The organism is Corynebacterium sp. c8Ua_99 (assembly GCF_039907185.1).
Taxonomy (GTDB): Bacteria; Actinomycetota; Actinomycetes; order Mycobacteriales; family Mycobacteriaceae; genus Corynebacterium; species Corynebacterium jeikeium_D.
This window is the reverse complement of sequence record NZ_JASBOG010000011.1, coordinates 1-89,380: the sequence shown is the minus strand read 5'-3', so window position 1 is coordinate 89,380 and position 89,380 is coordinate 1. Positions and strand designations below refer to the sequence as shown.

Here is an 89,380-nt window from a genome sequence, read left to right as displayed (position 1 = left end):
CCTCCGGAGCAAGCTCGCTTTCAGTAACCCACTTGTGGTTCTTCATGGTCATACCATCATCGTCAATGTCGACCATGTACACCGGCTCCTGGGTGGAGTAGTCAACAGTGCCCTTGGCCCCCTTCATGCCCGCCATATGCTCGGCGTTGATGGTGATCTCGGAGCCGTCGGCAAGCGGTGCTTCGCCTGGGTTCTCCAGCTCCTCATGAACGACCCAGCGGTGGTCCTTCACCGGCTCACTGCCATCGGTCGGGGTGTAGGAAACGGAGTAGGTAGTGGTGTTGAAAACACCAACAACCTTGCCTTCTGCACCCTTCATGCCCGGCATGTGATCGGCGAGAACCTGCACTTCACTGCCGACCGGGAACTTCGCGTTGTCCGCCGCAATCATTCCCTCTGGAGCCGGACCACCATCGGCCGGATGGTCATGGCCGGCCATCGCGTCATCACCGTGGTCACCATGACCGCCATGATCATCGGCATCGTCCATATCATCCATGTCGTCATGGCCCTCAGTGCTGGTGGCCGACACGGAAGAGCTGGTCTCGCTAACAGTGCTGCTTGCCTCAGTACTAGCCGAATCATCGGAGGAGCAACCGGCCAGCACAAGGACGCTGGCGGCACCCGCGGCTACGAGAGCATCTAGTGGTCGAATATTCTTTGCCATGGTTGAGCTCCTTTGTTGTTGGTGTCAATCAATCTATGACCTCAGCCTAACAACGCTCCCCCAGCGTCACCAGGACTTATCGCCCTCGGCGAACAGAGATAGTCCAGCCAGCCTCACCGGTCTGCTCGAAATTGGTGACCTCGTGGCCATCCTTCGCAGCCCACCGCGGAATCGCATCCGTGGCCTGGGTGCAGTCGAATGGAATCACCAGCTCCTCGCCGACCTCAATCTTGTTGATCGCGTCCTTGGCCTCGATCAGCGGGAAGGGGCACACCGCGCCGACGGTGTCGAGCTCGTAACGCCCATCGCCCAGTGGCTTGAGCTTGCCGTCTTCCTGCTTGACGACGCTCCGGTCGAGCAACGCTACCGGCGCGACAGTAAAGGCACCCGCCAGCGGGGAGGCCTCGGTGCCAGCGACACCGGCACCTTCGCTACCCGGCAGGGACACAGGCGAAGTAGCAGCCGAAGTGACCGGAGCAGTTGCCGATACCGCTGTGTCGTTGGTGGTGGAAGGGGTGCTCGGGACGTCGTTAAGCGAAGGTGCGGACGGCTTCAGCCAGAGCTTTGCGGCGATAGCGACACCTGCGGCGATGGACGCCAGTGCGAGCCAACCCTGGTAGCTGAACAGCGAGGTCTGAACCATGCCGTTACCGACGGTGCAGCCGCCGGCCCACGCAGCGCCGACACCCATGAAGATGCCGCCGACGACCGAGCGTGCACCCTGGGTGGCGTCCGGGACGCGGAGGCGGAATTCACCGGAGGCCTTGGCCGCGATGAAGGAGCCGACGAGGATGCCGAGGACGAGGAGGACGCCCCAGTCGAAACGCTCGGTGTCACCAGTAACAACGTAGTTGGCGAGGTTGGAGGACGGAGTCGTGATGCCGAGGCCGTCGTTGCGGCCGGTGGCAGCGGACAGCGGCCATGCGATAACGCCGAGCACACCGACGATGGCGGCGGTGGCGTAAACATGCCAGGGCTTTTCGGCCAGGATGTGTGCCAGGCCGGTCTTGCGCGGCGCCAGAGTCACCGGACGCGGGCCGGAGAATTCTTCGCGCAGGAAGCGGACAGCGAAGTATGCCGTGACGGCGCTCAGCGCGATGACCAGTGGCCAGATGCTAATGCCCAGAGAGGCGTGAATGCTGGTCAGGCCGACGGTGCGTTCCTTCAGGGAATCCTGCAGGCCGTTGAGGAAGCCAGTCTTCATGGCAGCAGCGGATAGGGCGTAAAAGACCAGTGCGATCCAGGAGCCGATCAGGCCCTCACCGGAGCGGTACCAGGTACCCGAGGCGCAGCCACCGGCCAGGACGATACCAAGTCCGAAGATAACGCCACCGACAATAACGGCCAGCGGTGCCAGCTCGTTGTATTCGGGAGTAATCACGCCGGCGCTGGTCAGTGCGGCCAGGCCGATGGCGTGGACGGAAATAACAATCAGCAGGGCGACAAAGCCGCGCCAGCTGCGCTGAGTGAAGATATCGCGCAAGAAGCCGGTGACGCAGAAGCGTCCTCGCTGCATAACAAAGCCGAGCACGGCACCCAGCGCTAGTCCTGAAATGAGCATGAGAGTGTTTCTCCTAAAATTATGAGCCAGTCCGCCATCAAAGCCATAATGAACAGACCTGTCTATTAGTGGATTAGAAGCTACTCTACACAGCGAAAAAAGTCCAACTTAATGAAGTTTTCATAGGGTAGAACACCTGCCAATAGACAGACCGAACCGTATAGTTGCTGGTGAGAAGCGCAAGTTGTGGCAAGCTAAAACACTATGAGCGCACAGAATTCAGCCCTGGTTGGACACCAGCGACACCAGCGGTTCCTTGCGATGCGCTCGATACTCGACCTTCCTTTTACCCATGCTTTCGCCCTTGATCCTCAGGCGGTCATCGATATTTCCGGCGTGGCCCGCCTCAGCGAGCTCAATGCCAAAAATGTCGCAATAATCGACAGCTTGCGTTCACTCGCCCACACCAACACGCAGGACTTTTACGCCATCGATGACGCGGCAGAAGCTCTGGGTACCGCCTTGCGAATGGCGATTTCCTCCCGGCAGCTACTCTGGTTCAGCTCGCTGCCCGAAAGTGATGTGGACAAGGTACAAAACATCCTCGGTAGCGACATCGTTCATGTGGTGGGCCCGGAACTGGCCGTCGATAAGCTCGATGACAGTACCCTCGAGCTTCCCACTGCACTGAAACAGCGCGGAGAACCACTGGTGCCCATCGCTATCTCGCCAAGCGAGCTGGTACAGGCCTGGGCACACGGCAGTCTCGAGCAGCAAAAACTGCTCGCTTACCTGCTGGAGGGAACAAATACGCTGGTCATGCAGCAAAAGGATCTGCATGCACTACGCAAAGTCGGGACCAAACTCATCGAGCGCAACCCCGTGTGGCGCCTGCTCTACAACCCGAAAGTGTTGGCCTATCTGGTGGTAATGGTCTACTCTTCGCTCCGCGCGCTACCTGTGGTTTTCGTCCCCGGATTCCATGGCAATGTCTGGGTGCTGTGGAGCATCGACATCATTACCGCTATCCCCTACACCTGGGGAATTGTCGAGATGATCACCGGCCGCTCATTCGGCCGAAGAATGCTGGGGCTCCTGATCACCCTAGTGACTTTCGTCTCGCCTTACGTCTACTTCTGGGCCAATGGGCGCGATTATCCGGTGTGGGTCACTATCTTTGTCATTGCGTTAATTGTTGCAGCCTGCGCCGTCGAATACGTCCGCTGGCTGCGCGACCGCGCCATCTCCGCAATCCTGCGCCAACCACCCACCAACTGCCGCTAGCGACCGCTAAGCGAGCGCCGCACGCCGCCAATAATCAGCCAGGCACCGGCGGCAACGTTGACAGCCACAAGCCCGTGGATAGACGTCTTGCTTAACGACGCTGCCATCGTCTCACTTGCGATAAGCATGCCGGTCGAGACAATCCAGATGAACGTTGCGGCAATGTTGGCAATCCGGCCGCGTTCCACGCGGAATGGATGCGTGTAGTGCAGCGGCACCAACGTCATTGCGCTGAAGATAAAAATGGCAGAGATACACACCGCCATGGGCGCGTTCCATACCCACAGCAAGACCGCCACGATATTCCACGCGGCGGGGAAACCAACGAAGTAGTAGTCGCCGGACTTGGCGGCTTCGTTGGCATAGCAGAACATCGACGACACCAGGACCAAAATGATCAGGGCAATCGCCAACGGCCGTGGCCCCAGCGGCAGATACATAACCATGAAAGCCGCGGGTATGGCGGTCCAGGTGAGATAGTCGACGATGTTGTCCACCACTGCGCCGTTAAACCACGGGACGACTTCCTTGATGTGATGCTTACGCGCCATATTGCCGTCGACACCATCGACGACGAGGGCAATGCCCAGCCAGAGCCACATCCAATGTGGGCTGCCCTCCAGCAGTGCGACCGCAGCCAGCGTTGCCCACACCAAACCGGTCAGCGTGAAGGCATGCACAGCCCAGGCGATGACATGCTGGCGCCAGGTGAAGCGGGTGAAGGTCGCGGCGGTGCTGGCAGTATCGGCGCAGGCAGTATCTGGCCCACTGGCGGTACTAGAACTGGCATTGTCGGAGCGAGTAGTAGCGTTCACGGCAGATGTCCTTTAGAGAACAAAATGCGCACAACTGCAAACCTTTATCGCAGTTGTGCGCAGAGTCGATTTTTTTCAATCGGTGAGTATAACGGCCGATGGGTCGTTTTCCCGTATTTTTACTCGGGCTTGTTCCGAGTTATTTAACGACGATCCTCGAACCAACCGGTAACAGCCGGTGCTGTGTTCTCGTAGACCAGCTTGGCTTCGGTGTACTCCTCCAGGCCGGTCGGGCCCAGCTCGCGGCCAATACCGGACTGACCAAAGCCACCCCACTCGGCCTGTGGCAGGTAGGGGCCAAAGTCGTTGATCCAGACGGTACCGTGACGCAGCTCGCGGGAAACGCGCTCAGACACCTCGCGGTTGGATGACCACACCGCACCGGCCAGGCCGTATTCGGTGTCGTTGCCGATCTCGATGGCCTCGTCAACCGTGGTGAAGGTCTCCACCGTCACTACCGGGCCAAAGGCTTCGTCGTGGACGCAGTCCATATCGCGGGTGACCTGGTCAATCACGGTTGGGAGGTAGAAGTAGCCGTCGGCAAGCGAGGCGGAACCATCGGCGGTGGTGCCCGTGGCGATCTCGCCGCCTACGCGCACACGAGCGCCCTGCTCACGAGCTCGATCGACGTATGCCGCGACCTTATCCAGGTGCTGCTTCGAAATCAGCGCACCGGTCTCGGCCTTCTCGTCGAGCGGACCGCCGAGCTGGATGTGTCCGGCGCGCTCGACCAGATCGTCGACAAACTTCTCGGCGATGGACTCCTCCACAATCAAGCGAGCGCCCGCCGAGCACACCTGACCGGAGTGCAGGAACGCAGCATTGAGGGCATTGTCCAAAGCGGCTTCGTAATCGGCGTCGGCGAAGATGATGTTCGGGTTCTTGCCGCCGAGCTCAAGCGCGACCTTCTTCACAGACTTAGCCGCTTCACCAGCAATAATCTTGCCAGTGACAAGACCGCCAGTGAAGGAGACCATGTCCACCTTCGGATGCGAGGACAGCGGTGCGCCCGCTTCGGCACCAGCTCCGGTAATGAGGTTGGCAACGCCCGCCGGAACACCCAGATCATCGATGACGTGCATGAGTAGAATTGCTGTGTGCGGAGTCAGCTCCGCCGGCTTGAGCACAAAGGTATTGCCCGTGGCCAGCGCCGGTGCGACCTTCCATGCGGTCTGCAGCAGTGGGTAGTTCCACGGCGTAATCAGACCACAGACACCAACAGGTTCACGCACAATACGCGCGACGACGGACGGGTCATCCGCATCCACGAGACGACCGGCATCATTGCCCGCGAGCTTCCCGAAGTACTCAAAGCAGGCAATGATGTCATCCATATCGGCTGCCGCCTCAGGCAGGCGCTTGCCGGTATCCATAGCCTCTGCCCAGGCAAATTCGTCCTTGCGCTGCCTGATGGCAGCTCCGATATCGAGTACCAACTTGCTGCGCTCAGCTGTGCTCCAGGATGCCCAGGAACCTTCTCCGGTACGTCGGAAAGCAGCGTCGGCGGCGGCGATGGCGCGCTCGGTGTCGGTTGCGTCTGCTTCTGCGACCTCGGCGATGAAAGAGCCGTCGGCCGGGCACTCGATGGTGCGAGTATTGCCAGCGGCTGCAGCGGACCAGGTGCCGTTGATAAACAGCGTGGCGGCCCCTTCGTGAGATTTGGCGGTCTCGGTTGCGAGAGCCTTATCAGTAGTGGAAGGCTTAAAGGTCATTTAGGAATCCTCCTTGGCGTAGTCATCAGACCATTCGCGGACAGGTTCGGCATTATCGGACAGATCTGAGGTGCCCGGGAGATCAGACTGCATATGCAGGAACTCCAAGTGCCGTTCGTAGAGGTCGAGGACGTCGGAAATCAGCTGCTCTTGGGTGTAGCCATAGACGTCGTAGCCGAGCGAGCCGGTAAGCGTGAAGACCTCGAGACGGTAGTAGTAAATATCAGCATCACTGTCCAGGTGTACCAGGCCAGCGAAAGACGGCGTCAAGTGTTCAACCGGATAGACCTGGTAGCGGAAGCTCATCTCCTCGCCGAAACCGACCTGCAGGTCAATCTGGTCGATGCCAACTTCTTCTGCTGGTTCACGGTGCAGCGTCACTTCGCCGCCACGATCCCTGATAGCTTCTGCCACCTGTTCAAGCGCGGGCTGTACCACTCGGTCGAGGTAGCGCATGACTGGCTTCTTGCCCGGGAAGGACATGGAGCGGGCAAGTCGCTTACGCCAGTCGCCCTGTTCGCCATCTACGGCGCGGCCCGACATCGCCCCATGGAGGGCTCGACGTGTCGAATCCTGTTGCAGCAGCTCCAGTCGCAGCGACTTAAAGAGGCCATACATCACCAGATAGATGACAAAGGCGAACGGCAGGCCCATCACAATCGTCGCGGACTGCAGTGTCGGAATACCGCCGACGTAGAGCATCGCGATGGTCAGCACACCGACCACGACAGCCCAGAAAATACGGGTCCACTTCTTACCGTCCTGCTGTGTGTCGGTGATCTTCGAAGTGAAGTTACTCATCACCAGTGCTGCCGAGTCAGCCGAGGTGATGTAGAGCAGCAGACCGATCAGGGAGGCGACTGCCGCCACCAACATCGGTGCCGGGTACTGCTCTAGCAGAAGGTAGAAGGCGCGCTCCGGGTAATCCAATGCAGTCTGCCCAAACTCCGAATCGCCACCGATAACCAGGTCCAGAGCCGAGTTACCGAACACCGATACCCACATCAGAACGAAGAGGAATGGAATGGTCAGCGTGCCGACGACAAACTGACGCAGACTACGGCCACGGGAAATGCGAGCCAGGAACAAACCGACGAACGGTGCCCAGGCCACCCACCAAGCCCAGAAGAACAGGGTCCAGGAGTTCAACCATTCCTGCGCTCCGGAGAACGCGTAGGTATCCATAGTCATGGACGGGAACTTCGAGACGTACTCACCGACGTTCATCACCAGTGCGTCAAACAGGAACGCGGTGCGGCCGGTAACCAGGATGTAGAGCATCAAGCAGATGGCCAGGCCAACGTTGAGCTCCGAGAGACGACGAATTCCCTTGTCGACACCGGAAACTGCGGAGGCGATAGCCACCGATACGGCCACGACGATTAGAGCGATCTGCCAGGACGTACTCTCATCCACCCCGAACAGCACACGCAGGCCGTAATTCAGCTGGACGACGCCGATACCCAGCGAGGTTGCGACACCGAAAACGGTACCCAGCATCGCCGCGATTTCGACCGCTTCACCAGCGGGGCCGTGGATGCGCTTGCCGATAATCGGATAGAGCGCCGAACGAATGGTCAGCGGCATGTTCAGGCGATACGCGAAGTAGCCGAATGCCATACCCATCAGGGCGTAGAGTGCCCAACCGGTCACGCCATAGTGGAAGAGCGTGAACACCACTGCCTGACGTGCAGCTTCGATGGTCTCCGCGTCTCCGGTCGGCGGGCCATAAAACTGTGCCACCGGCTCCGCTACCGAGAAGAAGAGCAGGTCAATGCCGATACCCGCCGCAAAGAGCATAGAGGCCCAGGAGAACAGACCAAACTGAGGCTTGGCGTGATCGGGGCCGAGCTTAATCTGTCCCGTTCGCGAGATAGCGACGTAGAGCATGAAGAGCACTGCCACCGTCGCGGTCACAATATAGAACCAGCCGAAGTTCTTCGATACCCAGGCGACAATGCCAGCTAGGGTGTCCGCTGCATTGTCCGGGGCAAAAATAGCCCACAGGGCAATGGCAAGAATGCCAACACCTGAAATAATAAATACAGGCCAGTTGACCTCAGGCTCGGAGGTCACACTCGCTTGCGCTTGTTGTGGAGGGGCCGACTGCGATCGCTGCATTCCTTGCGACGATCCAGATTTTTCCTCCGTTACCTTCTCAGTTGGCGGAGTATCAGACATAGGAAAATCCTTCAGATTCGGGAACTAACCCAGCATACCTAGTTTGAATAATCCCTCAAGTTTAAGAATCGATTCAGAAGAATTCTCCAATACCAACATCAACACCTTCACCTGCATATTTACCCAGTTTTCAAGACGTTTAAAATCATTCCAACTGGAATTGAATACCAATTGTGTGGCATTCTATATAGGTGAAGGGGATTTGAGATACGCCTCCGGCCACTTATTCCAATATCAATATATAGGGCCCGCCTTTAAATATTACTTGGGGCTTATCGGGGCTTATCACAGTCCTTGAAAACCATTCCGATATGCATCGGCAAACAACCTACGGAGGTACACCAGAACATGGGAGCTTTCCCGGCTGTCTTCAACTTCGGTAAAAAGAATGGCAACACCACAGTCGAACACCGCGACGTCGTCATCGTTGGCGCGGGCTCTGCCGGCTCTGTGCTGGCTAACCGGCTGTCCGCAGACCACGCTCAGCAGGTGCTCGTACTCGAGGCCGGCCGCATGGACTCCCTCTGGGATCTCTACATTCACATGCCTTCGGCGTTCTCCTTCCCAATCGGTAACAAGTACTACGACTGGAAGTACGAATCCGAGCCGGAACCGGAGATGAACGGTCGCCGCATCTACCACGCCCGCGGCAAGGTCGTCGGCGGCTCCTCCTCCATCAACGGCCAAATTTACCAGCGCGGTAACCCCATGGACTACGACAAGTGGGGCGACACCAAGGGGCTGGAGAACTGGGGCTGGAACCACGTTCTGCCGTACTTCAAGCGCATGGAAAATGCGCTCGGCTCCGACAAGGACGACCCGCGCCGTGGCCACGACGGCCCACTGCGCATGAAGCGCGGTCCGGCCGATTCTCCGCTGTTCAAGGCCTTCTTCAAGTCTGTCCAGCAGGCCGGCTACAACTACACCCCGGACGTCAACGGCTACCGCCAGGAGGGCTTCGGTCCCTTCGACGCGAACATCGACAAGGGCCGTCGCCTCTCCGCTGCCCGCGCATACCTGCACCCAGTCCTGCAGCGTCCAAATCTGGAGCTCCGCACCCGCGCAGAAGCCACCCGCATCCTCTTCGAGGGCACCAAGGCCGTCGGCATCGAGTACACCTGGAAGGGTCGTACACACCAGGTGCGAGCAGACAAGGTCATCCTCTGCGGTGGCGCTTTCAACTCTCCGCAGCTGCTCGAGGTCTCCGGCGTTGGCGATGAGAAGATTCTGAATGCCGCCGGAGTGAACGTCGTCAAGCACCTGCCTGGTGTCGGCGAGAACCTGCAGGACCACCTGGAGGTCTACATTCAGTACAACGCCACCCAGCCGGTGTCTTCACAGCCGTACCTGGAGAAGTGGCGTTGGCCGTTCATCGGTCTGTGGTGGATGCTCACCCACAAGGGCCCGGTGGCAACGTCGCACTTCGAGGGTGGCGGTTTCGCGCGCTCCAACGACAACGAGCCCTACCCGAACCTGATGTTCCACTTCCTGCCGCTGGCCATGCGTTACGACGGCACGAAGATCGATAGCCCGCACGGTTTCCAGTTCCACGTTGGTCCGATGTACTCGGATGCCCGTGGCCATGTCCACATCACCTCCTCGGACATCAAGGTCAAGCCGTCGATCCTGTTCAACTACCTGTCCACTGATCAGGACCGCCGTGAATGGGTCGAGGCTGTGAAGGTCTCCCGTAAGTTGCTGGACACTCCGGCCATGAAGGAGTACACCGACGGCGAGATTTCCCCGGGTGCAGATGTGCAGACCGACGAGGAAATTCTCGAGTGGGTCCGCAAGGATGCCGAGACCGCCCTGCACCCATCCTGCACCTGCAAGATGGGGCCGGCCTCCGACGAGATGGCCGTGGTCGATCCGGAGACCATGCAGGTCCACGGCACCGAGGGCCTCTACGTGGTTGACGCTTCGGTCATGCCGGGCATCACCAACGGCAATATCTACGCACCGACTATGATGATTGCCGAAAAGGCCGCTGACCTCATCGCCGGCAAGACCCCGCTGGCACCGCAGGACATTCCGTTCTACCGCGCTGGCCAGGGTATGCCGCTGGATCCGCCGGAGAGCACCAAGTAGTTCTTGAGTTCTTGAGGCGGTAGCGCGGCGTCTATTGCGCAACGTCGTTCGTCGGCATTGGCCGGGTTCTCCCACGCGGGGGAATCCGGCCTTAGTGTTACTCTCGCCCCTATGAGCAGTACAACCTCGCAGACACTCGAAAACCTCCGACGCTCATCAATCATTTTGGCGCCGATGGCCGGTGGCCCATCCACGCCCGAACTCGTCGCTGCCGTTTCCAATGCTGGCGGGGTTGGCACCCTTGCCGCCGGATATCTCACTGTCGAAAAGCTCACTGAACAAGCACGGAAGACGTGCGCACTGCTTGACGACGGCAAAGGTTTCGGCATCAACCTCTTCTGCCCCAACACTGCTGACGCCGGTATCGGAACCTCAGAGGAGGAACTTGCTCAGTGGACCGCTTTTCGTAATCGTCTGGCGCCGGCCGCTGCCCACTTCGACATCGACTTGCCTGACACTCCGACCTGGTCAGATGACTACTTCTCGGCGAAAGTCGAGGCAATTCTCGCTGATGACTTTCTGCCCAATCCCGATGCCCTGAAGTTCGTCTCCTTTACCTTTGGCTACCCAGATAACGAGGTCATTGCTCGGGTAAAGGAATCAGGCCGCAAAGTGATTTTGAATGCGACCTCAATTGAGGGTGTACAGGCGGCGGCGAAGGCTGGCGCTGATCGCATTGTCCTGCAGGGACTAGCTGCGGGTGGGCACCGCGCATTTGTGAAGGGGAAGGATTCGTCCGACAGCATTGGGGCCTCTGTGGAAGAGCTCGCCCAAGCAGTCACCGAAGCATGTGCAGTTACCAATGTTCCCATCATCGCCGCTGGTGGGGTGGGTAACCGAGAGGACGTCGTCAAGCTTGTGGAAGCCGGCGCGGTGGCTGTGCAAGCTGGCACACGGTTCCTCACCACCGCGGAGGCGGGTACGAAGGAGACGCACCGACGGGCACTGCGTGATTTGGTGGGGCGTGACACCGTTTTGACTCATGCTTTTTCCGGCAAGCCAGCGCGTGCCATCGAGAACACGTTTACCCGGGAGTTTTCTAGGGTCGCGCCGGAGCTTTACCCGCAACTGCACTACTTGACCACACCGCTTCGCGGCGCGGCGAATAAGGCCGTCGATCCCGAGTATCTCAATTTGTGGGCAGGTATTGCGTTTGCGCAGTGCACGAATCAATATGCGGCGGATGTTGTTGCGGAGCTTTCCGGCTTGGCCGAGTAATACGAAGCCGCCGATGCTACAAACTGCAAAATGACCAGCCCCGGACATATATCGCGGCTGGTCATTTGACTTTATTTGTGACGACGACTTTTATGGCGACGGCGCGGTTGTGGCGTTAAGCGTCTAGCAGCCAATCGTTCGGGCTGAACAGCTCGAAGTGAACGTTATCGCGAGCAACACCGCGATCGGCGAGCTGCTGGCGAATGGCCTGCAGGAAGCCGTTGCCACCACAGAGGTAGAACTGAGCGCCCTCCGGCAGCTCCGCATCCGCCAGATTCATCAAATCCGGCTCGTACCACACCTGCTGGCGAGCATTGGTCAGAGCGGCGACAGCATTGTCACGCTCTGCGCGCAGGGCATCTGCGGTTTCTGCACGGTCCGCGTGGAGGACGACAACATCTCGCTTAGAGTCGCCAGCCACCAGGGCATCCAACATGCCGATCATGGGAGTGGCACCAATACCTGCGGAAATAAGCACCACCGGGTCGTTTGATTTGGTGTCCAACACCAGGTCACCTGCCGGCAGAGAGATCTCGATGGCATCGCCCGGCTGCACCTTTTCCCACAGCTGTGTGGAAACTTCGCCAGCCGGCAGGTCCTCAGAGGCATCGACACGACGAACCGCGAAGGTCAGAACACCTTCCTTGCCGCCGACCAGAGAGTATTGACGTAGCTGGCCGGCGCCGTCCGGCATGGTCTGACGCACGGAAATGTACTGTCCCGGGAGGTAGGAAACGGGGGTTTCGTCGTCAAGCTTGACGGAGAATACTGCGACATCATCACCGCGCTCTTCACGAGAGACGACGTGAGCGGCGCGGAAAACATCACCTGCTTCGACGCCGAGGTCGTCATAGAGCCCCTTCTCGAAGTCGATGAGAACACGCTGCATCTCCAGGTAGACGGCATCCCATGCGTCGCGGACAGCCCCCTGAAAGACCTCTGGGGTGAGGATTTCCTCGATGGCATCGAAGAGGTGCTTGTGCACGATTGGGTACTGCTCCGGCTTGATGCCAACGGAAATGTGCTTGTGGCCGATGCGGGAAAGCAGTTCTTCCGGGGCAGGAGCGTCTGGGTCGACCAGCGTAGCTGCGAAGGTAGCGACGGATGCCGCCAGCGCCTTCTGCTGAGCCCCCTGCTTCTGGTTGCCGCGGTTGAAGGTATCGGCAATGAGTTCGGGGTGAGCAGCGAACATCCGGTTGTAGAAGTTCGGCGTGATTTTCTCGATGTTGGCACCGACGACGGGCAGGGTTTGGGTGACGACTTCGGCCTGCTCTGGAGTCAGGCCGTTCTTGTTGACATTCAGGTTTGGCATGACTTCACACTATCACCATATTGCGCATTTTGTTTGCGCAATATTGTTTGTTGGCGCCAAAACTAGTCTTTGCAGTTGCGAATCAACCGCTTTTAGCTGCAGAAACGGCGCCGCCAAAAGTCTTGACAGACAAGCTTCGACAGCACCACTCTCAGCTCTTTTCAAATCGAGATTAGGCCTTCAGTTCTACGCCTAAACCACCTAAACCGGACGAATATTGAGCCTCGACCCCTCAGACAAGCTACCTCCCTCGGAAGTATCACCATCCGCACCATCAACCGACTTGGCGGGAATGAGATCAGCAATCAACACCGGATCGAGTGCCGCGAAGAACGCCTCCTGTGCAGCCGCTAACTTGCCACGCAACAGGCACGTCGGCAGCAATGGACAGTCAGTGCCGACACAATCGACGACCTCGTTGTTTTCCAGAGTGCGCAGCAGCTTGCCGACGGATTTTTCCGTAGCCGAATCTCGCAGATAGATGCCACCATTGCGCCCCTTGACCGCTTCCAAGAAGCCGAGCTCCACAAGCCGCGAGACAACCTTGGAAACATGCGCGCGAGACGCATTGAGAGACTCCGCTACCTCGGCAGCGGTGTATTTGCGCCCCAGCTCCCCCATCGCCATCAAAGTGATGACACGCAGGCTCAAATCAGAGAAAAGCGTTAGTTGCATTGCGTGTCATCCTTCATCGTTGTACTGCACAAACCACCCCCTTGCCAGCCACTTCGGGCAACAAGGGGGTGGTTCTAGGTTCTAGCTTTTAGCAAGGCTAGCTAGCAAGATCTTAGTCCTGCAGACTCTTCTCGATACGAGCCTTCAGAGCCTCGAACTCGTCCCAGACCTCCTGCGGAACGCGGTCGCCGAGGAACTTCAGCCACTCCTCGTTGTCCGGCAGGTCACCCTGCCACTTAGCAGCCGGTGCCTTCAGGGCTTCCTTGACATCTTCAAAGTCGATGTCCAGGCCAGTCAGGTCCAGGTCCTCTGCCTTAGCGGTGTGACCAACAACGGTCTCCTTGGCACCAACACGGCCCTCAATGCGGTCGATGATCCACTTGAGAACGCGAGAGTTGTCACCGAAGCCCGGCCACAGGAAGCGGCCGTCTTCGCCACGGCGGAACCAGTTGACCAGGAAGACCTCTGGCATCTTGTCGCCGCCCTTGGCGCCCATGTCGATCCAGTGCTGTAGGTAGTCACCGACGTTGTAGCCAATGAACGGCAGCATTGCCATCGGGTCGTGACGCAGGGAGCCGACCTTGGCCTCAGCGGAAGCAGCGGTCTGGCCGGAAGCCAGGGTTGCACCGATGAAGGTTGCGTGGTTCCAGGACAGTGCCTGGGTTACCAGCGGCACAGTGTCCGGGCGGCGGCCACCGAACAGGATGGCGTCGATCGGGACACCCTGCGGGTCGTCATACTCCGGTGCAGCGACCGGGCACTGCGAAATCGGGGTGCAGTAACGGGAGTTCGGGTGCGAGGACAGCTCGTCGGAATCCGGAGTCCAGTCATTGCCCTTCCAGTCAATGAGGTGCTCCGGCTTGCCTTCCATGCCTTCCCACCAGACGTCGCCATCGTCGGTCAGTGCGACGTTGGTGAACAGGGTGTTACCGGCCTCCATGGTCTTCATGGCGTTCGGGTTGGAGGAGTAGTTGGTACCCGGTGCAACACCGAAGAAGCCGTTCTCCGGGTTGACAGCGTACAGGCGGCCGTCCTCACCGAACTTCAGCCATGCGATGTCGTCACCGACGACCTCGGCCTTCCAGCCCTCGATGGTCGGAGTCAGCATAGCCAGGTTGGTCTTACCACATGCAGACGGGAATGCAGCGGCGATGTGGTAGGCCTTGCCCTCTGGGTTGGTGAGCTTCAGGATGAGCATGTGCTCGGCCATCCAGCCCTCTTCCTTAGCCATGACCGAAGCGATACGCAGTGCGTAGCACTTCTTGGCCAGGATGGCGTTTCCGCCGTAGCCGGAACCGTAGGACCAAATCTCCTTGGTCTCCGGGAACTGGGTGATGTACTTCTCATCGTTGCACGGCCATGCAACGTCCTCCTGGCCCTCCTCCAGCGGAGCGCCAACGGAGTGCAGAGCGTGGACGAAGTCTCCGTCCGGACCAATCTTGTCCAGGGCATCCTGACCCATGCGGGTCATGATTCGCATGGAGAGAACCACGTACTCCGAGTCGGTCAGCTGAACACCCAGCTTCGGCTCCGGGTCGGTAATCGGACCCATGCAGAACGGAACGACGAACATGGTGCGACCCTTCATGGAACCGCGGTAGTGCTCGGTCATTTCCTTCTTCAGCTCGACCGGATCCGCCCAGTTGTTGGTCGGGCCAGCATCCTCTTCCTTTTCAGAAGCGATGAACGTGCGGGACTCCACACGAGCAACGTCCTTCGGGTTAGAGCGGGCAAGGAAAGAGTTCGGGCGCTTTTCCTCATTCAGCTTGATAAGAGTTCCCTTATCAACCAGGTCCTGGGTAAGGCGGTTCCACTCTTCTTCCGAGCCATCAGCAAAGACAACCTTGTCTGGCTGGGTCAGTTCTACGACCTCAGCAATCCAGCGCAGCAGTTCGGCGTTCTCGGTCGGGGCCTGGCCCTCGAGACCAGGAATAGAAGGTGCGGACATCAGTTCTCCTGACTCATTGATTCGCGTCTTAATTTAAGGCTACCGGGGGATACCGAAAGTTGCCGGGCCCCACATCGACAATCGGCTCGTTCCCTCATTTGCAAGCCGTTACATCACGGCTTTACAACAAATAATTTTCCTCGCCCCATTCTTGCGACCTGTTCATTTATGGCCATAACCAGCGAATAAGGCCAGCCTCACCACATAAATTTACAACCATTAACCCTTTGGGTGCAGTTACCCCCATTTGTAAGCAACCGAGACACGGGTACCCCCGCGCGCAGCGGTTCCCAAAGTCGTCAGTCCCAGCTGCCCCGCGCGGACTGCTCCCATGAGTACGCATCCCACTTCCCCGCTGCTGATACCGTTTTTGCTGCCGCTCCGCCTATCGCGTCAGCAGCCCTCACATCATCGCTGCTCCAAGACTCCCAAGTGCCGTCAAAACGGACCGTCGTAACGTGATCCACCGTGCCGTCACCGTCTAAATCCGAATAGATCGACAACCCGGAGTCGTCGGCAAGCGTAATTGACCCCTCGTCGTCGCCGAGGTCGTAGAGCTGCCCATCGACCTCCACGACCAACCCGGCGCCACCAACGTCCGCAGACTGCCCATCAATCGGCGTCGCCGCCTCCAAACCACACGGCGTAGCGGGCGAACGCACCTCCACCCCGCCCTCGGACGCGGGTTGGTCGGAAAAGTACTGCAGTAATGAAAACTCATCCATCGTGATATCCCCCTATTCCTCTTGGCTGTCACGGCTATCGTGCAGGCGCTCCGGTGTACTCCGCCAGCTGTTCTATTCGCCATCCCGGACCCCGCGCACCAAGGGCTTCGCGCACCGTCATCTCCACGGACTGTGTCCATTTTCGCCGCAGATGGGCGAGGTAATTTGCCCGCCACTGCGCGGTGCGTTGGCGTGCGTTACGACGAATCGTTGCGCCCACCGCCACCACCGCAACGCCGAGGCCTATTGCAAGTGCGGCCAGCTGCGCCGCAAGCGTCGGCACCCCAACCCACATCAGCACCCCGTGGACGATCCGCACTGCGCCGACCGCCACGCCGAGCGAGGCTACCGCCACCAGCGCATCCATGGCATAACTGGGGCGGGCCGGACTTTCCGGAGCGGGCACCGGGATTTCCACATGAAGGCCCAATTCGTCGCCACACCGCTGCTGCAGCCGCGTCGCTGCGACCTCGGCACGGCCCTGAAGTTCCACTTGGTCATCCGCGGGGCCGTCAGCCACTTCCTGGAGCGCATCCCGCACTGCACTCTCAGCCGCCAACTGCATCTTCCGCTGCAATCGCGCCGCCGCCCCGGCTCCGCGCGATCGCTCCTGCGTCAGCTGAGCTCGCACATTTCGAGCCCGGCGCGCACTCAGTGTTTCCCCCGAGTTTCTGGGCGGGCCTTCTGCCAGCAGAACCAGGGTTCTGGCCATTCTCTCGTCCAGCGCTCCCATCGGGATTGTGCTGTCGATTTCCTGGCGCCAGGCCTCGGCATACTCACCATTGCCAATCAGGCCAACTGCAACGCGACCGGTGGCCTGGCTAATTGCTGCAACCGTGCTGACGCACTCCCGCGTGGGCTGCACCTCGCTGTCTGCAACATAGAGCACGACGGCGCTGCGTTTATCCACAAACTCCAGCCGACGTGGCGGCGTCGCAGTGTCAACAATCTGCGAGAAGTCCGCGCGGTCCGCCGCGTCCCCGGCTTTGGTGACAAGGAGCGGTGGCTGCTCAGACCCCTCCGCCGAGACCGGGCGTGGCTCAACTACGTCCGGTGTTGCCATAGCAACTCCTCCAGGCTGTCTCTAGCCGCGGGAAAGGCTGCCGCGATCTCAGTCAACTGCACTGCGAGTAGCCCGTCATCATTGCGTGATCCGCCTTCCGCACCGTAGCGTTCAGCAATCTTCCGCAACGCGGAACTGAACAAAAAGGTGTGTTCAGCTGTCTCGTTTGTGGTGATGTCGCAATACTCGTCGGCAAGCGAATGGCGAATCGGTTGTTGCTCGATGACCAGCGCGACAGGGGCGGACAGCTTGTCGGCCAGCTCCGCGTGACATTGCGAAAATGCCTCGCGCACAGCGGTTTCGCGCACGCCCCTGCGCAATCGCGCGCAGATTATCGGTGGCCGTTTCTCGCGCTCAAGCGCCTTGGCGACGCACACCTCCGCGCCGCTCGTGTTAGCGGTGTCCGAGTGCGCGGCCTGCCGTGATGACAGCCAGTCCACCACAGCACCGCGCAACGACGACGATGTAGATCCCGTTGTCGGCTGTGTTGTTTCCGTGACATCAGTTGCGGAAATAAGGTCCATTAGGCCTAGTCCCCTCCCATAAATCCCCTGCGTGGCTTAGTTAAAACCTGCGTAACCCCCATACGACCCGTAGGCCAGATTCCGCGCCCTGAAACGCTGCGCTAGGCAGACCCCAAGCACCGCTTCAACCAACGAATAAGCGCGGCTTCGCGTTCAGCCTACAGCGGACCGCGGATTCGGCAAGTCGACAAAACAACTCGCCTCGCCGTGCCGCCAATTCAGGACGACGCGGCATCGTCAACCGGCGTGAAACCGCCAGGACAACAACAAAAATCCTAGGGGCAATGATTGGATAGTTGGCCGATGTCGTGGACAATAGGGAACGTGACTACTTCTGATTTTTCTGAAAATATCGAACAGCCTGCGGTTTCGCAGGAATCCGAACCATTGCCAACTCGCGCAGACGCGCAGGCGGAACAACCGCATGAGCGCCAGCCGAAAAAGGGCGAATTGCCTGCAGGTCGTCCGGAAAAGACCCAATTCGATGATGGTCTTGACTACCCGCGCATCGGCAATCTGTCCTTCCGCCGTGGCACTTTGACTCCCAACCAGGAAAAGATCTGGGAAGACAACTGGGACACGTACGGCAAGGTCCTCTCCGACGAAGTCATTGACGTGGAGGAATGGTTCGGCCGCAAGGGTCCGACCATCGTCGAGATTGGCTGCGGCACCGGCACGTCCACCGTGGCAATGGCTCCGCAGGAACCGGACCACAACATCATCGCCGTTGAGCTTTACCGCCCTGGCCTGGCGAAACTACTCTCCGCCACCGTGCGCAATGAGGTGTCGAACATCCGCATGGTCCGCGGCGACGGCGTCGAGGTTTTGCAGCGCATGATCGAGCCGGAGTCGCTGGCCGGCGTGCGCCTGTTCTTCCCGGACCCGTGGCCGAAGGCACGCCACCACAAGCGCCGCATTGTGCAGTCCGGTACGTTGCGCCTGATTTCTTCACGTCTGAAGCCTGGCGGCATTTTCCACGCCGCCACCGACCATTCGGACTACGCAGAGTGGATTGAGGAACTCCGCGAGGTCGAGCCGACACTCGAACCCATCGCCTGGCCCTGGCCGGAATCCCCAATGCTTCTCGACCGACCGACGACCAAGTTCGAAGCCCGCGGCCTGAACCTCGACCACGACATCCACGAGTTCATCTGGCGCAAGAAAGAGGCATAGGAACATGAGCACTACCCAAAACACCTCTGCCAGCTACAACACCACCGAGACGCACCCCACCGCACTGCTCGTGTGGGATGCCCCGAACTTGGACATGGGGCTCGGCGCCATTTTGGGATCCCGCCCGACCGCCGCGCACCGCCCCCGCTTCGACGCCGTGGGCAAATGGCTTATCGACGAAGCCGAGCGCGTATCCCACAAAATCGGTTCCGATGTCCTCCCCGAGGCCACGGTATTCACCAACGTCAACCCGGGCTCAGCGGAGATTGTCCGCCCCTGGGTCGAGGCTCTGCGCAATGTCGGTTTCGCGGTCTTCGCAAAGCCGAAGATCGAAGAGGACACCGACGTTGACCCGGACATGATTGCGCACATCCAGCGGCGTTACGACGAGGGCGTGTTGCGCAGTGTCGTCGTTGCGTCCGCCGATGGCCAGAATTTCCAGGAGCTGCTGGAAAAGCTCGCATCCGAGGGGATTCGGGTAACCGTCATCGGTTTTCACGAGCACGCTTCCTGGGCGCTGGCCTCCGATGCGATTCGCTTCGTTGACCTGGAGGAAATCAAGGGCGTCTTCCGCGAGCCGCTACCGCGTATCGATCTCGACCGCCTGCCTGATGACGGTGCGTGGCTGCAGCCGTTCCGTCCGCTCACGTCGTTGCTCAAGGAGCGCGACGGCAAGAACGACGACTAGGGAGACCACCGCGGCGACGTCTAGGGAGACGAACAGGGAGACGAACAGGCTTCTTATTTATGTCACGACTTAAAAAAGTCCTCAAAACCGGCAATTCGAGCTGGCTACGATCGATAATCCTCGTGGCCCTCGTGATTGCCGGTATCGTCCTGACGGTAAGAAACTGGGACAGCGTCGTCCAGGGGCTCCAAATCCTTGCGGATGTCGACGCTAAGTGGCTGTTCATCGCCATCTTTTCCGTGGCTTTTTCGCTCTACGCGATGGCGGAAGTGATGCGTCTGCTGTTGCGAGCTGGAGGCGTAAAAGCAGCCACTCGCCGTAGCACCAATGCGCTAACCCTCGCATCCAACGCGTGGGCGGTCACCGTTCCCGGTGGTGCCGCATTCTCCACGGCGCTGCAGATTAAGCGCATGATGCAGTGGGGCGCATCCGCGGTCCTTGTCAGCTGGTTCGTGCTTTTTTCGGGCGCGTTGTCGTTTTTAGGTCTGGCATTTCTGGGGCTTGGCAGCCTCTTCTTCGTCGGACAGGGTGGCACGACCGCAGTGCTCATCGCTATGGCAATTGCGGTTTTACTAGCCACCATTTTGCTGTGGCGGATTTCGCAGAACCCGGCTTTTCTCAACAAGACAGGCGCGTGGTGTCTGCGTGTCTTTAACAAGATTCGAAAGAAGCCCGCGGACACCGATGTCGACCGACTTGAAGAGTCCGTCAAACAGCTGACCAGCGTGAAGTTGCCCGTGCAAACTTTGGCTCTTTCCTTCACCTGGTCCTTTATCAACTGGGTCGCGGAAATTGTCTGTCTCTACGCCGCCATCCGTGCCGTTGGTGTCGATGACATCTCCGCTACGAAGGTGCTGCTGGCTTTCGTAACCGGCAAGCTCGCAGGTTTCATCCAGGCCACACCGGGCGGCATCGGCACTGTCGAGGCCGCTTTGACCGCGGCTCTCATCGCAGGCGGCACCACCGGCGCCGAGGCCTTTGCAGCGGTGCTGGTCTACCGCATCGTTTCCTTCGTCCTGGTGGCAATTGTGGGCTGGATTATCTACGCCCTCGGCTTCGACCACAAGGATCAGCCCGAGCATCAGCCAGTCGCTGACCGCTAATGGCTTCCTCGCCGCTGGTCGCTGGTCACCCACCAATCTGAGGGGTCGCTAGACTAAGAAGCATGAACACACGCGTATCGACGTTCTTGATTGACATCCTCGCCATCTTTATTTTCGCCGTGTTGGCACGTCTGGCTCACAACACTCCCGAGGATCCTTTTACCTTCATCAATATCCTCGATACCTGGTGGCCGTTCGCATTCGGTGTCCTCCTGGGCACCGCGCTGATTAAGAACGAGCCGAACCCGCGTGCAGTGAGTTCAGGCGCAATTGTGTGGCTCGGCACTGTCGTCGTCGGCCTAGCTGTGTGGGCCACCCGCAATTCGGCAGTCCCGCACTGGTCCTTCATTCTGGTTGCCTCAGTCATGAGCGCCTTGCTGCTGCTGGGTTGGCGAGCAGCGTCGAATGCGGTTGCTCGTAAGTCTCTGGACTAAGCCCTTGGCCCCGTTCCTAACCCTTCGATTTAGTTCACTGACTAAATCTGGTTTTTAATTTTTGCACTCCGCCTCGATAATTGAAGAATGGACAAATCTTCAGACGAGGCTCTCGGCAATCAACCAACTGCTGAGACCCAACGAACTCATAACCCCGCAGGGTCCAGCGAAGACCGCACCTTCATGGGCCAACCGTGGGGTCTCGCCAATCTCTTCGGCATCGAAATGTGGGAGCGCTTCAGCTTCTACGGCATGCAGGCCATCCTGGCTTTCTACATGTACTACGAGACCACTCAGGGCGGTCTCGGCCTGGACAAGGGTGCTGCTACCTCTATCGTCGGTGCTTACGGCGGTCTTGTCTACATGGCCGCACTCGTTGCCTCTCTGGTTGCTGACCGTATCCTTGGCTCGGAGCGGACACTGTTCTACTCCGCCATCCTGGTCATGTTTGGCCACATCTCCTTGGCATTCATCCCCGGCGTGATTGGCCTGGCTATTGGCCTTGTCTCCATCGCAATCGGCTCCGGCGGCGTGAAGACCAACGCACAGGTCGTGCTGGGTCAGCTCTACGCAAAGGACGACCCGCGTCGTGACGCCGGCTTCTCCATCTTCTACATGGGCGTCAATATCGGTGCCCTGTTCGGCCCACTGCTCACCGGCTGGATCTGGGGAATGAAGGGCTTCCACTGGGGCTTCGGCCTGGCCGCTATCGGTATGGCTGCCGGTCTGATTCAGTACATCCTGATGCGCAAGTCCACCATCGCCGAGGCTGGCCATGAGATTCCGAACCCGCTGCCGAAGAAGCAGTACCCGGTATGGATTGGCATCGCAGTGGTCATCACTGTTGTCTCGGTTACGCTGGTTTCCACCGGAATTGTTCCGGTCACGACTCTTTCCACTGTGGTCACAGTGATTGCACTGATCGCCGCTGTGGTGCTGTGGTGGCAGATGTACTCCTCGCCACTTACGACGAAATCGGAGAAGACTCGCCTGGTCGGCTTCATCCCGATGTTCGTCTCAGGCGTGCTGTTCTTCGGTATCTTCCAGCAGCAGTTCACGGTGCTGGCCATCTACTCGGACATCCGCCTCGACCGCGAGATCTTCGGTTGGGAAATGTCCCCGGCCTGGATTAACTCGATCAACCCGATCTTCATCATCGCCTTCTCGATGGTCTTTGCAGCCGCCTGGTCCAAGCTTGGTGACCGCCAGTGGTCCACCCCAGTGAAGTTCGGTGTCGCCAACATCATCATCGGTATCTCGCTGTTCTTCTTCATCCCATTCTCCGGTGGCGGTGAGAACTCCACTCCGCTGTATGCGATTATCTGGATTCTCTTCCTATTCACCATGGGTGAGCTCATGCTGAGCCCGGTCGGCAACGCCCTTGCTACCAAGGTCGCTCCGGCGGCATTCCCGTCGCGCATGATGGCCGTCTGGCTGATGGCAGTCGCTATGGGTACTTCGCTGGCAGGCACCCTGGCCGGCTTCTACAACTATGAGGATGCCGCTGCTGAGAACACCTTCTTCATCACCCTGGGTATCGCCTCGGTTGTCCTGGGCCTGATTCTGCTCGCCCTGCGCAAGTGGATTGTCAAGGAGTTCGTCGACGTCCGATAGGGCTGGCTCCGTAAGGCTGACCCCCGCTCTGGCACAGCCCACGCCAACGCCCCTCCCCTCCTCCTCACTTCACGACACCTATGTCACCTCATGCCGCCTCCACAGATGGCACGAGGTGACATAGGTGTCGTGAAGTGTTTTTTGGGTGGCCCTGAACATGCTTCGCCACAAACTTGCCACCAGCACAACCGCCATCCACAAGTTTTCCCCGCCTCCCCACCGGCTAAAATTGAGGCCATGTTTGCCATCATTACCGTCACCGGCGAGGATCACACCGGCATCATCGCCGCCGTCACCACTGCTCTGGCGGAGCAGGACGTCAACATCGTCGATGTTTCCCAGACCCTCATGGATAAATGGTTCACCATGATCCTGCGGGTGGAGTTCAACGAGAAGGCCACCCCTATCAGCACGCTGCAGGGTTACATGGATTCCGTCGGCAAGCGGGAGGGGCTTGTCATTCGAATCCAGTCTGAGGCGCTATTCAACGCCGTCAACGAGATTTAAAGGGCGCGACCAGGATGGATTTCAACTTCGCGCAATCTAAGTTCCTCGACACTATTGACATGATCGAGAAGTACCGTCTGGATATCCGGACGGTCACCATGGGCATTTCCCTGCTCGAGTGCTCTCGCTCTGAAATGGAAGCCACCGCACAGGCGGTGTATGACCGCGTAACCAGGCAGGCCGCTCGCCTCGTGGAGGTCTGCGAGGGTATCGAGGCGGAGCTGGGCATTCCGATCGTCAATAAGCGCATCTCCGTCACACCAGTTTCCCTCATCACGGCCGGTTGCGAAGGCGATCCCACAGTGGTTGCCAAGGCGCTGGACCGCGCCGCCCGCGATTCTGGGGTGAACTTCCTCGGCGGCTACTCGGCGCTCGTCGAAAAGGGCGCGACGACCAGCGAGAAGCGGCTCATCGACTCCATTCCCCACGCTCTTAGCGAGACCGAATTGGTGTGCAGCTCGGTCAACGTAGCGTCGTCACGCGCGGGCATCAACATGGATGCAGTGCGACGCATGGGCGAAGTGGTGAAGGAAGCCGCGGCGCAAACCGCTGACCGCAGCTCGATTGCCTGCGCAAAACTGGTGGTTTTCGCCAATGCGGTGGGCGACAACCCCTTCATGGCCGGCGCGTTCCACGGTGTCGGGGAGCCAGATTGCGTCGTGTCTGTCGGCGTTTCGGGGCCGGGAGTGGTCGATCGCGCGCTCGGCGATCTACAGGGCGCCAGCTTCAACGAAGTCGCCGAGGAGATCAAGAAGGCGGCGTTCAAGATCACACGTACGGGTCAGCTGGTCGGCACGATGGCGTCGGAGCGCCTGGGCGTGCCTTTTGGCATCGTGGATCTCTCGCTCGCGCCGACCGCCGAGATGGGCGACTCCGTCGCTCATATTCTCGAGCACATGGGGTTGGAGCAGGTCGGCACGCACGGCACCACTGCCGCGCTGGCACTGCTTAACGACGCCGTCAAGAAAGGCGGCCTGATGGCGTGTTCACGCGTCGGTGGACTGTCCGGGTCGTTCATTCCGGTCTCTGAGGACAAGGGCATGATTGATGCTGTGCGCGCGGGGTCGATCAGCATGGACAAGCTGGAGGCGATGACCTCTATTTGCTCGGTGGGCTTCGACATGATTGCGATTCCCGGTGACACGCCTGCGACCACGATTTCCGGCATGATTGCCGACGAGGCCGCCATCGGCGTGATGAACCACAAGACCACCGCAGCCCGCCTCATTCCGGTGCCGGGTACCAAGCCGGGCGATGAGGTGAACTTCGGTGGTCTGCTCGGCTACGCGCCGGTCATTGATGTCAATGCCAAGGGCAATGCCGAGTTCATTGCCCGCGGCGGCTACATCCCCGCACCTGTGCACGGGTTCAGGAACTAGCGGCTTCGGACGAGGCTCCTACGATTGCAGGCGGCGCCCATTTGCGTCATAGGCGTAGGAGCCGCTACCGACGAGAATCAAAATGAACTCGATAAATGCCCAAATGCTGACGCCGATAATGAGGAAGAAGCCAACCAGGAAGATGGCGGTAATCCAGCCGAATACCGTCAGTGCTAGCTGAATAGCACCACGCGAGTTGTGCCCCAAGTAGAAATTGTGAACACCCAGGGTGCCCAGGAAGAAAGCAAGCAGAGCCGCTGCAATCTTGGACTTATCCGAGACAGGGGAACCTGCCACCCCGTAGCCCTGGTGCGGGTTCGGGCCGCCGAAGCCAGCGGAATACGCCGGCGCCTGCTGGTTTGGGTAACCACTCTGATACGGATTCGAGTACCCGTTGTGGAAATTGTGCTGGCTCGGGTCCTGATAGCCCTGCCCCACGTTCGGCTGCTGCGGTGGGTATGGATCCGAGTACGGCATACCGGAGCTGTAAGCACCCGAGCTGTTAGCGAACTTCCCCTTGGACCTCGGCATACCGTCTTCGTCGAAATCTCCATATGGGTTTGTCGGATTCGTCATTGCACCCTACCTTTTCGCCTAGATTTCCCCGGTCATGAACAGCAGTTCCTTGGGCGATAATAACCGGTTCCGTCAGACTGCTTCCTGCAACTTTGTCAATTTCTTTCGAAATTTTAGCGAAACTGTTGTTTTGGAATATTAAACACCAGTTCTTGAGCAAGATTCTAACAGCAAGTCCCCGTCGGGGGCGTCTCGCACATTTCGAGCTGCCTCTACCGCGCCAGCGATTGCTCAATCAGTTCGCGAGCCCAACCCTCAGTCCAGGCCAGCGGAGTCGTCCCCGGAATTGCCACATCATTCGTGGCGTAGGTCGCGTGCGCACCCGCGCCGGTAATCATCTCCTGCGCTCGTGCAATCGCATCGGCCACTCCCGGAGGCACATCACAGAAGGAGTCCGATGGCACGCAGACATTCTGGACCTTGTCATTAAGAGGACCAAAGCCGTCTCGTGGACCGCGCATCGTCGCGCCCGGAACCACAGCCTGCACAATGCCGCCAAGCGGCTGCAATGACAGCTCGACGCCCACACCAGCCAGCGGAACGCCCTGGTTCACGCCCTGATTGGGGTCACGCCGCGGGTCGCCCAACAGAGCCACGCCCGCAATGCGCTCGGCCGGAACGACACCGCGGCCATTGCCGATGTCAGAGGCCAAATCACCTGCAATAGCGGCACCCTGGGAGAAGCCCATCAGGACGAAGTCCGTCAGTGGACACTGCCCGTGCAAGTCAGCCATTTCCTTAGCGGTGACATCGCGCCCGACTGCCTGCGAATCATCGTAAGTGAGTTGGTCGGGCAGCTGATGCGTCTTGATCTGTGCCGGGTACGGCGTAGTCCAGACCTTGACATCACCCTCCGAGTAGGACTCCGAAATCGAGTTCGTCAGACCAAGCAGCAGCGAATGCGGGTTCGCGGTCGGGGCCATCGGATCATCGTCAGCACGCGATTCCGCAGTTCCGGGCACAGCGATAACTTCTACCGCCGGGCACCACTCGGGTTGTTCGGCCAGAACCCCGCCATCGTCACCGGGGGTCGGTGGGGTTTGACCGCCTTGGTCGTCGTTAAGCCATTGCACTACGCCGAAGCCAATAGCGGCCACCAGCACAATGACCGCCAGAATTGTCAGCACTTTACGCATGAGTGCTAGCAATACGCCTTTTTAGCGGAGCTTGCAATAGTCTTCGCCACTTCCTCGGCGCTTTCCTGTGAGCGCCCCTGTGCGACCAGCTGCCCGGCAATCGCCAGCGCGATGACTTCACGCTCCTCCTCCGGTGCGTCCGCGCATGCCGCGCGACCTGTGCCGATGAGCTGATCCTCCACCCCATCAACATCGATTCCCGCTTTTTCCAGCGCTCCGAGGTATGAATCGTCCGCCTCGCTGAGCTTCATCTGCCCATCGGGCGCTTCGTCCACGCGCTTAGCTTGGGGATCTGTGATCTCCGGCGCAGACTTTTCGCTCGACTTCGGCGCAGAAGTCTTCGTGCTTGACGACGTCGTGGAGGTCTTCGTAGTCGTCGACGAGGTGACCTCCGAAGATTCCACTGTGGAACTGCCACAGGCGGCCACTCCGAAGGTCAGCAGCGCAACAGCTGTGGTTGTAGCCAGTGTCCGGAAGGACTTGTTCATGGACATTTGTCTATCCCTTATTCAGTGCCCTGCTTTGGTTGGCTTACTTGTCATCACCGTTGTCGGCGGCTGGGGCCGGCGCTTCTGGCTTATTGCGCTCTTCAACAATCTTGCCGTTGAGCTGGCGAATCCAGCCACCCTCGAACTGCTGCTCAAGACCGCCGGCCTTGACTGGCTGCAGTGGGCCGACCGGGTAACCGAACGGGCCATTTTCGTAGCCAGTGCTGCCCCAGTGGTCAGTGATGTCGTTGGAGCGCACCGGTTGTGCGCCAGTTTCCGGAGTCCAGTAAATGGCACCGTGCTCAAAGCGCTGGAAAGCGCCGCGAGCGAGCTTGACCTCGTCGCCGTCGACAGGCAGACCCAAATCGGACTCGGCGCCACCGAGCTCCTTGTAGACACGGCCGATTTCACCACGCACGATGCGAGGTTCTTCGCCGCCGATCTTGACGATGGTGCCACCCTGGAAGTCCTGGGCGACACCGCCCGGAATATCGCGGTGGTTGGCGACTGGGTAGCCCAGCGGACCGGTCTCGAAGCCGGCCTTGCCCCAGGCGTTCATAATGTCGCCGGTGACTTCGTGGGCTCCGCCTTCCGGAGTCCAGTAAATCGACCCCTTTTCGAAGTGAACGAAGCGTCCCGAGCCATCCGGCGTAGCCAGTTCGTTGGTCACTGGGTAGCCGAGCGGCGAGGACGGACCACCGAGCTCGTTGTAACGCGAACCGATGCGTCCCCAGACCACATGTGCCCCGGAATCCGGGTGCCAGTAGGCGGTACCGCCGGTGAAGTCCTGAGCCACGCCATTCTTGGCGACACCATACTCATCCGACAGGCAGGTGCCGATTCCCGGCAGCGATGCGACGGCCTTTTCAATCTCGCCACCTACGCGGCAGACAGCGCCACGATCGGACTCCGGCAACTGCAGTGCATCGGCCAGCGTTGGCCAGGCCTGACTGACCTCGAATTGCCAGTACGGCCAGGTGTGAGTACCCGAGCTCCGGAAGTTCACAACCGGCTCGACGCCCTTTTCGCGAGCATTTCGGATGAAGGTCTCACTGGTCATGCGGGAAAGCACTTCCAATGCGTAACCGGTCGGATTGTCCGGCTTCGTCGGATCGATCTGCGACGGCACGTCCCACTCACCGGTGTTGCCGTTACCCGCCGAGATGTACAGCGACATGCCCTTGAGCTTGTCGATGTTCAGCTTCGGATCATTGTCCTTCCAACGCTGCGAACCGAGCGGGCCCCACATCTTCGTCGCGTCATAGCCACCGGTGTTCTTCATCGCCAGAGAGATTGCCTGCGGCATGCCCGGCGAAGTCATATCCAGGTAACCAGAGAGGCTACCGGCAAACTTCCACAGCTCCGGGGAGTGTGCTGCAACGTTGTAAGCACCGGTAGCTCCCATGGAGATACCGATAATGCCGCGTTCATCGTTGCCGCGGAAGCCGTTGGTGATAACCGGCACGAGCTCCTTAGTGATGAAGCTCTCCCACTTGTAGTTCTGACCGTTATCCGGCTGATCCCAGTCAGAGTAGAAGGACGATGTACCGCCGGCAGGCATAACCACCAGGACATTCTTGTCCTCGTAGAAGCGCTCGATATTAGTAGCGCGAATCCAACCGGAGTAGTCATCAAACGATGCCATACCGTCAAGGTGGTAGACGCTCGGGAATGTGCGGTCCTTGTCGCGATACCAATCGCGCGGCAGCAAAATCTCAACCTGGATTGGCTTCTCCGGCATGGCAGCCGAGCGAATGTGCGCAATGACGTGGTGATCTGTGTACCACTCGACCTTGTCTACGCTGACTCCGCTGGGCAGGTTCGCCACTGCGGGAGTATCGACTTTAAATGGCGTACGCTCCGGCCCTGGCATCGGCTTCGGCATACCCAGGCCAGGTAGCTGCGCACCAGCAGCTTGCGCTGCTTCAGCGGCCTTAGCAAGGTCTCCCAGGTCTCCAGATTGCGCCAACTGCCCCTGAACGGCCTGAAGTACCTCGTAGCTAGGCAGACCTGGCTGAGCTGGCTCGGGAGCCGCCACTGCAGCAGGGGCACCGAGAGCGAGAGTCAACGGTAGTGCCAAAAGTGCGGTCAACGCCCGCGATGACTTCCGGCTGTTGCCGAGTCCACCACGGAGGAATCTAGCGGTTACGCGCATAAGAGGGCTTCCCTTTACAAAGTCGCTGGTTGAAATTATTTGAGACGTTGAGTGTTGCACCGGCACCGATTAGGCACCTGCAGATAGCATCACGCGGCGCTTGAGCTATGCGTTTACCGTTCGGCTTCGCAGAATTACGTAGTGACCAGCAACGTATCCGAAGGTTCCCCTCCTCCGGCGTGCCGCTGCAAGAAGAATCTCACACACGATCTGCGAAACATACGGTATAGCTACCTGAATAGCTTCACCCTTTACTTTAAGGTTCGACTCTCATGTTTACCCTCTTACGGGTAAAAACCGTGGAGACACACGCAAAAGGAACTGAATTCAAGCTTTGACAGCGCAACTCTTTGCGCCCCTCTGTAGGCCGTTACCCACACCTTCCGCTCAGCATCCAAACCCGGACTCGACACAGAAAAAAAGACCAACCCCACAAAGGGATTGGTCTTTTTCAAAATTGAGACTTCTTAAGAAGCTAGCCCCTTTAAGAAGTCATCCAGCACCAGAGCTAGGTCAGCGCGCCAGAGCGCCCTGAAATAACTACCGACCTAGAGCCCCAGCGCCCCAAGAATGTGCGGGCGAGCAAGCGCGGCATCACGGCCCCACAGCTCCCACGAGTGGATACCGTTCGGGCTGTAGACAAACTGCGCATTGAGGCCGGCAGCGCGAGCGTCCTGCTCAAAGCGCTGCGTCGAAGCGCGGGAGACGGACTCCATCACGGCACGCCAGACGGTGTCAGGGAGCTGTGGCACCGGACGGTTCAAAACCTCCGGATCACTCCACAGGCTCTGAACACCCTGGGCGGAGGAAACATACATCGGCAGCCCCTTGAGCTGGTCGAGCAGCATCGAAGGGTCATGGGCCTGGCGTTCCGCCGAGGCCGGAACCGGAAGACCCCACATGCCAGTCGGATTCACTACACCAGTGCTAGCCACCATTGCAGTGGTACCCGTAGCAACAACTGGGTTGGACATCTGGTAGTAACCGGACAGCGAAGTAACCTGCTTGAACTGATCACGGTGGCGGGCCGCCAGAGAAACCGCCGCAGCCGCACCCATGGACAGACCAGCGATTGCGTTGCGGTTCGGGTTGACACCAAACTCACGCTGCAGATAGACCGGCAGCTCCTGAGTCAGGAAGGTTTCCCACTTCTGAGTCTTGACCCCTTCGGAAGTCACGGCCGGATCGCTCCAGTCGGCATAGAAGGAGCCGTCGCCAGCAGCCGGCGCAACCAGAGTGATGTTGTCATTGGCGAAGGTCTGAGCAATGTGACCCGACCAAATCCAACCGGACGCGCCCTTATTAAAGCCCCACAGACCGTCGAGCATGTACAGGGACGCATCGCCGCCACCAGTAGCCGCCTTAATCTGAACCGGAATATTGCGGTTCATAGCCGGCGAGAAGACCTGGCAGTACTGAACCCACCAGTTGTATGGATCCCACTCACAGCCTGGACGCAGTCGATCACGGTTTGGATCAGCACTCGCATCCTTCGCGGATGCGAGCATGATGCCGCCAAAGACCATCGCAACCGCTACGAGGGCAGCTACGACCTTCACTGTGAAGTTACGACTCACTGCAGTAAAGCTCATCGTTCTCCTCTTTACTTTCGGACTTACCTCCGCGCCAGACTTTTCGGAGGCAGTCGCTTACGCGAGCTTTCGCTTTTCTGCTTCCAGTTGTGACGCGACAACTGGAGACCCCACAAAAGAATCTCGAGTATGTAACGATACTCAATCGTTTCCCTACATCCAAGTTTAAATCGTAATCATTCCGTAATATTTCTCACATTTCTCCCCAAAACTATCCACCACAAGGAGAAACAATGTTTACCAGCATGGAATTACAAAATTGTAATTCTGCCCCCGGCTGATCCGTAGGACTAACTGAGAAACCTAAAACACGCCTACAAGAACCCCAAACACAACCTAAGTACTAACGAGGTACAGAAAAGCCCATGCACCCCTCGGTGCATGGGCTTTCAGCTACCACCCGAACCCGACGAGAACCCGACGGAAATCGCAGTTCGCTTAAAGGGAAAAGAACAGGAAACTACCCCAGAACTGGAACAGCGTAGACAGCGATGGCAATGGACAGCAGCCACAGCACAGCCAGTGCCTGCAGCGGACGGTCCTTGAGCGCAATCTCATCCGGGCTTCCTGCATCACCACGGTCAACGTCGGCTGCGAAGCGCAGGATGGCCACAGTGAATGGAACCATCGAGATCTCGTACCAAATAGCCGAAGTCGACGAAGTGCCCGGCGTGCGGCCCATCTCAAAGCCCCACAGCGCGTAGCTCAGTACCACGGCGGTCGCAGCGAGGGTCCACACAAAGCGCAGGTAAGTCGCGGTGTAACCCTGCAACGACTTACGAATCTTCTTACCTGTGCGCTCCGCCAACAGCAGCTCAGCGTAACGCTTACCGGCTGCCATGAACAGCGAACCAAAGGCCGCAACCAGCAAGAACCACTGGGACAGGTTGATGTTGGCAGCAACACCGCCGGCCATTGCACGCAGCATGAAACCCGAGGACACCAGCGCAATATCAATCACCGGCTGATGCTTCAGGCCAAAGCAGTAACCGAGCTGCAGCGCAATGTATACAGCCACAACAATTGCTAGCCCTGGCCCCTCAGAGGCGAACCAGGACACCGCAATCGAACCAATAATCAGTGCGACCGCCATAATGTACGCCATGCTCACCGGCAGTACGCCAGCGGCAATTGGGCGGAAGCGCTTGGTTGGGTGCGCGCGGTCAGCTTCGACATCGCGGGCATCATTAATCAAGTAAATCGACGATGCGGCCAAACAGAAGGCCACAAACGCCACCAGGATGTCGACGGTCAGCGTACCGATTGAACGTCCCGAGTCCATGATCTCGTTGCCGGCTGCCAGTGGAGCCGCAATGACCAGGACATTCTTCACCCACTGCTTCGGGCGAAGCGCCTTGATCATGCCGTCCAGCAAATTCTTCGGCGGATGCCCCTGCGGGTGCGCAGGCTCATCGATACCGGAAGTGTGCGGCTCGGACCCAATCCTTGATTGAGAAGCTCGCCTCTGGTTGGCCGACACATTGGCCAAGTTGTCGTTCTCCGCCTGTGTCACTGTGCATTCCTTTCCGCAATGGAGGGCTGTCCACCCTGGTTATGCTGCGCCTTTTTCGGCTCGATGACCTTATCACCTATCTTGTCCACCGCAAGAGCAGTGGCTGTACCCAGCGCTGCTCCGAGAGCGACATCGGTTGGGTAATGAACTCCCAGCACCAGGCGGGAGAGCATAATCGCCGGCACGCCCACGGCCGGTGCTGCCGGGTAACCCAACTTTGCAATCCCCACCAGCGCCGCCGTCGTCGACGTCGCGTGCGAGGACGGGAAACTCAGCTTGCTCGGCGTACCAACGCCGATTGCTATACGACGGTCATGGGGACGCGGGCGACGGACAATGCGCTTAAGCACCACCGATGCCGCATGCGAGGTAAAGGCGGCCACACCGACCTTTGCCCAGCCAATGCATCGCTCCTTATCCACCGCCGCCCCGAGGGCAGCGAGCCCCATCCACCCAAGGGCGTGCTCACCGAAATAGCTCATGGCACGCGCGGTGGGCAGCACACCCGGGACGTCGTTAAGCGTGTGCTGAATATTAACGAGAACGTCGGACTCGCCTAACGGATCGCCTTTAATTTTCGAAGACATTCGCCCAGGCCTTCCTACTGGTCAGATCGTCATAGGCTGCGCGGTAGCGTGCCTGCATTTGCTCGAACCGCTCCTCAACCTGCTTTTGCAGCTCCCAGGATTCTTCCAGCAGAGCCTTGGCCTTGTCGCGGTCACGCTGGCGATACACCACGCCACGGCCGTCAGCGGTGGTGACCGTTGCGCCATCCAGACGCGACAGGGAGAACCAACGAGCCTCCAGCGGCGCCAGGTTTGCCTGCGGCACCGCATGGTGCTCGGAGTTTTCCGGGCGCACGCTGTGAAGCAAGCCCTTGGCCAGCCAACCGACCTTCTTCAGCTTGCCCAGGCGACCACCGACATCCTTTGTCGGAATCCCCGGAATACCGGAGGGCTTTGGCAGATCGCCTGCACTCGGCAGCACAACCGCGTCGGGGAAGCTCTTGCGCAGGGCATTGATGCGCGGCAGCGAGGACTCGAGAATGTCGAATAAACGCTCGGGACCTGCCAGGAAGTCCTTCATGGCTTCGTTCTGGATGGCAACAGTGGAGTACTCCAGGCACAGGAGGTGCTTGAACGTGGCCTTGCGCATGGAACGCACGATACCGGCAGCATCTCCCTCGTGCTGAAGGGCCGCGACAATCAAGCGGTTGCGCAGGTGGAAGTACGCCTGCCAATCAATCGCATCGTCCTTGTCCGACCAGGCCATATGCCAAATTGCGACGCCCGGCCACGTAGCCGTCGGAAAGCCTGCCTTGCCTGCGCGCAAACCGTATTCGGCATCGTCCCACTTAATAAACAGTGGCAGCGGCTGACCGATTGCCTCAGCAGCGACGCGCGGAATCAGGCACATCCACCAGCCGTTGAACTCAACGTCGATGCGGCGGTGAAGGTCCTTCGAATCAACAATCTCACCGGTTGCGTTAGTGCCGTGCTCCCCGCGATCGCGCAGCGGGTGTGCATAAAAGTCGTGGTCATAGTGGACGTGCGGAGCGGAAGTCCACATGAAGTCGTGGCGGCCGATAACTTCACCCATCGAGTGCAAGTGGCTGCGCTCCTGCAGGTTCAGCATCTGACCGCCGACCAGCATCGGGGACTTCGCGAACCGGCCAACAGCGACCGCACGCAGAATGGAATCCGGTTCGATGGCGATGTCGTCATCCATGTAGAGAATGAAAGGGCTATCGGTCGCACGCTTCGAATCCGAATCCGGACCGCCCAGGGCCTCGTACATAATGCGGGAGTACCCGCCGGAACCACCGAGATTTCCCTGCGGGAAAATACGCAGGCGGTCACCAAAGTGCTCGGCGACAGCATCAAAGCCCGGCTCGTCTGCCGGGTGCTTGGTGCCCTGGTCAGGCATCAAAACAGCATCGATGATGGCATCGACCTCAGGATCCGAGGACAGCGCCTCAAGAGCAGCAACTGCGTCGGTCGGGCGATTGAACGTCGGGATACCGATAGTGACGCGCCCCTCCGGCGCCGGATGCTCCGTGCCGTCCGGGTACGTCTGGCTCGGCGCCTCGATATCGGAGTACCAACCTGCGGAGTGGATTACCACGTCCGTCTCACAGGTGAGGTCAAACCAAATCCAGCCGCCGTCTTCAAATTGCGTCAGCGGTACTGGGATTTCGCAGACGTGCACATCCTTGCCGTCCACCTTGGCTTCTGCACCTTCAGCCGCCGCACCCAGGTCACCGACAACTTCGCCGGTCACGGCGATGCGTGCACCGTCAATCTTCGAACGGTAAATGTCCACGCGCGCAGTACCGGATAACTCCAGGCGCAGGACAACATTGTCCAGATTCGTCCACCGGCGCCAGTAGCTGGCTGGAAAAGCATTGAAGTAGGTTTCAAAACTAACTTCATCACCCGCCGGAATGGTGGCTGACGTGCGCGAATGTGCTTGCACACGACCGGCATTAGTCTCCGGCTCAACCAAGTAGAGCGAGCGGACATCACGGGGCTCACCCAACTTTGGCAGCAAAATCCGCTGCAGGCGTTCAACGGCAAGGCTTGACGACGTTGTCGGGGTATGTGTCCGCTTTTGTTCAGGCTGTGATGCCATGAGACGTATCAACCACTTTCCGAAAGGTCTACCGGGGGTGTTGCCGCCGATAAGTTACCGACGTTTCTATCTCATAGCATCCTAGTGCCCGTGGCGGATTGCCTCTTGTTGCCACGCTAGCGACGGCCCAGAATGTGGAAGCCCCTACGCGCTGCGGACTATCTGCTGCGCATAGGGGATTTTCGTTCAGGTTCTAGTTTTAAGCTCCGAGGAAACCTTCGATGCGGGCCTTGGAGTTCTGGAGGTTGCGATCCCAGGTTGGCCAATCGTGGATACCGGTCTGCTCGTATTCAAACGTGGCATCCAGACCGGAGGTACGAGCACGCAACTCAAACTCGCGGGTGGACAAGCGGGACAGCGACTCCAGCGCAACGCCGCCGGCCTTCGGGACGACCCGGTAGAGATTCTTCGGGTCACGAACCTCATCCGGAACACCATTTGCCGAGGTAATAACCAGATCCAGCCCCTTCATCTTCTCGACATTCAGGTACGGATCATTACGGACACGCTCCGCTGACATAGGCGCACCCCACATGTCGAAGGAGCTGTAGCCAGCCGACAGCTGAGCAGCCTCAATTGCAGTAGTCATACCCGGCGCAGTGGTGTGCAGGTAACCGGAGAAGGCAAGAGCCTGACCGAACTGGTCTCGGTGGTTGTATGCCAGCGACAGTGCAGCAGATGCACCCATGGACAGACCTGCAATGGAGTTACCAGTGCGAGAAATGCCGAACTCACGCTCAAGGTAAACCGGCAATTCCTGAGTCAGGAAAGTCTCCCACATGTTTACAAACGGACCGTGCACACTAACCGACGGACGCTTCCAGTCGGTGTAGAAGCTACCGCCGCCACCACCTGGAATAACCAGGTTGACGTTGGATCCTTCAAAAGTACGTGGGGCGTTACCGTGCTCCACCCAGTCAGAGGCATCAGCCGGGCTACGCAGACCATCTAGCAGGTAGAGAGCCTTGTTACCACCATTGGCAGAGGCCACAATCTGAACCGGAATATTACGGTCCATGGCCGGCGAATAAACCTGGCACTTCTGGGTGAAGTACTGGTACGAATCCCACTCACAACCCGGGCGCAGCGAGCCTCGGTCACCCGCCGCGCTCGCGGCCGGCGCCATGGTCAATGCAGACGCAGCCACAGCTACTACGGACGCAACGGCTGCAACCTTTCGGCGCCAACCACGGAAAGTAGAGGTGATTTTCACGTGTGCATTCTCCTCACAATGTGCGATTCCCCACGGCCGGTCGGAACTATCAGGCGTGTTTCCGCTTCAGGGAATTACCTTAAGAAACAGTAAATCTTCGACAAACCTACCCGCATTCACTGTTGTTTTCCAGCAGAACACGTCGAGACCCCACTTTTCGGCGGGTTCTGGTATCCGCATTTTTACTGCGCAAGCCCCCGCAGCTCGCGCGACTCCCGCGCCCCGCGCCAGGTAATAATCGCGCCAGCCGCCGCGATTAGCACGATGCCCAGCGCCATGGACCAAGTCACTCGGTCACCGGAAAACGCCCAGCCCAGGATTGCACCGATGACCGGGTCCAGTGCAAAGAGCGTGCCGACGACCGCCGCTGAGACAATCCCCGCAGCGATGGTGTCCATCACGTAGGGAATAACAGCGCCAATAAACCCGGAAATAACGATGGTGGCCCACATCGAACCGTCGACAAGCGGTGCAGCGGAAACAGAAAATGGCGCGAGCACGATTGCTGCGACGACCACTGACAGCGCCAGGTCGGGCATGCCGCCGCCCTCGGTGCTGCCCATTCGGGCGGAGAAGAGCGTGTAAGCGCCGAAGAAGATTGCACCGATTGCGGCGTAACCAATGCCGATAATGTCAAGGTCATTGGAGGGCTGGGCAATCAGGGTAACGCCGATGAAAGCGACGATGGCCCATAGGCGGGAGCGCCACATTTTCAGCCCCAAGAAGGACACGACGCAGGGGCCGAGGAAGTCGATGGTGACGGCGACGCCCTGCGGGAGGCGGGCGATAGCTGCGTACACCATCATGCTCATCATGCCCATGGCGATGCCGTAGACCACGATGTTAATGGCGCGGGCGCGGGTCATCCCGGACAGCTTTGGCCGGAACAGAACCACCATGATGATGGCGGCGGCGGTCATGCGCAGGCCCGATATGCCCGGCGCGCCGACCGTGGAAAGCATGCCAGTGACCAGCACGGCCGCGGCCTGGGTGCCAAGAGAACCGATAAGAACCAGAATTACGGGAGCCACTGGCAGGGTGAGAAACTTGTTCACACGCTGCAGCAATGGCCCCTGCTGGGGAACTTCGGTTTGACTTTTCTCACGCGACACTCGCGCAATACTAGCGCGGGAGCCGGAAGCGGCAAATTAGTGCCCGCGCTCCTGCTCGATTGCTTCGCCGTCGTTGAAGAACGGCGCAATCTTGTTGTCGAACATCGACAGTGCAGAACCGATTGCCATGTGCATGTCCAGGTACTGGTAGGTGCCCAGACGACCACCGAAGAGAACCTTGTTCTCCTGTGCTTCTGCGGCGGCGAGCTTGCGGTATGCCTCCAGCATCTCGCGGTCTTCCGGGGTGTTGATCGGGTAGTAGACCTCGTCGCCATCGTCGGCGAAGCGGGAGTATTCCTTAACAATTACCGTCTTGTCCTTGACGTAATCGCGCTCCGGGTGGAAGTGGCGGAACTCGTGGATACGGGTGTACGGCACATCCGCGTCGTTGTAGTTCATCACTGGAGTGCCCTGGAAGTCGCCGGTGTTGACAACCTCCATCTCGAAGTCCAGCGTGCGCCAACCCAGCTTGCCCTCGGCGTAGTCGAAGTAGCGGTCCAGCGGGCCGGTGTAGACGACCGGGGCGTCCGGGGATACAGCGCGCAGTTCGTCGCGCACCTCGAACCAGTCGGCGTCAACAACAACGTCAATCTTGTCGGAGGTCACCATGTTTTCCAGCCAGGCGGTGTAGCCGTCGACAGGCAGGCCTTCGTAGGTGTCGTTGAAGTAGCGGTTATTAAAGGTGTAGCGAACGGGCAGGCGGGTGATGTTGCCGGCCGGCAGGTTCTTCGGATCGGTCTGCCACTGCTTGGCTGTGTAGTGCTTGACAAAAGCCTCGTACAGCGGACGGCCGATCAGGGAGATTGCCTTTTCCTCAAGGTTCTTCGCGTCACGTGGATCCAGGCCATCGGTCTGGTCCTTAATCAGCTGGCGAGCCTCGTCCGGGCTGTAGTACTTGCCGAAGAACTGGTTGATCAGCCCCAGCCCCATCGGGAACTGGTATGCGGTGCCCTTGTACATAGCGAACACGCGGTGCTGGTAGTCGGTGAAGTCAGTGAACTGGTTGACGTAGTCCCACACCCTCTTATTAGAGGTATGGAACAGGTGCGCACCGTACTTGTGCACCTCGATGCCAGTCTCCGGCTCTGCCTCCGAGTAGGCGTTGCCGCCGATGTGGTTGCGGCGTTCGACAACGAGCACGCGCTTACCCAGCTCAGTGGCGGTCCGCTCAGCAACGGTCAAACCGAAGAAACCCGAGCCGACCACGATGAGGTCGTAGGTGTTGTCCTTGATGTCCTGTAGGGACTTCGGAGCAAATTCATTGGCAGTGGTGTTCTTTTCGCTACTCACGCCTTAAAACCTATTGCATTTCCATCCGGTTTGCGGGTGTACACGCGGGCTTTACGACGTCCACGTGAGCCCAGCCCAACGTTCGTTTGGTCACATTATTTGATAATTTTCCCAAAATTAACGAGGAAACACAGATGTCTCACTAGATTTTTTTAGTCACACTGGTAACATCCTCCTCAGAATTTTCTGTTGCTTTGCAACTTTCCTTCCCTTCGACCCCGGGTAGACCTCGGGTCGATAACCCTGTACCCCATTTTTTTGGAGCTTTTACCGTGCCAACTCGCCGTCGCATCAATGCCCCGTCGATGGGCCGTCGCACCTTCCTCTATGGACTGGCAGCTACTACTGCCGCAGCTCCACTAGCAACATGGGGTATTCGCCAGGCCCCTACCCTGGTTGAAAGCCCAGGCGTAGGCCCCATCGCAGCCAAGATCTCGACATCGCCGCTGGTTGACGCTGTCACAATGATGATTGACGACGCAGCCGTCGGCACGCATGCCATTACCGATGCCCTGCACCCGCTTCGCGGATTCGTAAAGGACATCACCCGCGACGAACCGTTCTCCCAGTTCGCACTCACCTGGCCGGGCGATGACAATCTGCAGCTCTACGTTCGCGCCGAGCGCGAAGACGGCAGCTTTGGCCCGTGGTTCCACGCTGATTCACACGGTCCGATGAATAACTCCGGGCAGTCCGGCACCGAGCTGCTGTTCGTTGAGCCCACCCGTCGCGTGCAGGTGTCGACTGTCGGCCTGAACCTCCTCGAAGGCCTGGATCCCCGCAACATCATTGGTATCGACAACATTGACCCCGCCACTATCGGCGATTCCCTGCAGGACCTCGTCAGCGCTACGGCCGCGTTGTCCCTCAACGCCGTCCAGGCAGTTTTCATCGACGGCGTAGAGCAGGCCGGCGAGGTTATTCAGCCAGTTGCATACGAGTCGTCGATTTCCGGTGCGCCAAATGTAATCAGCCGTGCAGCGTGGGGCGCAGATGAGTCCATCCGCAGCGGTTCGAGCTCCTACAGCACTTTCAAGGGCGCGTGCATCCACCACACCGCGGGTTCCAATAACTACTCAGAGTCCCAGGGGCCAGCCATTGTCCGTGGCATTTATGCTTACCACGCAAATACGCTGGGCTGGGGCGATATTGGCTACAACGCGTTGGTCGATAAGTACGGCAACATCTACGAGGGCCGCTACGGCGGCCTGGACAAGAACATCGAGGGCGCACACGCAGGTGGCTTCAACAACGGCACCTTCGGTATCTCGGTGATGGGCAATCACGACCAGCTGGAGATTCCGGATGCGGCCGTCACCGCACTCGGCGAGATGGTCGGCTGGCGCATGAAGGTCGGCGGCGTCGATCCGATGTCCACCGCCGCACTGACCAGCGCCGGCTACTCGAAGGCACGCTACAGCTCCGGCCAGACCGTGAACCTCCCGGCCATCTTCGGTCACCGCGACACCGGCTACACCTCCTGCCCGGGCAACTTCGGCTACCAGCAGATGGATGCCATCCGCGCTGCAGCCAAAGCCAAGTTTGATGGTGCCGGTGGAGCGGATATCGCCGGCCGCTCGACGGATCCGAACAACCAGGACGGAGAGGCCGCCAGCATTCCGCCGATTCCGGGCACCGGCGAGTCGGGCGACAACGGCGGTTCCCTCGGAAACGTGGAAACGCCCACGCCAGGCGAGGTTGTTGGTGAGTTTCTAACTGAATCCCTGCCAACCAACCCTGCCGAAGCTACGCAGGCCTGGTTCGCACCTCAGAACTAAGCCCCCGCTTATCTAATCCAGGCATAACCACATCACATTTGTGGTGTAACACCAGATTTTCGTAATCACCCAGGAGTTATTACCGTGTTTAGTCGCCGCCGCATCAATCGCCGCGCAGGTGCCAAGCAATCCTTGGTACTCGCTGCCGTGGCGACCCTTGCCCTGACACCCGTTGCCGTTGTCGGCGCAGGTGCCGCTTATGACCTCATTGAGGAAAACGGCGCCGGCCCCATCGACCCGGTTGTCCAGAGCAAGTCGCTTGCAGACAGCGTCTCCGTTCTCGTCGAAGATGCAGCAATCGCAACGCAGTCGCTTGCCGACGAAGCTCATCCCAACCGCGGTGTCGTCAAGGAAATTACCTCCGATACTGAGTTTTCCCAGTTTGCGCTGACGTGGGCCGGTGACCCTGATATCGCCAGCTTCGTCCGCGCCGAGCGAGCAGACGGCTCCTGGTCCGACTGGTTCAGCGTTGACCCGGACTACCCCGCTGAAGGCAATGGCAACGGTCTGAACGGAACGGAGCTCATCTACATCGAGCCAACCAAACGCGTTCAGGTTTCCACCCACGGACTTAACATCTTCGGTCCGGGTTCCGGCGTGGATCTGAAGGACATCAAGGGCGCTGAGAAGCTGGATTTGTCCAAGCTCAACCTCGACGAGATTAATGCCGAGGGCGCGAAGAAGGCCGTGGAGGATGCAAAGGATTCCGCTACGGATGCGGCCAAGGATGTCGCCGAGGCCGCATCCGACTACCAGCAGACTCCGGATGCAGCTCCTGGGGACGCACTCGATGACCCGACTGCTCCGAACGCTAACGACGCTGCAAATCTGGACTCGCCGAATCTCCCAGTGAAGTGGACGGACATCGAGCCGGTCGCCGATGAACTGCCAATCGACCAGGTCGACGCAGTGCTAATCGACGGCCAGGCTGCTGCATCCGGCATCGACCCAATTGTGGATGCCAAGAATGTCACGGGCATGCCGAAGGTCATTACCCGTGCCGGCTGGGGCGCCAACGAAAATAACCGCTGTAAGGGCGCGGACTACGACAGCAAGCTTGTCGGCGCCACCGTGCACCACACCGCTGGTTCAAACAACTACACCGAGAGCCAGTCCGCTGGTATCGTCCGCGGCATTTACCAGTACCACGCACAGACTCTGGGCTGGTGCGACATCGGATACAACGCCCTTGTCGACAAGTACGGCAACATCTACGAGGGCCGCTACGGTGGGCTAGATAAGAATGTCCAGGGCGCACACGCAGGTGGCTTCAACACCGGTACTTTCGGCATCTCCATGATGGGTAACTACTCTTCGGTTGCTCCCAGTGAGGCTGCACTGAACTCGGTGGGCAATATGATTGGTTGGCGCCTGAAGGTCGCCGGTGTCAAGCCGACCGGCCAGATCCAGATGACTTCGGGTGGCACCAGCTACTCCAAGTATGGATACGGTAAGCAGGTCACTCTGCCGACAATCTTCGCGCACCGCGACGTTGGTAACACCACCTGCCCAGGTGATGCTGGCTACGCCCAGATGAGCAAGATCCGCTCGATTGCCGAGAAGAAGTACAACACACTCACCAGCGGAAAGATTGATAATGAGGGGCCTGACGGCTTGATTGATCTCCTCGTTCCGCAGGATGAAAAGGACGATAAGACCACCGAGGACACAGACTCGCAGTCGAGCACGTCGACCTCGACCACTTCGACCACCTCGGCATCCACGGGTACGTCCACGACCTCGTCCTCCGAGAAGTCCTCGAGCGCATCGAGCACCACTTCTTCGACAACGTCGAGCTCCGACTCGACCACCTCGGGTACTTCGAATACCTCGGAGCCAACCGACGCCACGAACACCAGTGACACTGCTACGGCTGACTCCTCCGCACCGTCGGCAAGCGAGCAGAGCAACTCCTCCTCGCCGAGCGCATCCGACGAGCAGCAGAAGGCACAGGCTCTGGAGACAGTCTCGGGTGCACGTTCGATGCTGGCCTCGGCGCTGGGCATGCTCGGCGCACCGGGGCTCGGACAGACCGCCGATGCGATTCTGGGTGCAGTTGGACGCTCCATTGAAAACGGCCCGTCGATCGCTGACCTGCCGGTACTGATTGACAAGATCATCACTATCAATGAGCAGAACGACCTGGCTGCCGAATGGCGCCAAGTTTCCGAGGAAATGGGCTCCGTTCTCGGTTACGCAATGTCCGGCATCCAGAGCGGTTCTACCGTAGCGAACAATGCTGGCCAGGCCGATGCCCTGCGCTACGTGAAGTTCTCCAACGGCGTAATCACCGACTCCGACACCACCGGCGCGCACGCTATCTGGGGCAAGATTGCTGATGAGTGGGCCCGCCAGGGCTTCGAGGTCGGCAAGCTGGGTGCCCCGACGAAGACCCAGGTGGTCGATGGAAACATCGAGCGCGCTGAGTTCCAGAACGGCTCAATCACCTTCGACCGCACCACCGGCGAAGTCAAGACCGAGCTGAAGTAAACGCTGTCGAGCGCTGGGGGAGCTAGCTGGCGCGGGAAAACCTCGAGGCTAGCTAGAACCAGCGCTCCAGCACACGAGCAACACCGTCATCATCATTGGTGGCGGTGATTTCGTCTGCAATCTCCTTGACGTTGTCAGCCGCATTGCCCATGGCCACACCCGTGCCCGCCCACGACAGCATCTCGATATCGTTCGGCATGTCACCGAAGCAGACCACATCCTTCGCGGTCGCTCCGACCAGTTCAGATACGTATTCCAACCCGGCGCGCTTAGTCACGCCCGGCGCGGACACCTCCAAAAGCCCGTCCGGCATGGAGTAGGTCACGTGGGCCAAGCTCGCGTCAATTGCGGGGGCGACCAGTTCATATAGCTGGGCACTGTTCACATCTGAGTTTCGCAGTAAGAGTTTCGTCGCGGGTTCTGACAACACGGCCTCTTCAGCAAGCTCACCGTGCTCATCCGATTCCCACGCATGATCATAGGACGGTGCCACCACAAAAAGCTCATCGATGGCGTCATTCGCCGATGTCCCAGCGCGCTCTGCCGCAATGCCGATTCCACCGATGGATCGCGTCGCTTCGCGCGCATGCTTAACGACGTATCGCAGCGTCTCTGGCTTCAGTGTGTTGGCGGCAACTACTTCATCACGGCCGGAGTCGTAAATCACGGCGCCATTGGCGCACACGCACAACGGCTGAACCGGCAGCTGCTCGAGCACTGGCTGCAACCACCGGGCCGGCCTTCCCGTGGCCAGCACCAACGGGGTGCCGCGGCGTAGCATTCGCGTGACGGCCTGTCGCAGGCGGGGAGTTACCCGCTCCCGCGAGTCGATGAACGTCCCGTCAATATCCGAAGCTACGAGTAGTGGATGTAGTCTCTCGGTCACTTCGAACTACTTGCCGTCCTCACTGTTGTCATCTTCACCGTCATCGCAAAACCGGTCGTGCAACAACTGCAGCGTTGTGGCTACTCCCCCATGCTCGACAGTGTCAATTACCCAGTCCGCGTTCTTCAGCAAGGCCCAGTCCGCATCGGCCATAACTACCGGCATGCCGACACGCTGTGTAGCTTCCTCAAAGTTCGAGCGACCGGCGAAAAGAATCGCGGTTTCTTCCTTGCGAGCCTGCTTGCGCAGCGTGCTAACCACCGCATTTGTGACGTCCAGCTTGCTGGCGCCCTCCGGAAGTTCCACGACCTGCAGGTCAACCGATTCCAAAGCCGATAGATTCGGCTTATCTCCCGACTCGTGCAGAACAACGATTGTGGCTCCGACATCACCGAGCTGCTGCAAGGCCTTGATAGTTTCTTCGCTAATTGTGCCCGCGTCGTCGGCAAGCGATGCGGGGTAATCGAAGATAAACGTCTCCGGCTGAGCGGCGATGAGCCTGTTCAAGCGCTGTGGAAGCTTGTCGCGAATCATCATCGACTGGCCGATAAGACGGTAAACGGTCTGCTGCGTCTGTTCAACACCAGAGGCGGAGGCCTTCTCGAGCTGCACGTACGCTTCGCGGAACGTCACACGCATCGAATCCGTGGCAGTACGCACGGACTCCTTGCTCTCCTTGGCGCCGGCGACGACATCATCAGCCATCTGTTCCACAGACTGACGGAACTGCGCCAACAGCGCGGTCGTCTGTTCCCTTCGACGAGCAGACTCCGCGCTCATCGTGTGCGAGGCATCGAGGAACTGCTGCCTGGTCTGATCGCCGAACTCACGCGCACTATCGCCGAATTCACGCGCCGACTCGGCTAGCTTTTCCTTGAATGCGGCCAGGTCACCGCGCAAATGACGGATACGCTGACGCTCTTCTTCGACTTTCAGGTCCTCTGCCTGGGCCTCTTCGAAAGTCGGTGCGCCGCCGCCAAGGCGAGCCGGTACCCAGTAGGCGCCCTTCGGCAGCGGACCTTCTTCAGCTGCGTACTCGTCCCAGAGCTGACGGACACCCTGATCCATGATTTCGTGTAGCTTTTCGGTGGCCTCTGCCGGATCGCCCTCCGGGGTCCACGGCGGCAAAACCGTAATATGAATCGGAGTATTACTGCGACCGAGATGCTTGGGGTGCCCCTTCGTCCACACGCGCTGGGATCCCACAATCAGCACTGGGATGATGGGCTTGCCGGTGCGCTGCGCCATACGCACCGCACCCGACTTCAGATTCTTGACTTCAAAGCTGCGCGAGATAGTCGACTCCGGGAAGATGCCTACCAACTCGTCGTTTTCCAGCTTTGCGCAGGCCTCTTCGAAAGACTTGGAGCCGTCGGTGCGGTCGACCGGAATGTGCTTACAAGCACGCATGATTGGGCCTGCAATCGAATGGTCGAAAACTTCCTTCTTCGCCATAAAACGGACAAAACGACGATGCTTGCGGAATGGAAGACCGACATAGGTGAAGTCCATGTATCCGGTGTGGTTAGTAACGAGAACGGCGCCAGAGTCTTTCGGCACGTTTTCCCAGCCCTTAACGGTGAACTTCAAACCTTGGGCAAAGAAGACGGTGCGCGCCAATCCGATAATCGTTAAGTACACAGGATCCTTGAACATGGCCTTTACTCTACAATCTTTCGCACCCCTTAGCGGGGCGATATGTACTGGTATCTGAGACCCATGAATAAATGTCGTTACAGGCCCAGATCTATGTGTAAAAACCAGGTACATCCCCCTTGCGCGTACTGCGCACCTGTCATACAGTCCCGGTACACCCCATAGTCGCTTTTACCACCCCCGTTATGGGGTGCGCTCCGCTGGTGGGCATTCATTCCAAAAGTAGTAAACCTCTATTAACATACCTATCTACCTGCGGAAAACCAGACAACATTTTGGGGCGGGTTTTCTTGGCTTTTTGACCCATTGTTTATATCTACGTAACCGTAAGTTACCGCTTACAAGTAAGCCGATTTTTGGTACCCTGAGCCGTGAGCCGAGAAATTCTCTTCGACGAAAAATCAACGCCCCCACCGGGAAGGATTGGAAAATGTCGTCCTCTTCATCTCTCGCCCCATCTGCAGTTCTAAATAAGGAACAGCATGAAAAGACCTGGGAGAAATTCGGTACCGAGCAATACGACGTCGTCATTATCGGCGGCGGTTCTGTAGGCGCTGGCGCTGCACTCGATGCCGCAACCCGTGGTTTGAAGACTGCGGTCATTGAAACTCGTGACTTCGCAGGCGGTACCTCCAGCCGCTCCTCCAAGATGTTCCACGGCGGTCTGCGCTACCTGCAGATGTTGGACTTCCGCCTGGTAGCTGAATCCCTGCGCGAGCGCGAACTGTCCATGTCGCACCTAGCACCGCACCTGGTTAAGCCACTGCGCTTCGTCTTCCCGCTGACCCACCGCGTGTGGGAGCGCCCGTTCATGGCATCGGGCTTCTTCCTTTACGACGTCATGGGTGGCGCCAAGCAGGTTCCGATGCAGAAGCACTACTCCCGCAAGGGCACCCTGAAGCAGGCTCCGGGCCTGAAGGAAGATGCCGTGGTCGGCGGCGTTCGCTACTACGACACCCTGGTTGACGATGCCCGTCACACCATGACTGTCCTGCGCACCGCTGCTCACTTCGGCGCTGACGTCCGCACCTCCACTCAGGTTGTCGACTTCGTGAAGGAAGGCGAGCGCATCGTCGGCGCGAAGCTCCTTGACACCGACACCGGCGCCACCACCACCATCCGCGGCAGCGTTTTCGTCAATGCCACCGGTATTTGGTCCGATGAGATTGAGAAGCTGGCTGGCGTCACGGGCAAGTTCCGCGTCCACACCTCCAAGGGTGTCCACATTGTTATTCCGAAGTCCGCTCTTGAGGGCTCGGTGGCAATGACCTTCGTGACCGAGAAGTCCGTCCTGTTCGTTATCCCGTGGGGTGAATACTGGATTATCGGTACCACCGACACCGACTGGACCATGAATTTGGCCAACCCGGCAGCTACCCGCGCTGACATCGACTACATCCTCGATCACGTCAACGCCAAGGTTCGCCGTCCAATTACTTACGACGACATCGTCGGTGTCTACTCGGGTCTGCGGCCACTGGTGGAAGGCGACTCCGACTCCACCACCAACCTCTCCCGCAACCACGCTGTTGCCCACGTTGCCCCGGGCATGGTTTCCGTCGCAGGCGGTAAGTACACCACCTACCGCGTCATCGGTGCTGACACCATCGACGCTGCAGTCCAGGACGTCCCCCGCAAGGTACCGGAGTCCGTCACTGCAGATGTCCCGCTGCTCGGCGCTGACGGCTACCACGCACTGAACAACCAGAAGCCAGCCCTGGCCAAGCAGTTCGGTATCACCGAGAAGCAGGTCGAGCACCTGCTCAACCGTTACGGCTCCCTCATCTACGAGGTTCTGGCTCCGACAGCCGAGGACAAGTCCCTGCTCGAGCCGCTGGAGGCTGCTGAGCAGTACATGCGCGCTGAGGTTCTCTACGCCGTGACTCACGAAGGCGCAATGCACCTCGACGACATCCTGGAGCGCCGCCTGCGTGTCTCCATGGAGTACGCACACCGCGGTGTCGACAGCGCCCGGGCCACCGCTGAACTGGTTGCCCCAGCTCTGGGTTGGGACAAGGACACGATGGAGAAGGAGATTAAGGTCTTCATCGAGCGTGTCGAAGCAACTCTGGCAGCTGAACGTGAGCTGACTGACAAGGCCGCTAACGAGATTGCTGCTCATGCAGTGGAGACTCGCGCGGACGTCGATGTCAGCCTCGACCGCTAGTTTGCCCCTCCCCTCCCCCGGTGGCCGTACTAGTTAGTTCTTAGATGGCCACCAACGCTGTAGCCACAACGAAATAGCTTTCCCTCTTGGGAAAACGGCTTTGCACTTCAAGGGGCTAATGGGCTCGAAATAAAAGTGCCGGCGAAAAGAATCAGTTCTCGCCGGCATTTCTTATACCTAAAAGTTTACGTTGCACGATTCCTCGTGGCCTTTCCCGGTCACGACGCACAGAGAGTTTCACATCTCATGGAGACAATCACAGGATCCCAGGCCTTCCTCTGGGAGTTTTTCGGAACCGCCATTCTAATTCTGCTCGGTAACGGAGTCTGTGCCTCTATCAACCTCCGGACTACTCGCGCAGCAAACGCTGGCTGGATGGGCATCGCCTTCGGTTGGGGTATGGCAGTTTTCGCTGGCGCATCGATTGCCGACGTATCCGGTGGCCACTTGAACCCAGCGGTAACCGTTGCCCTAGCAATCAAGGGCAGCCTGGCCTGGAGCCTGGTCCCTTACTATGTCGCAGGTCAGCTGTTGGGCGCATTCGTAGGTGCAATCCTGGCATGGGCCGCTTTTAAGCAGCTGTTCGACGCCAATGGTGTCGACGAAAACGGCAACCCAACCAATGCGAATGCCGAAACTGGCGGCAACTTCTTCACCGCGCCGGTTCACCCAAATAACTTTTGGAATGCCGTCACCGAGTTCATCGCGACCTTCGTTCTGCTCGCATTCATCCTGTTCGGCCCAGCCGGCGGCGAACTTGGCCCGCTGACCTACTTCGGTGTCTCGTTCATCATTGTGTCGATTGGTCTTTCCCTTGGTTCCCCGACCGGATACGCCATCAACCCTGTTCGTGACCTCGGCCCGCGTTTGGCCTACGCTTTCGTGCTCCCGATTAAGGGCAAGGGCGATGCGAACTGGGCCTATGCATGGGTTCCGATTGTCGCACCGATGCTGGCAGCCGTGGCTGCAGGCGCTCTTGCCTTTGCCATCGGATAACGGGAATATGAGAGATATCGCACAATAAAATATCGCAAGCCTGAACACTCACATTTACACACAATTTCGCTAGGAGTATCCCCCATGACGCACAGCAAATACGTCCTCGCCATTGACCAGGGAACTACTTCCACCCGCTGCATCATCTTCAACCATGACGCAGAAATCGTCACTGTTGCACAGATGGAACACAAGCAGATTTTCCCGGAAGAGGGCTGGGTCGAGCACGACGCTCAGGAGATTTGGACCAACACTCGTCGAGTAGTCAGCGAAGCTCTCGCCGATGTCGACATTGCTTCCCAGGATATTGATGCCATCGGTATCACCAACCAGCGTGAAACCACTGTCGTCTGGGACAAGAACACTGGTGAACCGGTCTACAATGCCATCGTCTGGCAGGACACCCGCACGAATGAGATCTGCAAGGAACTCATGGGGGATGAAGGCGCTGACCGCTGGCGTGAGACCACGGGCCTACGTATCAACTCCTACCCAGCTGGCCCGAAGGTGCGCTGGATTCTCGACAACGTCGAGGGAGCTCGCGAAAAGGCTGAGGCTGGCGATCTACTCTTCGGCACCATCGATACTTGGCTGCTGTGGAATCTCACCGGTGGTGCAGAGGGCGACAACGGCGAAGACGCAGTTCACGCAACCGACGTCACCAACGCCTCCCGTACTCTCCTGATGGACCTCAAGACCCTCGAGTGGGATGAGGACATTTGCCGTGAAATTGGCATTCCGATGTCGATGCTGCCTGACATCCGACCGTCGGTAGGCGACTTCGGCCGTATCCGCGCCCGCGGTTCTCTTGCGGAGCGACCGATTACTGGCATCCTCGGCGACCAGCAGGCCGCCATGTTCGGCCAGGGCTGCTTCGGCGAGGGCGACACCAAGAACACCTACGGCACTGGGCTGTTCATGCTAATGAATACTGGTGAGAAGCCGAAGTGGTCTGACCACGGACTCATCTCCACCGTCTGCTACCAGGTCGAGGGAGAGAAGCCGGTCTACGCGCTCGAGGGCTCCGTCTCCATGGGCGGCGCACTTGTTCAGTGGCTGCGTGACGAGCTGCAGATGATTCCGAATGCGGCATCCATTGAGAACAAGGCAAAGAGCGTCAAGGATAACGGCGGCGTGTACATCGTGCCGGCCTTCTCCGGTCTTTTTGCTCCTCGTTGGCAGCCGGACGCTCGTGGCGTCATCGTCGGTTTGACCCGTTTCGTCAACCGAAACCACATTGCCCGTGCTGTGCTGGAGGCTGCTGCGTACCAGACCCGCGAGGTCCTCGACGCCATGGTCGCAGAATCCGACACGGACATCACAACGCTGAGCGTTGATGGTGGCATGACCATGAACGAGTTCCTCATGCAGTTCCAGTCCGACATCCTGAATGTCGCTGTCACACGCCCGAACAACATTGAAACCACGGCCCTTGGTGCGGCATACGCTGCGGGCCTTGGCATTGGCTTCTGGTCGAACCTGGATGAGGTCAAGGCTCACATCACGATTGACAAGAAGTGGCGTCCGAAGATGGAGGCCGAAGAGCGCGATCGCCTGTTCCACCAGTGGAACCGTGCCGTTGAGCGCACCTATGGTTGGGTCGAGGATACGGATGCTGAGGAGGCACCGAAGCCTGAATAAGTCCTCGTAAGAGCCGAAAAATAGCCCGGAAAACCTATTCGGTTTTCCGGGCTATTTTTATTATAAATTCAGGGCTTGTTTGTTATAATAAAATTATTATAACTATCATCCACTCCTCGATTGAAAACAGAAAAGAGCAATCATGCGTCGCGCATCAATTTTCACTGCGAGTGTGACCACCGCCCTGACTTTGGCCCTGGCCACCCCGGCAGCATCAGCAGCCCCAACGGACTTCATCAAGAACCCGCTAGAACCAACTCCCGACCCGCAGTCCACTGCAATGGTCGAGCTGCCCACCACCCCGGCACCAACCACTACGGTTGACGGACGCCACGTTACGGTCACCGACGGCTACATGACCTCACAGGATGGCAAGGGCACCCAGATTTACTGGAAGTCCAACACCATCCCGAATGCCAAAGCCACTGTCGTCGTCGTGCATGGCGCTGCAGAACACCTGGGTCGCTACGAGTGGGTAACCGGCAAGCTGCTGAACGCCGGCTACAACGTTTACCGCATTGACCACCGTGGGCACGGCCACTCGGGCCAGGTCGAAGGAACCCCAGTTGCCCGTGGTCATATTGATGATTTCCACTCGCTTGTCGATGACCTGCACATGCTCGTCGAAAAGGCCAAGGCGGAGAACCCGAGCACGAAGACCTTCCTGCTCGGCCACTCCATGGGCGGCCTTGCCGTGGACTTCCACGGCATCAAGTACCCGGGCAGTGTCGATGGCATTGTCGCCAACGGTGGTGGCGCTCTTTTCAACCCCTACGGTGGCACGGACGAGGGCGAAACCATCACCCCAGAGGCCATGACCGATGTCCAGCGCGAGGCGCAGCCGACGATTTACCAGCGCCTGCCATTCCAGGACATGACCACATTCAACACTCGCATGCTCAAGGAAGTGCCGAACCGCACCGAGATGCGCGTGCCATCACTACCCGGCAGCGACTTGATTCAGCTTGGCAACCCGCTGGGTTCTAAGACCTCTTCTTCGCAGGCAGTGCGTGATGAGTACGAAACTGATCCGTACAACAACTCCAAGCTCTCGCTCGGCATGGCTCAGCAGATGGCTTTTGCCGCCACCTACAACGGCACCAACTCCGTCGACTTTGTTGAGCCGACCCTGGTCATGATGGGCGGCCAGGATGAGATTGTGCCGCCGTTCTTCTCGCACGACTGGTACAACGGCATCTCGTCCACCGACAAGCAGCTGATCGAGTTCGAAGGCCAGTTCCACGAGACCTTCAACGAGCCGGCACAGCACGAGGCCATTGCGACGGCTATTGCCTGGCTTGATGCGCGTATCTAATTGAACGCTAAAAAAAGAACCGAGCCACTCCCTAGTAGTTACGAGTTCTTCATAGAGCTAACCCGGTGGAATGAGGGGCGATTGTCTTCTGGCAATTGCCCCTCATTTTCTTTGCCCTGCCCTCTCCGCGCCGTATAAAGCATGCAGTACTTGGCAATACAAACTACTGTGCGTATAGTTGGTATTACAAGGTACTAGGTATGAAAAGCATTCTGCCCGGGCAGATTCCTCCATACCGCCGGAAAGAAAGCACAACGCTATGCCCAAACGTCCACAAACACAACTGAAGAAAGGGGTACTTGAGCTCGCCATTCTCAAGCTGATTTCTCGCGAAGAGCTCTATGGCGCGGCACTCGTCGCAAAGCTCAACGTCTACCCCCACCTCAGCGCGCCTGCGGGAACCGTCTACCCCCTGCTCTCGCGGCTGACCGCCAACGGCTTGATCAGCAATCGCTGGGAGGAATCCCCCAAGGGACCGCCTCGCAAGTACTACTCACTGACAGCCAAAGGAAAACAAACACTCACGCAACTACATCAGGACTTCATCGATCTATCCGCCGACATGACCGCACTATTTTCCGAGGAGCCCCAATGAACACCTACCTCACTGCCATTGACCACAAACTGCGCGAAATCGGCATATCGCATGCACAACGCAAGGCGATCATCGCCGAGCAGGAGAGTCTTCTGCAAGAGCTTAACGACGTCCACGCGGACCTGGCCGAAGAGCTGGGAACGGCAACCGACTACGCAAATTGCGTAGCCGAACAAGTTGGTGAACCAAGCACCTTGCGCAGGTACCTCTCCAACCCGCTTCGGGTATTTACCAAAAGCGGGCGCGCTTCCCTGTGGAACATGGATGACCCGCGGATCCTCCAGCCTCACCTGTTGGGTTTTGGCTGGTCTATCAACTGGGCCGCAGTAGCGACCAAGCTGGGGATTGTCCGACCGGACGATATTGACGGTGAGGTTATCTCTGAAATTCCAGCTCGCACACTGCAGGCGACCGCTCTTCTCCCCGCGGCCGTGACGGTTGCGCACGGAGTCGCACTGGCTATGTCCTGGAAGCAGTTGCCTGCAGAAGTCCACACCAAATGGAAGCTAAACGGCGAGGCAGTTCAGAAGACAGCACCGAAGGAAACTCTGCTTCTTCCCTTCGTGGTTTCTACGGTCGGAGCTGGATTTTCAGCTGCTTCGCTGCTCAAGGCAGATGACCGCGAAGATACTCTGCGTGTTGCGTCCCTAGGCGCGCTCGCAAGCACAATTGCACCATCTCAGCTGATCGGAGTCCTCACGGAAGAAAACTCCAAGACCAATCCGGCATTAGTCCAAGCAGGTGTTGCCCTGGCATCGGTCGCAGCTTCGGCCGCATGCCTTGCCCTACCTCTCTTCGCTGGGCTGAAGGCTACGTGGAAGAAAGCTGGGGTGGCTTAGATCATGTCGATGTAATTCGGGCAGGTCAAAGCGTTACTCCGCAGCCCGTCAACACCGGCCTGCTCGCTATTGCAACCGAAGTACTTCACAGCTAGGAGCTATAGGCCAGCAGCTCCTACATAATCGGCGCAATCGCCATCAATTCCGAAGTATATGCCGGAATAATCGCAAGACCGCCGGAAAACCAATACCCCAGCTTGCCCATTTCTAATGGTGCGCCCAAACCAATCTCAATCGAGGAAAAATCATTAGTTTCCCGTGGTTTTCCTCGAACAAGCGCACAATAGACAATTGCCACGGCCGCCCACAGCATGGAATACATGGGGCTCATCGGCATTCCTGGAAGGAATTGCGCGGCCATTCCAAGTAAGGTCACAACGCTCAAGATTGCCACTCGCCACGGCAGCTGACCAGGTACTTCGAGCCTAGTCGCCCGCCATACTGCAGAGGCAAGCACCGCCCAGCAGAGTAGTACAAGTGTGCGCCCACCATTTCCAATCAGCGGGACAACCGAAAACTCCGCCAATGCAACCGCAACAAATAGCAGTGGAATATATCCACGGCGCACCAGCCTGCGCAGCATCAACACCGGCAAGGAAGTGCGCACAAACGGCCGTTCCTTGATCTTCGCATTCCGCAGCCAGGAAGCAGCGTAAATATTCGATGCCAACTCCGCATTAAAGAACATGAAGGTCACACGAGTCATTGATTGTGTCACACCATTAGAAAGCACCGTCGCTAAACGACGTGGTCGTGCAACCCCAAGGACATATCGGAAAACCCCGCCAATGCCGAACCCAAATACGGTGCACACCAGCACCTGGAGCCAGCCATCGCGGTCAATGCCGGGAAATCGACGTGCGGGGCGATACTCCCATTCCCAGCGGTCGCGGTCAACGGACCTCAGCGGAGCCATTCGTTCCGCAAGGATAGCCAGCAATAAAACAATGCCGATGATTCCCGCTATTTGGTAGGCGCTCGGCAGATCCATCGTAAAGCCTGCGAAACTCACAACCGGATCTCCCTGTCTGCATCCTCAATGACGCGTGGCGAATGCGATGCCACAATCACCGTGGCCCCAGACTGCGCCATGTGACGAAGCTGCGTGCACAGCAGCTGAGTCCAATCCCTATCGAGGTGGCGCTCGGGCTCATCCAACACCACAATCGGAGCCGCGACCGCCAATTGAATTCCCAAGTTTGCCCGCTGCTTCTGACCACTCGAAAGCCGACTGGGCAACGTGTTGGGCAGCTCGGTGACATCCCAAGGCTCCAACCGACTCAGCAGCGTATCCATGTCCACACCTGCGCGCAGTGAAACCAGGCTAATGTGCTCGCCAAGCGTGAGGTCCGGTAGAAATGCTGGATCAGAAATGCTGGTCACGCAGCCAGCGCCTTGCGGGCTTGACGGATCAACGAAAGTTTCTTCGCCCTCGCAAGCAACTCGCACAGTACCTTCGATTGGCTCTATCTCACCAGCAATGGTGCTGATCAACGTGGTTTTTCCAGCGCCATTTGGGCCGGTGATACTGACGAATTCCCCCGCACCGACTTTCGCAGTGATTTCACCAAGAATGCTGTTGTGGCCAAACTTGCAATCAACTTCGAGAGAAATTTTTCCTGGTTCAATCATGCTGCTGTTATCCGCCCTCTTTTTTTACCGGCTTTTTACCAGCTTCGTGACAAATTATTGGCTCAATCCCCCACCTACTTTGTAGCGCAGCCACCCCAGCTGCGTCTTGGGAGTTGAAAATTGGCCCAGCCCACGCGAACCCAGCGAGCCCACACGAACCCAGCGAGCCCACGCGAACCCGCACGAGCCAGAAAGTGACTACCTTTATGTCAGTTTCAAGCAGATAATTGGCACAAAACTGACATAAACTTAGGCACTTTCTCTGCAGAACGAGCCCGACCCCATGCCGGCCCCGAAAACCTACTTAACCGGCTCGAGAACTTCCTTGCCCATCATGAACGGGCGCAGCGCCTCCGGAATCACCACAGAACCATCGGCCTGCTGGTGGTTTTCCAGAATGGCGACCAGCCAACGCGTCGTGGCCAGCGTGCCATTTAGGGTGGCGCAGTACTGAGACTTGCCATCGGCATCGCGGTAGCGGGTCTTCAAACGACGAGCCTGGAAAGTCGTGCAGTTCGAAGTCGAGGTCAACTCGCGGTAGGTGTTCTGCGTCGGCACCCATGCCTCGGTATCGAACTTGCGGGCAGCCGATGCACCCAGGTCACCACCAGCAACATCGATGATGCGGTACGGAACATCGACCGCGGCCAGCATCTCGCGCTCCATGTTCAGCAGCTTCTGGTGCTCTGCCTCCGCCTGCTCCGGCGGACAGTAGGAGAACATCTCCAGCTTGTCGAACTGGTGTACGCGCAGGATACCGCGGGTGTCCTTGCCGTAAGAGCCCGCTTCACGACGGAAACAGGAAGACCAACCAGCGTAGCGACGCGGCCCCTCCGACAGGTCAATAATCTCGTTGGAGTGGTAGCCGGCCAGAGCGACTTCCGAGGTACCGACCAGGTAGAGGTCATCTTCCTGCAGGTAGTAGATCTCATCGGAGTGCGCACCGAGGAAGCCAGTACCCGACATGGTCTCCGGACGAACCAGCACCGGCGGCACCATCAGCTGGAAGCCATTCTGAGTTGCCTTCTGAGCAGCCAAGTTCATCATGGCCAGCTGCAGCATGGCACCGTAACCGGTCAGGAAGTAGAAGCGGGAGCCGGAGACCTTGACGCCACGCTCCATATCAATAAGACCCAGCGACTCACCGAGGTCCAGGTGGTCCTTGGGCTCAAAGTCGAACTGTGGAATCTCACCGATTTCCTCCAGCACGACAAAGTCATCTTCGCCGCCGGCGGGCGCACCCGTAACGATGTTGCCAATCAGGTACTGCAGGCGCTCGACCTCAGCCTCGGCTTCCTTCTGCTCCGCTTCGGCTGCCTTCACGGCGTCGGAAAGCTCCTTGGCCTTCTCCAGCATGGCCGGGCGCTCTTCCTTCGACGCCTGACCAATCTTCTTACCGAAGCCCTTCTGCTCTGAACGCAGCGCGTCGGTGGAGGCAATAACCTCACGGCGCTTAGCGTCAGCTTCCAGCAGCTGATCGACCAATGCCGGGTCCTCACCACGGGTGCGCTGGGACTCGCGGGCTACTTCAGGGTTTTCGCGGAGAAATTTGAGATCAATCACGTCCCCTAGAGTACCTGGTTTACGTCGGCAAGCAGGCACAAGGCTTGCTAGAGTGCCGCTTCCGCTCCTGAGGCGACCAGCAGCGCGCCGAGGACGAGGAAGATCACGCCGGCGACAGTGTCAATCCACGGCCCTGCCAGCACCATTCGCTTGACGACGGCATCCGTCGACACCACGATTGCGATAAATAGGAAGAAAGCGATTTGGGAGACGATTAGCACCAACGTACAAAGCACAAGCGTCCCCACGGATGCGCCTGCGGGAATGAACTGTGAAAGCACTGCCGTGAGGAAGAGAACAATCTTCGGGTTCGACATATTGGTGAAAAAGCCCTGACGGAATGTCGCCTTCGGCGACCGGAGCGCCTCGCTTCCCAGCGCTGGTGCGGCACCGGCGCGCAGTTCGCGGAGGGTATTGATGCCTGCCTTGGCCATGCTGATACCCATGTAAATGAGATAACAGCCACCGACGAGCTGGATTACGCCCATCAGCAAAGGATTGGCGGCGATGACAGCTGCGAACCCAAAAACTGTGAGGGTCATCCAGATAGTGGCGCCAGTACTGATACCCGCAACCGCTGCGATGGCGTGCTTTCGGGATTTGGTGGCAAGGCGCAGGATTAAGAAGACGTCAGGCCCTGGTGAGGCCATACCAATAATGTGGACGCCCAGCAGGCTGAGTAGTGCAGTCCAGGTCAAGACTCGTGTCCTCGGGTAGCGAACGAATACCGGACTATTGTAGTGCTTAAAGCTCTTGAGCAAATTTGGACCGCAAACTCGGGCAGAGCGTCGATGACTGAGCTCCCTGCAACGGCATCAACGCTCATGGCAGCGTTGTCGCTTTTAGCGTTACCTTGTCCACAGGCTCATTGGCGGTGCACAATGGGGTCACTATGGCTGATGACAATATGAACCAGGATCGCGAGCACGCTGCCGCCACAGACACTGACTCCGGTGCAGGTACTGGCGCAGATGCCAGCGCTGGTGCATCCTCCGCAGCCGGCAACGATGCCAACGCTTCGAATAACTCCCGTGGAAGCTGGGGAATGCGCGCTTTGTCGACGGCAATGCTGGTTGGCGCCGCGGGAATGGCATTCGCGCTGCAAGCGGGAGTCATCGAGCCACCGAGTGGGCCACTTGGGGGCAAGGGTTCGTCGGCAAGCGCGTCATCGTCGACAACGACAACCATCGTCGACAAGGAGACGACGGCGTTCACCAGCGCAACCGCGGGCAACTGTCTGGACTGGAATCTGGCAGAAGATCTGAATGTTTCTGACTTCCGCGTCGTGCCCTGTGAGCAGCCGCACGCTTATGAGGTCGCCAAGAAACTGAATCTCGCCGACTACGAGGAACATCCGGGGCAATACGCAAAAACTGCCAACTACCCGACAGCGGACAATTTGGTGGCTCTGCAAAATGGCGTGTGTCGTGACACTGTGACTGAATACCTGGGCGGCCAGTACGATCCGGATGGTCGCTTTATCACTGCGCCAATCATTCCTTCGCCTAGCCAGTGGGAAAAGGGTGACCGAACCTTCCTGTGCGGTATCCAGGTCGTCGATGAAGACGGCAACACGACGCACATGTCCGGGCCTGCGGCCGGGCAGGATCAGTCCCGCGTGTTCGAGGGCGGCCGCTGCGTGACATTGGATGAAAACGGCGCCATCCGCCAGGTGCCTTGCGTGGAAGATCACCTGATGGAGTCGACGGGAATTGTCAATCTCCGCGACCATTTCGGTGACAACATCCCCACTGACCAGGAGCAGAATGATGTGCTCGCGGAACAGTGTGTGACTCTCGCGCAGAATTACCTCGGCGGTGACGACCCGCTGTATAACTCAACGCTGTTGCCATTTTGGACCTCCTTGTCGCAGGAGTCGCTCAATGCTGGCTCGCGCAGTGTGAACTGCTGGTTGATTAAAGACAATGGCCAGGGCGGGTTCTCCACTCTCAACGGCCACGCTAACGAGTCCTTCACTATCGACGGCCAGCCGCCCGTGGCTCCGCCGCCGCGCAATCCGCTGCGGGAGGAGCAGGGTGACGCTGGCGCTGGCGCTGGCACAGGTGACGCCGGTGAGGTCGGTGCCGACGGTACTGGTGCAGAAGCAGGCGCTGTGGATAACGCAGTCGCTCCCGCAGGACAGTAGAACAACTAGACATTGCGAGGCAGCACCATAAATGGTTGACGTTAGCCCGGAGCGGTTCGACGCGCTTGTCGATGAGGCCATCGACCGCATCCCGACGCAGTTTCTCGATCAGCTCGATCAGGTCATCATCCAGGTCCACCCGTATAACCTCGACGAGCCCACACTGCTGGGACTCTACGAGGGGATACCTCTGACCGAGCGTTCTAACAACCACTGGGGTCCGCCTGACCAAATCAGCTTGTATCGCGACATGCTCTGCCGCATCAGCCACACCGAAGAGGAGCTGGTGGAGCAGATTCGGGTCACTCTCCTGCATGAAATCGGGCATTATTTCGGCCTCGAGGAGGAGGATCTGGACCGTCTCGGCTACGGATAAGTGTGTCCCGCCCTGCGAGGTCTCGTTCCTCTCGGCTTCTTCACGGCAGCTTTCTTCCTTGTAACCTTAATAATCATGAGCGACAACTCGAGCGAGAAGCCAGAAATCAGGGTCGGCGATAGGGAGCGCAACGCTGCCATGGAGCGTCTCGGCAATCATTTCGCTGACGGCTACTTGGATATCAATGAGTTTTCCAAGCGCACTGAAGCTGCCGCAGTCGCTAAAACCCGCTCCCAACTACAAACACTCTTCGCAGACCTGCCCGCTGAGTCATCTCCCGAGAGTTCACAGGGCACCCCGGCTAAACCGCAGCACCAAAGTGTCGATCAAGAGCTGCAAACGCTGATGAAAAAAGGCCGCCACCTCAACATTGTTGACTCTGCTGCAGGCATCATCGTATGTGTCTCTATCGTTCTGATGTTTGCGACCAATATCGACAACGCATGGCTCGGCTTCATCGTCGCTGCGGCCGTTGCCCTCATCGGGCGCGCCGCACTGAACATCAATGATGACGAAGAAAAACTCCTCAACGAAATCAACGAAGCGGAATCCAAGCGTCGCACGGAACGCCTACGCCTGGCAGCTCAGAAGCGCCGCGAGATTCAGGAAGGCCAGCAATAACGGCCAGCAGTAACGGTCGCCGCCCAGCTGCCTGTCTAAGGCAACTCGCTGTCGCCCCAGCGGCGCACATCCCACGTGCCCGGTTCAATGCCAGCAGGCTTGCCGACGTCCACAGCGCTCGGAACCAGCTCGATTCGCTCAGTATTGGCAATGCGGTGCCGCAGTGCGTATTCCGGATTCACCCCGGTCAGATACTGCCCAATCAGACGAATAGCCGCGCCGTGGCTGACAATGACGACATCCTTGCTGCCGCCCTCCTTCGACTCCTTGGATTCACCACCTGTCGCTCCTGTCTGCTCCAGCAGCTGCTGTATCGTCGGCAGGTAGCGATTCAGCACGTCAGCACCGGATTCACCGCCGGGAAGGCGGTACTCCAGCTCCCCATTGAGCCACTGGTAGAAGGCGCGCATGTACTCCATGTGCGCATCGCGATCATTGCGCCCCTCCAGGTCACCGGCCTGAACCTCGTGGAGGCCACCCTCATGGCGGATGCGAACAGAAGTCTCTCCCAGGTGGTGCAGACTTGCGACCGCGCCTGCGCCAGTCTGGCGGGCACGCAGGGCATGGGATGTGACGATGTCACCGATTCTGTGCACGTCGGGAAGCAAAAGACGTCCCAGACTGCGCGCCTGCCTCACACCGAGGTCGGTGAGCGGTGCACCCGGCAATGCGGTATCCAGGCGGCGGTTGATGTTGCCGGTGGTCTGCCCGTGGCGGATGAAAATGATGCGCTGGGAATCAACCGGCATGACAGATTCAGGGCGGTCTGGGCGGTCATCGAGGAAAGGCAGCTGTCCAACTGGATTTTCGGGCGCGGCGGGTGTCATGTTTTACCTTCGTCCTTCCTTGAGCGCGTCGACCCATTCAATTGACTGGGAGATATCCGGCGGCGGAGTCATAATGCTGCGGCGACCGCCCTCAGCGACCGGCCAAGATCCCAGATAGCGCAGATCTTCGGCGTATTCGTGCAGCGCCGCGAGAGCCGCCGCAACCTGTGCATCATCAACGTGGCCGTTGCAGTCGATGTAGAAGCGGTAGAGGCCGAAGAGCTCGCGTGTCGGCCGCGACTCGATGCGGGTGAGGTTGACCTGTCGCACTGCGAACTCATTCATGGCGCGCATCAGTGTGCCGGGCTGGTTCGGCAGCGTGAACGAGACCGAGGTCCGGTCGGCACCGGTGCGCGGCGTCGGCACACCAGGGCGCCCCACCAGTAGGAAACGGGTTCGGGCACCGCGCACGTCGGCGACCTCAGTGGCCAGCGCCTCAAGTCCGAGCAGCTCACCCGCGCGGGCAGGGGCAGCGCAAGCGTCATGGGTGCCCTCGGCGACCTGGTGGGCCGCCGCCGCATTGGAGCTGGCCTGGTGAACTTCCACGCCCGGAAGGTTGGCGTCCACCCACTGTTTGACCTGCGGATACGCTACGGGATGTGTCGTAAAAGTACGCACCTGTTCCGCCGTCGTACCGGGACGGACCAGGATAGAGAACACCACCCCGACCTCGGTTTCGCGAAAAACCTGCAGCTCTGGCCCAGCGGCCAGGGCATCAAAAGTTGGTGTGACGGGACCGTCCACGCTGCTTTCGATAGCCACGCAGGCAAAGTCCGCTTCCCCTCGGCGCACGGCTCCAAGCGCAGCCGCGGGGCTATCCACCGGCACCGCATTGACCGCGGATTCCCCTGCCGGATCAATCTCGCCGGCACGCGCCATGTCCCACAGCGCCTGCTCGGTGAATGTGCCCGCAGGACCCAAATAAGTAACCGTCGTCATAAGCTCAGATTAGAGGGCTTCTACACTTATTGCATGACCTCTTCTCCCGAGATGCCCGCCCGCGCCCTCACTGAAGCCGTGCGCAGTGACGCAATCTCGGTATCGGAAATCGTTTCGGAATTCGCCACGCTTGCCGACGACGCCGCGACCAATCCCGCTCGTTTCGGTATTGCCGCGTCCTTGGCCGAGCACGCTGTCGATCGCGCGCGCAGCCTCACTGCCGGATCCGAACCCGCCCGGCGCGCTAGCCACGGTCTCCCGCGTGACCTCCTGGGTCTGCCAGTGGCGATTAAGGACCTATTCACCATCGCAGGGGTCGAATGCACGATGGGCTCGACTAACTTGGCTTTCACCGCCACCGAAACCTCTGAACCCGTGGCGAAACTTCTGGCTCGCGGCGCGGTCCTCACGGCGACGACGCACACCTCCGAGGTCGGGATGACGGCCTACACCGAGCCGATTGGTTACACGGCCCCGGAAAACCCCTACTTCGCCACGCCCAATCAGCTGTCCAATCAGCCGGATACCGCGCCACGCACTCCCGGTGGTTCCTCGGGCGGCAGCGCAGTAGCTGTCGCAACTGGTGTCGTTCCCGCAGCTCTGGGCTCTGACGGTGGCGGTTCCATCCGCGTGCCTGCCGCCTGCTGTGGCCTCGTTGGGTTGAAACCAGCACACGATATTGCGGGTGGAAATCTCTCCACGCCCGCTTTTCTCACTCGCACAGTCGATGACGCAGCGCTACTGGCCGGAGTGCCCTTTTCCGCAACCCCGCATGCTTTCCGACGGCCCCAGCGCCCCCTTCGCATCGGTGTCACTGTCAGCCCGTTTCATGCTGAGGTGGACGTCGATAAGCGCTGGGCAAACGGTGTGTGGGCGGCGGCTGACCGTCTTGCCGACGCCGGGTATGAGGTGGTGGAAGTGCCCAGCCCCTATGACCCGGCAGGTCCGGACGTGTTCGAGATCTTTCGACGGACCATCACGCGAATGGCCACGAAATTACCGCGCGCGGACTACTCCGAGATCGTGCAGTGGATTCGCGCCTGTGGCCAGGAGATTTCCGCAGCGGAGGCGGCGGCGACACATCAGCAGCGGATGGCTCTGCCCGGCGCGATTCGATCGCGTTGGGAAGTCGATGCGGTGATTACGCCAACGCTGGCGTTTGATCCGCCACGTATTGGGCATTTCTCTGCGTTGGCGCCGTGGGAGGACTTTGACGAGCAAACCCGGTGGACTCCGTGGTTATCGCTGTGGAATCTGACTGGGTGGGCAAGCGTGTCCGTGCCAATTGCTGTGCCGGGCACAAGCGGCAGCACACCCAACGCGGAGCTCCCCGCCACCAGCGTCAACATCGGTGCGGTGCGCTGCGGTGAGGCAGAGCTACTGGAGATCGCTAGCGTGCTGGAGGCTGCTAACGCCAGCTAACGCACGTACTTCGCTGCCATTGCCGCTGCCTGTCCGGCGTATCCGCCACCAAATAGCACCGCGTGCATGAGCACGGCATAGAGCTGGTGGAGTTCGCAGCTCTCGGCGAAATCCGGCAGGGGATGTACAGATTCGTAGCCACGCAAGATCTCGTCGAAATGCGTTGCCCCGAATAGCGCCAGCAGTGCCAAATCTTCCTCGCGGGCTCCGCCGTGCGCTGCGGGGTCAATCAAGATCGCGCCGTCTGCATCCCACATGAGGTTTCCCCACCACAGGTCACCGTGGACACGCGCAGCGTCTGGCTCGTTGTCGAAATCTCCAGCCAAGAGCCGGTCAATGAGCTGGTCAAAGATATCTAGCTGGCGGTTATTGTAGGAGATCTCCAACTTTCCCAGTGTGGGCAGCAGGCGCCCTTTCGCCCAGTATTCACCGAAGCTCTCCTGTGGAGTCAGGTCCATCTGCAGGGGCTGATCCAGTGGACCGAAGTAGCCGTGCCCCTCCCACCCATCGGGGCCGGCACCCCAGCCAGCGGCGCCCATATTGTGGGTAATGGCCAACGATTTTCCGAACTCGTACGCTGCCTGTGGATTCGGCGCCGTCGACTCAATTCGACGCAATTTCAGCGCATGCCCGCTCACGCCCAGCACATCCACTACGCGCGCACCGCCGTCAGGTTCGCCCTCGCGCAGCCAACCCAGCCCCGCCGCCTCACAGGCGAAGAAGTCCCTAGGAACACCATGTCGGCTCTTGACATAAACATCCGACTCGTTGACTGCACGTTCGTTGTTCTGGTTCATTGCGGACATATTTCCAGCATATTCTTCTTCGTTCCCAACCCCTTTCAGCACGTCGCATGCAGGGTAACGCCAGCGCTACCAAGACTTGTATTGCTGTCTCGGTTCTCTTAGTCCACTGTCGTTGCCTATTCTTTATTGGTATGGAAGGCAACTTCGACGACTCGCGCATTGCCCGCGACCGATACGGTAGGCCGCTTAAAGATCGCTATGGCCGCCCCATCTACCGCCGTGTGGACGAGGCGTCGCCGAAGCATGCCCGCCCCCGTGAGGCCGATTCGTGTGGCGCTTCACGACGCCCCATCCCGCCCCGTTCCGACCGCCCATCTAGGGCAGGGGCAGCCCGCCCAGCGCCTATGCCTCCGCGCAGGTCTAGGCCGCAACCGGAACGTCGGCAGGCGCCACTGAACGAAACGCGCATTGAGTCCCGTCCACCAATGAACCGGGCCGGTAGCGGACGCGCTGGCAGCGATCCGCGGTTTCCCCCACCCGGATATAATCCGGATGCGGATTTCCAATCTTCCTCGCGCGGCTCGTCACAGGACTACTACAGTGCCCCACAAGCAGCGAGTTCTGGCCGTGGTGGACGCCGTGGCAGTCGTGACGGCGCCGGCGTCAGGTCTGGGTTCCGCATGCCACGCTTGCGACTGCCACGCTTGCGCTTTAAATCCATCATCCTGCTTCTCGTCATCTTCCTTGTCGTCACGATGGCACTTGTCGACATCCGCCTGACCAGGGTCGATGCGTTCTCAGATCTGGCAGACCGCCCTGCCAATACGATGTCCTCCAACTGGTTGCTCGTCGGTTCAGACTCTCGTACGGGCCTGTCAGAGGAAGATGCTGCCAAGCTGTCGACGGGCAGTGGTGATTTCGGCCAGCGCACCGACACCATCATGATTGCCCACATTCCGGTGCTCGGTAAGCCGAAGTTGGTCAGTATCCCGCGTGACTCCTTCGTGGATATCCCGGGCAATGACAAGAACAAGATCAATGCGGCATTCGCATTTGGTGGCCCCCAGTTGCTCATCGATACCGTAGAGAAAAACACTGGAATCCACATCGACCACTACGCCGAAATTGGCTTTGGCGGTTTCGCCGGTGTCGTCGATGCTGTCGGCGGTATCGAGATGTGCCCTGAAGAAGCCATCGACGATCCGCTGGCGGGCCTGAATATCCAGGCCGGTTGCCAGAAATTCGACGGCGCGGGCGCCCTGGGTTACGTGCGCACGCGCGCTACCGCCCAGGGAGACTTGGACCGCGTAGAGCGGCAGCGTGAGTTCATGAGCGCGCTGATGGGACGGCTGAAATCACCTGCGGTATGGCTCAACCCCTACCGCTGGATTCGCCTGGCCAATGCTGGCACTAAGGCCGTGTTCGTCGGCGATGGTGACCATGTCTGGCACCTGACCTGGCTGATGTTGCGCATGCTCTTCGGTTCCGATTCTCTTACCGTGCCCACCTCAGGCGCCATGGACACCGGTTATGCGGGCAATGTGCTGCTCTGGGACGAAGTCGAAGCGCCAGCACTTTTTGCGGAGCTGAGATAGCCAAGAGGGCAGCTAAAACAGCTTCGGATAGCTTTCGAGACAACTAACGCGTGTGACTTAGCATTTTGCTGAGCCACACGCGTTAGTTCTTAAACCAGCTACGCCTAGTTCCGAATGGTCACCTGACGGGACACGATGGTCTCACGGGACTTACGCTCCTCGGCGGTCAGCGGCTCTTCGCTGGCCAGCGCCTCAGCGATACGCTTGTCGGCCTCTTCCACGGCAGCAATCCAGTGGTCGTGCGGCTTGGTGTTATCCAGGTCCCAGACCGGCACCAGCACGCCATCGGTACGGAAGACACCGGCGAACTTCGTGCCCTCTCCCAGCGAGAGGTTGTCCGCAGCGTGCACGCGTGCCAAGGCATCCAGCAGCGGCTTCTCATCTTCACGGCGCACCCAGCGGATGTGAGCGCGCTCGCCCGGATCAATCCACCAGACAGCACCAGCGACCTTCGCGTCCAGGCGGTATGACGGGAGAATCGCGTCGTTAGCCACGGCCAGGTTCTGCTCGATCATCGGGGTGCGTTCAATGCCCTTGGGAATCCACCACTCGAAGTCCTGGTGGACCTCCATGTTGTCGAGATCCACGGCGGTCAGGACGTCGGTAAGCGGTGCAGCCTCGCCGTCAGTAGCGGCGGAGAGCTGCTGACCCGACTCTGCGTCGCGAGCCCACGCCAGCGCACGGGAGAGATCCGCAGCGCCGTCATTGGTGCGAGCCTGCGTCTGCAGCGCGACGAAAGCCTCATTGCCCTGGTCAGCGGCACGCGTCAGTGCGGCTACGCCACCCGGCAGCACGGTGCAGACCTTGATGTCACGCTCAGCGTCAGCGACCGTGACCGGAATGACCACAGCCGGTGCGAACTCGCGGACAGCCACGATGTCAGCCTCTTCGTCGAAGTCCTTGAACGGACGCGGATTGCCCAGCAACGCTGCACGCTCAGCAGCGCGGGCTGCCAGCTTCGCCTGACGGCGGCTCATGCCCTCCGGGGCCTGATTATTCTTCTTACGAGATTTCTTTCCCACAAGGCCACAGAATACCTATTCGCAGTCCGTAATTCGCGACTGCCTGGGCTACTTATAAAAATCGTCGACGAATTCGCTCGCCGTTCCTTCGAAAAGCTGCTTGTCGACGGCCAACGCGCCCGCCTCCCCCTGTTCATCGCTAGCTTCGCTGGGGATGAAGCCCTTGGACCAAAAACCGGGCTGGGTGCGCTCGCGACCTGCCCCAACGGGAATGTTGCGATGCACTTCCTCGGGAGCCAACACGTAGCGGAGTAGCCGCGCCGTAAGGGCAGTTGTCACACAAGCTAAAACAGTGATGATTCCGGCCTGGAAGTACGTCCTGGACACGTCGGCAGCGATAAACCAACCCGTTGCAAGGGGCCACAAAACGCAGGCCAGATACCAGATAAAGCGACCTGGCCCCATTACGGCAGTGACTCCTGTTTCAGCCAACGCGACCACGGGCCCCGTGATGTTGCGCACTGGCCACATGTGCATCGTGCGCACATCCGTTGCCGTGCGCGACAGCAGTGGGCGGGCATACGTTGCGCGGTCACGCAGCACCTGGAGGGTCTTGTAGACCGAAAAACCCAGCCCAATGAGGGAAACCATTCCGCAGAGACCGAAAGCCCATGCTCCCAGTTCGCCGAGGAGGGAAACCACCAGATCCTGACCTGGACTCAGAATGCTCATCCAGATGAATACGGTAAATGCGGCGAATACGCCAGCGCCGCTCATTGCCCATCGAAAGACACTGTCCGCACGCTTGCGAACAATCTCATCGGCCTTCCAGCGCGGCGTCGCACCTGTGATGGCCGAATCCGAGACAGTCGGCTGCCAGCTCTGCTGCGGTGGCAGCACCACCTGAGGTGGGGACTGCTGTGGCTGCTGTTTTGGAGACTGCGGCGGCACAGCCCACCCCGCGTTTTCTGCCTGTTCATTAGACATTTTCCGCAGGGCTCCTCTCGTACGCGCGGCCGGCTTCTTCCGCAGTCTTTTCTCCCACGGTGTTTTTAAGTGCGCTCCCCCTAACCTACCTAAACTAGCCCGGCCCCTACCCCAGCCACTAGTCCGACCAGCTGCGAATCTTCCGCAGCATGATGCGGCTCTTACGCTGCGAACGTCCCATCTTCCGGGCCAGGTTGTTCAAAATCGCGATGGCCTCGGTAATGTGCGGCCCCTTGTTCAGCATCACGCACTCGGCACGCAGGGCGAAGGCCGCATCGGTAATCTCCGCGCGGGACGGCAGGCCGGCCTTGGCCATGTTCTCCAGCACCTGAGTACCCAGAATGGTCGGCACACCGGCTGCCTGCGCCAGCGTCAGAATCTGGCCTGGGACCTCACCCATACGGTCGAAGCCCAGCTCCACAGCCAGGTCACCACGAGCAATCATCAGACCGGACTTGGCGCGCTTCATGCTGGCGATGATGATTCCCGGCAGATTCTGGAATGCCGGAATAGTCTCAATCTTCAGCACAACACCCAGGTTCCGAGCCTTCGACGCCAGGTCCTCGCGGCCCGCAGCCTCATGTTCCGCCGCAATCTCATCGAGCACCTTGTAAACGTACTCAGCATCCCCCTGCGTGCGAATAAAGCTCACCGCAGCAATATCCGCATGCTCCACCACAAAGCGCAGGTGCTCAATGTCTTCGTCGGTAAGCGAATTGAGTGGCAGGTCGGTGTTCGGCAGATTGATGCCCTTATGCGCCGCCAGCGGCTGACCATTCGGCTTCGTACGCAGGACACGCAGCCGGGCATCGACGTGACTATCTTCGCTTGACGACGTCTCGGAGACCTCAACCACCTCAGCGCCGAGCGCACCGTCGTCGAAAAGCACCGGATTGCCCGGCTTCAGAGCCGCCACGGCAGACGGCAGCGAACAGGAGACGCGTGGAATTTCATCGTCAGTGCGTGGAATGGTGGTGATTTCCTCGCGGCTGGTGAGAATAAACTCATCACCGGTGTGGAAGCGCAGCTTTTGCACGGTCGGTGGCACGCCACCAGCGCGCGTGACCTCGTAGTTGCTGCGCAGGTGTGTTCCCTCGGCAATCCAGGCGTTCTTTTCGCCCTCGGCGAGGACAGCCTCGACCTCGCCCTCGGAGTCGGTGTCGATGCGCACAACGGTGAAGTGACGCTTCGCCGAGCGGGAGTCATGCAGCGTAATGACATCGTCAAGCTGCAGCTGTTCCAACCACCCCTGATCTGCTTCCAACGGCAGTGCGGGACGCCCCGGCAAATCGCTCGGAGCTGGCTTGGGGTGCTCATCCAGTCGCGGAGTCAGCCAAATCTTGGACTTGGAGATGACCGTGCCAGCGTCGTCACGCACAACACGGGCGCGCCCCACACGCGGCCCCGGTTCGATATCGCCCGTGCGCAGCTTCGGACCAGCCAGATCCATGGACACGAAGATGCGGCGACCGGCCTTCTCAGCTGCAGCATTGACGTTGTCAATCATGCGGCTCCACTGCTCAGGTCCGTCGTGGGCGCAGTTGATGCGAGCGAGATCCATGCCAGCGGCAGCGAAGCTCTCCACCAACTCTGCATCGTCGGCGGCCTCGGCGGGCAGGGTCACCATAATGTGCGAAGTGACATCCGCGCGCTCCTGACCGAACAGCTCGGTGGCGTTGTTATCCAGGGCAATATCCGCGCGCTCATCGTCGGCAATAATGCGGGCGACATCGATGTCTGAGGTGCGCCCCGCCAGCGCCAACAGCGCGTTGAGAGCGAGCTCAAGGCGCCCCCGGGTGAAAGTCTCCACCGTGGTCAGACTGGTCACGCCGAGGTCGTGCAAGCTGTTTTGCAGCTCACGGATGTCAATTGTGCGCAGGTGTGCGTAGTGCAGCAGGTTTTCCGCGTGCCGACGGCGCTCTTCCGGCACCTCTGCGAGCAGTGCAGAAGCCTCCACCGAGACGTCGTCCAACTCTGTGATCAGATCAGTGACCTTGCTGATGAGGTCATCCAGACGCGGTACGGCCGCGCCGCTTTCAGTGTTGTCAGTTGCTGTGTCTTGAGGGCTCTGCGCTGCCATAGAGAAGGCACTCCTGTGTTGAAGACGAAGCGTTGGCCAGAGTCGGCCACGCGGGCCAATAGAAGGTGGGCATTCTCATTCTCAAATGAGACGGCCGAAAGCGCATGTCGAGAAGACATCTACTCTCGCTACCAGCAGTTACTTCCAGAATGGATCCTGCACATCTCGGAGCGTCTGAATGGACTTGTCCAGCTGCTTCTTTTCGTATTCGTCCAGCTCAAGCTCGATAACGCGGCGAATTCCTCGACGGTTCACAATGGCTGGTGTTCCGATGAACACGTCCTCATGACCGTATTCACCTTGCAAGTATGCGGAGACCGGCAGAGCTACCTCTTGGTTCTGGAAAATGGCGCGCGTAATGCGGGCCAGCCCCATACCGATTCCGTAGGAAGTGGAGCCCTTGGCATCGATAATCTCGTAGGCGGCATCACGGGTTCGGATGAAGATGTCCTCCAGCTCGTCGTGAAGCGCGGGGTCGGCGGCGAGGCGCTTGGACAGACTGACGCCTGCAACGTTGGCGCTGGACAACACCGGCAGCTCGGAGTCGCCGTGTTCACCAATGATGTATGCGTGCACGCTCATCGGGGAAACATCGTAGTATTCACCCAGCATGTAACGGAAACGTGCGGTGTCCAGGATGGTGCCGGAGCCGAAGACACGGTTGTGTGGCAGCCCGGAGTACTTCCACGCGGCGTATGTGAGTACGTCGACGGGGTTGGAGGCGATCAGTAGGAGCCCATCAAAACCGCTGGCCATGACGGAATCGACGATGGACTTCATAATTTTCATGTTCTTGTCCACCAGCTGTAGGCGAGTCTCGCCGGGCTTTTGTGCTGCGCCTGCACAGATGACTACCAGCGCGGCATCGTCACAGTCGGCGTACGTGCCCTGAGTGACTTTGGTGCGCGACGACGCCCACACGACGCCATGGTTTAAGTCCATGACGTTGCCCATCGTCTTCTTTTCGTCGATGTCAATGATTGCCAAATGGTCGACAGTGCCTTGGTTGACCAGTGAGTATGCATATGCCACGCCGACGTCGCCAGCGCCGATCAGCACGACCTTATTTCCTGTGGATAGCTTCATAGCCCTCGGATCCTTCTCAACCGATTCGGAAAACGTTGCGACACCCCACAGGCTACGCTTTGTGCGGAAAACTGGCGCGAGATGAATAAACCCCGTGGAAAAAATTTTGCCATGATGGGAGTTATGGGATTCCTGCGTCGCGCATTTACTTCGATTGCGCCCTCGATTGCGTCTACGGGCAACACACCTGTAGCTCAGCCAATCGAAACCACCAGGACAGTGCGAGCTGCACGAGCAGCGCGAACGGGAATTACAGGAGTCGCTGGCACAGCTGGCATGGCCAAAGCGCTGGGCGCAGTCGGCACCGGCAGTCTGATGGCGACCAAAGTCTTTCGCGAACGTCTCCTAGGTACCGGCCCTGGCACTATCCGCAGCGCACTGCGAGCGGGCATTCCCTCCAACCCCGGTCTAATTGGTGCAGAAATTGCGTCATGGGCTGCCTTTAGCCCCTCGCTGATGCCGCGTACTCGGATCGCCACCGTTACTGTGACCTTCCTGGCACAGCTGGCGGGCCATGTCACCGGGGTGGCTATCGGCTATGGCTACAACACGACGATGCGGCGTCTGGCCAGCACTCCGCTCAGCCGCTTTGCGCCGGCACCTCGACACGAGCGCGCACTGGCCGTGACCTGGCATGTTGCCACCACGGCCACCACCGCGGCGCTGTGGCTGCGCTCCATTTCCCAGCAGCGCGAAATTGGCCGCCTGGTGGGCAAGGATGAGCAGGAATCCGCACGCAGCCAGTTCGCCTCCACAATGATTGCCAGTGGTCTCTACCTGACCACTCGGGGGCTCTCCGCGCTGGCCAATCGCGGCTATGACTTACTGCGGGACAACCTCCGCCCCTGGCTGCCGCGCGGTCTCGCCCCGGTTCTCAGCGGTGCCATCGTCGGTGGTGCCGTGGCCGCCAGCATTGATCGACTGCTTATCCGTCGGACTTTGGAGTCCATCGCCAAGAAGTCCCGATACCTGAATACCCTGGTAGTTCCAGGCCGCATGCAGCCCTGGGAGCCGGAACGTTCCGGGAGTCCATGGTCTTTGGAGCCGTGGTACGCACTCGGCGCCGAGGGGCGCGTCTTCGTCGCCGAAGGCCCCCGTGCCCGAGATTTGGCGGTGGTCACTGGCAAGCCGCTCTCCGAACTGCAGGAACCCATCCGCATTTATGCGGGCAAGGTGCCAGGTCGTTCTCTGCGGGAACAGGCGGAGCTCATCATCCGCGAGATGCACCGCACCGGCGCGTTTCGGCGCGATCATCTGGTTGTCTTCACCACCACCGGCACCGGTTGGGTGCCACCGTGGTCGGCGCAGGCTGCAGAGTTCTTGACCCTTGGCAACTGCGCCACTGTCGCTCTGCAGTACTCTGACCTCCCCTCCCCAGTGGCATGGCTAACGGACCACGAAACCCCAATCGCGGCTGGCCACACCCTTATCCATCGGGTGTTGCAGGAAGTCGACAAGATGCCGGAGAACGACCGGCCAAAGGTCTACGTCGCCGGTGAATCCCTCGGCGGGTTTGGCGGTCTCGGCGCATTCGAGAATTCCGCTGACATGCTCGCACGCGTCGACGGTGCTGTCTGGACGGGCGCACCACAGTTCTCCGCGATGTGGAAAGAGCTGACGCACCGTCGGACAAAGGGGTCTCCGGAAATCGCTCCAGTCATCGACGAGGGGCGAAACATCCGCTTCGCTACGCGCCCCGACGAGCTGTACCACTCCTTCTATGGCACCAAGTTCGGGCCGTGGGAATTCCCGCGCGTCGCATTCCTGCAGCATGCCTCTGACCCCATCGTTTGGTGGGATTACCCACTGGCCTGGCGCCGCCCCGACTGGCTTGCAGAGCGCGTCGGCCGCGATGTTCTCCCCTCCATGCGCTGGCATCCGTTCGTCACCTTCTGGCAGGTGCTTATCGACGGCCTCGCCTCCGTCACCGTCCCCGGTGGTCACGGCCACCGGTACGAGGAAGAAATGTTGCCAACGTGGGCTTCCATCCTCGACATTCCGCTTGACGACGACCTGGGTGGCGCAGCCGGAATGCGCTTCAAGCGCGTGAGTAAGTGGATTCGCCGCACTCAGCCGCCGCGTTCATAAACTTGTGACAGATATCCCTGAACAGCATTTTTTATGAATTTCGCATTAATTGTATTGCTTAAATGGTTGCGCATCCACTCATCTTGAGTACCATCGACGGCACAACCTAAAAACGTGTTGAGGAGGAATTTTCCTAATGACTAAGTACGAACTTCCTGAGCTGGATTACGCTTACGACGCTCTGGAGCCGCACATCTCCGGCGAGATTATGGAGCTGCACCACAGCAAGCACCACGCTAATTACGTCAACGGCGCCAACGCTGCTCTGGAGAAGCTCGCTGCTGCTCGCGAGTCCGGCGACTTCGCAGCTGTTACCGGCCTGTCCAAGGACCTGGCCTTTAACCTGGGTGGCCACACCAACCACTCCCTGTTCTGGAAGCTGCTGTCCCCGAACGGTGGCGGCCAGCCGACCGGTGAGCTGGCTGAGGCTATCGAGCGCGACTTCGGCTCTTTCGAGAAGTTCCAGGCTCACTTCAACGCTGCTGCTCTGGGCCTGCAGGGCTCCGGCTGGGCTGTTCTGGGTTACGACACCATTGCAGAGCGCCTGGTTATTGAGCAGATGACGGATCAGCAGGGCAACCTGTCCATCAACCTGAAGCCGGTTCTGCTGCTGGATATGTGGGAGCACGCTTTCTACCTGCAGTACAAGAACGTCAAGGCTGACTACGTCAAGGCTGTCTGGAACGTCTTCAACTGGGATTACGCTGCAGAGCTGTTCGCAGCTGCCAAGTAATTTCAGCTAACAGCGCGCGGCTTTTTACGCGTCCCTGCCGCGCGCTAAAGATGGCTTACCGGCTCGCTGACGGGGCTTACCCTCAGCGGGTCGGTTTTTTGTGTCTTGTTTGAGACCACTTTTGGTATTTCCCGGGCGGCACACGTAGCCGTCGTTTAGCGTTAGTGCCCATGAACACCAGCAACAATGTCAACGTCGCCTATGAATACCTCGCCGTAGCTGATTCAGAGGCGGCGAAAATCGCTGTCGTCAGTTTGGACCGCGGAGACAAACTCAACGGTCTAACACTTGAGATGCTGACCGAGCTGTCCGCCGTCGCCCGGAAACTGGCAGCTGACCGTAATCTGCGTGGCGTAATCCTACGTGGCGAGGGCAAATCGTTTTGCGCTGGACTCGATTTCGCCTCGGCATTTAAGAAGCCCTCACGCATCCTGCGCTCATTCGTCCCCGATATCCACGGCACAAACCTGTTCCAGCGCGCCTGCTGGGACTGGCGAGGCCTGCCGGTGCCGGTCATTGCGGCGGTGCATGGGCACTGCTACGGCGGTGGTCTACAGATTGCGCTAGGTGCTGATTTCCGCATTACGACGAGCGATGCCAAGTGGTCAATCCTCGAAGCGAAGTGGGGGCTGATTCCGGATATGTCCGGTATGCGAACCATTCTCGACGAGGTCAGCGCCGATACTGCACGTTGGCTGACTATGTCTGGCGAAGAACTCAACGGCAAGGAAGCAACTGAGATTGGTCTGGCGACGTGGGCCGTGGACACGGAGGACGCTGCGCTTGAACTGGCCAAGGAGAAGTTGGCACAGCTGGCGACGCGTTCGCCGGATCAGCTGGCGGCGACGAAGCGGCTTTTCCGCGATGTGCACCGCTCCCCTCGCTCAACATTCCGTGCCGAGCGCACACAGCAGTTGCTGCTGTTAGCCCGCAAGAACACGGCCATCATTCGCAATGCTGCGATGAAGAAGGTCTCCCCTAAGTTCGCCCGGCGCGGCACGTGGACGCGTGGTTAGCGCGCTACGGAACCGGCAGGTCATCCCCATGCGGCAGGTCCTCGGCCGCGCGCTGTGAATCCAGCCAGTCGCGGACGTGGGCTACCGACCGGCAGTCATCGCCGTTGTAGCGCAGTAGCATAGCGCGAGCCTCGGCTTGCGTGAGCTTTTCAAAGGACTGTTCCGCGACAAAGTCGAGGTCAGTGGCCGTCGCAATGCGATACAGATCCAGCGATGCCTCGCCGTCAACATCGGCGTCGCGCCAGTGGAAGCCCGACCACGGGGCCACGACTTTCAGCCCCATGCCGACGGTGGAGAGGATCTGGCGACGGGCAACCTTCAGCATGTCCACCCAGTCCTCCGAGGCAATGAACTTGTCCACTTCTTCGCGGGTCGGCACCCGCACAATCTTTGTCGGGCCAGCTGCCTCGGAACCGGAACCAGCCACATCGCCCGTGGCCAAATCCGCCGAATCTGCGGGCACCACAAATTCCTGGCCGCCGAACCGGGTAGCGCTCTGACGTAGCCAATAGTTCTCGCCCTCTGCCGCCCAGCAATAGGCGCGGAAGGTCTTGCCTTGTTCATGCGCCGCATTTCGACGCCGCATCAGGTAATCCCAGAAAATCGCAAAGTTCCTGGCCTCCGCCGTGCCGCCGAGCCCCTCTGGCCCCGGTGGCTCCCAGGTGATGAAGCCGCGGTAGTCCTCCCTGGGCACCCATGTTCCCCACAGGTAGGCGCCATCGTTGGGATACGCCTCCATATCGATGTCCATCTCGACATCGCCACGCGGGGCCGATGTCTTGGCGGCTACCCGGAGCGCGTCGACGTCGGCAAGCCGCGCCCTCGCCATCCACACCTGCTCCTTGCTGACGTGCGGAGTGTTGGTACTCGCCTGCGCCAATGCCGTGACCGTGTCGATGCCCACGCTGCGCAACCGCATGGACTTATCCCCAGGTAGAAGGAGGGAAATGTCGTCACTTGCGGTCAGCTCATCGAAGCAACGGTCGTGGTGATGGCAGGTTCGGCACTCCCGGATGCGCCGCGGCGCCAGCGGCCAGGTGCCCGGCGTAAATCGTGACGGTCGCCCCTGAGTGGCAGCGACGGCATCACGCGCGTCCCGCAACGCCATCCGGTACGAGGCGACGCGCGAGCCCTCATCAGCAATGACGATATGCCGTGTATCCAGATTCATTCCGGTGGCACTAATCGCCCCCACCAGACCACAGGACACGCCCAGCCGGTGCAGCATCGCCGCCGCCTGCCCCAGCTTCACAGCATCGGGTCCGTAATGCCGTAGCTTCCACTCATCCGTGACAACCATCGCCTGACGCAGGGTCCGCCCCATCACGCCATCACGCCCGAGCCGGTCAACGCCCAGCAGTCGTACCTGCATCGCCGCCGCACGCGCCGCATTGCTTGACGACGGCTTACGCCGCCGGCCCTGTTTGCGCGCAGAGAGCAGGTGCCGTGTGACAACCAGGACCGGCATGTACGTCGGAGAGGTCGTCTGTGGTGAATCATCGACCTTGACCAGCAGATCGGGGTGGCAAATCTCGTCGATTCCCGAGTACACCCCACCGGGAATCGGGCGCTCATGCATGAGCACGCCACCGGCGATGACGCTTTCTCCACGGGCGATGGCCTCAAGGGTATCCAGGTGAGCGTCCGGCCCCGAGGTCACTGTGTACAGGCCGGGGATGGACGCGATGGACGTCGGCAAGCGGTGCTCGTGGTGAGAAGCAGGTTCGACTAGCCGCCCCTCGCGCAGGTCGAGGCTCAGCCGGTAGCGGCAGCCGATGAGGTCGCTCGCGTGGAGAAGCGGGCGCGAAACGGATGAATCAGTCACAATGAGAATTAGCGTATCGCCACTCGGTAGGAAGTTTCACGTTAAGCTTGGATAGCAAGAATCGTGATGCAGCCACTGCATCTGGCAAGCGCACTCCGGCGCGGTGGGGTTTAAGGGTTTTCCGCCCCGCTTTTCCGGAGGGACTATCTGCGAGCAACTAGGCGAAGGAAAAAATGAGCTTCTTGGGTGACATCCGTGAGCGTCGGCGCGAAACCGCCAAGCAGGTGAAGGCTGCCAAGGCGAAGGCTAAGGAAGAGGCTCGCCACGCAGCTCGACTTAATCGCAAGGCACACAAGGCTGAGGTCAAGGCCGCTAAGCGCGACCAGAAGCACCAGCACAAGCTGGAGCTGAAGGAGGCCGCTGGCCGCGTTCGTTCTGAGGAAAAGCTCGGTAAGAAGGAACTCAAGCTGGAAAACCGTGCTCTGAAGCGCGCGGAGAAGATCCGCAAGGCAAGTGCCAAGGACGAGAAGAAGGCGCTGGCTGCCAAGCAGCGTCACCAGACCAAGATGGCCGAGAAGATCCTGGCACAGCAGCGCAGCCAGGGCTTCAACAAGGACAAGGCAAAGTCGTGGATCGGTGGCGCGCGCCTGCTGGTACCGGTGCTGGTTCCGCTGGCCTACCGCGCTATCACTGCCATTCAGCGCCGTGAACACTCGTCGGCCGCGCAGAAGTTCGGTGTTTCCGCTAATGATGCCGCTCGTTACCAGGGGCACGGTGCACCGCTGCTGGCCCGCATTGAGGCTACTCGCGGTTCGCTGACGGAGCTGCGTAAGTCGGGCGCCAAGGGCATCGATGGTTTTATCAAGGACGCCAACTCGCGTCTGGATGTCATGACTGATGCTATTAATACTGCCGAGAAGATGACCCCGGAGCAGCGTCGTCGCGCGCACCACTCCATTACCGCGGAGCTGGATTCGCTGGACCGCCAGATTATTTCGGAGCTGGGCGCGTAAACCCGGCCGCTTCAGGTTGAGGCCACTCGCCGAGATTCATCGAATTGAGCGCGACTGTTGTTGAACAGCAACAGTCGCGCTTTTGCTCTTATTACCCCCGTATCGGGCTATTTTTTCCCACCAATGGCGCTACGTACTGAGAACTACTGTAATGAGGACTATGCCATCTTCAGATAAATCTCAGACTGCAGCCTCGAATCTGAACGGTGCGGTCTCGTACAGCGACGCAACAGCCCAAAAGCCATTCACCCCTTCTCGTCGTGCCGTACTGCGTGCCGGCGCTACCGGTGCTGCTGCCGGAGCCATCGGCCTGGCAACCGCTACCAGTGCGGGGGCCAATCCTGAGTCACAGTCCCCAGCTAACGCTGGCGGTTCCGGTGGTTTTCAGGTATTCCAACACGGCGTGGCCTCTGGCGACCCACTGCCGGACTCGGTCCTTATCTGGACTCGAGTGACCTCGCACCCAGGCGACACCGCAGGTGCAAACCAGGGCCGTCCTGTTGCACTGAAGTGGGAAGTCGCCTCTGATGAGGGCTTCGGCAACATCGTTGCCTCTGGTGCCCTGAACACCGACCCGGATGCTGACAACACCGTCAAGATTGATGTCAAGGGTCTCTCCGCTGATTCCTACTACTTCTACCGCTTTACCGTCACCGCTGGTGATCACGCGGGCCAGGTTTCCCCGATCGGCCAGACTCGCACTGCGCCGCCGGTGAACTCCTCGCCAGATCACCTGGGCATCGCGCTGACTTCCTGCGCTAACTGGGAAAGTGGCTTCTTCTCCGCTTACCGCGACATGGCGGAAAATGACCGCATCGACATCATTATGTGTGTCGGTGACTACATCTACGAGTACGAGGCCGGTGGCTACTCCGGCAAGGGCCCGGTTCGTGACCACAAGCCGGCTCACGAGATCATTTCTCTCGCTGACTACCGCCTGCGCTACGCCACGTACCGTACCGATGCGGACCTGCAGGAAGCTCACCGCGCAAAGCCGTGGATTGTGACCTGGGATGACCACGAGGTCGCCAACGATGATTGGCACAGTGGCGCTGAGAACCACGACCCGGAGACCGAAGGCGACTACATTGCCCGCCGCGACGCCGCTATCCAGGCTTACCTGGAGTGGCTGCCGGTTCGCGCTGTCCCGTTCTCCCAGGGCGGAAAGCTCTACCGCAGCTTCCGTTTCGGCGATCTCGCCGACCTGACCATGCTGGACCTGCGCACCTACCGTGACCAGCAGCTGAAGTTCATCCGCGCTGGCGAGACCGATGATGAGAACCGCTCCATGCTCGGCTCTGAGCAGTTCAATTACCTGCTCGGCCAGTGGCGTTCCTCGAGCGCAAAGTGGCGTGTCGTGGGCAACTCCGTCATGTTCACTCCGGTGCTGGTTCCGCCGCTGGATCCGGAGGCCACCCGCGCCGTCACTGAGCTGCTGAGCTTGCCTCAGGACGGCCTGCCGTACAACTTGGATCAGTGGGATGGCTACGCTGCTGAGCGTCGTAAGCTGATCAACATCATGGATAAGGAAGGCTACGACAACGTTGTCTTCCTCACCGGCGATATTCACTCCTCCTGGAACTGCAACGTACCGAAGGTCCCGGGCGAGCACCCGAGTGCCGGCATTGCCGCTATTGAGATTGTCTGTACTTCCGTCAGCGCCCCGAATATCGATGACATTGTGAAGCTGCCTCAGGACAACCCGATTTCCTTGGCTGCTACCGCTGGACTCAAGGCTGCGAACCCGTACGTCAACTACCTCGAGTTCGACCGCCACGGCTACACTGCCGTCTACTTCGGCCGCGAGGACGTTACCTCTGAGTACCGCCTTGTCGAGGTCAAGGAAGAACCGGACCAGCCGCTTTTCGTCGCCGCTACCTACCGCGGCAAGCCGGGTCAGGGCATGACCCAGGCTTAAGCGCCTTCTCGTCCTTTCGCTTTACGACGACTACCGAGAGCGCACCCCGCATTGCGCCCTCAGTGGCGTAGTTGCTGTTCACGACGGCCCTGCACAACATGCAGGGCCGTCTTTTTAATACCCCAAGTTCTTGTGCACAATTAATCGAATTATTAACAGACCATGTATTCAATATAAGTTGCACAATCGAGCTCAATTATCGTCAATAGACATTAAATTTCTTTGCACTTATACTGTGGGGGAAAGAAAAAAGGGCTCGATATTAATTTGAAGTTTCACCGTATTGAAGTTTCACTGTAAGCCTTCTTCATTATTACAAGTTCAGCACCAAGCTTAGGCAGGGATTCTATGGCACGCCGCGAACTAATTCAGTACATCGACGACCTCGATGGGACTCCGCTTGATTCCGCAGATCACCAAGTCGTTCGTTTCTCTTTCCGCGGTAAGAACTACATTCTCGACCTCTCTCAGGAAAATGCAGAGAAGTTCGAGCAGGTATTAGAACCGTATATTGCGAAAGCTTCCATTGATCACAGCACGGTTGTAGCTCCGCGTAAGCGCTCTTCCGCTAATCCCAATGCCGCTGAGGCCCGTGATCGCAATCGCAAGATTCGCCAGTGGGCACGAGAGAATGGCATGGATGTTGCAGACCGTGGTGCGCTGCCAAAGCACATTATTGAAAAGTACGAGAGCGCTAACTAGTTCTCACCCAGGTCCGTTTGCCTTCCACTGGGTTTCACCCAGCTTTACTATCTTTAAAACAGGGTCCCGCCACAGCGGGGCCCTGTTTTAAAGTTGGGGCAGGTAATTCGAGTCGCTAGGATAGCGGCTGGAATTGGCACACCGGCCTCATCCGGTTGTCTTACTTTTCTTATCCTTGACATGGAGGAGTCGGCCCGTGGTCATTTTGGAACCATTCGTTTGGCTGGTCTCGTTTGTCCTTAAGGCGTGGCACCTTTTACTGGCCTCAGTGTTTCACCTGCCGTCTTCTCTGTCCTGGACGCTTTCTCTCTTCCTGCTGGTGTTTACGGTGCGTGGCGCTTTAGCGTTTCTCGCGTTCCAGCAATTTATCTCGGCGCGCAAGACAGCCAACCTACGGCCGCAGCTTTTTATGCTCAAGGAGCGCTACCGCAGGAGCATCGAGCCGAACTCGCCACAATACGTAAACTTTGCCAGCAAGGAAATGCGCAAAGCAGAGGGGATTAAGACCTCCGTAATGCTGGCGCCCCTCTTCGTCCAGATTCCCGTGATTATGGGCCTTGTTCGCATGCTGAGGCACATGCTGCGGGCGTCTGAGGGGCCTGGGCTGCCTGCGTCTCATAATGTCGGATTCATCTCTAAGGATGAGATCTCCGACTTTCTGAGCGCGACATTCTTGGGACAGCCTCTACCCGCATATCTGCGCATGGACCCGGAGCAACTGCAAATCCTCGGGGGCAATCATGATTCGCTGTTAACTTTCTGCATTATCGGCATCGTGGCAGCGGCCTTTTTCACCGGTTTTAACTTGGTCGTTTCCTACCGCCGGTTGCAGCGCACTCTCGACTATTCCAATAGCGTCAGTGTATTCCTCAGCAAATTCATGCGCGTAATGCTTATCTACGCACCGCTGATGATCCTCTTCGCGGGTTTCTTTGGCCCAACACCTGTGGCTCTAATTGTCTACTGGGTCACCAATAACTTCTGGACACTGACCCAAAATATCATTCTCACCCGCTATGTGGAAAAGACCTACCCGCTCACGGACGATTTCCGAACTCTTCAAAACCACCAAAAGGGTGAATACGAATCGGAGCGGGAAGAAAAGAAGAAGTTAAAGCAGGCCAAGCGTCACTTTTATATCAAATCCGCATTCGCTCCGTGGAAGATAAAGCAGCATAAGAGCGAATATGCCGCTATTGAGAAGGAATCGCGGGACCGCCGTAAAGCAAAGCAGGAAGAAGAATATGCCCAGGCTTTGAAAATTGCGAAGGTTCGCTACATGGTGACCCAGATGCGGCCTGGTGCTCAGGACAATTTGCCATCCCTGACGCAGGATATGAAGATTTCCTCGGGTATAGTTCCGCCGCTTCCCGGCCTGGCTAAAGTGCGGGACGACATGAAACGACAAGCCGAGAAAGCGCAAAAAGCACAGAAACGGCCGAAGCCAATTCTGATTGCAAAGAACCTGGGAATGCTACTCGGCCAGAATACGAAGAATATGGTTAAGAAAGCCACCGGCTCAAAGGAGTCGGACTGGAAACGCTTCCGAGATTAGCCCGTGAGTAAAAAGGCAAGAACTACGACGCGTTAAAAAAGGGAATTAAGTATTTACGTGACCAGGTCACGGGCCAGGTCGCGCGCCATCTGCAGCGGGTTCAGGTCTTTGGACATCTTGGCACCCGCGAGGCCGCCGTCGAGGTAGAGCAACAGCATATTTGCGTGAGCGGACGGCATACTAGATTCATTTTCAGTCAGCAGCGTGTGTAGCTGTTGCCAAACCCAGGAACGGTGATCGGCTGCGGCCTGACGGATGTCCTGCTCCGACTCCGTTTCCGGCCGCGGATATTCACTAGCCGCATTCTGGAAGTGTGAACCACGGAAGTCGATTGCCGGCTGCTCCGCAATACACTGATCAAAGAACGCGAGAATCTTCTCCGCCGGGGTATCCAACGAGGCCACTCGCTGCTCCCAAGCCTCCCGCCATTTGGCGTCGAGGTCTTGCAGATATGCAATGACTAGCTTGTCCTTGGATCCAAACAACGAATACAGGCTGGCTTTGGCCACATCAGCTTCCCGCAGGATGCGGTCAATGCCGACAACGCGGATACCCTCTGTTGTAAACAGAGTTGTCGCTGATGCCAGGAGGCGCTCCCGCGGACTGGGGCGGTTACGACGGCGAGAGGAAGCGCGGCCGCCTTTTGCGCCCTTGCCCGTTGTCGCTTCTGCCACGGCAGTACCTCTCGTCCTTCCAAAGTCACACCCCGTTCTAACAGCTGCTTACTCGCAAACACCGGCATTAGCGCCATTGCTTTCAGAGCACTGAACAGGGCGTTCATAGTCTGTGATATTCCATTGTAGGCGTATCTGCGACTGTGATTTTGTAAAAGAACAAACTAGTCAGTCTTTCAGCCTCTAGTCCTACTTTAGCGTGCGATGATTGCCGCCCCCAACAGATGTCGCGACAATCGCAGAACGCCAACTTCACGACAACCGCACAACAAAAAAAGGGCATCTCAATGTTGATGAGATGCCCCGCGCTCTAGCTCACTATCCAGTAGATAGCAGCGTTACGACGCTTCGTGCATAGTCGCGCTGTTTTGCTTGGCTTACTTGCGCTTTTGAACCAGGCCGACAATCCACAACAGGATCACGGCGCCGAGCAGACAGGTGAGGAAGCTGAAGAACTTTCCGCCACCGGCGACATCAACGCCGAACAGGGTGAGCAGCCAACCGCCCAAGAAACCACCGACGATACCAACGACGATATTCAGGACGACGCCCATCTGTTCATCGGTGTTCATGATCTTAGAGCCGATCCAGCCGGCAAGACCACCGATGATAATCCAGCTGATGAAGCCCATCGTGGGACTAAAGGAGGCAGCAAGAAGAATCTCGTTCATGATAGATATTCCTTTCCCGAAATCGTTCTGACTCAACTATAAGTCTTTCCGAAAACTCTTGCATACACTGCAAGCACTATCAGGCCATTTCGGCCACTGAGAAACTAGCGAGATAACAGTCGGATAGCCACAGGAAAACTCTTATAAAATCTGCACTTTCTGCATGAAAACAGGGTTTATGCAGACGAGAGGCCTCATTTGGATAAACCGAAGCCGGCCCCGACACCTGTCGGAAACCGGCTAGGTTCTACTTATAAATATTCGGTAACGGTTTCTACTCTCGGCGCTAACCGCGCCTCGACGACCGCCGCCGGCGTCTTTTCTCAGCCCCCTCGAAGGGCGCTTTAGGCGTCAGTCTCCGGGCGGACGACCATCATCGGGCAAGCAGCCGCCTGCAGGAGTGCACGCGAAGTGGAGCCGAGCAGCATGCCCTTGAAACCTCCGCGGCCGTGGCTGCCGACGACCAGCAGCTGCGAGCCTTCCGAGGCATCAGCCAGAGCACGAACCGGGCGGTCGCGGGTAACAACCTTCTTGATGGCCACTTCCGGGTACTTCTTAGCGTACTTCTCCAGACGGTGGCCGAGCAGAGCCTTCTGCTCCTCTTCCACAACCTGCCACTGGCTCTGAGCTGCAGAAAGGCCAGCCAGGGAAGCCTGTACCTGCATATCCATCCAGGTATGAACTGCAATCAGCTCGGCACCACGGGCATCGGCCTCACGGAATGCGTACTCCGTTGCCTTTTCGGAAATATCGGAGCCATCGACACCGACAACGACAGGACCGTACTTGGTCTCATCGGTGACCAGGTTGTCCTCGCGGACAACAACAACCGGGCACGATGCGTGGGAAACAACAGCGGCGGAAACCGAACCCATGACCATGCCAGAGAGCCCACCCAGACCGCGAGAGCCCATAACCACCATGGTTGCCTGCTCAGACAGGTCGAGCAGCATGTCAATCGGGCTGCCCTCTTCAATCTGGTGGCTGACATCTACTGACGGTGCGAAGTCGAGGGCAATCTTCTTGGCCTCGTTAATCTTCTCCAGGGTCTCGGCCTCAAGATCGTCGTAAAGCTCCTGCGGCGGAACCATGCCCTCTGCGTAGAGGAACTGCGGCATGGAGTAGCTGCTGACCAGACGGAGCGGCTCACCGCGCTTCACTGCGGTGTTAGCGGCCCACTTGACGGCGGTCTTGGATGCCTCCGAGCCATCGACCGCGCACACAATGATGTTCTGCCTTGGCATTGATTGCCTCCTTATTATGCGATCCATAAAAATTGGCTCTCCGCGGCCCGACCGCAACGCAGCTACACCTATCGCACCTGCTTGGACGCCATTTTAATGGACAAGCTTTGCTATTTAGTCAACTCTTCCGAGCCAACCCTTTTATTACTTTCACCTCCACCCTACCCCCATTATGTTGCGACCGACAGGGCAGAATGTTGTCCACCTACGCCATTAGGGGCGGTACCAGCACAGCCCTGCGCCAGCAGCTCCGCTTGCCCGCCGGGTGAATCCGGGGCACCTGTTAAAGTCAGCCGTATGCGTCGCATGCCACTGCCCATTCGCGATGGGCTCAACCCCTCCCGCATCGCCGCTCCCGGGCGTCGTGGCGATGCCCCCACCCGTGCGTGGGATCTGCTCGCAGGCGCTATCGCAGGTCAAACCTACCGCCACCCAGACGATGATGAAGCGGCTGTGGCCAAGCGTTTTGCAGATGGGCTCGTCGTTCGCGCCAACTCAGTGCCCTACAGTCCAGATGACATGGTGAAGCCCGGCGCGGAAATGTGGTTTTACCGCACCCCGGCACCGGAGCGCACAATCGCGGGGCCGATGCCGATTGTCTTTCAAGATGACAACCTTGTGGTCGTCGACAAGCCGTCGTTTTTGGCAACGATGCCGCGCGGCCGACACATTACGGAAACTGCTGTGGTTCGCCTGCGGCGGGAGCTGGGTAATCCGGAGTTGGTTCCCGCGCATCGCCTCGACAGGCTGACGTCGGGGTTGCTCATCTTTACCGCCCGGCGCGAGGTTCGCGGCGCCTACCAGGGGCTTTTCGCATCGGGGGAAGTCACTAAGCGCTACCACGCACTGACGTCGCCTACACCCATCGCTGGCGCGGCCAGCGAAGCCCTGCCCGAGACCCCACTGGAATTGCGCACACGACAGCACAAAATTGCTGGCCAGATGCAGGCTTATACTCTCGAGGGCGAGCCAAACGCCCACACCATCATCGAGCGCATTTCGCTTGTCGACGTGCCTTCGGACGCCGACGGCCTCGCTGCCGACAGTGGTCGCGTTGCGCTGTGGCAATTGAAGCCCATCACCGGACGCACTCATCAGCTGCGGCTGCACTTGAGTGAACTGGGCTTTCCCATCCTGGGTGACCAGTACTACCCGGAGATTCTGCCGCTGGAGGCCGAGAATACCTCGGAGCCCCTGCACCTGGTCTGTGTTGAAATGAGTTTCGCTGACCCCGTGACTGGGGAACAACGAACGTTCCATTCCCGTCGCAGCGTTTTCAATCCGCTTTCGCTGCCGGATATTAATTCGCCGTTGATCAAATCTAATTAGAAGAGAGCCCCTCCCCCATGTCTGCCAAGCATGCAAAACGCCCCACCAAATCATCCGCTGAGTCTTCTTTGAAGCATTCCGCCCCACCAGCGGCGGCCTACGCTGAGGGGCTCACCAAGAAGTACGGTGTCGGCAATGCCGCTGTTACTGCACTGGACCATGTCGATATCTCTTTTGCCGCTGGTGAGTTCACCGCGATCATGGGGCCGTCCGGGTCGGGTAAGTCGACATTGATGCACTGCATGGCCGGCTTGGACTCCGCGACGTCGGGAAGCGCGTACATCGGCACGACGGAACTGTCGAAGCTGTCGGACAAGGAGATTACGGCGCTGCGGCGTGACCGCCTGGGCTTTGTGTTCCAGTCCTTCAACTTGGTGCCGACGTTGACAGCGGCGGAGAACATCACCCTGCCTATCAATATCGCTGGTCGTAAGGTGGATAAGCAGTGGTTCGAGGAAATCACCACGCGCCTCGGGCTTAAAGAACGGCTTACGCACCGCCCCTCGGAACTGTCCGGTGGCCAGCAGCAGCGTGTCGCCTGTGCGCGTGCCATTGTCAGCCGGCCGGAGATCATCTTTGGAGATGAGCCGACGGGCAACTTGGACTCGAACTCATCCCGTGAGGTGTTGACGATTCTCCGCGATGCGGTTGATGACATCGGCCAGACCGTTGTCATTGTGACGCATGATGCCACCGCCGCGTCCTACGCAGACCGTGTTGTGTTCCTCGCGGATGGCCGCGTGGTTGACGAGCTTCGCAACCCCACGCCCGCCGATATTTTGGCGCGCATGGCAGATATTGAGAATCTTTAGGAAGGCAGGTCATCTCTCCCCATGGCATCATCGTCTTCCACGCTAAGCCGCGTCGCCTGGCGTAATATCACCTCGCACAAGTTGCGCCTCGTGCTCACAATTATTTCGGTCGTGCTGGGCACAGCCTTCATCACCGGCGCATTTGTGTTCACATCATCGCTGGACAAGGCCTTTAAGGGCGCAATGAGTACCGCTTATGACGGTGTCGACGTGGTGGTGACGGCCCCAGCTGACAATCCCGGTGCTCTCACCGAAGAAACCGCGCAGGAAATCGAAAGCTTCCCCGGGGTCCGAGCCCTCAACATTGGCGATCCCAACAACAGCATTACGGCCACAGGAGCCGACGGCAAGCCGATTCAAACCAATGGTTCGCCATCGATGGGTCTTCCCTACTATCCAGCGGCCGAAGCGGTGGGCAACAAGGTCACGGTTACCGAGGGGCACGCGCCGGAAACACCAGGTGAGGTGGTCGTCAACTCCACCACCGCCGAACTCGGCAACCTCCACGTCGGCACTGAAATCAAAGTGGCCACCCGCCTCGATCGGGCGACGGTGAAGGTTGTCGGCATCGCTGATACCTCCATCGACGAAACCGGCTACCTCGCGGTCTTTTTCACCCAGAATCAGTGGCGCAAGCTCTACGGCGCGGACAGCCATATGGACATGTTCACCCTCGCCGCCGATTCCACCACTGACGCTGCCACGCTTACCCGTGATGTCGCAGAAGCATTCCCCGAGCTCAAGGTAGAGGCAGGCTCTAAGCTCGCCGAGGAGGCCTCCGAACGTGTCTCCTCTGCCTTAAGCTTTGTCAACTACTTCCTCATCGCTTTCGGGCTCATCGGGCTGCTTGTGGGCATCTTCATCATCTCCAATACTTTCACCATGCTGGTCACTCAGCGCATGAAGGAGTTCGCTCTCCTCCGCGCCCTCGGTGCTTCACGACGACAGCTCACTGCGTCCGTCCTCTTGGAGGCATTCATTGTTGGCCTCATCGGTTCCGCACTAGGTGTCATCACGGGATTTGGGCTGAGCCAGGGGCTATTCATGCTTCTCGATGCCATGAGTATCTCCATGCCCGGCGATGGCCTGACATTCGAACCGGTGGCAGTCATCGTTCCTCTCCTTGTCGGCGTGGCCATCACCATGATCGCCGCCTGGACGCCGGCCGCCCGCGCTGGCGCGGTCCCTCCTGTAGAAGCCATGCGCTCTGGGGATCAAACAACCAGCAATAGCCTCAGTGCTAGGACGTGGACCGGTACTGTGCTGGCGTCCGCCGCGATCGCAATCATTGCCTGGGCATTGCAGTGGAACGACGCAGAAACCAAGATTCGTGCCATCTTCGTTGGTGTCGGTGCAGTGATGGCCGTAGCCTCCGTCTGGCTTGTCGGCCCCGCGCTGTCCATGCCTCTGATCGGAGGACTGGGGCGCGTCGTAGGTGCGCCTTTTGGAACCGTCGGCAAGCTTGCGGCGACGAACTCCCACCGCAATCCGCGCAGAACGGGAACCACATCGTTTGCACTGACGCTCGGGCTTGCGCTGGTGACTGTGATTGGCATGTTCGGTGTGTCCATGAAGGAGGCGGTCAATGAGTGGTCAGAGACCAATCTGACGGCTGACTTCGTGCTCTCGCCACCTCTGACCGCGCATTCGGCCCTGCCTCTTGGTGTCGAGGATGCGGTGAAGGATATCGATGGTGTCGACGACACCGCAACCTTGTCGATTGGCGCGCTACTGGTAATCCCACCTGAGGAAGCCGCCACGATGATAGCTTCCGACGGCGAACAAACTGAAGTCGGACCGGAATCTAGTAATGCGTCGGTTTTCAACTCCAACGTCGGCAAATGGTACGGCACTCGCGCCATCCAGGGCTCCCTGGATCTGGCCAAGCCGGATGCGGGAATTGTCATCAGCGAGTCAACAGCGAAAAAGAATGGTTGGAACGTTGGCACTGAGCTCGCAGTGGTTTCCAAAGGCGGCATAACACGGCTCCCCGTCACCGGCATTTTTGCTGACACGAATGATCCAGGCCAGTCGATTATGGTCTCCGACGAAGCCGCCCACAAATATGTCAAAAGCAGCCACCTGTTGCCCTTCCAGACCTACGTTGATGTCTCCGATTCCATCGCCGCAGACAGCGGCTCCATGGATGAAATGAAGCAAAAGCTTAGCGACGCAGTTGCGGACTACCTCGTAGTACAGGTGATGACTGCTAAGGAGTTTGCGGGTCTGGCTAATGCCTCTATCGATGTCATGCTGGGAATCGTCTACGCGCTGCTGGCCCTGGCGGTCATCATTTCGATTCTGGGAATTATCAATACTGTCGCGCTCTCGGTTGTCGAGCGCCGCCAGGAGATTGGCATGCTTCGGGCCGTCGGCCTGCAACGCTCGGGGATTCGCCGGATGATTCGCCTGGAATCTGTGGAAATCTCCATTTTCGGCGCGGTTGTAGGTATTGTCCTCGGCTTGTTCCTCGGCTGGTCACTTCTAACCGTGCTGAAGGATGAGGGCCTGAATACTATCGCGGTACCGTGGCTGCAGATCGTTCTCATGCTGCTTGGGTCTACGCTTGTGGGCATTATTGCTGCTCTCGGCCCTGGTCAGAAGGCCGCGAAGACACCGCCCCTGGCCGCTATCGCAAACGAATAGTCGCCGTTATATGAAACCGCCCCGTGCAGATATTGTTTCTGCACGGGGTTTCTATTTCGCCTTATCGCCTACGCTGAATCAGCTATCCGGCTCACGCATTTCCGCTGGAAATTTATACGGCTGCGTTGGCCTTGCGATCCACGCGTTCACGATTCTTCAGCGCCTTATTGAGAAGCATAAAGAACCACACAAAGCCAACCGTCAGGATAATGTGGCCGAGCCCTGCAATTCCCGAGTACATCGCACCCCAGGCCTCCGGGCCTGAAACAACGTGCACGATACCGTTAGCCACCATCATGCCAATCGTCCAAACAATACCGACATTCTGAACGATGAACCAGCGATCAAAGCCCTTGACAGCTGAAATATTGAATTGACCATCCAAGGCCAGCGCAACCAAGAAGAAAATCATGCCAAGAACAAGGAAATGCGTGTGCAGCGTATTGAGCTGCGTTTTATCCCCAAAATCCATCGCACGGGTAAATTCACGATAGAAAACGCCAGAAAACAGACCAAGACCAAGATAGACCGAAGCAGCTGTGAATAACTTACGCATACTTCGTAGCCTACTCAGATAACACTGGCTTCTAAACAGACTAAACCCAGGGGGTTAAACGAAAGTTTGATACCGCGAACCTAGAGAAGCCTCAAACTAACCGCGCGAATCGAGCCAACACACGTTCGGGCACAGTTTTGAATAGGGTCATCACCAGGCCATATAGGCCGGGCGCTACCTCCGCCCGACCGACCTCTGCTGCACGTAACGTGCGCACCACTAAATAATTGAGATTCTGCTCCGGCATAAGACGCAACTTCACCGACTTCGCCTGCTTAACGACGTCCCGGAGAGCGGTGGTCTTAACCTTTCCCGGGTAGCAAATAGTGACAGTTACACCATTAGGTTTTAATTCCTCCCTAAGGCTGTTACCCCAATGCCGAATAAACGCTTTCGATGCCGTGTATACCGCTAATCCTGGAGTTGGTGCTACAGCTGAGATCGATGAAATGAGAATGATGTGGCCGTTCTTTCCGAATAGATCGTTTAGCGAGTAAACCGCTGCGACCGTACCGCGAATATTCGTCTGTATCATTTGATCAGCCTGCGAAAAGTCCTGGGTTTTAACATCGCCATAATTCGCATACGCGGCATTGAGGATTAAGTAAACTATCGTCGCGTGATGGCGCTCGACATAATTCCGGATTTTATCGCCAAAATCATCATCGGACTGGTCTAGACGAAGATGGCGAAGACGAGGACCTTGGCTCCTAGAGCGCTCAGAGTCCTCGCTGGAAGAATCATCGTTGTAGCTACGAGAAACACACCAAATTTCATCTAGGTCCGGACGTAGCTGCCCGAGTTTATCGGCGAAGACGGCGCCTATGCCCCGAGATGCTCCAGTCACGATTCCCACTCGCATGAATTCCAAGATACAGCTGACTGGGAGGAGCAATTAAAACGGCGACGACGTAGCGCGCCGCATAGGAATAAGCATACGAACAGCAAAATGCAGCACTAAAACGCTAGTTAATTCTGTTTACTCGTGGGTAAAAC

Annotated in this window: 74 protein-coding genes; 33 read left to right on the top strand and 41 right to left on the bottom strand. The window is 58.8% G+C overall.

The window, feature by feature from the left end; all coding sequences use genetic code 11:
- Together QKE19_RS07790 and QKE19_RS07785 are read right to left on the bottom strand one after the other, a co-directional pair.
- Positions 1 to 667 (bottom strand): YdhK family protein (locus tag QKE19_RS07790; RefSeq protein WP_347890743.1); only part of this gene is annotated, 667 nt, incomplete at its 3' end.
- Between the two features lie 76 nt (positions 668 to 743).
- The gene (locus QKE19_RS07785; RefSeq protein WP_347890741.1) at positions 744 to 2,228 is read right to left on the bottom strand and encodes a YeeE/YedE thiosulfate transporter family protein; all 1,485 of its coding nucleotides are present in this window, start codon (positions 2,226 to 2,228) and stop codon (positions 744 to 746) included.
- Between the two features lie 204 nt (positions 2,229 to 2,432).
- Between QKE19_RS07785 and QKE19_RS07780 the strand changes: the two genes are divergently transcribed.
- Complete coding sequence (locus tag QKE19_RS07780; RefSeq protein ID WP_347890740.1) at positions 2,433 to 3,452, top strand: hypothetical protein; 1,020 nt, start codon at positions 2,433 to 2,435, stop codon at positions 3,450 to 3,452.
- Here the strand turns inward: QKE19_RS07780 and QKE19_RS07775 are convergent.
- The 3 genes from QKE19_RS07775 to betT form a co-directional block, all read right to left on the bottom strand.
- Positions 3,449 to 4,267: a CDP-alcohol phosphatidyltransferase family protein gene (locus QKE19_RS07775; protein WP_347890739.1), complete on the bottom strand. Its 819-nt coding sequence runs from the start codon at positions 4,265 to 4,267 to the stop codon at positions 3,449 to 3,451. The genes QKE19_RS07780 and QKE19_RS07775 overlap by 4 nt on opposite strands.
- A 143-nt stretch (positions 4,268 to 4,410) precedes the next feature.
- Positions 4,411 to 5,979 carry an aldehyde dehydrogenase family protein gene (locus QKE19_RS07770; protein WP_049171791.1) on the bottom strand — a complete coding sequence of 523 codons (1,569 nt, stop codon included), beginning with the start codon at positions 5,977 to 5,979 and terminating at the stop codon, positions 4,411 to 4,413.
- Positions 5,980 to 8,160, bottom strand: coding sequence for a choline BCCT transporter BetT (gene betT, locus QKE19_RS07765; RefSeq protein WP_049190998.1), 2,181 nt, complete (start codon positions 8,158 to 8,160; stop codon positions 5,980 to 5,982). It lies immediately after the preceding gene.
- Positions 8,161 to 8,508: 348 nt separating this feature from the next.
- Here betT and betA point away from each other — a divergent pair, with 348 nt between their 5' ends.
- Positions 8,509 to 10,248, top strand: coding sequence for a choline dehydrogenase (betA, locus tag QKE19_RS07760; RefSeq protein WP_347890738.1), 1,740 nt, complete (start codon positions 8,509 to 8,511; stop codon positions 10,246 to 10,248).
- Positions 10,249 to 10,359: 111 nt separating this feature from the next.
- Positions 10,360 to 11,466: a nitronate monooxygenase gene (locus QKE19_RS07755; protein ID WP_065421657.1), complete on the top strand. Its 1,107-nt coding sequence runs from the start codon at positions 10,360 to 10,362 to the stop codon at positions 11,464 to 11,466.
- 115 nt (positions 11,467 to 11,581) lie between these two features.
- Here the strand turns inward: QKE19_RS07755 and QKE19_RS07750 are convergent, their stop codons facing one another.
- The 6 genes from QKE19_RS07750 to QKE19_RS07725 form a co-directional block, all read right to left on the bottom strand.
- Entirely contained in the window at positions 11,582 to 12,778 is a 1,197-nt protein-coding gene (locus QKE19_RS07750) for a globin domain-containing protein (protein ID WP_049171798.1), read from the bottom strand.
- Positions 12,779 to 12,979: 201 nt separating this feature from the next.
- Positions 12,980 to 13,453 carry an Rrf2 family transcriptional regulator gene (locus QKE19_RS07745; RefSeq protein WP_070595680.1) on the bottom strand — a complete coding sequence of 158 codons (474 nt, stop codon included), beginning with the start codon at positions 13,451 to 13,453 and terminating at the stop codon, positions 12,980 to 12,982.
- A gap of 112 nt (positions 13,454 to 13,565) precedes the next feature.
- Complete coding sequence (locus QKE19_RS07740) at positions 13,566 to 15,401, bottom strand: phosphoenolpyruvate carboxykinase (GTP) (protein WP_347890736.1); 1,836 nt, start codon at positions 15,399 to 15,401, stop codon at positions 13,566 to 13,568.
- Positions 15,402 to 15,700: 299 nt separating this feature from the next.
- Positions 15,701 to 16,126, bottom strand: a complete 426-nt coding sequence (locus QKE19_RS07735) for a DUF6802 family protein (protein WP_347890734.1) — start codon at positions 16,124 to 16,126, stop codon at positions 15,701 to 15,703.
- A gap of 34 nt (positions 16,127 to 16,160) precedes the next feature.
- On the bottom strand, positions 16,161 to 17,189 hold the full coding sequence (locus QKE19_RS07730; RefSeq protein ID WP_347890732.1) for a hypothetical protein: 1,029 nt from the start codon (positions 17,187 to 17,189) through the stop codon (positions 16,161 to 16,163).
- Positions 17,171 to 17,713 carry a hypothetical protein gene (locus tag QKE19_RS07725; RefSeq protein WP_070605247.1) on the bottom strand — a complete coding sequence of 181 codons (543 nt, stop codon included), beginning with the start codon at positions 17,711 to 17,713 and terminating at the stop codon, positions 17,171 to 17,173. Before QKE19_RS07725 ends, QKE19_RS07730 begins: the two co-directional genes overlap by 19 nt.
- Positions 17,714 to 18,037: 324 nt before the next feature.
- Here QKE19_RS07725 and trmB point away from each other — a divergent pair, with 324 nt between their 5' ends.
- The 7 genes from trmB (at position 18,038) to QKE19_RS07690 (ending at position 24,611) form a co-directional block, all read left to right on the top strand.
- Entirely contained in the window at positions 18,038 to 18,886 is an 849-nt protein-coding gene (trmB, locus tag QKE19_RS07720; RefSeq protein ID WP_347890730.1) for a tRNA (guanosine(46)-N7)-methyltransferase TrmB, read from the top strand.
- A gap of 4 nt (positions 18,887 to 18,890) precedes the next feature.
- Positions 18,891 to 19,574 (top strand): NYN domain-containing protein, encoded by a 684-nt coding sequence (locus tag QKE19_RS07715; RefSeq protein WP_070437268.1) that lies wholly within the window; start codon positions 18,891 to 18,893, stop codon positions 19,572 to 19,574.
- A 59-nt stretch (positions 19,575 to 19,633) separates the two neighbouring features.
- The gene (locus QKE19_RS07710) at positions 19,634 to 20,677 is read left to right on the top strand and encodes a YbhN family protein (protein WP_016421635.1); all 1,044 of its coding nucleotides are present in this window, start codon (positions 19,634 to 19,636) and stop codon (positions 20,675 to 20,677) included.
- A 62-nt stretch (positions 20,678 to 20,739) separates the two neighbouring features.
- Entirely contained in the window at positions 20,740 to 21,111 is a 372-nt protein-coding gene (locus QKE19_RS07705) for a DUF3054 domain-containing protein (protein WP_016421636.1), read from the top strand.
- Positions 21,112 to 21,198: 87 nt separating this feature from the next.
- A complete protein-coding gene (locus tag QKE19_RS07700) occupies positions 21,199 to 22,725 on the top strand; it encodes a peptide MFS transporter (RefSeq protein WP_016421637.1) in 1,527 nt (508 codons plus the stop codon).
- Positions 22,726 to 22,962: 237 nt separating this feature from the next.
- Entirely contained in the window at positions 22,963 to 23,232 is a 270-nt protein-coding gene (locus QKE19_RS07695) for an ACT domain-containing protein (RefSeq protein WP_016421638.1), read from the top strand.
- Positions 23,233 to 23,246: 14 nt separating this feature from the next.
- A complete protein-coding gene (locus tag QKE19_RS07690; protein WP_069359737.1) occupies positions 23,247 to 24,611 on the top strand; it encodes a PFL family protein in 1,365 nt (454 codons plus the stop codon).
- 18 nt (positions 24,612 to 24,629) lie between these two features.
- Here QKE19_RS07690 and QKE19_RS07685 read toward each other — a convergent pair whose 3' ends face one another.
- The 11 genes from QKE19_RS07685 to glf form a co-directional block, all read right to left on the bottom strand.
- A complete protein-coding gene (locus tag QKE19_RS07685) occupies positions 24,630 to 25,187 on the bottom strand; it encodes a TM2 domain-containing protein (protein WP_016421640.1) in 558 nt (185 codons plus the stop codon).
- A gap of 212 nt (positions 25,188 to 25,399) precedes the next feature.
- Positions 25,400 to 26,323: a cutinase family protein gene (locus QKE19_RS07680; protein WP_101688133.1), complete on the bottom strand. Its 924-nt coding sequence runs from the start codon at positions 26,321 to 26,323 to the stop codon at positions 25,400 to 25,402.
- A 5-nt stretch (positions 26,324 to 26,328) separates the two neighbouring features.
- On the bottom strand, positions 26,329 to 26,817 hold the full coding sequence (locus tag QKE19_RS07675; RefSeq protein WP_016421642.1) for a DUF732 domain-containing protein: 489 nt from the start codon (positions 26,815 to 26,817) through the stop codon (positions 26,329 to 26,331).
- A gap of 37 nt (positions 26,818 to 26,854) precedes the next feature.
- The gene (locus QKE19_RS07670; protein WP_347890728.1) at positions 26,855 to 28,966 is read right to left on the bottom strand and encodes an alpha/beta hydrolase-fold protein; all 2,112 of its coding nucleotides are present in this window, start codon (positions 28,964 to 28,966) and stop codon (positions 26,855 to 26,857) included.
- A gap of 548 nt (positions 28,967 to 29,514) precedes the next feature.
- Positions 29,515 to 30,558, bottom strand: a complete 1,044-nt coding sequence (locus tag QKE19_RS07665) for an alpha/beta hydrolase family protein (protein WP_070862452.1) — start codon at positions 30,556 to 30,558, stop codon at positions 29,515 to 29,517.
- A 460-nt stretch (positions 30,559 to 31,018) separates the two neighbouring features.
- On the bottom strand, positions 31,019 to 32,038 hold the full coding sequence (locus QKE19_RS07660; protein WP_284807246.1) for a decaprenyl-phosphate phosphoribosyltransferase: 1,020 nt from the start codon (positions 32,036 to 32,038) through the stop codon (positions 31,019 to 31,021).
- A 29-nt stretch (positions 32,039 to 32,067) separates the two neighbouring features.
- Positions 32,068 to 32,658: a phosphatase PAP2 family protein gene (locus QKE19_RS07655; RefSeq protein ID WP_347890727.1), complete on the bottom strand. Its 591-nt coding sequence runs from the start codon at positions 32,656 to 32,658 to the stop codon at positions 32,068 to 32,070.
- The gene (locus QKE19_RS07650; protein ID WP_347890726.1) at positions 32,642 to 34,702 is read right to left on the bottom strand and encodes a glycosyltransferase; all 2,061 of its coding nucleotides are present in this window, start codon (positions 34,700 to 34,702) and stop codon (positions 32,642 to 32,644) included. The genes QKE19_RS07655 and QKE19_RS07650 overlap by 17 nt, the downstream gene beginning before the upstream one ends.
- A gap of 199 nt (positions 34,703 to 34,901) precedes the next feature.
- A complete protein-coding gene (locus QKE19_RS07645) occupies positions 34,902 to 35,915 on the bottom strand; it encodes an alpha/beta hydrolase family protein (RefSeq protein ID WP_049193148.1) in 1,014 nt (337 codons plus the stop codon).
- 182 nt (positions 35,916 to 36,097) lie between these two features.
- Positions 36,098 to 37,027 (bottom strand): EamA family transporter, encoded by a 930-nt coding sequence (locus tag QKE19_RS07640; RefSeq protein ID WP_347890725.1) that lies wholly within the window; start codon positions 37,025 to 37,027, stop codon positions 36,098 to 36,100.
- Positions 37,028 to 37,063: 36 nt separating this feature from the next.
- Positions 37,064 to 38,260: a UDP-galactopyranose mutase gene (gene glf / locus QKE19_RS07635; protein ID WP_042388989.1), complete on the bottom strand. Its 1,197-nt coding sequence runs from the start codon at positions 38,258 to 38,260 to the stop codon at positions 37,064 to 37,066.
- A gap of 329 nt (positions 38,261 to 38,589) precedes the next feature.
- Here glf and QKE19_RS07630 point away from each other — a divergent pair, with 329 nt between their 5' ends.
- Positions 38,590 to 40,095: an N-acetylmuramoyl-L-alanine amidase gene (locus QKE19_RS07630; protein WP_347890724.1), complete on the top strand. Its 1,506-nt coding sequence runs from the start codon at positions 38,590 to 38,592 to the stop codon at positions 40,093 to 40,095.
- A gap of 84 nt (positions 40,096 to 40,179) precedes the next feature.
- Positions 40,180 to 42,585 carry an N-acetylmuramoyl-L-alanine amidase gene (locus tag QKE19_RS07625; RefSeq protein WP_347890723.1) on the top strand — a complete coding sequence of 802 codons (2,406 nt, stop codon included), beginning with the start codon at positions 40,180 to 40,182 and terminating at the stop codon, positions 42,583 to 42,585.
- A gap of 52 nt (positions 42,586 to 42,637) precedes the next feature.
- Here the strand turns inward: QKE19_RS07625 and QKE19_RS07620 are convergent, their stop codons facing one another.
- Entirely contained in the window at positions 42,638 to 43,471 is an 834-nt protein-coding gene (locus tag QKE19_RS07620; protein ID WP_070437289.1) for a Cof-type HAD-IIB family hydrolase, read from the bottom strand.
- 6 nt (positions 43,472 to 43,477) lie between these two features.
- Positions 43,478 to 45,127, bottom strand: coding sequence for a 1-acyl-sn-glycerol-3-phosphate acyltransferase (locus QKE19_RS07615; protein ID WP_070546507.1), 1,650 nt, complete (start codon positions 45,125 to 45,127; stop codon positions 43,478 to 43,480).
- A 430-nt stretch (positions 45,128 to 45,557) separates the two neighbouring features.
- Between QKE19_RS07615 and QKE19_RS07610 the strand changes: the two genes are divergently transcribed.
- The 6 genes from QKE19_RS07610 to QKE19_RS07585 all read left to right on the top strand — a co-directional run bounded on the left by QKE19_RS07610 (position 45,558) and on the right by QKE19_RS07585 (position 52,680).
- Positions 45,558 to 47,294: a glycerol-3-phosphate dehydrogenase/oxidase gene (locus QKE19_RS07610; protein ID WP_016421655.1), complete on the top strand. Its 1,737-nt coding sequence runs from the start codon at positions 45,558 to 45,560 to the stop codon at positions 47,292 to 47,294.
- A 246-nt stretch (positions 47,295 to 47,540) separates the two neighbouring features.
- Positions 47,541 to 48,290: an MIP/aquaporin family protein gene (locus QKE19_RS07605; RefSeq protein WP_172954626.1), complete on the top strand. Its 750-nt coding sequence runs from the start codon at positions 47,541 to 47,543 to the stop codon at positions 48,288 to 48,290.
- A gap of 84 nt (positions 48,291 to 48,374) precedes the next feature.
- Positions 48,375 to 49,931: a glycerol kinase GlpK gene (glpK, locus tag QKE19_RS07600; RefSeq protein ID WP_048732791.1), complete on the top strand. Its 1,557-nt coding sequence runs from the start codon at positions 48,375 to 48,377 to the stop codon at positions 49,929 to 49,931.
- A 142-nt stretch (positions 49,932 to 50,073) separates the two neighbouring features.
- Complete coding sequence (locus tag QKE19_RS07595; protein ID WP_347890722.1) at positions 50,074 to 51,246, top strand: lysophospholipase; 1,173 nt, start codon at positions 50,074 to 50,076, stop codon at positions 51,244 to 51,246.
- Positions 51,247 to 51,505: 259 nt separating this feature from the next.
- Positions 51,506 to 51,841, top strand: a complete 336-nt coding sequence (locus QKE19_RS07590) for a PadR family transcriptional regulator (protein WP_049193145.1) — start codon at positions 51,506 to 51,508, stop codon at positions 51,839 to 51,841.
- On the top strand, positions 51,838 to 52,680 hold the full coding sequence (locus QKE19_RS07585) for a hypothetical protein (protein ID WP_347890721.1): 843 nt from the start codon (positions 51,838 to 51,840) through the stop codon (positions 52,678 to 52,680). Before QKE19_RS07590 ends, QKE19_RS07585 begins: the two co-directional genes overlap by 4 nt.
- Positions 52,681 to 52,795: 115 nt before the next feature.
- Here QKE19_RS07585 and QKE19_RS07580 read toward each other — a convergent pair whose 3' ends face one another.
- From QKE19_RS07580 to QKE19_RS07565, 4 genes are all read right to left on the bottom strand, one after another.
- Positions 52,796 to 53,692: a hypothetical protein gene (locus QKE19_RS07580; RefSeq protein WP_272715149.1), complete on the bottom strand. Its 897-nt coding sequence runs from the start codon at positions 53,690 to 53,692 to the stop codon at positions 52,796 to 52,798.
- Positions 53,689 to 54,312 carry an ATP-binding cassette domain-containing protein gene (locus QKE19_RS07575; protein ID WP_187404447.1) on the bottom strand — a complete coding sequence of 208 codons (624 nt, stop codon included), beginning with the start codon at positions 54,310 to 54,312 and terminating at the stop codon, positions 53,689 to 53,691. The genes QKE19_RS07580 and QKE19_RS07575 overlap by 4 nt, the downstream gene beginning before the upstream one ends.
- 300 nt (positions 54,313 to 54,612) lie before the next feature.
- A complete protein-coding gene (gene serS, locus QKE19_RS07570; protein WP_016421664.1) occupies positions 54,613 to 55,875 on the bottom strand; it encodes a serine--tRNA ligase in 1,263 nt (420 codons plus the stop codon).
- Between the two features lie 47 nt (positions 55,876 to 55,922).
- Complete coding sequence (locus QKE19_RS07565; protein WP_347890720.1) at positions 55,923 to 56,573, bottom strand: LysE family translocator; 651 nt, start codon at positions 56,571 to 56,573, stop codon at positions 55,923 to 55,925.
- A gap of 194 nt (positions 56,574 to 56,767) precedes the next feature.
- On the opposite strand from QKE19_RS07565, the gene QKE19_RS07560 reads away from it, so the two are divergent.
- The 3 genes from QKE19_RS07560 (at position 56,768) to QKE19_RS07550 (ending at position 59,018) form a co-directional block, all read left to right on the top strand.
- On the top strand, positions 56,768 to 58,021 hold the full coding sequence (locus QKE19_RS07560) for a septum formation family protein (protein WP_347890719.1): 1,254 nt from the start codon (positions 56,768 to 56,770) through the stop codon (positions 58,019 to 58,021).
- Between the two features lie 31 nt (positions 58,022 to 58,052).
- Positions 58,053 to 58,397, top strand: coding sequence for a metallopeptidase family protein (locus tag QKE19_RS07555; protein WP_016421667.1), 345 nt, complete (start codon positions 58,053 to 58,055; stop codon positions 58,395 to 58,397).
- A 75-nt stretch (positions 58,398 to 58,472) separates the two neighbouring features.
- Complete coding sequence (locus tag QKE19_RS07550) at positions 58,473 to 59,018, top strand: DUF1707 domain-containing protein (protein ID WP_347890718.1); 546 nt, start codon at positions 58,473 to 58,475, stop codon at positions 59,016 to 59,018.
- A 35-nt stretch (positions 59,019 to 59,053) separates the two neighbouring features.
- Here the strand turns inward: QKE19_RS07550 and QKE19_RS07545 are convergent, their stop codons facing one another.
- Both QKE19_RS07545 and pheA read right to left on the bottom strand, forming a co-directional pair.
- A complete protein-coding gene (locus QKE19_RS07545; RefSeq protein WP_347890717.1) occupies positions 59,054 to 59,845 on the bottom strand; it encodes a histidine phosphatase family protein in 792 nt (263 codons plus the stop codon).
- A gap of 3 nt (positions 59,846 to 59,848) precedes the next feature.
- Positions 59,849 to 60,784: a prephenate dehydratase gene (gene pheA / locus QKE19_RS07540; RefSeq protein WP_005510446.1), complete on the bottom strand. Its 936-nt coding sequence runs from the start codon at positions 60,782 to 60,784 to the stop codon at positions 59,849 to 59,851.
- A gap of 33 nt (positions 60,785 to 60,817) precedes the next feature.
- Here pheA and QKE19_RS07535 point away from each other — a divergent pair, with 33 nt between their 5' ends.
- Entirely contained in the window at positions 60,818 to 62,206 is a 1,389-nt protein-coding gene (locus QKE19_RS07535) for an amidase (protein ID WP_347890715.1), read from the top strand.
- Here QKE19_RS07535 and QKE19_RS07530 read toward each other — a convergent pair.
- Positions 62,203 to 63,012, bottom strand: coding sequence for a fructosamine kinase family protein (locus QKE19_RS07530; RefSeq protein ID WP_347890713.1), 810 nt, complete (start codon positions 63,010 to 63,012; stop codon positions 62,203 to 62,205). The two genes, QKE19_RS07535 and QKE19_RS07530, sit on opposite strands and share 4 nt — an antisense overlap.
- Positions 63,013 to 63,143: 131 nt before the next feature.
- On the opposite strand from QKE19_RS07530, the gene QKE19_RS07525 reads away from it, so the two are divergent.
- Positions 63,144 to 64,547 carry an LCP family protein gene (locus QKE19_RS07525; protein ID WP_347890712.1) on the top strand — a complete coding sequence of 468 codons (1,404 nt, stop codon included), beginning with the start codon at positions 63,144 to 63,146 and terminating at the stop codon, positions 64,545 to 64,547.
- 104 nt (positions 64,548 to 64,651) lie between these two features.
- Here QKE19_RS07525 and QKE19_RS07520 read toward each other — a convergent pair whose 3' ends face one another.
- The 4 genes from QKE19_RS07520 to QKE19_RS07505 form a co-directional block, all read right to left on the bottom strand.
- The gene (locus tag QKE19_RS07520; RefSeq protein WP_016421674.1) at positions 64,652 to 65,569 is read right to left on the bottom strand and encodes a DUF5926 family protein; all 918 of its coding nucleotides are present in this window, start codon (positions 65,567 to 65,569) and stop codon (positions 64,652 to 64,654) included.
- A gap of 48 nt (positions 65,570 to 65,617) precedes the next feature.
- On the bottom strand, positions 65,618 to 66,496 hold the full coding sequence (locus QKE19_RS07515; protein ID WP_149420757.1) for a hypothetical protein: 879 nt from the start codon (positions 66,494 to 66,496) through the stop codon (positions 65,618 to 65,620).
- 118 nt (positions 66,497 to 66,614) lie between these two features.
- A complete protein-coding gene (locus QKE19_RS07510; protein ID WP_049171694.1) occupies positions 66,615 to 68,576 on the bottom strand; it encodes a pyruvate kinase in 1,962 nt (653 codons plus the stop codon).
- Positions 68,577 to 68,714: 138 nt separating this feature from the next.
- The gene (locus tag QKE19_RS07505; RefSeq protein ID WP_016421677.1) at positions 68,715 to 69,662 is read right to left on the bottom strand and encodes an L-lactate dehydrogenase; all 948 of its coding nucleotides are present in this window, start codon (positions 69,660 to 69,662) and stop codon (positions 68,715 to 68,717) included.
- 81 nt (positions 69,663 to 69,743) lie between these two features.
- On the opposite strand from QKE19_RS07505, the gene QKE19_RS07500 reads away from it, so the two are divergent.
- The 3 genes from QKE19_RS07500 to QKE19_RS07490 all read left to right on the top strand — a co-directional run bounded on the left by QKE19_RS07500 (position 69,744) and on the right by QKE19_RS07490 (position 73,499).
- On the top strand, positions 69,744 to 71,750 hold the full coding sequence (locus tag QKE19_RS07500; protein WP_240593264.1) for an alpha/beta-hydrolase family protein: 2,007 nt from the start codon (positions 69,744 to 69,746) through the stop codon (positions 71,748 to 71,750).
- 136 nt (positions 71,751 to 71,886) lie between these two features.
- On the top strand, positions 71,887 to 72,483 hold the full coding sequence (locus QKE19_RS07495; protein ID WP_005510435.1) for a superoxide dismutase: 597 nt from the start codon (positions 71,887 to 71,889) through the stop codon (positions 72,481 to 72,483).
- A 170-nt stretch (positions 72,484 to 72,653) separates the two neighbouring features.
- The gene (locus QKE19_RS07490) at positions 72,654 to 73,499 is read left to right on the top strand and encodes a crotonase/enoyl-CoA hydratase family protein (protein WP_258225511.1); all 846 of its coding nucleotides are present in this window, start codon (positions 72,654 to 72,656) and stop codon (positions 73,497 to 73,499) included.
- 4 nt (positions 73,500 to 73,503) lie between these two features.
- Here QKE19_RS07490 and QKE19_RS07485 read toward each other — a convergent pair whose 3' ends face one another.
- On the bottom strand, positions 73,504 to 75,324 hold the full coding sequence (locus QKE19_RS07485; protein WP_347890711.1) for a ribonuclease H-like domain-containing protein: 1,821 nt from the start codon (positions 75,322 to 75,324) through the stop codon (positions 73,504 to 73,506).
- 173 nt (positions 75,325 to 75,497) lie between these two features.
- Between QKE19_RS07485 and QKE19_RS07480 the strand changes: the two genes are divergently transcribed.
- The 4 genes from QKE19_RS07480 (at position 75,498) to yidC (ending at position 80,452) form a co-directional block, all read left to right on the top strand.
- Positions 75,498 to 76,277, top strand: a complete 780-nt coding sequence (locus QKE19_RS07480; RefSeq protein WP_070602295.1) for a DUF6474 family protein — start codon at positions 75,498 to 75,500, stop codon at positions 76,275 to 76,277.
- 160 nt (positions 76,278 to 76,437) lie between these two features.
- Positions 76,438 to 78,195, top strand: coding sequence for an alkaline phosphatase D family protein (locus QKE19_RS07475; RefSeq protein ID WP_347890710.1), 1,758 nt, complete (start codon positions 76,438 to 76,440; stop codon positions 78,193 to 78,195).
- Positions 78,196 to 78,543: 348 nt separating this feature from the next.
- Entirely contained in the window at positions 78,544 to 78,897 is a 354-nt protein-coding gene (locus QKE19_RS07470; RefSeq protein WP_069359719.1) for an Lsr2 family protein, read from the top strand.
- A gap of 196 nt (positions 78,898 to 79,093) precedes the next feature.
- Positions 79,094 to 80,452, top strand: a complete 1,359-nt coding sequence (gene yidC / locus QKE19_RS07465; protein WP_049171708.1) for a membrane protein insertase YidC — start codon at positions 79,094 to 79,096, stop codon at positions 80,450 to 80,452.
- 53 nt (positions 80,453 to 80,505) lie between these two features.
- On the opposite strand, the gene QKE19_RS07460 is transcribed toward yidC, so the two are convergent.
- The 3 genes from QKE19_RS07460 to QKE19_RS07450 form a co-directional block, all read right to left on the bottom strand.
- Positions 80,506 to 81,126 carry a TetR/AcrR family transcriptional regulator gene (locus QKE19_RS07460; RefSeq protein WP_048731284.1) on the bottom strand — a complete coding sequence of 207 codons (621 nt, stop codon included), beginning with the start codon at positions 81,124 to 81,126 and terminating at the stop codon, positions 80,506 to 80,508.
- A gap of 377 nt (positions 81,127 to 81,503) precedes the next feature.
- Positions 81,504 to 81,797 carry a GlsB/YeaQ/YmgE family stress response membrane protein gene (locus QKE19_RS07455; protein ID WP_049171710.1) on the bottom strand — a complete coding sequence of 98 codons (294 nt, stop codon included), beginning with the start codon at positions 81,795 to 81,797 and terminating at the stop codon, positions 81,504 to 81,506.
- Positions 81,798 to 82,141: 344 nt separating this feature from the next.
- Positions 82,142 to 83,041 (bottom strand): universal stress protein, encoded by a 900-nt coding sequence (locus QKE19_RS07450; protein WP_005510554.1) that lies wholly within the window; start codon positions 83,039 to 83,041, stop codon positions 82,142 to 82,144.
- A gap of 297 nt (positions 83,042 to 83,338) precedes the next feature.
- Between QKE19_RS07450 and QKE19_RS07445 the strand changes: the two genes are divergently transcribed.
- From QKE19_RS07445 to QKE19_RS07435, 3 genes are read left to right on the top strand one after another with little or no spacing between them, the layout of a single operon-like run.
- On the top strand, positions 83,339 to 84,370 hold the full coding sequence (locus tag QKE19_RS07445) for a pseudouridine synthase (RefSeq protein ID WP_049171712.1): 1,032 nt from the start codon (positions 83,339 to 83,341) through the stop codon (positions 84,368 to 84,370).
- A 17-nt stretch (positions 84,371 to 84,387) separates the two neighbouring features.
- Positions 84,388 to 85,182: an ABC transporter ATP-binding protein gene (locus QKE19_RS07440; protein WP_172954627.1), complete on the top strand. Its 795-nt coding sequence runs from the start codon at positions 84,388 to 84,390 to the stop codon at positions 85,180 to 85,182.
- Positions 85,183 to 85,203: 21 nt separating this feature from the next.
- Positions 85,204 to 87,828 (top strand): ABC transporter permease, encoded by a 2,625-nt coding sequence (locus tag QKE19_RS07435; RefSeq protein ID WP_347890708.1) that lies wholly within the window; start codon positions 85,204 to 85,206, stop codon positions 87,826 to 87,828.
- Between the two features lie 112 nt (positions 87,829 to 87,940).
- On the opposite strand, the gene QKE19_RS07430 is transcribed toward QKE19_RS07435, so the two are convergent.
- Both QKE19_RS07430 and QKE19_RS07425 read right to left on the bottom strand, forming a co-directional pair.
- On the bottom strand, positions 87,941 to 88,384 hold the full coding sequence (locus QKE19_RS07430) for a DUF2871 domain-containing protein (RefSeq protein WP_347890707.1): 444 nt from the start codon (positions 88,382 to 88,384) through the stop codon (positions 87,941 to 87,943).
- 91 nt (positions 88,385 to 88,475) lie between these two features.
- Positions 88,476 to 89,231: an SDR family NAD(P)-dependent oxidoreductase gene (locus QKE19_RS07425; RefSeq protein ID WP_201844479.1), complete on the bottom strand. Its 756-nt coding sequence runs from the start codon at positions 89,229 to 89,231 to the stop codon at positions 88,476 to 88,478.
- Positions 89,232 to 89,380 lie beyond the last annotated feature (149 nt).

Coding starts and splice junctions, on each gene's coding strand:
- QKE19_RS07785 (WP_347890741.1), bottom strand. CDS start 2,228: ATGCTCATTTCAGGACTAGCGCTGGGTGCCGTGCTCGGCTTTGTTATG.
- QKE19_RS07780 (WP_347890740.1), top strand. CDS start 2,433: ATGAGCGCACAGAATTCAGCCCTGGTTGGACACCAGCGACACCAGCGG.
- QKE19_RS07770 (WP_049171791.1), bottom strand. CDS start 5,979: ATGACCTTTAAGCCTTCCACTACTGATAAGGCTCTCGCAACCGAGACC.
- betT (WP_049190998.1), bottom strand. CDS start 8,160: ATGTCTGATACTCCGCCAACTGAGAAGGTAACGGAGGAAAAATCTGGA.
- betA (WP_347890738.1), top strand. CDS start 8,509: ATGGGAGCTTTCCCGGCTGTCTTCAACTTCGGTAAAAAGAATGGCAAC.
- QKE19_RS07755 (WP_065421657.1), top strand. CDS start 10,360: ATGAGCAGTACAACCTCGCAGACACTCGAAAACCTCCGACGCTCATCA.
- QKE19_RS07750 (WP_049171798.1), bottom strand. CDS start 12,778: ATGCCAAACCTGAATGTCAACAAGAACGGCCTGACTCCAGAGCAGGCC.
- QKE19_RS07745 (WP_070595680.1), bottom strand. CDS start 13,453: ATGCAACTAACGCTTTTCTCTGATTTGAGCCTGCGTGTCATCACTTTG.
- QKE19_RS07740 (WP_347890736.1), bottom strand. CDS start 15,401: ATGTCCGCACCTTCTATTCCTGGTCTCGAGGGCCAGGCCCCGACCGAG.
- QKE19_RS07735 (WP_347890734.1), bottom strand. CDS start 16,126: ATGGATGAGTTTTCATTACTGCAGTACTTTTCCGACCAACCCGCGTCC.
- QKE19_RS07730 (WP_347890732.1), bottom strand. CDS start 17,189: ATGGCAACACCGGACGTAGTTGAGCCACGCCCGGTCTCGGCGGAGGGG.
- QKE19_RS07725 (WP_070605247.1), bottom strand. CDS start 17,713: ATGGACCTTATTTCCGCAACTGATGTCACGGAAACAACACAGCCGACA.
- QKE19_RS07715 (WP_070437268.1), top strand. CDS start 18,891: ATGAGCACTACCCAAAACACCTCTGCCAGCTACAACACCACCGAGACG.
- QKE19_RS07710 (WP_016421635.1), top strand. CDS start 19,634: ATGTCACGACTTAAAAAAGTCCTCAAAACCGGCAATTCGAGCTGGCTA.
- QKE19_RS07705 (WP_016421636.1), top strand. CDS start 20,740: ATGAACACACGCGTATCGACGTTCTTGATTGACATCCTCGCCATCTTT.
- QKE19_RS07700 (WP_016421637.1), top strand. CDS start 21,199: ATGGACAAATCTTCAGACGAGGCTCTCGGCAATCAACCAACTGCTGAG.
- QKE19_RS07695 (WP_016421638.1), top strand. CDS start 22,963: ATGTTTGCCATCATTACCGTCACCGGCGAGGATCACACCGGCATCATC.
- QKE19_RS07690 (WP_069359737.1), top strand. CDS start 23,247: ATGGATTTCAACTTCGCGCAATCTAAGTTCCTCGACACTATTGACATG.
- QKE19_RS07685 (WP_016421640.1), bottom strand. CDS start 25,187: ATGACGAATCCGACAAACCCATATGGAGATTTCGACGAAGACGGTATG.
- QKE19_RS07680 (WP_101688133.1), bottom strand. CDS start 26,323: ATGCGTAAAGTGCTGACAATTCTGGCGGTCATTGTGCTGGTGGCCGCT.
- QKE19_RS07675 (WP_016421642.1), bottom strand. CDS start 26,817: ATGTCCATGAACAAGTCCTTCCGGACACTGGCTACAACCACAGCTGTT.
- QKE19_RS07670 (WP_347890728.1), bottom strand. CDS start 28,966: ATGCGCGTAACCGCTAGATTCCTCCGTGGTGGACTCGGCAACAGCCGG.
- QKE19_RS07665 (WP_070862452.1), bottom strand. CDS start 30,558: ATGAGCTTTACTGCAGTGAGTCGTAACTTCACAGTGAAGGTCGTAGCT.
- QKE19_RS07655 (WP_347890727.1), bottom strand. CDS start 32,658: ATGTCTTCGAAAATTAAAGGCGATCCGTTAGGCGAGTCCGACGTTCTC.
- QKE19_RS07650 (WP_347890726.1), bottom strand. CDS start 34,702: ATGGCATCACAGCCTGAACAAAAGCGGACACATACCCCGACAACGTCG.
- QKE19_RS07615 (WP_070546507.1), bottom strand. CDS start 45,127: ATGTTCAAGGATCCTGTGTACTTAACGATTATCGGATTGGCGCGCACC.
- QKE19_RS07610 (WP_016421655.1), top strand. CDS start 45,558: ATGTCGTCCTCTTCATCTCTCGCCCCATCTGCAGTTCTAAATAAGGAA.
- QKE19_RS07605 (WP_172954626.1), top strand. CDS start 47,541: ATGGAGACAATCACAGGATCCCAGGCCTTCCTCTGGGAGTTTTTCGGA.
- glpK (WP_048732791.1), top strand. CDS start 48,375: ATGACGCACAGCAAATACGTCCTCGCCATTGACCAGGGAACTACTTCC.
- QKE19_RS07595 (WP_347890722.1), top strand. CDS start 50,074: ATGCGTCGCGCATCAATTTTCACTGCGAGTGTGACCACCGCCCTGACT.
- QKE19_RS07590 (WP_049193145.1), top strand. CDS start 51,506: ATGCCCAAACGTCCACAAACACAACTGAAGAAAGGGGTACTTGAGCTC.
- QKE19_RS07585 (WP_347890721.1), top strand. CDS start 51,838: ATGAACACCTACCTCACTGCCATTGACCACAAACTGCGCGAAATCGGC.
- QKE19_RS07575 (WP_187404447.1), bottom strand. CDS start 54,312: ATGATTGAACCAGGAAAAATTTCTCTCGAAGTTGATTGCAAGTTTGGC.
- QKE19_RS07560 (WP_347890719.1), top strand. CDS start 56,768: ATGGCTGATGACAATATGAACCAGGATCGCGAGCACGCTGCCGCCACA.
- QKE19_RS07555 (WP_016421667.1), top strand. CDS start 58,053: ATGGTTGACGTTAGCCCGGAGCGGTTCGACGCGCTTGTCGATGAGGCC.
- QKE19_RS07550 (WP_347890718.1), top strand. CDS start 58,473: ATGAGCGACAACTCGAGCGAGAAGCCAGAAATCAGGGTCGGCGATAGG.
- QKE19_RS07545 (WP_347890717.1), bottom strand. CDS start 59,845: ATGACACCCGCCGCGCCCGAAAATCCAGTTGGACAGCTGCCTTTCCTC.
- pheA (WP_005510446.1), bottom strand. CDS start 60,784: ATGACGACGGTTACTTATTTGGGTCCTGCGGGCACATTCACCGAGCAG.
- QKE19_RS07535 (WP_347890715.1), top strand. CDS start 60,818: ATGACCTCTTCTCCCGAGATGCCCGCCCGCGCCCTCACTGAAGCCGTG.
- QKE19_RS07530 (WP_347890713.1), bottom strand. CDS start 63,012: ATGTCCGCAATGAACCAGAACAACGAACGTGCAGTCAACGAGTCGGAT.
- QKE19_RS07525 (WP_347890712.1), top strand. CDS start 63,144: ATGGAAGGCAACTTCGACGACTCGCGCATTGCCCGCGACCGATACGGT.
- QKE19_RS07515 (WP_149420757.1), bottom strand. CDS start 66,496: ATGTCTAATGAACAGGCAGAAAACGCGGGGTGGGCTGTGCCGCCGCAG.
- QKE19_RS07510 (WP_049171694.1), bottom strand. CDS start 68,576: ATGGCAGCGCAGAGCCCTCAAGACACAGCAACTGACAACACTGAAAGC.
- QKE19_RS07505 (WP_016421677.1), bottom strand. CDS start 69,662: ATGAAGCTATCCACAGGAAATAAGGTCGTGCTGATCGGCGCTGGCGAC.
- QKE19_RS07500 (WP_240593264.1), top strand. CDS start 69,744: ATGAATAAACCCCGTGGAAAAAATTTTGCCATGATGGGAGTTATGGGA.
- QKE19_RS07495 (WP_005510435.1), top strand. CDS start 71,887: ATGACTAAGTACGAACTTCCTGAGCTGGATTACGCTTACGACGCTCTG.
- QKE19_RS07490 (WP_258225511.1), top strand. CDS start 72,654: ATGAACACCAGCAACAATGTCAACGTCGCCTATGAATACCTCGCCGTA.
- QKE19_RS07480 (WP_070602295.1), top strand. CDS start 75,498: ATGAGCTTCTTGGGTGACATCCGTGAGCGTCGGCGCGAAACCGCCAAG.
- QKE19_RS07475 (WP_347890710.1), top strand. CDS start 76,438: ATGCCATCTTCAGATAAATCTCAGACTGCAGCCTCGAATCTGAACGGT.
- QKE19_RS07470 (WP_069359719.1), top strand. CDS start 78,544: ATGGCACGCCGCGAACTAATTCAGTACATCGACGACCTCGATGGGACT.
- QKE19_RS07455 (WP_049171710.1), bottom strand. CDS start 81,797: ATGAACGAGATTCTTCTTGCTGCCTCCTTTAGTCCCACGATGGGCTTC.
- QKE19_RS07450 (WP_005510554.1), bottom strand. CDS start 83,041: ATGCCAAGGCAGAACATCATTGTGTGCGCGGTCGATGGCTCGGAGGCA.
- QKE19_RS07445 (WP_049171712.1), top strand. CDS start 83,339: ATGCGTCGCATGCCACTGCCCATTCGCGATGGGCTCAACCCCTCCCGC.
- QKE19_RS07440 (WP_172954627.1), top strand. CDS start 84,388: ATGTCTGCCAAGCATGCAAAACGCCCCACCAAATCATCCGCTGAGTCT.
- QKE19_RS07435 (WP_347890708.1), top strand. CDS start 85,204: ATGGCATCATCGTCTTCCACGCTAAGCCGCGTCGCCTGGCGTAATATC.
- QKE19_RS07430 (WP_347890707.1), bottom strand. CDS start 88,384: ATGCGTAAGTTATTCACAGCTGCTTCGGTCTATCTTGGTCTTGGTCTG.